This is a genomic window from Bradyrhizobium lablabi (genome assembly GCF_900141755.1).
Taxonomy (GTDB): Bacteria; Pseudomonadota; Alphaproteobacteria; order Rhizobiales; family Xanthobacteraceae; genus Bradyrhizobium; species Bradyrhizobium lablabi_A.
Window position 1 is genome coordinate 5,467,626 of the sequence record NZ_LT670844.1, and the last position, 110,591, is coordinate 5,578,216.

The 110,591-nt window shown below is 63.5% G+C and carries 115 protein-coding genes, 1 pseudogene and 1 riboswitch (1 of these 117 only partly in view); of the genes and pseudogenes, 55 read left to right on the forward strand and 61 right to left on the reverse strand.

Annotated features, from left to right (window positions below; translation table 11 throughout):
* Positions 1-648: the 5' portion of a protein phosphatase CheZ gene (locus B5526_RS25540; RefSeq protein ID WP_079542608.1), read on the reverse strand. Its footprint begins 126 nt before the window's first position; the window shows 648 of its 774 coding nt (coding positions 1-648); its start codon is at positions 646-648; the stop codon falls past the left edge of the window.
* Here B5526_RS25540 and B5526_RS37945 point away from each other — a divergent pair.
* Entirely contained in the window at positions 647-937 is a 291-nt protein-coding gene (locus tag B5526_RS37945; RefSeq protein WP_154071458.1) for a hypothetical protein, read from the forward strand. The two genes, B5526_RS25540 and B5526_RS37945, sit on opposite strands and share 2 nt — an antisense overlap.
* Positions 938-964: 27 nt before the next feature.
* The gene (locus tag B5526_RS25545) at positions 965-1,762 is read left to right on the forward strand and encodes a L,D-transpeptidase (RefSeq protein ID WP_079542609.1); all 798 of its coding nucleotides are present in this window, start codon (positions 965-967) and stop codon (positions 1,760-1,762) included.
* A gap of 80 nt (positions 1,763-1,842) precedes the next feature.
* On the opposite strand, the gene B5526_RS25550 is transcribed toward B5526_RS25545, so the two are convergent.
* From B5526_RS25550 to B5526_RS25575, 6 genes are all read right to left on the reverse strand, one after another.
* Complete coding sequence (locus tag B5526_RS25550; RefSeq protein ID WP_079542610.1) at positions 1,843-2,760, reverse strand: DUF2076 domain-containing protein; 918 nt, start codon at positions 2,758-2,760, stop codon at positions 1,843-1,845.
* A gap of 127 nt (positions 2,761-2,887) precedes the next feature.
* Positions 2,888-3,733, reverse strand: a complete 846-nt coding sequence (locus tag B5526_RS25555) for a ChbG/HpnK family deacetylase (RefSeq protein WP_079542611.1) — start codon at positions 3,731-3,733, stop codon at positions 2,888-2,890.
* Positions 3,730-4,779 carry a glycosyltransferase family 2 protein gene (locus tag B5526_RS25560; RefSeq protein WP_079542612.1) on the reverse strand — a complete coding sequence of 350 codons (1,050 nt, stop codon included), beginning with the start codon at positions 4,777-4,779 and terminating at the stop codon, positions 3,730-3,732. Before B5526_RS25560 ends, B5526_RS25555 begins: the two co-directional genes overlap by 4 nt.
* Before the next feature lie 78 nt (positions 4,780-4,857).
* Positions 4,858-5,835: an ATP phosphoribosyltransferase gene (gene hisG / locus B5526_RS25565; RefSeq protein WP_079542613.1), complete on the reverse strand. Its 978-nt coding sequence runs from the start codon at positions 5,833-5,835 to the stop codon at positions 4,858-4,860.
* Positions 5,832-7,001, reverse strand: a complete 1,170-nt coding sequence (locus tag B5526_RS25570; protein WP_079542614.1) for an ATP phosphoribosyltransferase regulatory subunit — start codon at positions 6,999-7,001, stop codon at positions 5,832-5,834. Before B5526_RS25570 ends, hisG begins: the two co-directional genes overlap by 4 nt.
* A gap of 235 nt (positions 7,002-7,236) precedes the next feature.
* Positions 7,237-7,992: a 16S rRNA (uracil(1498)-N(3))-methyltransferase gene (locus B5526_RS25575; RefSeq protein ID WP_079542615.1), complete on the reverse strand. Its 756-nt coding sequence runs from the start codon at positions 7,990-7,992 to the stop codon at positions 7,237-7,239.
* A gap of 202 nt (positions 7,993-8,194) precedes the next feature.
* Here B5526_RS25575 and B5526_RS25580 point away from each other — a divergent pair, with 202 nt between their 5' ends.
* Together B5526_RS25580 and ubiA are read left to right on the forward strand one after the other, a co-directional pair.
* On the forward strand, positions 8,195-8,863 hold the full coding sequence (locus tag B5526_RS25580; protein ID WP_079545350.1) for a hypothetical protein: 669 nt from the start codon (positions 8,195-8,197) through the stop codon (positions 8,861-8,863).
* 4 nt (positions 8,864-8,867) lie between these two features.
* Complete coding sequence (gene ubiA / locus B5526_RS25585) at positions 8,868-9,803, forward strand: 4-hydroxybenzoate octaprenyltransferase (protein ID WP_079542616.1); 936 nt, start codon at positions 8,868-8,870, stop codon at positions 9,801-9,803.
* 126 nt (positions 9,804-9,929) lie between these two features.
* Here ubiA and B5526_RS25590 read toward each other — a convergent pair whose 3' ends face one another.
* Entirely contained in the window at positions 9,930-10,454 is a 525-nt protein-coding gene (locus B5526_RS25590; protein WP_079542617.1) for a DUF6101 family protein, read from the reverse strand.
* A 286-nt stretch (positions 10,455-10,740) separates the two neighbouring features.
* Between B5526_RS25590 and B5526_RS25595 the strand changes: the two genes are divergently transcribed.
* From B5526_RS25595 to lpxK, 6 genes are read left to right on the forward strand one after another with little or no spacing between them, the layout of a single operon-like run.
* Positions 10,741-12,141, forward strand: coding sequence for a TldD/PmbA family protein (locus B5526_RS25595; protein WP_079542618.1), 1,401 nt, complete (start codon positions 10,741-10,743; stop codon positions 12,139-12,141).
* 10 nt (positions 12,142-12,151) lie between these two features.
* Positions 12,152-12,946 carry a 3'(2'),5'-bisphosphate nucleotidase CysQ gene (locus B5526_RS25600; RefSeq protein ID WP_433994664.1) on the forward strand — a complete coding sequence of 265 codons (795 nt, stop codon included), beginning with the start codon at positions 12,152-12,154 and terminating at the stop codon, positions 12,944-12,946.
* A 56-nt stretch (positions 12,947-13,002) separates the two neighbouring features.
* Positions 13,003-13,251 (forward strand): DUF4170 domain-containing protein, encoded by a 249-nt coding sequence (locus B5526_RS25605; RefSeq protein WP_079542620.1) that lies wholly within the window; start codon positions 13,003-13,005, stop codon positions 13,249-13,251.
* Positions 13,248-13,964, forward strand: a complete 717-nt coding sequence (locus B5526_RS25610) for a lysophospholipid acyltransferase family protein (protein WP_079542621.1) — start codon at positions 13,248-13,250, stop codon at positions 13,962-13,964. Before B5526_RS25605 ends, B5526_RS25610 begins: the two co-directional genes overlap by 4 nt.
* Positions 13,924-15,261 (forward strand): 3-deoxy-D-manno-octulosonic acid transferase, encoded by a 1,338-nt coding sequence (locus B5526_RS25615; protein WP_079542622.1) that lies wholly within the window; start codon positions 13,924-13,926, stop codon positions 15,259-15,261. Before B5526_RS25610 ends, B5526_RS25615 begins: the two co-directional genes overlap by 41 nt.
* Positions 15,254-16,285 (forward strand): tetraacyldisaccharide 4'-kinase, encoded by a 1,032-nt coding sequence (gene lpxK, locus B5526_RS25620; RefSeq protein WP_079542623.1) that lies wholly within the window; start codon positions 15,254-15,256, stop codon positions 16,283-16,285. The genes B5526_RS25615 and lpxK overlap by 8 nt, the downstream gene beginning before the upstream one ends.
* 128 nt (positions 16,286-16,413) lie before the next feature.
* On the opposite strand, the gene B5526_RS25625 is transcribed toward lpxK, so the two are convergent.
* Entirely contained in the window at positions 16,414-16,635 is a 222-nt protein-coding gene (locus B5526_RS25625) for a DUF2093 domain-containing protein (RefSeq protein WP_079545352.1), read from the reverse strand.
* 200 nt (positions 16,636-16,835) lie between these two features.
* Here B5526_RS25625 and B5526_RS25630 point away from each other — a divergent pair, with 200 nt between their 5' ends.
* A complete protein-coding gene (locus B5526_RS25630) occupies positions 16,836-17,678 on the forward strand; it encodes a dienelactone hydrolase family protein (RefSeq protein ID WP_079545354.1) in 843 nt (280 codons plus the stop codon).
* A gap of 172 nt (positions 17,679-17,850) precedes the next feature.
* On the opposite strand, the gene xseA is transcribed toward B5526_RS25630, so the two are convergent.
* Positions 17,851-19,461, reverse strand: a complete 1,611-nt coding sequence (gene xseA, locus B5526_RS25635) for an exodeoxyribonuclease VII large subunit (RefSeq protein ID WP_079545357.1) — start codon at positions 19,459-19,461, stop codon at positions 17,851-17,853.
* Positions 19,462-19,601: 140 nt separating this feature from the next.
* On the opposite strand from xseA, the gene B5526_RS25640 reads away from it, so the two are divergent.
* The 4 genes from B5526_RS25640 (at position 19,602) to purD (ending at position 22,946) form a co-directional block, all read left to right on the forward strand.
* On the forward strand, positions 19,602-20,603 hold the full coding sequence (locus B5526_RS25640) for an alpha/beta hydrolase (RefSeq protein ID WP_079542624.1): 1,002 nt from the start codon (positions 19,602-19,604) through the stop codon (positions 20,601-20,603).
* Positions 20,600-21,160, forward strand: coding sequence for a hypothetical protein (locus B5526_RS25645; RefSeq protein ID WP_079542625.1), 561 nt, complete (start codon positions 20,600-20,602; stop codon positions 21,158-21,160). Before B5526_RS25640 ends, B5526_RS25645 begins: the two co-directional genes overlap by 4 nt.
* 4 nt (positions 21,161-21,164) lie before the next feature.
* Entirely contained in the window at positions 21,165-21,470 is a 306-nt protein-coding gene (locus B5526_RS25650) for a winged helix-turn-helix domain-containing protein (protein WP_079542626.1), read from the forward strand.
* Positions 21,471-21,662: 192 nt separating this feature from the next.
* Complete coding sequence (gene purD / locus B5526_RS25655) at positions 21,663-22,946, forward strand: phosphoribosylamine--glycine ligase (RefSeq protein ID WP_079542627.1); 1,284 nt, start codon at positions 21,663-21,665, stop codon at positions 22,944-22,946.
* Positions 22,947-23,096: 150 nt separating this feature from the next.
* On the opposite strand, the gene B5526_RS25660 is transcribed toward purD, so the two are convergent.
* Complete coding sequence (locus B5526_RS25660; protein ID WP_079542628.1) at positions 23,097-24,329, reverse strand: acyl-CoA dehydrogenase family protein; 1,233 nt, start codon at positions 24,327-24,329, stop codon at positions 23,097-23,099.
* Positions 24,330-24,629: 300 nt separating this feature from the next.
* Between B5526_RS25660 and B5526_RS25665 the strand changes: the two genes are divergently transcribed.
* The gene (locus tag B5526_RS25665) at positions 24,630-25,535 is read left to right on the forward strand and encodes an alpha/beta fold hydrolase (RefSeq protein ID WP_079542629.1); all 906 of its coding nucleotides are present in this window, start codon (positions 24,630-24,632) and stop codon (positions 25,533-25,535) included.
* A 169-nt stretch (positions 25,536-25,704) separates the two neighbouring features.
* Here B5526_RS25665 and B5526_RS25670 read toward each other — a convergent pair whose 3' ends face one another.
* Positions 25,705-26,163 carry a nucleoside deaminase gene (locus B5526_RS25670; RefSeq protein ID WP_079542630.1) on the reverse strand — a complete coding sequence of 153 codons (459 nt, stop codon included), beginning with the start codon at positions 26,161-26,163 and terminating at the stop codon, positions 25,705-25,707.
* A 149-nt stretch (positions 26,164-26,312) separates the two neighbouring features.
* On the opposite strand from B5526_RS25670, the gene B5526_RS25675 reads away from it, so the two are divergent.
* Both B5526_RS25675 and rsmD read left to right on the forward strand, forming a co-directional pair.
* Positions 26,313-28,391 carry a pseudouridine synthase gene (locus B5526_RS25675; RefSeq protein ID WP_079542631.1) on the forward strand — a complete coding sequence of 693 codons (2,079 nt, stop codon included), beginning with the start codon at positions 26,313-26,315 and terminating at the stop codon, positions 28,389-28,391.
* A 231-nt stretch (positions 28,392-28,622) separates the two neighbouring features.
* On the forward strand, positions 28,623-29,180 hold the full coding sequence (rsmD, locus tag B5526_RS25680) for a 16S rRNA (guanine(966)-N(2))-methyltransferase RsmD (protein WP_079542632.1): 558 nt from the start codon (positions 28,623-28,625) through the stop codon (positions 29,178-29,180).
* A gap of 110 nt (positions 29,181-29,290) precedes the next feature.
* Here the strand turns inward: rsmD and mutL are convergent, their stop codons facing one another.
* Positions 29,291-31,105: a DNA mismatch repair endonuclease MutL gene (gene mutL, locus B5526_RS25685; protein ID WP_079542633.1), complete on the reverse strand. Its 1,815-nt coding sequence runs from the start codon at positions 31,103-31,105 to the stop codon at positions 29,291-29,293.
* A 321-nt stretch (positions 31,106-31,426) separates the two neighbouring features.
* Between mutL and B5526_RS25690 the strand changes: the two genes are divergently transcribed.
* Together B5526_RS25690 and B5526_RS25695 are read left to right on the forward strand one after the other, a co-directional pair.
* Entirely contained in the window at positions 31,427-31,726 is a 300-nt protein-coding gene (locus B5526_RS25690) for a hypothetical protein (protein WP_079542634.1), read from the forward strand.
* Between the two features lie 228 nt (positions 31,727-31,954).
* Positions 31,955-32,272, forward strand: a complete 318-nt coding sequence (locus tag B5526_RS25695) for a ribbon-helix-helix domain-containing protein (RefSeq protein ID WP_079542635.1) — start codon at positions 31,955-31,957, stop codon at positions 32,270-32,272.
* 145 nt (positions 32,273-32,417) lie between these two features.
* On the opposite strand, the gene B5526_RS25700 is transcribed toward B5526_RS25695, so the two are convergent.
* The 11 genes from B5526_RS25700 to B5526_RS25750 all read right to left on the reverse strand — a co-directional run bounded on the left by B5526_RS25700 (position 32,418) and on the right by B5526_RS25750 (position 44,773).
* Entirely contained in the window at positions 32,418-33,986 is a 1,569-nt protein-coding gene (locus B5526_RS25700) for a GMC family oxidoreductase (RefSeq protein WP_079542636.1), read from the reverse strand.
* Positions 33,987-34,019: 33 nt separating this feature from the next.
* The gene (locus B5526_RS25705; protein WP_079542637.1) at positions 34,020-34,568 is read right to left on the reverse strand and encodes a Twin-arginine translocation pathway signal; all 549 of its coding nucleotides are present in this window, start codon (positions 34,566-34,568) and stop codon (positions 34,020-34,022) included.
* A gap of 33 nt (positions 34,569-34,601) precedes the next feature.
* Positions 34,602-34,997 (reverse strand): VOC family protein, encoded by a 396-nt coding sequence (locus tag B5526_RS25710; RefSeq protein ID WP_079542638.1) that lies wholly within the window; start codon positions 34,995-34,997, stop codon positions 34,602-34,604.
* Positions 34,998-35,372 carry a c-type cytochrome gene (locus B5526_RS25715; RefSeq protein WP_244562399.1) on the reverse strand — a complete coding sequence of 125 codons (375 nt, stop codon included), beginning with the start codon at positions 35,370-35,372 and terminating at the stop codon, positions 34,998-35,000.
* Positions 35,373-35,501: 129 nt separating this feature from the next.
* The gene (arfB, locus tag B5526_RS25720; protein WP_079542640.1) at positions 35,502-35,921 is read right to left on the reverse strand and encodes an alternative ribosome rescue aminoacyl-tRNA hydrolase ArfB; all 420 of its coding nucleotides are present in this window, start codon (positions 35,919-35,921) and stop codon (positions 35,502-35,504) included.
* An 84-nt stretch (positions 35,922-36,005) separates the two neighbouring features.
* Positions 36,006-37,391, reverse strand: coding sequence for a M16 family metallopeptidase (locus tag B5526_RS25725; RefSeq protein ID WP_079542641.1), 1,386 nt, complete (start codon positions 37,389-37,391; stop codon positions 36,006-36,008).
* Positions 37,388-38,776, reverse strand: a complete 1,389-nt coding sequence (locus B5526_RS25730; protein WP_079542642.1) for a M16 family metallopeptidase — start codon at positions 38,774-38,776, stop codon at positions 37,388-37,390. Before B5526_RS25730 ends, B5526_RS25725 begins: the two co-directional genes overlap by 4 nt.
* Before the next feature lie 105 nt (positions 38,777-38,881).
* A complete protein-coding gene (locus tag B5526_RS25735; RefSeq protein WP_079542643.1) occupies positions 38,882-39,595 on the reverse strand; it encodes a hypothetical protein in 714 nt (237 codons plus the stop codon).
* 86 nt (positions 39,596-39,681) lie between these two features.
* A complete protein-coding gene (lspA, locus tag B5526_RS25740) occupies positions 39,682-40,182 on the reverse strand; it encodes a signal peptidase II (RefSeq protein WP_079542644.1) in 501 nt (166 codons plus the stop codon).
* Between the two features lie 226 nt (positions 40,183-40,408).
* Positions 40,409-43,441, reverse strand: a complete 3,033-nt coding sequence (gene ileS / locus B5526_RS25745; protein WP_079542645.1) for an isoleucine--tRNA ligase — start codon at positions 43,439-43,441, stop codon at positions 40,409-40,411.
* 348 nt (positions 43,442-43,789) lie between these two features.
* Positions 43,790-44,773, reverse strand: a complete 984-nt coding sequence (locus tag B5526_RS25750; RefSeq protein WP_079542646.1) for a bifunctional riboflavin kinase/FAD synthetase — start codon at positions 44,771-44,773, stop codon at positions 43,790-43,792.
* Positions 44,774-45,006: 233 nt separating this feature from the next.
* On the opposite strand from B5526_RS25750, the gene B5526_RS25755 reads away from it, so the two are divergent.
* Entirely contained in the window at positions 45,007-45,402 is a 396-nt protein-coding gene (locus B5526_RS25755) for a response regulator (RefSeq protein ID WP_079542647.1), read from the forward strand.
* Positions 45,403-45,600: 198 nt separating this feature from the next.
* On the opposite strand, the gene B5526_RS25760 is transcribed toward B5526_RS25755, so the two are convergent.
* From B5526_RS25760 to uvrC, 9 genes are all read right to left on the reverse strand, one after another.
* Positions 45,601-46,455 (reverse strand): TIGR01459 family HAD-type hydrolase, encoded by an 855-nt coding sequence (locus B5526_RS25760; RefSeq protein ID WP_079542648.1) that lies wholly within the window; start codon positions 46,453-46,455, stop codon positions 45,601-45,603.
* Between the two features lie 9 nt (positions 46,456-46,464).
* Positions 46,465-47,928, reverse strand: coding sequence for an EAL domain-containing protein (locus B5526_RS25765; RefSeq protein ID WP_079542649.1), 1,464 nt, complete (start codon positions 47,926-47,928; stop codon positions 46,465-46,467).
* A 349-nt stretch (positions 47,929-48,277) separates the two neighbouring features.
* Positions 48,278-49,624 (reverse strand): aspartate aminotransferase family protein, encoded by a 1,347-nt coding sequence (locus tag B5526_RS25770; protein ID WP_079542650.1) that lies wholly within the window; start codon positions 49,622-49,624, stop codon positions 48,278-48,280.
* 97 nt (positions 49,625-49,721) lie between these two features.
* Positions 49,722-50,726, reverse strand: a complete 1,005-nt coding sequence (gene prmB / locus B5526_RS25775; protein ID WP_079542651.1) for a 50S ribosomal protein L3 N(5)-glutamine methyltransferase — start codon at positions 50,724-50,726, stop codon at positions 49,722-49,724.
* A complete protein-coding gene (locus B5526_RS25780) occupies positions 50,726-51,193 on the reverse strand; it encodes a molybdenum cofactor biosynthesis protein MoaE (protein ID WP_079542652.1) in 468 nt (155 codons plus the stop codon). The genes prmB and B5526_RS25780 overlap by 1 nt, the downstream gene beginning before the upstream one ends.
* 45 nt (positions 51,194-51,238) lie before the next feature.
* On the reverse strand, positions 51,239-52,195 hold the full coding sequence (locus B5526_RS25785) for a hypothetical protein (RefSeq protein WP_079542653.1): 957 nt from the start codon (positions 52,193-52,195) through the stop codon (positions 51,239-51,241).
* Positions 52,196-52,275: 80 nt separating this feature from the next.
* The gene (gene moaD / locus B5526_RS25790; RefSeq protein ID WP_079542654.1) at positions 52,276-52,527 is read right to left on the reverse strand and encodes a molybdopterin converting factor subunit 1; all 252 of its coding nucleotides are present in this window, start codon (positions 52,525-52,527) and stop codon (positions 52,276-52,278) included.
* On the reverse strand, positions 52,524-53,141 hold the full coding sequence (gene pgsA / locus B5526_RS25795) for a CDP-diacylglycerol--glycerol-3-phosphate 3-phosphatidyltransferase (protein WP_079542655.1): 618 nt from the start codon (positions 53,139-53,141) through the stop codon (positions 52,524-52,526). The genes moaD and pgsA overlap by 4 nt, the downstream gene beginning before the upstream one ends.
* A 102-nt stretch (positions 53,142-53,243) precedes the next feature.
* A complete protein-coding gene (uvrC, locus tag B5526_RS25800; protein ID WP_079542656.1) occupies positions 53,244-55,367 on the reverse strand; it encodes an excinuclease ABC subunit UvrC in 2,124 nt (707 codons plus the stop codon).
* Between the two features lie 270 nt (positions 55,368-55,637).
* Between uvrC and B5526_RS25805 the strand changes: the two genes are divergently transcribed.
* Positions 55,638-56,261: an outer membrane protein gene (locus tag B5526_RS25805; RefSeq protein ID WP_079542657.1), complete on the forward strand. Its 624-nt coding sequence runs from the start codon at positions 55,638-55,640 to the stop codon at positions 56,259-56,261.
* A 214-nt stretch (positions 56,262-56,475) separates the two neighbouring features.
* On the opposite strand, the gene B5526_RS25810 is transcribed toward B5526_RS25805, so the two are convergent.
* The 4 genes from B5526_RS25810 to B5526_RS25825 form a co-directional block, all read right to left on the reverse strand.
* The gene (locus tag B5526_RS25810; RefSeq protein ID WP_028350729.1) at positions 56,476-56,691 is read right to left on the reverse strand and encodes a cold-shock protein; all 216 of its coding nucleotides are present in this window, start codon (positions 56,689-56,691) and stop codon (positions 56,476-56,478) included.
* Between the two features lie 290 nt (positions 56,692-56,981).
* Complete coding sequence (locus B5526_RS25815) at positions 56,982-57,842, reverse strand: 23S rRNA (adenine(2030)-N(6))-methyltransferase RlmJ (RefSeq protein WP_079542658.1); 861 nt, start codon at positions 57,840-57,842, stop codon at positions 56,982-56,984.
* A 141-nt stretch (positions 57,843-57,983) separates the two neighbouring features.
* Positions 57,984-58,709, reverse strand: a complete 726-nt coding sequence (locus B5526_RS25820) for a ribonuclease T2 family protein (protein ID WP_079542659.1) — start codon at positions 58,707-58,709, stop codon at positions 57,984-57,986.
* Between the two features lie 225 nt (positions 58,710-58,934).
* Complete coding sequence (locus tag B5526_RS25825; protein WP_079545359.1) at positions 58,935-59,402, reverse strand: hypothetical protein; 468 nt, start codon at positions 59,400-59,402, stop codon at positions 58,935-58,937.
* A gap of 167 nt (positions 59,403-59,569) precedes the next feature.
* On the opposite strand from B5526_RS25825, the gene B5526_RS25830 reads away from it, so the two are divergent.
* Positions 59,570-59,857 carry a hypothetical protein gene (locus B5526_RS25830; RefSeq protein ID WP_079542660.1) on the forward strand — a complete coding sequence of 96 codons (288 nt, stop codon included), beginning with the start codon at positions 59,570-59,572 and terminating at the stop codon, positions 59,855-59,857.
* A gap of 46 nt (positions 59,858-59,903) precedes the next feature.
* The gene (locus tag B5526_RS25835; RefSeq protein ID WP_079542661.1) at positions 59,904-60,437 is read left to right on the forward strand and encodes a DUF3617 domain-containing protein; all 534 of its coding nucleotides are present in this window, start codon (positions 59,904-59,906) and stop codon (positions 60,435-60,437) included.
* Positions 60,438-60,604: 167 nt separating this feature from the next.
* Here B5526_RS25835 and B5526_RS25840 read toward each other — a convergent pair whose 3' ends face one another.
* From B5526_RS25840 to B5526_RS25850, 3 genes are read right to left on the reverse strand one after another with little or no spacing between them, the layout of a single operon-like run.
* The gene (locus B5526_RS25840; protein ID WP_079542662.1) at positions 60,605-61,993 is read right to left on the reverse strand and encodes an ATP-binding protein; all 1,389 of its coding nucleotides are present in this window, start codon (positions 61,991-61,993) and stop codon (positions 60,605-60,607) included.
* A 10-nt stretch (positions 61,994-62,003) separates the two neighbouring features.
* Positions 62,004-62,732: a response regulator gene (locus B5526_RS25845; RefSeq protein WP_079542663.1), complete on the reverse strand. Its 729-nt coding sequence runs from the start codon at positions 62,730-62,732 to the stop codon at positions 62,004-62,006.
* On the reverse strand, positions 62,729-63,283 hold the full coding sequence (locus B5526_RS25850; RefSeq protein ID WP_079542664.1) for a MarR family winged helix-turn-helix transcriptional regulator: 555 nt from the start codon (positions 63,281-63,283) through the stop codon (positions 62,729-62,731). The genes B5526_RS25845 and B5526_RS25850 overlap by 4 nt, the downstream gene beginning before the upstream one ends.
* A gap of 325 nt (positions 63,284-63,608) precedes the next feature.
* On the opposite strand from B5526_RS25850, the gene B5526_RS25855 reads away from it, so the two are divergent.
* The 4 genes and pseudogenes from B5526_RS25855 to B5526_RS25870 all read left to right on the forward strand — a co-directional run bounded on the left by B5526_RS25855 (position 63,609) and on the right by B5526_RS25870 (position 67,466).
* The gene (locus B5526_RS25855) at positions 63,609-64,745 is read left to right on the forward strand and encodes a branched-chain amino acid aminotransferase (RefSeq protein ID WP_079542665.1); all 1,137 of its coding nucleotides are present in this window, start codon (positions 63,609-63,611) and stop codon (positions 64,743-64,745) included.
* Positions 64,746-65,036: 291 nt separating this feature from the next.
* A pseudogene (hisS, locus tag B5526_RS25860) lies at positions 65,037-66,422 on the forward strand (histidine--tRNA ligase); the annotation flags it as partial.
* A gap of 327 nt (positions 66,423-66,749) precedes the next feature.
* On the forward strand, positions 66,750-66,953 hold the full coding sequence (locus tag B5526_RS25865; protein ID WP_079542667.1) for a tautomerase family protein: 204 nt from the start codon (positions 66,750-66,752) through the stop codon (positions 66,951-66,953).
* A 117-nt stretch (positions 66,954-67,070) separates the two neighbouring features.
* Positions 67,071-67,466 carry a thioesterase family protein gene (locus tag B5526_RS25870; RefSeq protein WP_079545361.1) on the forward strand — a complete coding sequence of 132 codons (396 nt, stop codon included), beginning with the start codon at positions 67,071-67,073 and terminating at the stop codon, positions 67,464-67,466.
* A 165-nt stretch (positions 67,467-67,631) separates the two neighbouring features.
* Here B5526_RS25870 and proC read toward each other — a convergent pair whose 3' ends face one another.
* Together proC and B5526_RS25880 are read right to left on the reverse strand one after the other, a co-directional pair.
* Positions 67,632-68,459 (reverse strand): pyrroline-5-carboxylate reductase, encoded by an 828-nt coding sequence (gene proC, locus B5526_RS25875; RefSeq protein ID WP_079542668.1) that lies wholly within the window; start codon positions 68,457-68,459, stop codon positions 67,632-67,634.
* 215 nt (positions 68,460-68,674) lie between these two features.
* Positions 68,675-69,175, reverse strand: coding sequence for a YbjN domain-containing protein (locus B5526_RS25880; RefSeq protein ID WP_079542669.1), 501 nt, complete (start codon positions 69,173-69,175; stop codon positions 68,675-68,677).
* 437 nt (positions 69,176-69,612) lie between these two features.
* Positions 69,613-69,771, forward strand: a riboswitch (FMN riboswitch).
* Positions 69,772-69,841: 70 nt separating this feature from the next.
* Here B5526_RS25880 and B5526_RS25885 point away from each other — a divergent pair.
* The 8 genes from B5526_RS25885 to B5526_RS25920 all read left to right on the forward strand — a co-directional run bounded on the left by B5526_RS25885 (position 69,842) and on the right by B5526_RS25920 (position 79,422).
* Positions 69,842-70,411: a 6,7-dimethyl-8-ribityllumazine synthase gene (locus B5526_RS25885; RefSeq protein ID WP_079542670.1), complete on the forward strand. Its 570-nt coding sequence runs from the start codon at positions 69,842-69,844 to the stop codon at positions 70,409-70,411.
* Positions 70,412-70,792: 381 nt separating this feature from the next.
* On the forward strand, positions 70,793-71,995 hold the full coding sequence (locus B5526_RS25890; RefSeq protein ID WP_079542671.1) for an MHYT domain-containing protein: 1,203 nt from the start codon (positions 70,793-70,795) through the stop codon (positions 71,993-71,995).
* A 336-nt stretch (positions 71,996-72,331) separates the two neighbouring features.
* Positions 72,332-73,195, forward strand: coding sequence for an FAD binding domain-containing protein (locus B5526_RS25895; protein WP_079542672.1), 864 nt, complete (start codon positions 72,332-72,334; stop codon positions 73,193-73,195).
* Positions 73,196-73,210: 15 nt separating this feature from the next.
* Positions 73,211-73,711 carry a (2Fe-2S)-binding protein gene (locus tag B5526_RS25900; RefSeq protein ID WP_079542673.1) on the forward strand — a complete coding sequence of 167 codons (501 nt, stop codon included), beginning with the start codon at positions 73,211-73,213 and terminating at the stop codon, positions 73,709-73,711.
* Complete coding sequence (locus tag B5526_RS25905) at positions 73,708-76,131, forward strand: aerobic carbon-monoxide dehydrogenase large subunit (RefSeq protein WP_079542674.1); 2,424 nt, start codon at positions 73,708-73,710, stop codon at positions 76,129-76,131. The genes B5526_RS25900 and B5526_RS25905 overlap by 4 nt, the downstream gene beginning before the upstream one ends.
* Positions 76,132-76,308: 177 nt before the next feature.
* On the forward strand, positions 76,309-77,181 hold the full coding sequence (locus tag B5526_RS25910; RefSeq protein ID WP_079542675.1) for an AAA family ATPase: 873 nt from the start codon (positions 76,309-76,311) through the stop codon (positions 77,179-77,181).
* Positions 77,178-78,386 carry a vWA domain-containing protein gene (locus B5526_RS25915; protein ID WP_079542676.1) on the forward strand — a complete coding sequence of 403 codons (1,209 nt, stop codon included), beginning with the start codon at positions 77,178-77,180 and terminating at the stop codon, positions 78,384-78,386. Before B5526_RS25910 ends, B5526_RS25915 begins: the two co-directional genes overlap by 4 nt.
* Positions 78,387-78,597: 211 nt before the next feature.
* Positions 78,598-79,422, forward strand: a complete 825-nt coding sequence (locus B5526_RS25920) for an XdhC family protein (RefSeq protein WP_079542677.1) — start codon at positions 78,598-78,600, stop codon at positions 79,420-79,422.
* Positions 79,423-79,546: 124 nt separating this feature from the next.
* Here the strand turns inward: B5526_RS25920 and B5526_RS25925 are convergent, their stop codons facing one another.
* Entirely contained in the window at positions 79,547-79,927 is a 381-nt protein-coding gene (locus tag B5526_RS25925) for a winged helix-turn-helix transcriptional regulator (RefSeq protein WP_244562060.1), read from the reverse strand.
* 90 nt (positions 79,928-80,017) lie between these two features.
* Between B5526_RS25925 and B5526_RS25930 the strand changes: the two genes are divergently transcribed.
* The 4 genes from B5526_RS25930 to B5526_RS25945 all read left to right on the forward strand — a co-directional run bounded on the left by B5526_RS25930 (position 80,018) and on the right by B5526_RS25945 (position 86,270).
* Positions 80,018-80,767: an SDR family NAD(P)-dependent oxidoreductase gene (locus B5526_RS25930; protein WP_079542678.1), complete on the forward strand. Its 750-nt coding sequence runs from the start codon at positions 80,018-80,020 to the stop codon at positions 80,765-80,767.
* A gap of 14 nt (positions 80,768-80,781) precedes the next feature.
* Entirely contained in the window at positions 80,782-81,975 is a 1,194-nt protein-coding gene (locus B5526_RS25935; protein ID WP_154071461.1) for a multidrug effflux MFS transporter, read from the forward strand.
* Between the two features lie 152 nt (positions 81,976-82,127).
* On the forward strand, positions 82,128-84,803 hold the full coding sequence (locus B5526_RS25940; RefSeq protein ID WP_079542680.1) for a flavin-containing monooxygenase: 2,676 nt from the start codon (positions 82,128-82,130) through the stop codon (positions 84,801-84,803).
* Between the two features lie 510 nt (positions 84,804-85,313).
* A complete protein-coding gene (locus tag B5526_RS25945; protein WP_172842108.1) occupies positions 85,314-86,270 on the forward strand; it encodes an aldo/keto reductase in 957 nt (318 codons plus the stop codon).
* Between the two features lie 738 nt (positions 86,271-87,008).
* Here B5526_RS25945 and B5526_RS25950 read toward each other — a convergent pair.
* The 4 genes from B5526_RS25950 to B5526_RS25965 all read right to left on the reverse strand — a co-directional run bounded on the left by B5526_RS25950 (position 87,009) and on the right by B5526_RS25965 (position 89,937).
* Positions 87,009-87,962, reverse strand: coding sequence for a ribose-phosphate pyrophosphokinase (locus B5526_RS25950; protein WP_079545365.1), 954 nt, complete (start codon positions 87,960-87,962; stop codon positions 87,009-87,011).
* Positions 87,963-88,127: 165 nt separating this feature from the next.
* A complete protein-coding gene (locus B5526_RS25955; RefSeq protein ID WP_244562061.1) occupies positions 88,128-88,793 on the reverse strand; it encodes a hypothetical protein in 666 nt (221 codons plus the stop codon).
* 193 nt (positions 88,794-88,986) lie between these two features.
* Positions 88,987-89,310 (reverse strand): hypothetical protein, encoded by a 324-nt coding sequence (locus B5526_RS37950; protein ID WP_154071463.1) that lies wholly within the window; start codon positions 89,308-89,310, stop codon positions 88,987-88,989.
* A gap of 42 nt (positions 89,311-89,352) precedes the next feature.
* Positions 89,353-89,937 carry a helix-turn-helix domain-containing protein gene (locus B5526_RS25965; RefSeq protein ID WP_244562401.1) on the reverse strand — a complete coding sequence of 195 codons (585 nt, stop codon included), beginning with the start codon at positions 89,935-89,937 and terminating at the stop codon, positions 89,353-89,355.
* A gap of 314 nt (positions 89,938-90,251) precedes the next feature.
* Here B5526_RS25965 and B5526_RS25970 point away from each other — a divergent pair, with 314 nt between their 5' ends.
* The 5 genes from B5526_RS25970 (at position 90,252) to B5526_RS25990 (ending at position 94,041) form a co-directional block, all read left to right on the forward strand.
* The gene (locus tag B5526_RS25970; RefSeq protein WP_079545371.1) at positions 90,252-90,599 is read left to right on the forward strand and encodes a RidA family protein; all 348 of its coding nucleotides are present in this window, start codon (positions 90,252-90,254) and stop codon (positions 90,597-90,599) included.
* A 9-nt stretch (positions 90,600-90,608) separates the two neighbouring features.
* Positions 90,609-91,919, forward strand: coding sequence for an MFS transporter (locus B5526_RS25975; protein ID WP_079542684.1), 1,311 nt, complete (start codon positions 90,609-90,611; stop codon positions 91,917-91,919).
* Positions 91,920-91,931: 12 nt separating this feature from the next.
* Entirely contained in the window at positions 91,932-92,453 is a 522-nt protein-coding gene (locus B5526_RS25980) for an MOSC domain-containing protein (protein WP_079542685.1), read from the forward strand.
* Positions 92,453-93,406, forward strand: coding sequence for a PDR/VanB family oxidoreductase (locus B5526_RS25985; RefSeq protein ID WP_079542686.1), 954 nt, complete (start codon positions 92,453-92,455; stop codon positions 93,404-93,406). The genes B5526_RS25980 and B5526_RS25985 overlap by 1 nt, the downstream gene beginning before the upstream one ends.
* 161 nt (positions 93,407-93,567) lie before the next feature.
* Positions 93,568-94,041, forward strand: a complete 474-nt coding sequence (locus tag B5526_RS25990; protein ID WP_154071464.1) for a hypothetical protein — start codon at positions 93,568-93,570, stop codon at positions 94,039-94,041.
* Between the two features lie 27 nt (positions 94,042-94,068).
* On the opposite strand, the gene pgeF is transcribed toward B5526_RS25990, so the two are convergent.
* From pgeF to B5526_RS26015, 5 genes are all read right to left on the reverse strand, one after another.
* Positions 94,069-94,839, reverse strand: coding sequence for a peptidoglycan editing factor PgeF (gene pgeF, locus B5526_RS25995; protein ID WP_079542688.1), 771 nt, complete (start codon positions 94,837-94,839; stop codon positions 94,069-94,071).
* On the reverse strand, positions 94,836-95,960 hold the full coding sequence (locus B5526_RS26000; protein ID WP_079545373.1) for a class I SAM-dependent methyltransferase: 1,125 nt from the start codon (positions 95,958-95,960) through the stop codon (positions 94,836-94,838). The genes pgeF and B5526_RS26000 overlap by 4 nt, the downstream gene beginning before the upstream one ends.
* Positions 95,957-96,805 carry a prolipoprotein diacylglyceryl transferase gene (gene lgt, locus B5526_RS26005; RefSeq protein ID WP_079542689.1) on the reverse strand — a complete coding sequence of 283 codons (849 nt, stop codon included), beginning with the start codon at positions 96,803-96,805 and terminating at the stop codon, positions 95,957-95,959. The genes B5526_RS26000 and lgt overlap by 4 nt, the downstream gene beginning before the upstream one ends.
* Before the next feature lie 61 nt (positions 96,806-96,866).
* Entirely contained in the window at positions 96,867-97,625 is a 759-nt protein-coding gene (locus B5526_RS26010) for a metallophosphoesterase family protein (RefSeq protein ID WP_079542690.1), read from the reverse strand.
* Positions 97,622-98,368 (reverse strand): dienelactone hydrolase family protein, encoded by a 747-nt coding sequence (locus B5526_RS26015; protein WP_079545376.1) that lies wholly within the window; start codon positions 98,366-98,368, stop codon positions 97,622-97,624. Before B5526_RS26015 ends, B5526_RS26010 begins: the two co-directional genes overlap by 4 nt.
* Positions 98,369-98,591: 223 nt before the next feature.
* Between B5526_RS26015 and B5526_RS26020 the strand changes: the two genes are divergently transcribed.
* The 5 genes from B5526_RS26020 to ychF all read left to right on the forward strand — a co-directional run bounded on the left by B5526_RS26020 (position 98,592) and on the right by ychF (position 102,395).
* Positions 98,592-98,885 carry an accessory factor UbiK family protein gene (locus B5526_RS26020; RefSeq protein WP_079542691.1) on the forward strand — a complete coding sequence of 98 codons (294 nt, stop codon included), beginning with the start codon at positions 98,592-98,594 and terminating at the stop codon, positions 98,883-98,885.
* A 15-nt stretch (positions 98,886-98,900) separates the two neighbouring features.
* Entirely contained in the window at positions 98,901-99,503 is a 603-nt protein-coding gene (locus B5526_RS26025; RefSeq protein WP_079542692.1) for a YdeI/OmpD-associated family protein, read from the forward strand.
* Positions 99,504-99,720: 217 nt separating this feature from the next.
* The gene (locus B5526_RS26030; RefSeq protein ID WP_079542693.1) at positions 99,721-100,491 is read left to right on the forward strand and encodes a 50S ribosomal protein L25/general stress protein Ctc; all 771 of its coding nucleotides are present in this window, start codon (positions 99,721-99,723) and stop codon (positions 100,489-100,491) included.
* 21 nt (positions 100,492-100,512) lie between these two features.
* Positions 100,513-101,118, forward strand: coding sequence for an aminoacyl-tRNA hydrolase (gene pth / locus B5526_RS26035; protein ID WP_079542694.1), 606 nt, complete (start codon positions 100,513-100,515; stop codon positions 101,116-101,118).
* Between the two features lie 179 nt (positions 101,119-101,297).
* A complete protein-coding gene (gene ychF, locus B5526_RS26040; RefSeq protein ID WP_079542695.1) occupies positions 101,298-102,395 on the forward strand; it encodes a redox-regulated ATPase YchF in 1,098 nt (365 codons plus the stop codon).
* Positions 102,396-102,547: 152 nt separating this feature from the next.
* Here ychF and B5526_RS26045 read toward each other — a convergent pair whose 3' ends face one another.
* Positions 102,548-102,841: a DUF4282 domain-containing protein gene (locus B5526_RS26045; protein ID WP_079542696.1), complete on the reverse strand. Its 294-nt coding sequence runs from the start codon at positions 102,839-102,841 to the stop codon at positions 102,548-102,550.
* 206 nt (positions 102,842-103,047) lie between these two features.
* Between B5526_RS26045 and B5526_RS26050 the strand changes: the two genes are divergently transcribed.
* The 3 genes from B5526_RS26050 (at position 103,048) to B5526_RS37955 (ending at position 104,219) form a co-directional block, all read left to right on the forward strand.
* The gene (locus B5526_RS26050) at positions 103,048-103,506 is read left to right on the forward strand and encodes a MaoC family dehydratase (protein WP_079542697.1); all 459 of its coding nucleotides are present in this window, start codon (positions 103,048-103,050) and stop codon (positions 103,504-103,506) included.
* On the forward strand, positions 103,506-103,988 hold the full coding sequence (locus tag B5526_RS26055) for a MaoC family dehydratase (protein ID WP_079542698.1): 483 nt from the start codon (positions 103,506-103,508) through the stop codon (positions 103,986-103,988). The genes B5526_RS26050 and B5526_RS26055 overlap by 1 nt, the downstream gene beginning before the upstream one ends.
* A gap of 72 nt (positions 103,989-104,060) precedes the next feature.
* Positions 104,061-104,219: a hypothetical protein gene (locus tag B5526_RS37955; protein ID WP_154071465.1), complete on the forward strand. Its 159-nt coding sequence runs from the start codon at positions 104,061-104,063 to the stop codon at positions 104,217-104,219.
* A gap of 29 nt (positions 104,220-104,248) precedes the next feature.
* Here B5526_RS37955 and B5526_RS38500 read toward each other — a convergent pair whose 3' ends face one another.
* The 7 genes from B5526_RS38500 to B5526_RS26085 form a co-directional block, all read right to left on the reverse strand.
* A complete protein-coding gene (locus tag B5526_RS38500; protein WP_172842109.1) occupies positions 104,249-104,386 on the reverse strand; it encodes a hypothetical protein in 138 nt (45 codons plus the stop codon).
* A 226-nt stretch (positions 104,387-104,612) separates the two neighbouring features.
* On the reverse strand, positions 104,613-105,035 hold the full coding sequence (locus B5526_RS26060; RefSeq protein WP_079542699.1) for a hypothetical protein: 423 nt from the start codon (positions 105,033-105,035) through the stop codon (positions 104,613-104,615).
* Between the two features lie 151 nt (positions 105,036-105,186).
* Positions 105,187-106,095: a hypothetical protein gene (locus tag B5526_RS26065; RefSeq protein WP_079542700.1), complete on the reverse strand. Its 909-nt coding sequence runs from the start codon at positions 106,093-106,095 to the stop codon at positions 105,187-105,189.
* A gap of 225 nt (positions 106,096-106,320) precedes the next feature.
* Positions 106,321-106,761 (reverse strand): nuclear transport factor 2 family protein, encoded by a 441-nt coding sequence (locus tag B5526_RS26070; RefSeq protein ID WP_079542701.1) that lies wholly within the window; start codon positions 106,759-106,761, stop codon positions 106,321-106,323.
* A gap of 193 nt (positions 106,762-106,954) precedes the next feature.
* The gene (locus B5526_RS26075) at positions 106,955-107,221 is read right to left on the reverse strand and encodes a hypothetical protein (RefSeq protein WP_079542702.1); all 267 of its coding nucleotides are present in this window, start codon (positions 107,219-107,221) and stop codon (positions 106,955-106,957) included.
* Between the two features lie 86 nt (positions 107,222-107,307).
* Positions 107,308-107,763: a nuclear transport factor 2 family protein gene (locus tag B5526_RS26080; RefSeq protein WP_079542703.1), complete on the reverse strand. Its 456-nt coding sequence runs from the start codon at positions 107,761-107,763 to the stop codon at positions 107,308-107,310.
* A 48-nt stretch (positions 107,764-107,811) separates the two neighbouring features.
* Positions 107,812-108,261 (reverse strand): nuclear transport factor 2 family protein, encoded by a 450-nt coding sequence (locus B5526_RS26085; protein ID WP_079545378.1) that lies wholly within the window; start codon positions 108,259-108,261, stop codon positions 107,812-107,814.
* 282 nt (positions 108,262-108,543) lie between these two features.
* Between B5526_RS26085 and B5526_RS26090 the strand changes: the two genes are divergently transcribed.
* Positions 108,544-109,194: a cysteine hydrolase family protein gene (locus tag B5526_RS26090; protein WP_079542704.1), complete on the forward strand. Its 651-nt coding sequence runs from the start codon at positions 108,544-108,546 to the stop codon at positions 109,192-109,194.
* A gap of 135 nt (positions 109,195-109,329) precedes the next feature.
* Here the strand turns inward: B5526_RS26090 and B5526_RS38505 are convergent, their stop codons facing one another.
* Positions 109,330-109,473 (reverse strand): hypothetical protein, encoded by a 144-nt coding sequence (locus tag B5526_RS38505; RefSeq protein ID WP_172842110.1) that lies wholly within the window; start codon positions 109,471-109,473, stop codon positions 109,330-109,332.
* Positions 109,474-109,797: 324 nt separating this feature from the next.
* Between B5526_RS38505 and B5526_RS26095 the strand changes: the two genes are divergently transcribed.
* Entirely contained in the window at positions 109,798-110,055 is a 258-nt protein-coding gene (locus B5526_RS26095; protein ID WP_079542705.1) for a hypothetical protein, read from the forward strand.
* Positions 110,056-110,591: the final 536 nt, after the last annotated feature.

Sequence of the window (110,591 nt, forward strand, 5' to 3'; positions counted from 1 at the left end):
GGCGTCGACGCCGCCCCAGATGTCCATCATCACCATGATGTGGTTTTCGATGAATTTCATCGTCGCCATCACCTTGCTGATGCGCTGGCCGGTGAGGTCCTGGAAATTGCAGGCTTCGAAGATCGAGACGACGCGCTCCTGGATTTCCTCGCTGAGCAGCTTTTGCTGATCCGGCGAGGTCACCTTGGACAGCGCGGACGCCGACTGATCGATCGATTCGGCGGCTTCCAGGATCTGCTGGGTGGCGTGTTCGGTGCCGCCGACCACGGCGCCGAGCTCGCCGGTCACCTTGGCCATTTCGTTGCCGTCGAAGCTCTTGCCGTGCAGCACCGCGATCTCCCGCTTGGTGCGGTTGATGGCGTCGTGAATAAGGTCAAGCTCGACCTTGAGCTTCTCGCATTGCGAGATTTGGGCGCGATAGGTTTCAAGCTGCGCCTGCGCGTCGGCGACATCGCGCGTAATCGCCAGCCCCTCGGCTGGTGCCGCTGATGCGCAACTGACGCCGTTGGCCATCTGGGCGCGGATGGCGCGCAGTTCGCTCATGATCTCATGATGCATCGGGCCGACTTCGCCGTCGACCGCTGCGGGCATCGGCATGTCGCCGATAAAGGCTTCTTCGATACGAAAACGCTTGCGATGAATCGGCATGAGACTTTCCCTGAACCTTCACTCGCCTAGTCTTACGCAGATGCGATTTAACATCGGGTTCACGCCGGGAACCGTTATTGCGCGCGCCGTGCCGCGCCGGACATCAACGATTAACCATGCGGCTTGCCCGTTCATCGAAAATAAACGCTACCGGACAAATCCGCGTGCATTTGGCTACGTGGTGAATCGAAACGCCGTTTCTGTTTACCAAACCGACTGGGTTTTGATTTTAACTGGTGGCGTGCAAGCGCGCTTCGTAAGTGAGCGCTCCGCAAGACGAAAACAGTAACAAGACGAAACAGTACAGAGTACGTCGATGTTGAAAAGAATCTCTCTTGCGCTGCTCGCCGGCGCATCTTGTCTTGGCGGTGGACTCCATCACGCCGCGGCGTTCGAGGCGGCGCCCCCCGCTGAACCCAACGTGATCTACGCCGATCAGAACATGCAGCGGCCGGTTGCGCCGGTGCGCACAGCCTACGCCGAACGCTCGAATATGGGCGGCGGCTTCATCGAGTTCCTGTTCGGCGACGGACCTGGTCAGGGCGATCGCTATCAGCAGCAACCCGCCTATCAAACGCAGCCTTCCTACGATCCGCGGCGTCCGCTATTGCCGCCGCAACAGACGATGCGCCAGGGCGAAGAGCAGGTCGATACCGCGCAGCGCCCGTTCAATCCGATCTACGAGAAGCAGGTCGTCGAGTATACCGGCAAGGAGAGCGCCGGCACCATCATCGTCGATACTCCCAACAAGTTCCTGTTTTTGGTGCAGGGCGACGGCAAGGCGTTGCGCTACGGCATCGGCGTCGGCCGCCCCGGCTTCACCTGGTCGGGCGTCAAGCAGATCTCCGCGAAGAAGGAATGGCCGGATTGGACGCCGCCGCCGGAAATGCTGGTGCGGCGCCCCGATTTGCCGCGGCACATGGAAGGCGGCCCGCAGAACCCGCTCGGCGCGCGTGCGATGTATCTCGGATCGTCGCTCTATCGCATTCACGGCTCCAACGAGCCGTGGACGATCGGCACCAACGTCTCGTCCGGCTGCATCCGGATGCGCAATGAGGATGTGATCGATCTCTACGGCCGCGTCAATGTCGGCGCCAGGGTCGTCGTCATCTGATTTTTATTGCGAGCCGAAAACCAAACGGCCGCCTGGTTCGGGCGGCCGTTCTTTTTTGATTTTGACGGTCGAAAAACAGATCAGGCGTAATCGCTGTCGCTGTCGCCGCCGAACTCGTCGGAATCCAGGTCCATGTCGTCGTGATCCGCGCCGAAATCCTGCGATGCGGATTTGTCATCGTTCGATGCGGTGTCGAATAATCCGGCGCGCGAGTTGTCCTCAGTGTGGCCCGCCGATGAGCCGATATCGTTGATCCCCGCGTCGTGCGCGAGATTGCTGTTGGATTGATCGCTCGACGGAGTTTGGCTCACGGCCCGATCGGCAACACTTGAATCGGCGAAGGCTTGATGGCTGCCGCCCATCATCCCCCGGATGCTGTTGAGCAGCAGCGATCCGCCGACCACTCCGGCCGCCGTTGCCGCCGCGGTTCCGAGAAACGAGCCGCCGCCTCCGCCGAACGGGCTCTGGAACCCGGGCTGACCGTACCCGCCTTGACCATAAGCGCCTTGACCATAAGCGCCTTGACCATAGGCGCCTTGACCATAGGAGCCTTGACCATAGGCGCCTTGACCATAGGAGCCTTGGCCGTAGGGACCCTGGCCATAACCCTGATCATAATGTCCGGGGCCCTGCGCCTGCTGCATGACCTGGCCGCTGTTCCAGACCGGGCGGCTCGAAGCTTGAGGCGGCGGCACGTTCGGCACCGAGCCGCGCGGCTGATCTTGCCCGAAAACCGCCCCCCGCATTGAATCGAGGAACCCGCCGGATTGATGTTGCTCGCCCGCGCAGCGCGCCTCCAGTTCCTGGATGTGGCTGTTGGCACGCTTGAGTGCTTCATCCTGCAGCAGCACGGTCTGCACCAGCGCGTAAACGGCGTTGGGCGCCTTGCGCAACCCTTCCGAGATCGCCGCGCCGGCATCCGGATCGCGTGGCGCGCTCTCCACCTTGGAGAGGCGGTCGAAAAGGTCGTCAACCAATTGGCGTTCTTGCGGTGTCATGGATTCTCTCCCTCGCTCGCGTCGACGCGCGGGGGGAGATGTAGGGGGGCTTTGTGTCGCCAGTAGTGGGGTCGCGGAATTAAATTTTTGGATGTGACGGATTGCCCTGCACATTTATTGATGGATGTCAGGACAACGTAACGCTGTTCGCCGCCAACAACTGCGTAAATTGCTCGCCGCCGAGAAATGCGTGTTCATTTTCGCGCTGGACCGTGAGCGGGTCGAGGCTGATGAGGGTCTCGTCGACGAAGCCGGGGTGGCACATGATCAGGCCGCCCTCCGGCAGCCCGTCGAGAAACTGCCGCATCAATACGCCGAAATCGCTTTGCCGTGAAAAATCATAGGCGCCGGCAAAGCCGGGATTGAACGCGATATCGGCGCGCGCGGCGCGGGCGCGAAATTGCGCGCTCAAAAGGTCGAGAAACAGCGCCTTGGGCGCGCCGAGCCGCCGCGAGAGCCGCGCGTTGCGTCCGCCCTGGCGAACCCAGGCGTTGGGCGCAGCCTCCTTCACCGCCGCCAGGAAGGCGTCGCGCACTTGCGGAAACAACTGCACGTGCTGGTGGCCGTCGACGAAATCAGGCTGACGGCCGAACATGTCGCTGAAAGCCGCAAGCTGCACCGTCAATTCGGCGCCGATGATTTCGGTGTCGAGCCGCCGCAACAGCCCCGCGCGCAACAGTTTCGGAAAACGCAAGAACATGCCGCCATCGATCGGCTTGAAGTGCATCGTCAGCGGCCGAAACGGCGCCGTCAGCGTGACATGCAAGCCGATCGCGCAACGCGGGCTGTTGGCGGCAACGGAGACAAGCGCGCCGACTTCGTCCCGGCCGATCGCGGGGCCGACCACCATCACCGAGGTCGCATTGAGCCGGCCGCGCTCGATCAGGTCGCGGATGGCGCGGTTGACGCCGGGACTGATACCGTAATCGTCGGCGCACAGCCAGATGCGGCGCGGCGGCGCGGCGTCGTTCATTCCGCCGCGGTCCGTTCGCTGACGCTGGAGGCTGCTACTTCGGTCTCGACGCGCTTCACGCTGTGCTCGGCCACAAAATAAATCGGGCGTGCCTTCAGCTCGGAAAGGATCTTGCCGATATATTCGCCGACAATGCCGATCATGATCAGTTGCACGCCGCCGATGGTCATCAGGCCGACCACCAGCGAGGGATAGCCGGGAACCGATTTGCCGGTGGTCCAGGTTTCCCACAGGATCGAGAGACCGAACAGGAAGGCTGCGGACGCGAGCAGGACGCCGAGCAGGCTCGCAAAACGCAGCGGCGCCACCGAAAACGACGTAAGGCCCTCGATCGAAAGCCCGACCAGCCGCCCGGGACTGAATGTCGTGACGCCGTGCGCGCGGGCTGCGGGTTCGTAGTCGACGCGAACCTGGCGGAAACCGATCCAGCTCGCGAGCCCCTTGAAGAAGCGATTGCGCTCGGGAAGCTGCCGCAACGCGGCGGCCGCGCGCGGCGACAGCAGGCGGAAGTCGCCGGCGTCTTCCGGGATTTTCTGCCGCGCGCCCCAATTGATCAGCGCGTAGAAGCCATGCACGGCCAGCCGCCGCAGCACCGATTCGTTGTCGCGATTGGCTTTGGCGGTGTAGACCACGTCGAAGCCGCCATCGATCCAGTGGCCGACCAGTTTCTCGACGAGGTCAGGCGGATGTTGGCCGTCGCCGTCCATGAACAGGACCGCGCCGAGCCGGGCATGGTCCAGTCCGGCCATCAGGGCGGCTTCCTTGCCGAAATTGCGCGACAGCGACACGACCTGGACATCGAGCGCATCGGGTGCGAGCGCGCGCGCGATGGCAAGCGTCGCATCGCTGCTGCCGTCGTCGACATAGACGACCTCGCAGGGCAGGCCGTAGCGCTGCCGCAACGCCCTTGCCAATTCGGAGAGCCGGTCATGCAATAGCGCGAGCCCGGCGGCCTCGTTATACACCGGCACGACGATCGACAGCCCCTGCGCCGCGGCATTGGCTGCAGTGGTCGTCAAACCGGAAACGTCGCTACCCAGCACCATCGATCAGGTTCCAAAGGGCCAAATGTCGGCATATTGCTACCCGTTGCTAGCTGTCGCAACGATGAACGGACATGCGCTTCACTGTCGCAGGAAGGCCTCGAGCTTGGCGAACAGCGGATTGGCGCGGTCGAGTACATAGTCGAGCGATGCCACCGATACCGTTTCGGCGCCATGCGCGCGCAGAAAACTGCCGAGCGCGTAAAGCTGCGCCGGTGGGCAGTGCAGCGTAACCATTCCCGACGATGTCGGCCCGCCGAATGGCGAGACCACGCCAAAACGGTTATGCGCTTCCGCCAAAAGCGCGGCGGTGCATTCCTTGAAGCGGGTGCGGACTTCCCGGTACTTGCTGGCGCGGGCGCGGGCGGCGATGTGATCCAGGATGACGCGAGCGGTCTCGCGCGCCTCGCTCGACCAGTCGGCGTCCTTTGATGCGACGAGGTTGGCTTGGCTGCGCAGGATCACGCCGTCGTCGAGCACCTTGAGTCCGTTGGCGGCCAGGGTCGCGCCGGTCGTCGTGATATCGACGATCATCTCGGCGGTGCCGACCGCGGGCGCGCCTTCGGTCGCGCCGGCGCTCTCGACAATGCGGTAATCGACGACGCCGTGGGAGGCAAAGAAGGTCCGGGTCAGGTTGATATATTTGGTCGCGACCCGCATCCGCCGGTTATGCTGGGCGCGAAATCCGGTGGTGACATCGTCGAGATCGGCCATGGTGCGGACGTCGATCCAGGCCTGCGGCACCGCGACCACGACATTGGCGTTGCCAAAGCCGAGGCTGTCGATCAGCAATACCCGCTTGTCGGCGTCGAGGATGGTTTCACGCACCAGATCTTCGCCGGTGACGCCGAGATGGACCATGCCGCGCGCCAATTGCCAGGCGATCTCGCTCGCCGAGAGATAGGCGATCTCGACATTGTCGAGGCCTGCGATGGTGCCGCGATAGTCGCGGGCGCCGCGCGGTTTTGCCAGCGCCAGGCCTGCGCGGGTGAAGAAGGCTTCGGCGTTTTCCTGCAGGCGGCCTTTCGAGGGAACCGCGAGAACGAAGGGCGTCGTCATGCCGCGCTCCCGCTGGCAGCGCCCGGCTTGCGGCCCAGTTGCGTCAGGGTTTCGACCCAGATCGAAAACCCGACCGCCGGGATTGGGCTCGCGGCCCCAAGCTGGGTCATCAACCCGTCATAGCGCCCGCCCGCCACCAGCGGCTCGCCGCCATTGCCCTTGGCGTGCAGTTCGAACTCGAAGCCGGTGTAATAATCGAGGCCGCGCCCGAACGAGGTTGAAAAGCGCGTCTTGCCGGTATCGATGCCGCGCGCGGCCATCAAGCCGACGCGGCTTTCGAACTGGTCGATCGCCGCCGTGATGTTGAGCTTGGCGTCATTGGCGAGCGCGCGCAATTGCGCCACAGCCTCGCCGGGCGCACCCGCGATCGCGAGGAACCGCTTGATCGTCTCCAGTGCGTTGCGCGGCAGCGCGCCGCCTTTCAGGGTCGATTGTTCGAGGAAGCGGTCGGCGATCTCCGAGACCGTGCGTCCGCCGACATTGGTGGTGCCGGCGATCGACATCAGATCGGTGACCAGCGCCAGCGCCGCCTTGCGGTCGGAGCCCGCGAGTGCGGCGAGCACGCCCTCATATTCGTTGCGGCCGGGTCCGGTCGCGAGCGTGAGCCGCTCGATGTCCTGCTCCAGCGAGGTCTTGCGATTGAAATCCTTGATCAGCCGCCGCCGCCATACCGGATAGAGATCGAGCGCATCGATCAGCGCGTTGAACAGCGCCACGTCGCCGGTGCGGATTTCGACGCCGCTCAGCCCGACCGCGCTGGTTGCTTCCAGCGCCAGCGCCAGCATTTCGGCGTCGGCCGCGGCGCGATCCTGCCGCCCGAAGGATTCGATGCCGGCCTGCAGGAATTCGCTCGGCCGGCCGCCGCGATAGCGGAACACCGGCCCGAGATAGCTGAACCCGGCAGGTTTTCCGGCGCGGGGGGAGGCGAGGTAATCGCGCGCCACTGGAATGGTGAGGTCGGGGCGAAGGCAGAGTTCTTCGCCGCCGGCATCGGTGGTCAAATAAAGGCTCTTGCGGATGTCCTCGCCGGAGAGGTCGAGAAACGGCTCGGCCGGCTGCAGGATCAAAGGCTCGGCCCGGAGGTAACCGGCCTTCGCGAACGACAACAGCAGGCCGTCCGCCCATGCGGCGGATCCGGTCGCACGAGGGGCGGCGGTCAAGGTCATCTCGAAGTCCGAAGTGGGTGCGGAAACGGGTTTAGCGCATGATCCGCCAAAGTGTGAGCGGTTTGGCGAAAAGATCATGCGCTCTTTCAATAGTTTAGAGCGCGATCGGACGCAAAACCGGCCTCCACTTTTGCTGATCGCGCTCCGGTCAGGGCGCAGGCCTTAGCATGGCTGGAGGCCGGTTTCGACAGGGATCGGCCAAGTGACTTAATGACTGGGCAAGAATCGCCAAGGGCTAGCCGCCGGGCCCGGCCCAGTCGCCGAGCACCGTCTGCACCAGTGCCAGCGCCGCCACGCCGGCGGTATCGGCGCGCAGCACCCGGGGGCCTAAGGAAAGCCGCAGGATTTTCGGCTGCCGCATCATGATCGCCCGCTCTTCCTCGGCAAATCCGCCTTCGGGGCCGATCAGGACGTCGATACCGCCTGCGGCAGCTATGGCGCTCTGCAGCGCCTGCACCGGGTTTGCGACATCGGCCGCCTCATCGCAGAAGACCAACAGCCGGCCGCCGTCGCGCTGGCTCAGAAAGTGCTCGAGCGTCACGGGTTCGGCGACATCAGCCAGGCTGAGGATGCCGCATTGCTCGGCGGCTTCGATGACATTGGCGCGCATCCGCTCGCCATTGACCCGCGAGACCTGGGTGAAGCGGGTCAAAACCGGCTGAAGCTTTGAGGCTCCCATCTCGACCGCTTTCTGCACCATGTAGTCGAGCCTTGCGTGTTTCAGCGGCGCAAAGACGTAGGCGAGGTCGGGCAGGCGATCCTGCGGCCGGGTCTGGGCGATAATCACAAGGCGGTCCGGCCGCTTGCGGCCCTCAATCGCCGCCTGCCATTCGCCATCGCGTCCGTTGAAAACCAGGATTGATTCGCCGGCGCCGAGGCGGAGTACATTGCCGAGATAATTGCTTTGGCCGCGCTCCAGCGCGGCCGTTTCCCCCGCCACCAGCGCGGCGTCGACAAACAGCCGGGGTCGATCAAAATCGCGTAAGGGCATCACAGATGTTCCAATTCCCGGGCGCTTTTAGCCCAAAGGCGTAGAATTAAAGCAATAATTGGCCTTCCAGCGCGGCGCTACGCCGCGCTGTTGCCAAATTCCACGGGTTGTTAAGCGGCGGCAGGAATCGTAAAAAGCCTTTAACCATTTAATCGTTATGGCCTTCTATCGGGAAGACCTTGCCGGAGGGAAAGCCGTGATCATCCGCCGCCGTTTGATTGTGCCGCTGGCCGTGGCTGTCGTGATGACAGCCCATGCCGGTCTGGCTTTTGCGCAAGGCGCCTTTCCGGCGCCGCTGCCCAATCAGGGAGTGGTGCCCAACGACCCGGCGTTCCCGCCGGTCAACGGCTCGGCTCCAAAGGCTTCGGTTGGCGCCGCTCCCACTTCGTTTCCGGTCAACGGCGCGGCGCCCGTCACCGGCTCCGCGTTCGAGCGCGGGCCGGCGCCGCCGCAGGGAGGTCCGTCGGAGGAGTGCATGAAGGGGTTCGTGCCGCTCCGGGAAGAAGCGGAAAAACGCGGCAAGCTGATCAAGGCCGCCAGCGACCGCCATGCGCCGCCGGACGAAGCCTGCAAGCTGATCGGGAATTTCGGCCAGTCCGAGCTCAAGATGATCAAATACGTCGAATCCCACGCCGCGAAGTGCGGAATTCCGTCGCAGGTCGCGGACCAGCTGAAGCAAGGCCACAAGAACACCGAGAACATGCAGCAAAAAGTCTGCGCGGCGGCACAGCAGGTGCAGCAGAGGGGGCCGGCCGGCCCGAGCCTGAGCGAGGTGCTGGGCTCTTCGGCGGCGCTCCCCGAGGCCACCGCCACCGCCAAGAAGGGCGGCAGCACCTTCGATACGCTGAACGGCAACGTCCTTACCCGGTGATCAGATGAGCGGCGCGGGCTCGCGCGTTGCGGATGCGACCGGCAACTGGGTCGACACCCACGCGCCGCCATGGTCGCGGCCCTATTTGCGGCTTTCCCGTCTCGACCGGCCGATCGGCTCCTGGCTGTTGCTGATGCCGTGCTGGTGGTCGGCGGCGCTCGCCGCCGGCGTCGCCCACGACATCAGCCGATTGCCCCTTATCATCGTGCTGTTCTTTATCGGCGCCTTCGTCATGCGCGGCGCCGGCTGCACCTGGAACGACATCACCGATCGCGATCTCGATGCCAAGGTCGAGCGGACGCGGTCGCGGCCGATCCCGGCCGGACAAGTCAGCGTGCCGCAGGCCTTTGCCTTTCTGGTGTTTCAGGCGCTGATTGGGCTGGTCGTGCTGCTGCAATTCAACCGCTTCGCGGTCTTAACCGGCATCGCCTCGCTGATCATCGTCGCGGTCTATCCGTTCATGAAGCGGATCACCTGGTGGCCGCAGATCGTGCTGGGCTTGGCCTTCTCCTGGGGCGCGCTGATGGGATTTGCGGTGACGCTCAGTCGGCTCGATGCGACGGCGCTTGTGCTCTATGCGGGGTCGATCGCCTGGGTGATCGGCTACGACACCATCTATGCGCATCAGGACGCCGAGGACGACGCGCTGATCGGCATCAAATCCACCGCGCTGTTGTTCGGCGCCCGCACCCATCAGGCGCTGATGGTGTTTTATGGATTGGCGGTCGCCTTGATCGGGGTTGCTTTAATGCTTGCCGGCGCCGGCGTCGCGGCATGGCTCGGGCTTGCCGCGTTTGCGGCGCATCTCGTCTGGCAGATCTGGCGTCTTGAGATCAGCGATCCCGCATTGTGCCTGCGGATTTTCAAATCCAACCGCGACGCGGGGCTATTGCTGTTCGCGGGATTGTTCGTGGATGCGGTGATCCGGGCCGCTGTCTAGCGTCATCTTGAGGTGCGCGCCTCTTCGGCGAGCCTCGAAGGATGACTAACGCAGGTGCCTGCGGCCATCCTTCGAGGCGCGCAAGAGCGCGCACCTCAGGATGACGTCTGTAATGCGTGGATACAATCAATCCCGCGCGATGATCTCGCGCTCGCCTTGATGCAGGTTAGCCGGATTGAGCAGATCGCCGGCGCGCCGGCGCACCAGAAATTTCGGCCGCCGCGTCCGGATCGCGTTGTGACGCCGCCGCCGTTGGGCGGGTTCGCGGGCCTTGGCTTCGAATAGTTGCGGAAGGGCGAAAATATCGCTCCACATCTGCCAGGCGGATGCGATTTCGTCCGGATCGGAACTGACGCCGAGCGGAATTGTCAATGACGGATCGCGATGCACCAGCGCCAGCATCTGCGCGTCGTCGATGCCGCGCAGTGCCACGCCGAGAAAATCGCGCACGCGGACATTAACCGCCATCTCGATGCCACGGACGGCACGGCGCAGCACGACCCGTTCGCGGTGAAGTTCGATGTGCCGCACACCTCCGTCGGCGCGGGTGTCGTGCGCCTCGAAGCTGACCGGCAAAGAGAGAGGGTCGAGCCGCAATGCGCGGCTCGACCCTGCGGGATTGCTCCCGCTTGTTGCTGTTTGACGCCTCACGGCTTTGTCTCCCCGCCGGAATTATGTTCCCGGTCGATGTGCGAGAGGCTAGCCGAGGCGCGTCCGAATTGGCTTAAAAAGGCTGGTTAATCGGACGTCACTCGCCCGCATGATTGACAAGACCTTGGCTCACATGATTGACGAGACATTGCGCTATCGCCGAAATTCTTCTGTTTTTGACACCTGAAAACGCTTGAAGTCCGCGTCAATCAGGAACATCTCATGGGTTCCCTGATTTGCATCCAGGGCGTCGTCAAACCCTCCCTCAATCCTCGGGATTTTGTTCGTGAACTCTTCACCATCCGCCGCATCGGCGCTTTCATCCGGTACCGCCAGTTCCGACCTGTTCGATCAATCCGCGCTGAGTACCCTGGCGCAGCGGCTGGTCGAGGCAGCAAAGCGCGCGGGCGCCGATGCCGCCGACGCGGTCGCAGTCCGCGGCGTATCGCAGGGCGTTGAGGTACGTGACGGGCGCGTCGAGGAATCCGAGCGCTCCGAAGGCGATGACGTAGGGCTGCGGGTGCTGGTGGGCCGGCGCCAGGCGGTGGTCTCGACCAACGACGTCAGCGGCGATGGCGTCGCGAGGCTCGCGGAACGCGCGGTGGCGATGGCGCGGGTTGCGCCCGACGACAAATATGTCGGGCTCGCCGATCCGTCCCTGCTGGCGCGCGATTTCCCCGATCTCGATCTGCTCGACCCCGTGATCCCATCGACGTCAGAGCTTGAGCGCCGCGCCTATGAGGCCGAGGCCGCCGCGCTCGCGGTCAAGGGCGTGACAAAATCCGGCGGCGCGTCCGCCTCGACCGGAATCGGCGGTATGGTGCTGGTGACTTCTACCGGCTTTCACGGCTCATATCTGCGTTCGAGCCAGGGCATATCGATGACCGCCATTGTTGGCGACGGCACCAGCATGGAACGCGATTACGATTACACGGCCGCGCCGCACGCGTCCGACCTTGAATCGCCAGAAACCGTCGGCCGCAAAGCCGGCGAGCGCACGGTGGCGCGCGCCAACCCGCGCAAGGTCGAGACCTGCAAGGTGCCTGTGGTGTTCGATCCCCGGGTTTCCGGATCGCTGGTCGGCCATCTCGTGGGCGCGGTCAACGGCGCCTCGATCGCGCGCAAGACCAGTTTCCTGAAAGACCGTCTCGGCGAGCAGTTGTTCGCCAAGAATATCCGCATCATCGATGATCCCTTGCGGGTGCGCGGACTGCGCTCGCAAACCTTCGACGCCGAGGGCGTCAAGGTAAAGAAGATGGCGATCGTCGACGAGGGCGTGCTGACCACGTGGCTGTTGGATTGCGCGACCGCGCGCGAATTGGGGCTGGTCACGACCGGGCATGCCCACCGCGGCGTCTCCTCTTCGCCCTCGCCGGGACCGTATAATCTGCATCTCGAAGCCGGCGAAGTGACGCCGGCCGAGCTGATGTCCGACATCAAGCAGGGCTTTTACGTCACCGATCTGATCGGCTCCGGCGTCAATGGCGTGACCGGTGACTATAGCCGCGGCGCATCCGGATTCTGGATCGAGAACGGCAAGATCAGCTATGCCGTTAGCGAAGTGACGATCGCGGGCCACCTGCTTGAGATCTTCAAATCGATGGTGCCGGCCAACGATCTGGAATTTCGTTATGGCGTCAATGCCCCGACGGTGCGCATCGAGGGATTGACGCTTGGCGGACGGTAACGCCGGCGGCATGCCCGACCAGGTTTTGGCGCGCGATGGCGCGCTGCTGCGGGAAACCGTGCGGGAGGCAGGCCGGCTGGCGCTGTCGCTTTTTCGTACCGAGCTCAAAAACTGGACCAAGGGCGCGTCCTCGCCGGTGTCGGAAGCCGACATCAGGGTGAACGATCTCCTCGAGAAGCGGCTGCGCGCGGTGACGCCGGATTATGGCTGGCTGTCGGAAGAGAGCGTCGACGACGATACACGGCTCGGCAAGCATCTCGTCTGGATCGTCGATCCGATCGACGGCACCCGTGGCTATCTCGCCGGCCGCGAAGACTGGTGCGTCAGCGTGGCGCTGGTGGAAGACGCATCGCCCCTGCTGGCGGCCGTGTTCGCGCCCGCCACGGACGAATTTTTCTTTGCCGCGCGCGGCGAGGGCGCCACGCTTGATGGGGTGCCGGTCCATGCGACGCCGGGCAGGGAGCTGGATTTTTCCCGCATCGCCGGTCCGAAGCCGCTGGTCGAGCGGCTCAACCTGTCACCGGGTGAAATTACGCTTTATCCCCGGATAGGATCGCTGGCGCTTCGGCTATGCCGGGTCGCGCAAGGAAGCCTGGACGCGGCCTTTGCTGGCGGCCAAAGCCGCGACTGGGACCTTGCGGCGGCCAATTTGATCGTGCAGGAAGCCAATGGTAACATGACCGCGCTCTCCGGCGATAAAATCCTCTACAATCGCCGGGAGGTGACGCACGGGGTGCTGGTGGCAGCAGGAAGCGATCGTCATGCACGCATTGTCGAGCATTTTCGCAACCGCCCCTCGCACTGAACACGATCGACGCGTCTTGGGAAACGTTGCCGGGCACTGCATTAGGAAAGCGAATCATGCCAGATAGTGCCCCACAACAATTGCTCCATCTCGTCATCGGCGGCGAACTGACCGATCTTGGGGGGACGACCTTCAAGGATCTCGACAAGGTAGAAATCGTCGGCGTGTACCCCAATTATGCGTCCGCCTACACCGCCTGGAAGGCCAAGGCGCAGCAGACCGTGGACAACGCCCACATGCGCTACTTCATCGTGCATCTCCACCGGCTGCTCGACCCGGATCAAGACACGAAGCCTGCCCGTTGAAAAAACTGCTTCGTAACGTGCTGCGCAGCAGCTGGCTTCAGCGCGCTGCGGGTGTCCTCGCGGCCGAATATTTGCGGCTGGTCTGGCTGACCAACAAGTTCGCCTTCGATCCGCCCGACGTCTATGCGATCGTCGAACCGCAGATGCCGGCGATCTTCGCGTTCTGGCACGGCCAGCATTTCATGACGCCATTCATCAAGACCAAGAAGAGCCACCGCGGCAAGGTCCTGATCTCGCGGCACCGCGACGGCGAATTCAACGCCATCGCCGCCGAACGGCTCGGGATCGGCACCATCCGCGGTTCCGGCGACCATGGCTCGGCGTTCCATCGCAAAGGGGGCGTCGGCGCCTTCAAGGAGATGGTGCGGGCGCTCGAAGACAACTATAACGTTGCATTGACCGCCGACGTGCCGAAGCGCTCGCGGATCGCGGGGCTCGGCATCATCATGCTGGCGCGGGAATCGGGACGGCCGATCATGCCATTTGCGATGACCACGAGCCGCTTCATCCGCCTGAAGAACTGGGACCGCACCACCATCAATTTGCCGTTCGGGCGCGGCACATTGGTGGGAGGCGACATCATCGTGGTTCCGCCCGACGCCGATACCGAGACCATGGAAAAATTGCGCGCGCAGCTCGAGGCGACGCTGAACGATGCGACCCGTCGCGCCTATGCGCAAATCGGCCGTCCGGAAGGGGCGGGCCATGGCTAACACCTTGCCGATGACGCTGCGCTTCTACCAGAAGCTGTCGTCCGCGATGGTGCCGCTGGCGCCGGCGCTGATCAAGCGGCGGCTGAAATTGGGCAAGGAGGATCCGGCGCGGGTCTCTGAGCGGCGCGGCATGAGCCGGGACGTCCGGCCGCACGGACCGTTGGTGTGGATCCATGGCGCCAGCGTCGGCGAAGTGCTGGCGGCGGCAGCCCTGATCGAGAGACTGCGCGCGCTCAATATCCGCATCCTCCTGACCTCGGGCACGGTGACCTCGGCGGCGATCGTGGCAAAACGGTTTCCCGCCGACATCATCCATCAATATGTGCCCTACGATTCGCCGCGCTATGTCGCGCGCTTCCTCGATCACTGGCGGCCGTCGCTGGCGCTGTTCATCGAGTCGGATCTGTGGCCCAATCTGATCCTCTCCAGCGCGGCGCGGCGGCTGCCGATGGTCCTGATCAACGGGCGGATGTCGCACCGCTCGTTTCCGCGCTGGCGCCGCGTTGCCGGCACGATCTCGGCGCTGCTTGGTCGGTTCGATGTCTGTCTCGCCCAATCGAAAGTCGATGCCGAGCGCTTTGCCGCGCTTGGCAGCCGCAACGTCATCACGACAGGCAATTTGAAGCTGGATGTTCCGGCGCCGCCAGCAGATCACGCCAAACTGGAGCGGCTGATGGCGGTGACGCGGGGACGGCCGATCATCGTGGCGGCGTCGACCCATCCCGGCGAAGAGGACATCCTGATCGACGTGCACCGCACGCTGGCCGGATTCTTCCCGTCGCTGTTGAGCGTGATCGTGCCGCGGCATCCCGATCGCGGCGAGGCGATCGCGCGGACCATCGCGGCTGCCGGCCTCCATGCGGCGTTGCGTTCGCACGAGGACTTGCCGACGGCGGCCGCCGACATCTATGTCGCCGATACCATGGGCGAACTGGGATTGTTTTACCGCCTGGCGCCGATCGTGTTCATGGGCGGCTCGCTGATTCCCCATGGCGGGCAGAATCCGATCGAAGCGGTCAAGCTCGGCGCCTCGATCGTACACGGCCCGCATGTGTTCAATTTCACCGACGTCTACGAGGCGCTCGATGGCGCCGGCGGCGCACGACGGGCCGACACCCAGGAGGCGCTGGTGAAACAGCTCGGCCAGTTGCTGGCGGACCCTGCGGCGCGCGACGTATCGGCAGAAGCCGCGGCGCGTGTGGTCGGCGAACTCGGCGGCGCGCTCGACCGGACGCTCGCCGCGCTCGAACCGTATCTGTTGCAGTTGCGGCTCGAAATGGGGGCGGCGAATGCGTGAGCCGGCCTTCTGGCACCGGCCATCGTCATGGATATCGCTGCTACTGACGCCGCTCGGCGCATTCTATGGCCTGATCGCCGCCTACCGGCTGCAGCGCGAGGGGTTTGACGCCGGCATCCCCGTGCTGTGCGTCGGCAATTACCACGTCGGCGGCGCCGGCAAGACCCCGGCGGTGCTGGCGCTGACAAAGGTGCTGCGCGATCTCGGCGAGACGCCGGTGGTGCTCAGCCGCGGCTATGGCGGGCGATTGCGCGGTCCGGTCAGCGTCGATCCGGCGCGCCATGTCGCCGAAGACGTCGGCGATGAGCCGCTGATGCTGGCGCAGACCGTCCCGGTGGTGGTCGCGCGCGATCGTGTTGCTGGCATCGCGCTGGCGCGGTCGCAGCGCGCGACCGTGATCCTGATGGACGACGGGTTCCAGAATCCGGCGATCGCCAAGGACGCTTCGCTGATCGTGATCGACCGCGTCCGCGGCCTCGGCAACGGAAGTGTGTTTCCCGCCGGCCCCCTGCGCGCGCCATTATTGCCGCAGCTTGAGCGCACCGACGCGCTGGTCGTGATCGGCGAGCAGGGCACCTCCGCCGCGCCGGTCGCCGCCGCCATCGCCGCGCGGGGAAAACCGGTGCTGTCGGCGCATCTTGTGCCGGACGAAGTTTCGCTGGCCGCGCTGACCGGCAAGCGCGTGCTCGCCTTCGCGGGGATCGGCGACCCCGCCCGATTTTTCCGGACGCTGCGCGAAAACGGCATCGAGGTCGCGGTGGAACGCGCCTTCGGTGATCACCATCCGTTTTCGAAAAACGAGATCGACATGCTGCTCGCGGAAGCAAAATTCGTCGCGCTGACGCTGGTTTCGACGGAAAAGGATCTGGCGCGGTTGCGCAACGGCGCGGGACTGCCTGCCTGGGCGAAGGAAATCGTGCCGTTCAAGGTGAGACTGGAATTTGATGATGCGGCAGCGTTGCGGAAGTTCGTGGCTGGCGTCTTGTTCAAGGCGCGCGAGAAGAGATTTAGGACGAAGGCGTAGGACAGAGCCAACGGGTCGCGCGAACGCGCGCCCGATGATAAACTCCGCGAAACCCATCATCTCATTGGAAGCCATTGATGGGTTTCGCAAGCGCTCAACCCATCCTACAGGCTACGATCTCTGCGATCTCAACTCTTCAAAGCGCCGGGGAAATGCCGCTGCAGCACCGCGCTCGGGATGGCGTAGGCCTCCTGCAGGTCGACGCTCCAGTATTTCAATTCGTCGAGCGGGATCCGCGCATCGGTCACCGCGCAGCGGACATAGGTTCCCGGCGAGACCACTCGGAAATCGCCGTCGAGATATTGCACCTGCGCTTCGCCATGGCCCGAGGGACCGAATTTATTCAGCACGTTTGAAGTCTCCGTCACCCCGGCCAATCGTACCGGATTAAATGTTTGTCATTCATCGATCTATCATAAATAAGTCGCGGTGTCCGCCTGTCAAACCCACCGATTTGTGATGAAATCTTGTATTCGTGCATGCTAGCGTTTCGCGAATGGACGCTGTCTTCAGTGCGCCGTGGCGGCCCGGCAAGCACCCGGCAAATACAATGCGCCTCCTGTCAGCAATCACATTCCTGATGCTTTTCTCCACAGCGTTTGGCGCCGGCGCCGCGCCCTTGCCGGCGCCGCATCAGGTCGACATTCCCTTATCTGGCGGCACGTTGCACGCGCAGCTCTACAAGCCCGACGGCAACGGCCCGTTTCCGGTGGTGATCGCGCTGCATGGCTGCGGCGGGTTGGCGGGCCATTCCGAGCCGGTGCTGTCGCGCTATCGCGATTGGGCCGAGCAATTGCTCAAAGTCGGCAATGCCGTCCTGCTTCCGGACTCCTATGGTTCGCGCGACCTCGGCCCGCAATGCCGCGTCAAGGAGCGGGAGCGCCGCGTGCTCGCGCGTCGCCAGCGGGTCGACGACATCATGGCCTCGCGGCAATGGTTGGTGCAGCAGCCCTGGGCCGCCCACGACCGCATCAGCCTGCTCGGATGGTCGAACGGCGCCAGCGCGCTATTGTGGGCGGTGCGTCCGCAATCGTCCTCGCGCAGTGTCGAGCCTGACTTCCGCTCCGCGGTGGCGTTCTATCCGGATTGCCGGGTTTCGGCCGGCCTCGGCTGGAGCGCGCGGATTCCGACGCTGCTTCTGATCGGCGCCAAGGATGACGTCAGTTCGCCGCCCGCCTGCCGTCAGATGATCGACGGCGCGCGCGGGCGCAGCGCATTGACGCGAATCGTGGTTTATCCCGGCGCCTATCACGATTTCGACCGAGCCAATCTTCCGCCGCAGGCGATCGCCGGAACGCCGGACGCGGCTCTGCCCGAAGGCGGCCATCTTGGCACCGATCCCGAAGCCCGCGCCGATTCGCAAAAGCTGGTCGCCGAGTGGCTGGCAAGGTAGCTTCTCCCTCGCCCCGCTCTTCGCGGGGAGAGGGTGGGGTGAGGGGCTGTCTCCTCGTCAAGACTTGGAGTTGTGGCGAACCCTGTGCCTTGCCCCTCACCCGAAATTCGCTTTCGCGAATTTCGACCTCTCCCCGCAAAAGGGCGGGGAGATGTAACAAAGCGCGCACCGTCTAAAACAAGCTTCCCTGCCCGACCGGTTTTATCACCCGCTTCGGCGCGGCCGGCTTCGGCTCGCTTACCGCCGGCTTCACGGGGCGCGCGACCGCCGGGCGATCGCCATCCGCGGTCGCCGCGACGCGGCCATCAGAAAATTCCAGGTCGAGCCGCGCGCCGGGACCGATGCTGGCGGCGGCGTGCAGGGGGTGGCCTTGCTCGTCGCGCACCAGCGCAAAGCCGCGCGCGAGTACGCTGCGATAGGACAAGGCCCCCAATAACTGGCCGCTATGGGCGACCCGCGCCTGCAGCCGCTGCGTTACGGTGACAAGCGCCCGCCGCGCGCGTTCGGCCAGGCGAGCCACGCGTTCGCGCTCGCGCGCGATGCGCTGGCGCTGGGCCTGTGCGTTGGCGAGTTTTGAGGCTTTCAGCCTGACCTCCAGCCCGGCAAAGCGATCCCGACGGTTTCGCAGCAGCGTTCGCGCCGAATGCGTCATGCGCTCACCGGACACGGTCAACCGGTGCTTCGCCTGCGTGAGCTGCCCGCGCAGCACGCGCACGGTCAGCCGGGCGCTCGCGCCCGCAAATCGGCGGAAATGTGCATGCGTATTGGCTTTCAATCCGCGGGGTAGCGAGCTAGCTGCGCGGTCCAGCCGCTGCCGCGGGATCGCCAGCAACTCGGTCGCGGCAGGCAGCGCGCGGGCCGCGGCGCGCAATTCGTTGCGGCGGAATTCCTGGCCGCGCTGCCAGCAGGTCATCGTCCGTCGCGCCAGGCTTTCGAGCTCGACGAACAGTTCGCTGCGCACCGGAACCGCCATTTCGGCGGCCGCCGTTGGCGTCGGCGCGCGCTTGTCGGCGACAAAATCGATCAGCGTGATATCGGTCTCGTGGCCGACCGCCGAGATCAGCGGGATCATGCTTTGAGCGACGGCGCGGACCACGATTTCCTCGTTGAACGACCAGAGGTCCTCCAGCGAGCCGCCGCCGCGCGCGACGATCAATAGATCAGGCCGCGGAATCCTGCCTCCTTGTGGCAGCGCATTAAAACCGCGGATGGCGGCGGCGATCTGTTCGGCCGAGCCGTCGCCCTGCACCTTGACCGGCCACACCAGCACGCGGCGCGGAAAACGATCTTCCAGCCGATGCAGGATGTCGCGGATCACGGCGCCGGTCGGCGAGGTGACGACGCCGATCACTTCCGGCAGCCATGGCAGCAATTGCTTGCGCGCCTCGTCGAATAGCCCCTCGGCGGCAAGCTTCTTCTTGCGCTCTTCCATCAGCGCCATCAGCGCGCCGATGCCGGCGGGCTCCAGCGCCTCGATCACGATCTGGTATTTCGAGGAGCCGGGATAGGTCGTGAGCTTGCCGGTGGCGATGACCTCGAGGCCTTCCTGCGGCTTGAAGCGCATCCTCGCATGGGCGAACTTCCAGATCACCGCCTCGATCTTGGCGCCGTCGTCCTTCAGCGCGAAATAACAGTGCCCGGAGGAGTGCGCCCCGCGAAAGCCCGTGATTTCGCCGCGCACCCGGACATGGCCATAGGCGTCCTCGACCGTCCGCTTTAGGGCGGAGGATAGTTCGGTCACCGTGAATTCCGGCGCGTTGATCAGGGCTTCAGCTGCGGGCATCAGGAACAATCGATTCGGGCTTTTCAGACTGGCGCCCAAGTTAGGGATTTTCGGCCGCCACCGCCAATCCAGTGCTTGCAAATCCACATACTCTGTAATACAGAGTTCTCTGTATGGAACGATCTTTGAGGAGAAATGTCATGTTGAAATGGCTGTTGCGCGCGTCCGGCGTTCTGAAATGGGCCCTGTGCGGGGTGGGCGTCCTCGCCGTGCTGCTCACGGCCATGATCGCGACGCCGCTGAAAAACCCTCCCGAGCTGCATTCCGTCTCGGCGGCCCGCAAGAACGTCGACTACTCCAACTTACCTGCCATCGAGCGGTTTCAGGCCCGCGACGGCACGATGCTCGGCTTCCGCCATTATTCGGCGAGCGGCCCGGCGAGCGGCCGCGCCGCAATCGTGATTCACGGCTCGTCCGGTTCCAGCGCAAACGCGATCCATGCGTTGTCAGAGGCGTTGGCGACGCACGGCGTTGAAACCTGGGCGATCGACATCCGCGGCCACGGCTCGTCGGGTACCCGCGGCGACATCGGCCATGTCGGCCAGCTCGAGAAGGATCTCGAAGATTTCGTCGCGGTGGTCCGCAAGAGCGCGCCGAGCGTGCCGATAACGCTGCTCGGCCATTCCGCGGGCGGTGGTTTTGCGTTGCGGGTTGCAAGTTCCCCGATCCAGAACCTGTTCGCGCGCACTATCCTGCTGGCGCCCTATCTCGGCTATGATGCGCCGACCAACCAGCCGAATTCCGGCGGCTGGGCCAGTGCCGATATTCCACGCATTTTCGGATTGATGGCGCTGCGCAAGCTCGGCATCGATTGCTGCGAGGCGCTGCCGACGCTGGCCTTCGCGGTGCCGCCGAATTCGGCAAACATGCTGGTACCAGCCTATTCCAACCGGCTGATGCGCAATTTTGCAACGCGCGGCTATCGGGCCGATCTTGCCGCTGCGACCAAACCGCTCACGATCATCTCCGGCGCCGCCGATGAATTGATGCTGGCGGACAAATATGCCGAGGCCGTGCGCAGCATTACGCTCTCGGTCGACGTCAAACTGATCGACGGCGTCGATCACATCGGCGTCGTCAGCGATCCCAGGGCGGTTTCCGTCATCGCCGATGACGTGGCGAAAGGGGAGAGCGGCGCATGACGAGCATCGATGCTAAGGAGGCCGCCTCGGCGCTGTCGGACATCGCCTCGATCGCGCACCGGGTGCGCCAATCGACCACCTATCATATCGCCAGCCTGATGCTGATCCTGTGGGGCGTGCTGGTTTTCGCGGGCAACGTAGTCAACTATCTGTGGCCGCGGCACGGCGCCTATGTCTGGATCGCGGTGAACGTGCTGGGTTTCGCCGGTTCGTGTGCGATCGGCGCGTTTGAAAGCAGGCGAACGAAGCTTCTGAGCTTCGACCCCAGGTCGGTCGCGGCCTTCGTGCTGTTCTTTGCGTTCGGCGTTCTCTGGTCGGTCGGGCTCGGGCATTTTGGGCCGCGCCAGCTCGGCGTGTTCTGGCCGACCTATTTCATGATGATCTACACCATCGTCGGGTTATGGGTCGGGGCGGCTTTTGTCGCGATCGGCCTCGGCATTACGGCGCTGACCCTGATCGGCTATTTTCTTGTCGACGGCGCCGCTTTCTTGCTGTGGATGGCGGTGGTCAACGGTGGCGGGCTGATCCTGGGCGGCTTGTGGATGCGCCGGAGCTAGTGCGATGGCCGAGCTCGACGACATCATCCACCAGCCGCTGCGCTTGCGGATCATGGCGGCATTGAACGCGCTGCCGGCCGCCGCAGGCCTCGAATTCTCCCGGCTGAAAAAGCTCACGGGCGCAACCGACGGCAATCTCGGCGCCCACATCGAGACGCTTTCCAAGGCCGGCTATGTCGCCGTGGAAAAAGCCTTTGTCGGCAAGAAGCCGCAGACCACGGTGACCGCGACAGCCTCCGGCCGCGGCGCCTTCGCCCGCCATGTCGCGTCCTTGCAGGAAATCATCGCCGCCTCGGCGCGCGATAGCTAGCTGCCGTCATTCCGGGGCGCGTCGAAGACGCGAACCCGGAATCTCGAGCTGAGGCGCACCGGCGCAAGACAAGCTCGAGATTCCGGATCGGCGCGCATTGCGCGCCGTCCGGAATGACGGGAAACCCCTTGCAGGCAGGGGCGGACTCGTGCGACCGACACGGTTTCGGACCTCCCATTCTGGCTGCATCGCATGCACATCCTCCTGCTCGGTTCCGGCGGCCGCGAACATGCTCTGGCGTGGAAGATCGCTGCTTCCCCCCTGGTGACAAAACTCTGGTGCGCCCCCGGCAATGCCGGCATCGCACGGGAGGCGGAATGCGTGGCGCTCGATATTGCCGACCACGCCGCAGTGATCGATTTCTGCAAGCGTGAACGGATCGAGCTTGTCGTGGTCGGCCCGGAAACGCCGCTCGCGGCCGGCATCGTCGATGATCTCGCGGCCGCCGGCATCAAGGCGTTCGGGCCGAGCAAGCAGGCCGCCCGGCTCGAGGGCTCCAAGGGATTCACAAAAGCGCTCTGCACCGAGTTCAACATTCCGACCGGCGCCTATCGCCGGTTTGCCAAGGCCGGCGACGCGCTGGCCTATGTCCGCGCGCAAGGCGCGCCGATCGTGGTCAAGGCCGATGGGCTGGCGGCGGGCAAGGGCGTGGTGGTGGCAAAAACCTTGCGCGAAGCCGAGGGTGCCGTCGCCATGATGTTCGATGGCGCGTTCGGCGCGGCCGGTGCGGAAGTCGTGATCGAGGAATTCTTGTCCGGCCGCGAGATCAGTTTTTTCGCGCTGTCCGACGGGGGGACCGCGATCCCGCTTGCGTCCGCGCAGGACCACAAGCGGGTGTTCGATCGCGACGAGGGGCCGAACACCGGCGGCATGGGCGCCTATTCGCCGACGCCGTTTGTCACGCCGGAAATCCATGCCGAGATCATGGCGAGGATCATTCTACCCACAGTTAAAGGCATGAAAGCGCGCGGCACGCCGTTTCGCGGCATCCTGTATGCCGGCGTGATGCTCACACCCGAAGGCCCAAAACTGTTCGAATACAATGTCCGCTTCGGCGATCCCGAATGCCAGGTGCTGATGCTGCGGATGATGTCGGACATCGTGCCGGCGATGCTCGCTGCCTGCGACGGTCAGTTGAAGAATTTTGATCTGCGCTGGTTTGACGAGGCGGCGCTGACGGTGGTGATGGCGGCAAAGGGTTATCCCGGCGATTATGCGAAGGGCACCCGTATCGAAGGGCTCGATGACGCGGCAAAAGCCGAAGGCGTCGAGATTTTTCACGCCGGCACGGTATCGAAGGATGGCACCATCCTCGCCAATGGCGGACGCGTGCTGAACGTCTGCGCGCTGGGCAAGACCGTCGCCGAGGCGCAGCGGCGTGCCTATGAGGCGATCGATCGCATCCAATGGCCGGAAGGCTTTTGCCGCCGCGACATCGGCTGGCAGGCGGTGGAGCGGGAGAAAGCGGGCGGTTAGAACCCCGTCATTCCGGGGCGATGCGAAGCATCGAACTACGATGTGCAATTGCACATCGGAGAATCTCGAGATGAGGCGTTCAGGTGCAAGACAATCTCGAGATTCCGGATCGGCGCGCGTTGCGCGCCGTCCGGAATGACGGGTGAAAACTTAGAGCAAATCCCCACCCGCAGCCGACGCCGTGGTGCCGTGCTCGCGGTACGCCTTGATGACATTGCGGCCGACCCGCCATTTGTGCACCTCGTCGGGGCCGTCGACCAGCCGCTGCGAGCGCACTTGGGTGTACCATTTCGCCAGCGGCGTATCCTGGCTGAAGCCGAGTGCGCCGTGCAACTGGATCGCGGTGTCGATCACCTTGTGCACCATGTGCGCCAGAAATACTTTCGCGATCGAATTTTCCTGCCGCAGATCAAGGCCCTTTTCGGCCTTGTAGGCGATGTGCAGCAGCATCAACCTCCCGATATAGAGCTCGCTGGCGCAGTCGGCGAGCATGAACTGCACCGCTTGCCGGTCGGCCAGCAGCACGCCGAAGGTCGAGCGCTTTGTCACATGCTCCGCCGCCATGTCGAGCGCGCGCTGGGCTTTTGCGATGTTGTGCATGCCGTGGCGCAGCCGGCCATAGGCAAGCCGATGCTGGCCCATGTTAAAACCGTTGCCCTCGCCGCCGAGCAGGTTGTCGGCCGGCACTTTCAAATCCCTGATCTCGATTTCGGAATGGCCGCCGTGGATCACGTCGGCGTGCGGGCCTTCGATCGCCATGTTCTTGATGTTGCGCTTGATCTTGTAGCCGGGGTTCGGCAACTCCACGAGGAAGGTCGAATATTGCTTGTGGCGCGGCGCGTCCGGATCGGTCTTGGCCATCACCATCGCCATGTCGGCGACGCTTGCGGACGACGAGAACCATTTTTCGCCGTTGAGGATGTAATTCTCGTTGCCGTCCTTCACGGCTGATGTCTGCATGCCGGTGGCGTCCGCACCCGCCGCCTTTTCCGTCATCGAGAAGCAGATGCGCTTCTCGCCGTTCAGCAGCGGCTTTAAGAATTTTTCCTTCTGGTAGGGCGTGCCATGCTCGAGGATCGTCATCATCGAGGCATCGTCGGGGCCTTGCGTGTTCATCGACAGCGCGCCCAGCATGCTTTCGCCGAGCTCCATCTGCACCAGCGCGTTGGCGAGCGGGCCCAAGCCCATGCCGCCATATTCCTTCGGCACGAACGGGCACCACAACCCTTGCGCGCGCGCTTTCTTTCGCAGCTTGCCGAGCACTTCGTCGAGCGGCTTGCTGTCGAGCTCCTTCTCCGCCGGAATGCATTCCTCATGCACCCATTTGCGGACTTTCTCGCGGATCGCCTTGGCTTCAGTCGGGATTTCGAAATCGATCGACATGGCAAGTTTCCTCGTTCTGGTTTGTTGTTGGTCGGGCTTGCGAGATGGCATATATCCGGGAGGGGCCAGCGGCAACGACAAACAAAGTTTGAAGCAACCTGCGCCATACCGCGCACAACCATCGTCATACCCCGCGCAGGCGGGGTATCCAGTACGCTGCGGCGGCTTTTGTCGGTGGCGGTATTGGTGTTTACTGGATCATCCGCTGGAGCTTGTCATCGGGCGCGCGTTCGCGCGACCCGTTGGCGGATGATGACGTGAGAGTGAAGCTCTCGCGAATGATGACGTGAGTGTGAAAAAATGCCCGATCTCGCCGACCTGTTTCCCGGTTATGCTTCCGAATGGATCAACACCGCCTCCGGCCGCATCTTTGCCCGCGTCGGCGGCAAGGGGCCGCCGCTATTGTTGCTGCATGGGTTTTCCGAGACGCATGTGATGTGGCACCGAGTGGCGCCGTGGCTTGCGGAAAAATTCACCGTCATCATCGCCGATCTGCCGGGCTATGGCTGGTCGGATATGCCGGACAGCGACAAGGATCACGCGCCCTACACCAAGCGCGCGATGGCGCAGGGAATCGTGGAAGCGATGGAGCGGCTCGGCCATGTGCACTTTGCGCTCGCCGGGCACGATCGCGGCGGCCGCGTGGCGTATCGGCTGGCGCTCGATCATCCCGGCCGGCTGTCGCGGCTCGCGGTATTGGATATTCTGCCGACCTATGACTATTGGGAGCGGATGAACCGGCTCTATGCGCTGAAAATCTATCACTGGACGTTTCTGGCGCAGCCGGCGCCGCTGCCGGAGACGCTGATCGGCGGCAATCCCGACTTCTTCCTGCGCACCAAGATGGCGAGCCAGACCAAATCCAAAAACCTCGACAGCATCGATCCGCGCGCGCTGGAGCATTATCTCAGGGCCTTCCGCGATCCCTCGCGGGTGCACGCGATGTGCGAGGATTATCGCGCCGGCGCCTATGCCGATTTCGAGATCGATAAGGTGGATCACGATTCCGGCAAGAAGATCACGATCCCGATGCTGGCGCTGTGGGGCGATGCCGGCATCGCCAGCGCCGCGGCAACGCCACTCGATAGCTGGAAGAAATGGGCGACCAATGTTGCGGGCGCGCCGATCGATTCCGGTCATTTTCTGACGGAAGAAAATCCGGACGCGACAGCGAAGGCGCTGCTGGAGTTTTTTGTGGCGGCGTGAGTGTCTTGCTTCAACGCATGGAAGATGGGCTCCCTCTCCCGCTTGCGGGGGAGGGTTGGGGTGGGGGTGGCGCCGCATTGCGGATGCTAGAGTTCGCGGAGAGATTTCCCCCACCCGTCGCGCTTCGCGCGTCGACCTCCCCCGCAAGCGGGAGAGGTGAGGGGCAAACTCACCGCCGCACCTTGAAAAATTCCCGCAGCAGCGTCGCCGCTTCGGTCTCACCGACCGCGGAGTAAACCTCCGGCACGTGATGGCAGGTGGGTGACGCAAAAAACCGCACGCCGGAATCGACCGCGCCGCCCTTGGGATCGGCGGCGCCGTAATAGAGCCGCCTGATCCGCGCGAACGAGATCGCGGCAGCGCACATCGTGCAGGGCTCCAGCGTGACATAGAGGTCGCAATCGACCAGCCGCTCGGTGCCGATGGCGTCTGCGGCCTGCCGGATCGCCAGGATTTCGGCATGCGCGGTCGGATCGCGGTCGGTCAGCGTCCGGTTGCCGGCGGTGGCGATCACCTCGTAATTCCGCACGATCACGCAGCCGATCGGAACTTCGCCGGATTTTCCGGCGTTTTCCGCGGTTTTCAGCGCCAAATCCATGAAAGAAGGGGCAGTCATGCCTCGTATCATCGGAAGAAACCTGCTATGAGATGCGCCTTCAGCAAAAGTGGACCCCGATTTTGCGTGAGAATGCGCCTTGAGCCAAGGGCGTGCGCGTTCTCGCTGGGACAACCCATCTCCACCTGATCGCCATTTCATCCGTTCACGAGAGACCTTTCATGCCCCGCGATAACGACAAAAACAACGATTCCCGCGGCCGGCGTGACCGCCCCTCCGGTGGCAAGGGCCGATCCGGCGCCGCCAGGGGACCGGAGAAGAAGTTTGCCAAGCGCGGTTTTGGCGGCAAGGGCGAGGGCGACAAGCGCCCGTACGCCGGCAAGCCTGACGGCGCCAGATCATACGCCAAGAAGCCCTATGCGGGTTCGGGCAAACCCTACGCCGGCAAACGCGAAGGCGCGCCGCCGCGCCGCGACCACGCTGACGCGCCACGTCCACAGCGCTTCAACCGCGATGACCGTCCCCGCGACGGCGAAAAGCGTCCCTACACGCCGCGTGGCGATCGCCCGAACTATAACCGCGACGACCGCGCGCCGCGCGGTGAGAGCCGTCCGGCCTCGCGCTTTGCCGAGAAGAAATTCGGCGACAAGCGGCCATATACGCCACGCGAGGGCGGCGGTGAGAAGCGCCCCTACACGCCGCGCGGCGAGGGTTTTCGCGGGGATGGCGATCGTCCCCGCGGCGATCGGCCCGAGAGAAAATTTGGTGGCGACAAGAAATTTTCCCGTGGCGCGCCCGACAGAGGTCCTCGAAAGGATTTCGGCAGTCGCGACAGCGACCACAGCGATCGGGGTCCGCGCAGGGATTTCGGTGCAGATCGCGGCGATTCAAAGCCGTGGCAGAAGCGCGACGCATCTTCGCCTGATCACGTCGGTCGCAACTCGCGCCCCGCTCGTGAAGGCGCGCGAAGCTTTGACAAACCGCGGGACGATCGCGGCGGCGACGCGCGTCCGCGGTTTTCGCGTTCGCGCGAGGATCGCCCGCAAGGCGACCGTCCGTTCCGTGAGCGGCCGAAGTTCGATCGTCCGCGTGAGGACCGCCCGAAATTCGATCGGCCCCGCGAGGCGCGTAACGCCTGGCAGGAACATCCGCGCAGCGAAGGGCGATCGTCCGACCGGCCGCGCCGCGACAACGAGGATGACAGCAAGATCTTTGCAAAGCGCCCGGCGTTCGGCGGCCGCGGCGCCTATCGCGAGCGCCCGGTGGAGGAGCGCCGCCCGGCACGGCCGCCGAAAGTGAAAAAATCCGGCGAGCGCATCGCCAAGGTGGTGTCGCGGGCGGGACTAGCCTCGCGCCGCGACGCCGAGGAATGGATCGTGCAGGGCCGCGTCACCGTCAATGGCCGCGTCATCAACTCGCCGGCGCTCGATGTTACCGAAAACGACGTCATTACCGTCGACGGCAAGCCGTTGCCGCCGCGCGAGCGTACCCGGCTGTTTCTGTTCCACAAGCCGCGCGGGCTGATGACCACCCATGCCGATCCCGAAGGGCGGCCGACCGTGTTCGACAATCTGCCGGAGGGCCTGCCGCGGCTGATCTCGATCGGCCGGCTCGATTTCAACACCGAGGGCCTGTTGCTGCTCACCAACGACGGCGGGCTGGCGCGCGCGCTCGAACTGCCCGACACCGGCTGGCTGCGGCGCTATCGCGTCCGCGCCCATGGCGAGGTGACACAGGCGCAGCTCGATGAATTGAAAAGGGGCGTCGAAGTCGACGGCGTCAAATACGGCCCGATCGACGCGACACTGGAGCGCGACCAGGGCGCCAATGTCTGGCTGGTGTTTGCGATCCGCGAAGGCAAGAACCGCGAGGTGCGCAACGTGATGGCGCATCTCGGGCTTGAAGTGAACCGGCTGATCCGGGTGTCCTACGGGCCGTTCCAATTGGCCGAACTTGCCGAAGGTGCGGTCGAGGAGGTCAAGACGCGGGTGCTGCGCGATCAGCTCGGCGAAAAGATCGCCGCCCTCGCAGGCGCGGATTTCAACCGGCCGATGCCTGGCGAGGCGCAGGCAGCGCCTGAGCATGAAGAGGCCGACACGCCGCGCGGCAAAAAGCCGTTCAAGCCGGCCGGCAAGAGCGGCCTGATCGCCGACCGCAAGGGCCGCCGGGTGCTGGTGCAGCGCACCGGCAGCGAGGAAGCCCGCGCCCGCAACGAGGCCGAAGCCAACGGCTACGGCCCGCCGCGCCGCCCGCAACGCGGCTATCACGGCAAGCGCGACCTCAAGCCGCGGGACGAGTAGGGTTGTTCGGATGAGGTTCGGGATGTCGCACTCGAGTCGCTGTCTGACTCTTTCCATTGTGCGCGAGCTCTCTCCGTTCCCTCCCCCCTTGCGGGGGAGGGTCAGGGAGAGGGGTGCCCCACGGGGATTCGGTGTGCGTGGCACCCCCTTCCCCAAGCCTTCAGAGCGAGCTTCGCTCGTCTCGACCCCGCAAGGGGGAAGGGAGCCCATCCGCCGTGCTTGCGCTTCCTGATGCGCGTCGTCGGCGGGCGATTGAAGGGCCGCAATCTGGCGTCGCCGGCCTCGCGCGAGATACGCCCGACCGCGGACCGCTTGCGCGAGTCGCTGTTCAATATCCTGATCCACGCCTATGACGATCCGATTGCCGATGCGCGCGTGCTCGACCTGTTCGCCGGCACCGGCGCGCTCGGCATCGAAGCGATTTCGCGCGGCGCCAAGTTCGCGCTGTTCGTCGATAACGGCACGGAGGCGCGTGCGCTGTTGCGCAACAATGTGGAAGCACTTGCGCTCGGCGGGGTGACAAAAGTCTACCGCCGTGATGCCACCAATCTCGGCGAGGCGCATCCGATGGAACCGTTCTCGCTGGTGTTCCTCGATCCGCCTTATGGCAAGGGTCTTGCCGAAAAGGCGCTGGCATCGTTGCGTGACGGGGGCTGGCTCGCGCCAAGCGCGTTGCTGGTGGTGGAAGAGGCGAAGGCGGCGGAATTTGCGGCGCCGGATGGTTTCGAAGAGCTGGAGCGGCGGGTGTATGACGATACCGAGTTTGTGTTTTTGCGGGCGTCAAACTGATGTCGTCATGCCCGGGCTTGTCCCGGGCATCCACGTCTTTCTTTGTGAGCGGAGAAAAAGACGTGGATGGCCGGGACAAGCCCGGCCATGACGAAGGATGATTCTCCGCTTCACCGTCTCCCGAACAGCTTCTCGATATCCGACAGCTTCAATTCCACGTAAGTCGGTCTTCCGTGATTGCACTGGCCGGAATTCGGCGTGTCTTCCATCTCGCGCAATAGCGCGTTCATCTCTTCCGGCTTGAGGCGGCGGCCGGCGCGGACGGAGCCGTGACAGGCCATGGTGGCCGCGACATGCAGCAAGCGCCGCTCCAGCGGCAAGGCCTCGTCCCATTCCGCCATGTGCTCGGCGAGGTCGCGCAAGAGCGAGCCGGCGTCGGTCTTGCCGAGCAGCGACGGCGTCTCGCGTACCGCGACCGCACCTGGCCCGAAGGATTCGATCGCAAGCCCGAACGAAGCGAGTTCGTCCGCGCGTCCAAGCAGCCGCTCGACGGTTGCCTCATCCAGTTCGACGATCTCCGGAATCAGAAGAATCTGCCGCGCCACGCCGTTGCGCGCCAATGATGCCTTCAGTCTTTCATAGACGATGCGCTCATGCGCGGCGTGCTGGTCCACCACGATCAGGCCGTCGCGGGTCTGCGATACGATGTAAGTCTCGTGGATCTGCGTGCGCGCCGCGCCGAGCGGGCGGTCGAGCAGATCGGCGGCTGGCTGCTCCTGAAACCGGACATCGGCGGTCGGCGCTCCGACATCGAAGGCGGCCTGTCCGGGTTCGGCAAAGGCGGTCGCCGCCGCGCCCTCGAAGGAAGGCCGCGGGCCGACCGGATAGGCCGGCGAGCGCCGCCAGTCCCAATTGGCGCGCGGCGGAGGCGCAAACGACGGGCGGAACGAGGCGATCGCCGCACCATCGCTGTTGGCCGCGGTGCGCTTGCCTTCGCGGGCAAGCCCGTCTTTGAGCGCGTGCACGATCAGCGCCCGCACCAGGCCAGCATTGCGGAACCGCACTTCGGTTTTGGCCGGATGCACATTGGCATCGACGCTTTCCGGCTCGAGCGTCACGAACAGCGCCACCACCGGATGGCGGTCACGCGGCAGATAGTCGGAATAGGCCGCGCGCACCGCGCCCAAAATCAGCTTGTCGCGCACTGGACGGCCGTTGACGAACAGATACTGCCCGAGCGCGTTGGCCCGCGTCAGCGACGGCGCGGCGGCAAAACCTTCGACCACGACGCCTTCGCGCTCGCTGCGCACCTCGATCGCGCAGCTACGAAAATCTCCGCCCAAGATATCGCCGAGCCGGGTCAGCCGGCCGCTGGCGCCGGGCAGCACTGCTGCCCAGGTGACCGGCGCGCGCTCCTCGCCGGCCAGCGTAAAGGCGATGTCGGGCCGCGCCATGGCGAGGCGCCGCACCACTTCGCGGATCGCCTCGGCTTCGGTGCGGTCGGTCTTGAGAAATTTCAACCGCGCCGGCGTCGCATAAAAGAGATCGCTGACCTCGACCCGGGTGCCTTGCGAAAGCGCTGCCGGCATGATCGCCGATTTCTGTCCGCCTTCGACCGACAGCGACCAGGCATGCGGCTCTGACGCATGGCGCGTGGTGATGCCGAGTTTTGCGACCGCGCCGATCGAGGGCAGCGCCTCGCCGCGGAATCCCAGCGTGCGGATCCGCAGCAAATCCTCATCATCGAGTTTCGACGTCGCATGGCGATCGACCGCGAGCGCCAGATCGGCCGAGGTCATGCCGCTGCCGTCGTCGGTGATGCCGATCCGTCGCCTGCCGCCGCCATCGGTGAAGATGTCGATCCGGCTGGCGCCGGCGTCGATCGCGTTCTCCACCAGTTCCTTGACCACGCTCGCGGGCCGTTCGACCACTTCGCCGGCGGCGATGAGGTTGACGACCTGTTCGGGAAGCTGGCGGACGGGCATGAATTCTTAAACGTCGATTCGAGGATCGATCGCCAATTTTAAGCGGCCACCGAACCAAATGCATGCGCCAAAACGGTGTTTTCGCGGAATTTTCGTGAAATGGGGTGCGTAAGTGCTTGGGACTGCCGCATATGAGGTCATCCCGTGGCCAAGGTTTCGCGAAATCACCCAGAAATCCCTGCACGATTACCACACCGCGCCGGTTGCATGGCGAATGCGCCGTTCGTTGCAATTTTCCTCGATGCGATGGGCGGGTCCGGTACCGGCGGACGGCGTAGATGAGCCGAACCGTTCATCGCAAAACAAACTTGGGAGAAGTGGATGAAGTTAGTGAAGACCTCAGCGATCGCGTTAGCGGTGTCGGCCATCCTTGCTGGACCCGTGCTGGCGCAAGGCGCCTCATCTGACACCCAGATCCGCGGCGGTGCGCAGGGCAAGAGCAACATGCAGGGAGGGATGACGGGCGGCAGCGACACGGACCTCAATGCACAGCAGAGCGCGCCCGGAGAGAAGGCCGGCGTCAATGCGAAGGGCAGAGGCACTGTAGGTGCCGCAACCGGCGCGACCAAGGGTACCGGCGGGGCGATGAGCGATCCCGCGGCCCCGGGCAAACGCTACTAGGCGTTTTCGAAAGGTTCCGGTTTTAACAATCAAGAACTCCGGTCGCGCGGCGGCCGGAGTTTTTCGCTGTTGCGGCGATGCCCGTCTGGTGAAAAAAGCTCGCCTCGGCAAGGAGATGGGCCGGCTCATTGTCCGATTGGTGCCGTGGGCCTGGCGGGAACATTGTGACCCGCGCCGGCCGGGTATATCGTTTAGAAAAGCTACAAGAAAGATCGGGAGGGTATCTTCATGTGCCAGCTGTTCGCTCACCAGCCTCAACGGGACTACGAATCACAGACCAGATCGCTTCGCATCGATGGCCACTCTACCTCGATCCGGCTGGAAATGGCGTTCTGGGATACGCTCGAAGAAATCGCCAGCAAGCAAGACATGAGCCTTGCGAAATTTCTCAGCTGTCTTCACAGCGAGGTCCTCGATCATTGCGGCGAAGTGCATAATTTTGCCTCGCTGCTGCGCTGCTCGTGCCTGATCTATCGATCGAAGACCGCGACGGTGACGCCAGATTTCCTTGCGGAGGCCGGACCGAGGTTGGTCGCTGCGGAATAGTTCTACGAGCCAGCACGCGTTCATCCTTCGAGACGCACGCTGACGCGTGCTCCTCAGGATGAGGTTCTCTAAATCCTCGTGGTGAGGAGCGCGGCTACGCCGCGCGTCTCGAACCATGAGGCTCGGATGCGCGACTGAGCCGATGCTAGATTTCCTTCCGCTGCATGGCGCCGGCGATATGATCCGCCTGCCTGACGGCAAGCGCCACGATCGTCAGCGTCGGATTGCAGGCTGCGCCGGTGGTGAACTGGCTGCCATCCGAGATGAACAGATTCTTGATGTCGTGGGTCTGGCCGAATTTGTTCACGACACCGTCTTTTGCTTTCGCGCTCATCCGGTTGGTGCCGAGATTATGCGTCGAGGGATAGGGCGTGGTCGGATAGGTCACTGTCGCGCCGACGGCCTCGTAAACCGCCGAGCCTTGTTTGTAGGCGTGATCGCGCATGGCGATGTCGTTGGGATGATCGTCGTAATGCACGCTCGCAACCCGCAAGCCGAATTTATCCTTTGCCTTGGGGTCAAGCGTCACGCGGTTGGTTTCTTGCGGCATATCCTCGCCGACCAGCCACATCCCCGCCATGCGTGGATACCCTTCCATCGCCGCGGTGAACGGGCGTCCCCATGCCCCCGGATTGAGGAAGGCCGCCATGAAGGGCAAACCAAGCGACAGCGTTTCCATTTCATAGCCGCCCATGAAGCCGCGGGATGGATCGTGTCGTGCCTCGTCGTGGATGATACCGGCCATGGTGGTGCCGCGATACATGTGAACCGACCTGTCGAACACGGCATAGACGCTGCCGGTCATGTGACGCATGTAGTTGCGCCCGACCTGGCCGGAAGAGTTGGCGAGGCCGTCGGGAAACATGTTGGACGCACTGTTGAGCAGAAGCCGGGGGCTCTCGATCGAGTTGCCGGCGACGGCAACAATGCGCGCCTTCTGGCGCTGCGTCTTTCCGGCCTCGTCGGCATAGACGACGCCGGTGATCTTGCCCGATGCATCATGCTCGATCATGAGCGCCATGCTGCTGGGACGAACTTCAAGGTTGCCGGTCGCTTCGCCCTTCGGGATTTCCGTATAAAGCGTCGACCATTTCGCCCCGGACTTGCAGCCCTGGAAACAAAAGCCGATTTGCTGGCATGACCCACGGCCGTCGCGCGGCTCGCTGTTGATCGCCATCCGCCCGGTGTGGATCTCCTTGTAGCCGAGCTTTTTCGCACCGGCTTCCATCACCTTGAAGTTGTTGTTGCCTGGCAATCCCGGAATGTTGTTGGTGCGCGTTACCCCCATCTTGTCCTCGGCCTTGGCGTACCACGGCTCCATTTCGGCAAGCGTGATCGGCCAATCCTGCAGATTGGCGCCGGGCACGTTGCCGTAAACGCTTCGGACCCTGAATTCATGCTCGTCGAACCGCAACGACGCGCCCGCCCAATGGACGGTCGATCCACCGACCGACTTGACGATCCACGCCGGCAGGTTGGCGAAATCCTTGGCGACGCGCCAGTTGCCGGAGGTGGTTCGCATATCCTTCCACGCCAGCTGCGTGAAACTTTCCCATTCGTTGTTGACGAAGTCCTGCAGCTCGATGCGCGGCCCGGCCTCAAGGATCACAACCTTGACGCCCTTCTGGGCCAGTTCGTTGCCCAGCGTGCCGCCGCCGGCGCCGGAACCGACGATTACGACCACGCCATCATCGTTCAGATCAAATTTCGCCATGATGTCCTCCCAACCGATTTATGTTCGAAGCCGTCAGACTTTCGGCAGCCAATCGATGTCGTTGAAGCCGCGCTTGATGTAGCCGCCGTGCTCGGCGGATGAGCCCTCGTAGCCGAATTTCGGCCACAGCTCTTCCTGGTTGTAGAGAGAGACGACAAGATCGGAGCGAACCTTCTTGAAGAAATCGGTCTGCTCAATTCCCTGTAGCAAGACGACCCGGTCGGCTTCCCAGGGGACTTGAGCGTAGGCGACCTTGTGCCGATCCTGCGCGTCCTGATCGAGACGGCGAACGCCATCTTCAAGCAGCGCCTTGGTCGCCGGGTCCTTGGCCGCCTTGGCATCCCACGGCTTGATCGCCGTGATGTAATAGCTGTCGACCAGGAAATCGTGCGGATAGATGTCGCGCGCGACTTTCACCAGCGTCTTCATTGTTGCGGGCGAAAGCGTGGTCGCCTCGTTGGCCCACGCATCCGCGATGCTTATTCCGGTGCTCGCCGCAACCGCTGCGACCGGAACCGCGCTCGCGGCACCCTGCAGAAAGATTCGGCGGCTGTATTTGCCTCGACGATCAACTTCTCTCATGGGTATCCTCCATTGAACGTTCTTGTTGATGAATTAGCCGAAGCGGCCACCTTTCTGGATCACCTCGATCTTGTAGCCGTCGGGATCGGTGACGAAAAAGAAGCGCGCCAGCGTCGCGCCATCATGCTTGAAATCGCGCAGCGGCCCGGGTGACAATTTCTCCTGCTCGAAGCGGGCGTGCTCGGCATCGAGATCGTCGACGACGACGGCGAGATGGCCGTATCCGTCGCCCGCAAGGTAGGGCTCCTTGCGGGCGAAATTCACCGTCAGTTCGAGTTCGAACGGCGAGGAGGCGTGGCGCAGGTAGATCAGCGCGAAGTCTTCAAACACCAGGCGATCGGCGATCTGCAGGTCAAACGCGCGGGCGTAGAAATCGAGCGACCTCGTTTCGTCGAGAACGCGGATCATCGAATGAACCGGCTTTGCCATTCAGTTCAATCCCTTCAGATATGCGATGATGGCGGCGCGCGTTTCAGGCTTGGCCTGGCGGTAGGCCATGACGGCGTCGGGAATGACGGCTTGCGGATTCGTCAGCCACGCATCGAGTCTGGCCTCGTCCCAGCTGAAATCGGCCTGCGCGAGGCCCGGCGAAAAGTGGAAGCCCTCGGCCTTGCCGGCTGGCCTGCCGACGATCTGGACCAGCGGTGGCCCCTGCCGGGGAGCGTCGGAGAAACTGGTGGTGTGGCAGGTGCCGCATTGCTGCTTGAACAGCGCGGCGCCATCGGGCGGCTTCGCCGCCGGCAAGGATAGTTGAGCCGAGGCGGCCTCGACAGTCGTCGTCGCGCTGCAAAATGCCAGCCCCATGACGAGTACCGCGCGTGGCTTTTTCATCGCTATCACCGTTGGCGCGAGCCGAGCTTAGTGGGTCGCGAACCGGCGGTGGTAGTAGCGGGCTGTTTTATGGTGCGAACGTTGCCGCGCCGAGATGCTGCCTTAGTCGTCGAACCGGGCCGAGCCGCGCTTCGCCTTGATGTCGCCGCGGCGCTTTTTGCCTTCCAGCCGCCGCTGTTTCGATCCGAATGTCGGCTTGGTCGGCCGCCGCGGGGTCGGCCGCACATGGGCTTCGCGCAACAGTTCGAGCAAGCGGTCGATCGCATCAGCGCGGTTACGCTCCTGGGTGCGGAAGCGCTGCGCGTGGATCACGATCACGCCGTCCTTGGTCATGCGCTGGCCCGCGAGCCGATTGAGCCGCGCCGCGACGTCATCGGCAAGCGCGATGTTGCGCGTATCGAACCGCAATTGCGCCGCGGTTGCGAGCTTGTTGACGTTCTGCCCGCCCGGGCCGGAGGCGCGAACGAAGGAGATCTCTATGTCGTTCTCGTCGATTGCAAGGTCGCGGGAAATCCGCAGCATGGTGTCACCGGATGCCCGATATTCCCCGATGGAATCAGGCGGAACACGATACCGGGTTTGCCGACCGTTTGTCTTCCGAAGCTGTCAATTCGCCGTAGGTGCCGCCACCGCGGCCGGCTGTGCTGCGGCCTGCGGGGCGCGGCCGACGACCACGGTGAGCAGGCCCTGGCCCCACAACCGCTGCGCGGCCTTTTTCGCCTCGTCCAGCGTCACGGCGTCGACGATGGCGTTGCGCTTCTCGATATAGTCGATCGGGAGCTTGTCGAGCTGGTACTGCAATAAAGCCGCCGCCAGCTTCGAGGAGGTGTCGAGCGCCAGCATTTGCGAGCCCTTAAGATAGGATTTGGCCTCATCGAGCTCCTGCTGGGTCGGGCCGTCAACGGCGATGCGGCGGACTTCCTTCTCGATGGCATCGATGGTCTCGCCCGCGCGGTCGGCGCGGGTTCCGGTGGTGCCGGCCACCAGGGCCGAATGGTCCATCCAGAGCAGCGATTCATAGATCGAATAGGCAAGGCCGCGCTTCTCGCGGACCTCGCGATAGAGCCGCGACGACAGCGTGCCGCCGCCGAGAATGTGGTTCACGACATAGGCGGCCATGAAATGCGGATCATGGCGCCGCACCCCGGGGCCGCCGAACATGACGACCGTCTGCGGCACGTCGAGCGGAACGAAAGCGCGCTGCGGCGGCTTGGCGGCCTCGACATCCGCGACCGGTATCAGGCTGGCCTTGGCCGGTAATCCGCCAAAGGTCTGGTCGAGCAATTTGCCGAGCGTTGCCGGATCGACATCGCCGACCACGGCGATCTTGAGCGTATCCTTGGCGAGCACGCGGCGGACATAATCCTTCATGTCGGCGACGTCGATCTTCGGCACGCTGTCCAGTGTGCCGCTGGTCGGCCGGCCATAGGGGTGGTCGCCATAGGCCATTTCCAGGAATTTGCGGCTCGCCAGCGAGGTCGGATTGGAGGTATCGCGCTTGAGGCTGGAGATCACCTGGGAACGAATCCGTTCGACATCGGCGCTGTCGAAATGGGCCGAGGTCAGCGCCATCCGCAACAGGTCGAAGGCTTCGTCCTTGTTATCGCGGAGCATGCGCAGGCTGCCGCGGAATTGCTCCCGCGTCGAGGTGAAGCTGAGCTCGATGGCGCGACGGTCGAGGCGCTCATGGAACGTATTGGAATCGAGATCGCCTGAGCCTTCGTCGAGCAGGTCGGCGACCAGATTGCCGACGCCGGGCTTGTCGGCGGGGTCCTGGGTCGCGCCGCCGCCGAAGGCGTATTCCATCGCGATCAGCGGCACGGTTGAGTCCTGCACGAACCAGGCCTCGATACCTCCGGGCGAGATCAGATGCTGGATTTTCGCCGCCGCCTGCGATGGCGTCGAAGCCAGCGGCAGCATCGCGAGGAGGGCGGCGACAACGAGGGCGATGCGCCGCGCGCCAACCTTGTAAGACACGAACGGATAGGTCACGAACGCTTCTCCTCGCGCTTCGGCGCAGTGTCTTTGATCAGGTAGCCGGTCACCGAGCGGTTCTTGTCGAGCCATTTTTGCGCGGCGGCGCGGACCTGTTCGGCGGTGACGGCGCGAATCCGGTCCGGCCAGCTTCTGATATCCTCGACGGTGAGGCCGGTGGTCAGCGCCCCGCCATACCAGCGCGCCAGCGTCGCCTGGTTGTCCTGGGCGTAGATTGCTTCCGCGATCAGCTGCGTCTTGACGCGCTCGAGATCCTCAGCTGAAGCGAGCTTTTGCCCGACATCGGCGATCACGCCGTGGATCACCTGTTCGATCTGCGAAAACTCGACGCCCTGCTTCGGCGAGGCCGAGATCACGAACTGCGTCGGATCGAGCGAGGTGCCCTGGTAGCCGGCGCCGGCAGAGACCGCGAGCGGGTGGTCGACCACGAGCGCCCGGTAAAGATAGGAATTGCTGCCGCCGCCCATCAATTGCGCCAGCACATCGAGCGCGGCGCTTTCCCCTGATGCTGCGGTGGCGGCCGACGGCACCAGGTAATAACGCTTGACGCTCGGCTGTTCGACGCGAGGATCGGCGAGCGTCACGCTGCGCGGTGCGACCGGCTCCGGCTCCTGCGGGCGGGTCCGCTGCGCCGGGATCGCCGGCTGCGGGGCGACCTTGCCGAAGGTCTGCTCCGCCATCGGGCGGACCTCGCCGATATCGACGTCGCCGGCGATCACCAGCGTCGCATTGTTCGGCGCGTAAAAGCGCCGGTAGAACGCCAGCGCATCGTCGCGGCTGAGCTTTTCGATCTCATGGTGCCAGCCGATCACGGGGCGGCCATAGGGGTGATTGAGGTACAGCGCCGCCATGATCTGCTCGGTCAGCCGCGCTTCCGGATTGTTGGCGACGCGCATGTTGTATTCTTCGAGCACGACGTCGCGCTCCGGCAGCACGTTCTCGTCCTTGAGGACAAGGCCGGTCATGCGGTCGGCCTCGAACGCCATCATCTCGGCGAGATGTTCGCGCGGCACGCGCTGGTAGAAGCCGGTGTAATCGGTCGAGGTGAAGGCGTTCTCGTTGCCGCCGATCCGCAGCACGGTCTGGGAGAATTCGTCCGCGGGATGCTTGGCTGTCCCCTTGAACATCAGATGTTCGAGAAAATGCGCCAGCCCCGATTTGCCCGGCGTCTCGTCGGCGGAGCCGACCTTGTACCAGATCATCTGGGTAACGACTGGGGTGCGGTGATCCGGGATCACCAAAACCTTCAGGCCGTTGGCAAGCGTGAAGCTGGCCGGCGGATCCGACGTCACGGTGGTCTGGGCAAGAGCGGTGCCTGTTGAGATAGCGAACGCCGGAAGCAGCGCGACGAGGAGAGAGGCAGCTAAGCGATATGAGGACATTATGACCCGTTTGAACGCCCGGACAGAAGCGTCCGGGCTGAAACCGCGGCATCGTACACCGCGCGGCTGCCGGCACTCGTCAAGAAGCTGCGAGACGAAGGGCGGCTATTCGCCATACTTGCCGGCGGCCGGGTTGTATTCCTTGTTCAAGGATTCCTTGGGCCCGGTGCCGTACATGAAATTCGGCGACGGGGTCTGATACCCCGGAGGCGGCTGGGTCAAGGATTCCCGCGTCGGCTCACCCTTGAACGGCGCCGTCTCGCTCTTGCTGCCGCCAAAAAGCCCGCTGAAGCCGCCGTTGTAGCCGAGCTGCGAGGGGCTGAGGACGGCGCTGGCCCCCGGATTGCCGCCGGGCTGATCGACTGATTCGCCGCCGGTGGATTTCGGGCCGCGGGCATTGAGTTCGCTCGGCATCAGCACGCGGCTGGCTTCGCGTGGATCCTTGTTTTCTTTCTTCCGCCGCGCGATCACAGCCTTGCGCCGCGCCTCGTCGGGGTCTTTCGGCCAGTTTGGATCCTTGATCTCGCTCTTTGCGGTTTCCGGCGGCGGCAGATCGATCTTCGGGGGCACCACCAGCGGGGACCGCTCGCGGTAATCGATGCCCCGGTTTTCCATATTGGTGCCGCCGATCCCGGCCATGATGCCTTCGATGACCTTCTCCTCGAAGGTCTTGTCATCCTCATCATCGTCCTGGGCGCGGGCGGCGCCGGCGGTTACGACAAGGCCGATACCGAGGGCGACGACAGCGAGCCGGAGGGTGCGCGTCAGCGCTCCCGACGAATTCTGCATCATCCAACCGTTGCCTTCGGGCTCGCGCATCGCGCTGTTCCTGTTCAATATTTCGCTAGCTGGCCGATCTCAACCGCAGTTCCCCTACTGCGACCAAGGGGTCGTATCAGCCGGGATCAGGGCGCTTTTGCGGCGGGTACCCCCAGGAAGGAATCATACAACAGCGCCGCGACGCCAGCAACGATCGCCACGTCGGCAAGGTTAAACACGTACCAATTGAAGGGTTTTCCCCCAATCTGGACGTGGAATAGGGCGAAATCGACCACCGCGCCGTAGGCGAAGCGGTCGATGGCGTTGCCGATGGCGCCGCCGATGATCATTCCCAGCGCAATGGTCGCGATCAGGGTGCGCGACCGCGCCATCCAGATCGCCAAAACCACCACCGCCACCGCCTTGATGATCATCAGGGCGATCTGGGCGAACTGGCTGTCGTTCTGAAACCACCCAAAACTGATCCCGACATTCCAGGCCAGCACCAGATCGAAGAACGGCGTGACCTCGACCGCGCCGCGGTGGCCGATGTCGAAGACGAACAGCAGCCAGACTTTTGAGGCCTGGTCGAGCACGAGCACGGCAAGTGCGGCGAGGATGCCGGGGCGGAGGCGGGAGGTCTTCATGGTGCGATCGCGGCCGCAAAAAATGCTGTCGTCCCTGCGAAATCAGGGACCCCCGCGTGAGCGCAGCTTGCGCTCATCGCGACGCCGTGACGGTTCTTGTTTGAAAGGTGTTCGTTCATCTTCCTTTGTCTATCGCAAACGCCGGTGGTTATGGGTCCCTGCTTTCGCAGGGACGACGATGGTCGGTTAGCAGGAACGACGGTAGAGTTGAATTCACCGGACGATATCAGACCGCAACCCCGAGCGCCTTCCATTCGCGGAGCGCCTGCGCGTCGCGCGGCGAGACGTCGGGATATTCGGCGTCCTCGCCGACGCTCGGCAGGATTTTCCAGGAACGCGCGCATTTGGTGCCGACGGCCTTTTCGACCACGACGGCAACGCCGGGTACGTCGTTCAGGCGGAATGCGTCGGGGGGCGCCTCGCCCTCGCGCACCTCATAGTTCGAGGTGATCGAGACTTCGGCGAGGTCGACGCCGAACAATGTCGCCAACATCGTTCGGTCCGACACATAGATGATCGGCGAGGCCTCGAGCGAGGAGCCGATTTTCTTGGCGGCGCGCTCGACTTCCAGCGCGCCGGTGACGACGCGCCTGATATCGCGGATCGTCTCCCACTTCGCGGCGAGCTTCTCGTCGCGGAAGGATTCAAGCCCGTCCGGGAACAGTTTTAGGTGCACCGACGGCTCGGCGTCGGGCCGATAGAGCCGCCAGGCTTCGTCAGCGGTGAAGCTCAAGATCGGCGCGAACCAGCGCAGGATCGCATCGCAGATCATGTCGATTGCGGTCAGCGCCGCCTTGCGCGCCTGCGACGACGGCGGATCGCAATACAGCGTGTCCTTGCGGATGTCGAAATAGAACGCCGACAATTCGGTGTTCATGAACGCCGAAAGACTGGCGACCACGGTCTTGTAATCGAACTCGGCGTAAGCCTGGCGCACGATCGACGCCTGTTGGCTAAGCTGATGCAGCATCAGCCGTTCCAGTTCGGGCATCTCGGCAGGCGCGACCGCTTCGCCGCGCTTGAAATGATGCAGCGTGCCGAGCATCCAGCGGATCGAGTTGCGCAGCTTGCGGTAGGTCTCGATGGTGTTTTTGAGGATTTCCGGGCCGATGCGCTGGTCGTCGGCATAGTCGGTGGCGCAGACCCAGAGCCGCAGGATGTCGGCGCCGGACTGCGCGATCACCTTTTGCGGCTCGACGGTGTTGCCGATTGATTTCGACATCTTGCGGCCGTTCTCGTCCAGCGTGAAGCCGTGGGTCAGCACGATATCGAACGGCGCCCGGCCGCGGGTGCCGCAGCTTTCCAGAAGCGACGACTGGAACCAGCCGCGGTGCTGGTCGCTTCCTTCCAGATACATCACGGTGTCGTCGCCGCCATCGACCTTGCGCTTGATGCCGGCGAGCCCCGGGAAGTGCACGGGGTCTTCCAGCACGAAGGCGTGCGTCGAGCCGGAATCGAACCAGACGTCGCAGATGTCGTCGACCTTCTTCCACTCTTCGTTGGCGTGCGAGCCGAGAAAGCGTTCGCGGGCGCCGTCCATGTACCAGGCGTCGGCGCCCTCCTGCTCGAAGGCCTCGGCAATGCGCTTGTTGACCACCTCATCCTGCAGGATCTCGGCCGAGCCATCGCCCTTCTCGCGCACGAACACCGCGATCGGCACGCCCCAGGCGCGCTGGCGCGAGATCACCCAATCGGGTTTGCTCGTGATCATGCCGTTGATGCGGTTTTGCCCTGATGGCGGCACCCATTGCGTCACCCCGATCGCATTCAGCGCGCGGGTGCGCAGGGTGTCGCCATGATGCGCGTGGCCGTTGTCCGCAATGTCCTTGTCCATCGCGATGAACCATTGCGGCGTGTTGCGAAAAATCACCGGCTTCTTCGAGCGCCAGGAATGCGGGTACTGATGTTTTAGCCGCCCGCGCGCCAGCAGCGTGCCGCGTTCGACCAGCGCCTTGATCACGGCCTCGTTGGCGTCGCCCTTCTCGCCCTTGTCGTTGATGACGCGTTTTCCCGTAAAACCCGGCGCTTGATCGGTGAAGGCGCCGTTCTCATCGACGGTATAGGGGATGGTGGTGTTGATGCCGCGCGCTTCAAGCGCGCGCGCATTCGCCGTCCAGACATCGAAGTCCTCTCGGCCATGGCCGGGCGCGGTATGGACAAAACCGGTACCGGTATCGTCGGTGACGTGATCGCCTTCGAGCAACGGCACGCGGAATTCATAGCCGCCCGCAAACCCCTGCAGAGGATGGGCGCATTCCATCGCCGCCAGCACCTTCGCCGGTACGTTGCCGACTTTCTCGTAAGCGGTGACGCGCGCCTGTTTGAACACCGCATCCGCCAGCGTCTCGGCGAGGATCAGGAGATCGCCGGTTTTCGCCCAATTATCCGCCGGCGATTCGGTGACGCGAAAAAGCCCATAAGCGATCTTCGGCGAGAAGCTGATGGCGCGGTTGCCCGGCAGCGTCCACGGCGTGGTGGTCCAGATCATGACGCTGGCGTCGCTGACGGCCTGCACGATCGCGCCCGAGGCATCCTTTCCGGAAGCGAGCTCGACCTGGGCGACCGGAAACTTCACCCACACCGTATCCGAGGTATAATCCTCGTACTCGACCTCGGCTTCCGCCAGCGCGGTCTTTTCCACCACGCTCCACATCACGGGCTTGGAGCCGCGATAGAGCGTGCCGTTGGCGGCGAACTTCATCAGTTCGCGCGCGATCTGGGCCTCGGCGAAATAATCCATGGTGGCGTAGGGGTGATCCCAGTCGCCGATGATGCCGAGCCGCTTGAATTCCTCGCGCTGCACGTTGAGCCAACGCGTCGCATAGGCACGACACTCTTTCCGGAACGCCACCATCGCCGCGGAATCGCGAAAGTCCGGCTTGGCCTTGCCCTTGGAGCGGTAGTTCTCCTCCTCGATCTTCCATTCGATCGGCAGCCCGTGGCAGTCCCAGCCCGGCACGTAATTGGAATCGAAGCCGAGCATCTGCTGGCTCTTGGTCACCACGTCCTTGAGGATCTTGTTCAGCGCGTGCCCGATATGGATGTTGCCGTTGGCGTAAGGCGGGCCGTCATGGAGGACGAATTTCGGCCGGCCAGCGGCCTCCTCGCGCAGCCTGCGATAGAGGCCGATCTCATTCCAGGTCTTGAGGATTTCCGGCTCGCGCTGCGGCAGCCCCGCGCGCATCGGGAATTCAGTCTCTGGCAGGAACAGGGTTTTGGAATAGTCGGAAGCGTCGGACTTTTGCGGCTTTTCGGACATGAAGGCTCTGGTTTGGCTCAAAGGGCGCTAAAACGCGATTTTTCGCGGATGAATCAGTCGGGGTCCCGGACTTGCGCTGAGCCGAAGCTCAGGCGGAAGCCGGGCCGCTAATGCTGATGGTGCGCCGCGCAAACATGCGGCTTTCCATAGCAGCCGGGGGCGGGAAGCGCAAAGGGGCCCCGCACACGCCAGCGTCATCCCCGGATGAGCGCAATTGCGCTCACTCGGGAGGTGCGAGCCTTGCGGTGCACTTGCACCGCTGGGCGAGCCTCGAAGGATGGGCCACGGGCTGTCATCCTTCGAGGCTCGCCGAAGAGGCTCGCGCCTTCGGAATGAGCGCAGTTGCGCTCATTCCTGAGATGACAGGATGGTTCCAAGCTTGGGGAAGGCCCCAGGCGCGGCGGCCAGAAGCGCGCGGGCCCAGGCGCTGTCGTCGTTCATCTGGGCGACCAGCGCCTCCACGCTGTCGAACTTCAATTCCTCGCGGATGAAGCCGATGAAGGCGACATCGAGCACGTCTCCATAAAGGTCGCCGTTGAAATCGAACAGGAAGATTTCCAGTAGCGGCGCGCCATTGTCGAACGTCGGCCGGCGGCCGAAGCTCGCGACGCCATCCAATCGCTCGCTTCCCCGGCCGGCCCGCACCGCATAGATGCCGTGCTTCAAGCCGCAGTTCTTGTCGAGCCGGATATTCGCCGTGGGATAGCCGAGATCGCGGCCGCGCTTCTCGCCATGGATCACCTCGCCGCAGACGAACCAGGGGCCGCCGAGCATCGCGGTGGCGTCGTCGATCTGGCCCTCGGCGAGCGCCATCCGGATCGCGCTGGAAGATACCGGCCGTTCCTCGATATCGATGTGCGGCTGCACATCGACCTCGATGCCGAGCCGGGGCGCTTCGTTGACCAGAAGGCTCGGCGAGCCGACCCGTCCCTTGCCGAAATGAAAGTCGTAGCCGACCGCAATTCCGCTGACGCCCAGCCGCTCGATCAGGTCATGGTGAATGAAATCTTGCGCCGTGGTCCCGGCCCGGGCCTTGTCGAAGATCATCACCACGGCGCCGGCGAGCCCGGTGCCGGCCAGCAGCCTTAGTTTGGCGGCCTCGTCGGTGAGGCGAAACTGGGGCGTGTTCGGGCTGAAAAACTTGCGCGGGTGCGGTTCGAACGTCACCGCCAGCGCCGGCCGGCCATGGGCGCGCCCCATCTGCAGGGCAGCCGCGATAACCGCGCGGTGGCCGAGGTGGACGCCGTCGAAATTACCCATCGCCACCACCGTCCCCTTGGGGATCGCGGTTAAGGGCGTGCTGTCGCGGATAACGGTAAAACCAGGCGTCATATCAGGAATGCTTCAACGGAGGTCCGGATCGGGGCGCGACCGTGGCGCGGCGGGGCCAACCAAGTCAAGCGGGGCCGGGACCCGCGGCGGTTGCGCCTTAGGTATGTTCTTTCGGCGGTGCCCGATTAACGGGCTGTTTAACGGCTGCTGCTAGTGCTGGGAGGCGAACTGCGGGCTGTTCGGGCCCGTGCAGGCTGTTGGTTTGCGGCGTTTAGTGGTTCTGGGGGTCCAAGATGGCGGTTGATACGTCGATGTCGGTTCTGGTGGTGGATGACTACAACACCATGATCCGCATCATCAGAAATCTTCTGAAACAGCTTGGCTTTGAGAATATCGACGACGCCAGCGACGGATCGGCGGCGCTGAACAAGATGCGCAGCAAGAAATACGGCCTCGTGATCTCCGACTGGAACATGGAGCCGATGACCGGTTACGACCTGCTCCGGGAAGTCCGCGCCGACCCCAATCTCGCGACCACCCCGTTCATCATGATCACGGCCGAATCCAAGACCGAGAACGTGATCGCTGCCAAGAAGGCCGGCGTGAACAACTATATCGTCAAGCCGTTCAATGCCGCGACCCTGAAGACCAAGATCGACGCGGTGTTCCCGGATACGGTGAGCGCGTAAAGGCGCGCTCCTGCCTCGCCCCGATTGCCGGCTTTCTTCACCTCGCCCCGCCCTTATGCGGGGAGAGGTCGAAATTCGCATTAGCGAATTTCGGGTGAGGGGCAGGGCACACTGCTTGCCAACTCAAAGTCTTGACGCGGCGACAGCCCCTCACCCCAACCCTCTCCCCGCGAAGAGCGGGGCGAGGGAGGAGCACCCCTACCACCGCAACTCCCGCATCAGCGCCTTTGGCGGGTGGCCGAACAATTCCTTCACCGAGGCGGGATCGAGCTGGTCGATACCTTCAAAATCCTCGGCGTGGATGCCGCGGGTGACGAACAGGCAATCGATGCCAAAACCGTGGGCGCCGGCGAGATCGGTGCGCACCGAATCCCCGATCGCCAGCACGCGATTGAGCGCAATCGGATGGCTCTGCCGCTCGGCGGCGAGTTCGATGGCGCGCTGATAGATCGGCCGGTGCGGCTTGCCGTAGAAGATCACCTCGCCGCCGAGTTCGCGGTAGAGCTCGGCGACCGCGCCGGCGCAATAGATCAGCCGGTCGCCGCGTTCGACCACGATGTCGGGATTGGCGCAGATCAAGGTCAGCTTGCGCTCGCGCGCCTTGAGCAGCATCGCGCGATAGTCTTCCGCCGATTCGGTTTCGTCGTCGAACAAGCCGGTGCAGACGATGTAATCGGCTTGTTCCAGCGGCGCCAGCACCGCGTCAAGTCCGCGATGGATCGAGCTGTCGCGCTCCGGGCCGATCCAGTACATTTTGCGGCCGGGGTGCTCGGCGACAAAATGCCGGGTCAAGTCGCCGGAACTGACGATGGCGTCATAGGTATCGTCGGCGACACCAAGCTTGCGCAACTGCCGCTGCACCGAATCGGCCGGCCGCGGCGCGTTGGTAATCAGGATCACCGTGCCGCCGCCTTTACGAAACTGATGCAGCGCCTCGCAGGCCTCGGGAAACGCCTCCAGCCCGTTATGAACCACGCCCCAGATATCCGAGAGCACGACGTCGACGGAGCTTGTGAGGTCGCGCAGTCGCTCGACAAAATGAAGCGACGTCATGATGGCCGGTCAGCCCGGTCCCGCGGCGCGCCGCGCCAGCGCGGCGTTGCCGGTCGCGCGCTGGGGATCGATCGGGGAAGCATCGATGGATGCGGTCTTGCCAGAGCCATTGGGTTCCTGCGCCTTGTTGGGGGGAGCCCCGCCGGTAGCAGATGCGCCCTCCGGCCGCAACGGCCGCGGCGGCGCGAACAAAAACCCTTGCCCGAACCGGACGTCGTAATCGAGCAGATCGACCACCGCCCGCTCGCCCTCGATGCGTTCGGCGATCAGGTCGATGCCGAAGCGGCCGAGCAGGTCCGACAAGTCCGACGGGTGAATGTCGGATGTTGAAGTTTGCCTTTGATCGAGCAACAGCGCCGCCGGCACCTTGATGAAGCGGACGCCGCGGTCGGCGAGTTCGCGCGGCTCGATCCGCAAATCGGTGACGTGGTCGATCGAGAAGCGGTAGCCGCGCTGCGCCAGCGCCGCCAGATGCTCGGTCTCGGTCGGGCCGAGATTGCGGAACGTCGCCTGCTTGAATTCGAGCACGAAGGACGGCGCCAAGGCCCGGTTGGCCTCGAGGAAATCAAGGCACTGCGTGAAGGTCACGGGATTGCCCAAGGTCGCGGCGGCGACGTTGCAGAACACGCCGACATCCTTGTTGCGCACCATCAGCCGGCGCAGCACCTGCACGCATTTCAGCATCACCATGTGATCGATGCGGCCGATCAGCCCGGCCGCTTCCGCAACCGTGATGAAATCGTCGGCGGCGAGCAGCTGGTCCTTGTCGTCGCGCAGCCGCGTCACCGCCTCGTAGAAGCGCACCTTGCGCTGCGGCAGCGTCACCATCGGCTGCAGATAGATGTCGATCCGGTTTTCCTCGACCGCGCTCTTCACCGCGGCCAGCACCTGGGGCTGGCTGCGCGAGGGTGAGGGCGCCTCGGCGATTTTCGGCTGCGCCACGGCGGGGGGCGGGGGAACCGCGGTGCTGGTTTCCTGCGCGAACATTGGCGCGACCGGTTGCGGTTCATCGTCCGGCTTGCTCGCGGGCGCGGGTAGGGCGGCAGGGGCGGCAGCGGCCGGCACCCCCGCGGCCAACATGTCGTCATGGCTGGCGACGGAGGCCGCGAGCTGCTTGACGAGGGTCCCGAGTTCGCTGATCTCGCCGACCACGCCCTGGATGCGCTCGGCGCCCGCGGCATTTGCCGAGGCGACCCGGCCTTCGACGGTGGCTAGCCGCCGGCCGAATTCGGCGACCTGACGGGCGAGGTCGGCGGTGCCGCGCGACAGGTCGGCGATCTGGCCGCCGACATCGGTGCGGTCGCGCAGCCGCATCGACACGGCGTTGTAAAGGACGAGGACGGTCAGGGCGGCCAGCGCGACGATCGCGGATTCCGATCCGCTGATGCCCGCCACCGCATACAGGGTCAGGCCGAGGGAGGCGGCGACCAGCACCATGCAGATGGCGATGAAAATCGTGGAAATGCGGATCATGTCGTGCGGAAAGCCCTCAAGTCCATAAGGTCTCGTGGCTTGAGAGAAACGCGGTGTCCACCAAGTCCGCTGCGCTCCCCCAAGCCGGGCAAGCTTAGCATTAATGTTGATTCGAAGAGCTAGTGTTCTTTTGCCACGGGGGAACGGGAGGTTCCGTGGTTCGTGTCCGGCTTTGCGGCAGCTGCCGTGAACTCCCTCGCCCCGCCCTTCGCGGGGAGAGGGCTGGGGTGAGGGGCCTCTGTCCGCGAGTACAGCGGGTGACGGGGCATCGTGCCATGCCCCTCACCCGAAATTCGAGTTGCACTCGAATTTCGACCTCTCCCCGCAAAAGGGCGGGGAGAGGTAAGAACTAGGCCACCGCGCGGATCACCTTGGCGACCTTTTCGACGATCTCGCCGACCTGGTCTTCGCTGACGATCAAAGGCGGCGTCAGCGCCAGCGAATCGCCGGCGATGCGCAGCATCAGGTCGTTGTCGTGGAACGCGCTGTTCAGGGCGTCGAAACCGCGTTTTCCCGGCGAATCTGCGCGCGGCGCGAGGTCGATGCCGGCCGTGAGCCCGACGGTGCGGATATCGGCCACGTTCGGCTCGTTCTTCAGCGACATCACGGCGTCGGCGAATTTCGGCTCGAGCTTGCGCGCGCGCTCGAACAGGTTTTCGTCGCGGTAGATGTCGAGCGTCGCCAGACCCGCCGCGCAGGCGAGAGGATGCGCCGAATAAGTATAGCCGTGGGTCAATTCGACGACGTGCTCCGGGCCGGCCATGAAGGCGTCGTGGATGGTGTCGCGCACGATCACCCCGCCCATGGGTGCTGCGCCATTGGTGATGCCCTTGGCGAAGGTGATCATGTCCGGCACCACGCCATAGCGTTCGGCGGCGAACGCATGACCGAGCCGGCCGTAGCCGGTGATGACCTCGTCGAAGATCAAGAGAATGCCGTGCTTCTGGGTGATTTCGCGCAGCCGCTTGAGATAGCCCTTCGGCGCCGGCAGCACCCCGGTCGATCCCGCCATCGGCTCGACGATCACGGCGGCGATGGTGTTGGCGCCGTGCAGATTGACCAGCCGCTCCAGCTCATCCGCGAAATGCACGCCATATTCCGGCTCACCCTTGGTGAAGGCCTGCTTCTCGCGGTCGTAGGTCGCCGGCAGATGATCGACGCCGGTCAGCAACGAGCCGTACATCTTGCGGTTATTGACGATGCCGCCGACTGAAGTTCCGCCAAAACCGACGCCGTGATAGCCGCGCTCGCGGCCGATCAGCCGGATACGGCTGCCCTGGCCCTGGATCTGATGATAGGCCAGCGCGATCTTGAGCGCGGTATCGGCGGCTTCGGAACCGGAATTGCAGAAGAAGACGTGATCGAGGCCGGCCGGTGCCAGTTCGGCGATGCGGCTTGCGAGTTCGAAGGCCTGCGGAATGCCGAACTGGAACGGCGGGGCGTAATCCAGCGTCTCGGCAATCTTGGCGATCGCCGAGGAAATCTGGCTTCGGCCATGGCCGGCATTGCAGCACCACATGCCGGCGGCGGCATCGATGATGTTGCGGCCGTCGACGGTCAAATAATGCATGTCCTTGGCGCCGGCGAGCAGCCGCGGTGCCTTCTTGAACGCGCGGTTGGCGGTGAACGGCATCCAGTGCGCCGCGAGGTCGTTGGGGACGTTGACGGCGGGGGGAAGCGGGCTCTTGTCCAGCATGGGGGCCTCTTTAGCGTTTGGGGCGCGATGGCTTTGCCGTGAGGCTATCAGCTTCGGCGCGCCACGGAAACGCCGTCAGCCGCACTTTTTCCGCCCTTCACAGGTCGGCGGCGCCGATCCAGAACACCTCGCCGTCGGAATCCTCGCTGTCGAGCCACAGCAGCGGCAATTGCGAAAAAGCGGCATCGAGGGCCTGGCGGCCGCGGCCGATCTCGCACAATAGCCCGCCTTCCGCCGTGAGATGCGCGCGGGCCTCGTTCAGGATGCGTCTGACAATATCGAGGCCGTCGGCGCCGCCGTCGAAGGCGAGTTTTGGCTCGGCGCGGCATTCGCGCGGCAGGTCGGCCATGCCCTGCGCGTCGACATAAGGCGGATTGGAAAGGATCAGGTCGTAACGCCGGTCACGAAGCGGCGCGAACAGGTCGCCTCGATGCAGCGTTATGACGTCTTCAAGGCCGTAGTCGGCGACGTTGCGGGCGGCAACGTCGAGCGCGCCAGAGGAAATGTCGACCGCGTCGATGCGCGCATTGGGAAAACGCCGGCTTGCGAGGATCGCGAGGCAGCCCGAGCCGGTGCAGAGGTCGAGCACGTTCTCGACGCGTGCGGGATCGTCGATCAGCGCGCCTTCCTCGTCGCTCCCGCCAAAGTGGGAGTCCAACAGCTCGCCGATGAAAGAGCGCGGCACGATCACGCGCTCATCGACATAAAACGGCAGGCCGCGCATGTAGATTTTGTTGACGAGGTAAGCGGCGGGCTTCCGCGAGGTGACGCGGCGCGCGATGACGTCGAGGATGGCTTTTGCCTCCTGCGCGGTGACGCGCGCGGTCGCAAAGCTCTCGAACTGGTCGGGGTGAAGATGCAAGGTCTCGCAGACCAGGAACACTGCTTCGGCCATGGGATCGGTGGTGCCGTGCGCGAACACGAGTTTCGCTTCGACGAAGCGGCTCACCGCATAGCGGACGAAGTCGAGCGGCGTCGATAGCTCGCCGGGCGCGACGTTTGCGAATTTCGATGCGGCAGCTCTCGGTGCGGCAACTTTCGCTGCGGCAAGTTTCGCTGCGGCACGGCTGCGCTTGTTGACCGCCTTGGCGCGCTTCGCCATCAGGATTTGGTCCAGCGCGAGGCTGCGGCATCGTCGTGATCGCGCGCGTCGACCCAGCTCGTTCCGGTCGGCTTTTCCTCGCGCTTCCAGAATGGCGCGTTGGCTTTCAGGTAATCCATCATGAACTCGGCGGCCTCAAACGCCGCCTGCCGATGGGTCGAAGCGGTCAGCACCAGCACGATATTTTCGCCCGGGGTGATGCGGCCGACGCGGTGAATGACGGTGAGCCCGTTGAGCGGCCAGCGCGACATTGCGGTCTCGGCGTGGCGGGCGATTTCGGCCTCCGCCATGCCGGGATAGTGCTCGAGTGTCAGCGCGGCGATGTCCTCGCCCTTTTCGTTGCCGCGGCAGATGCCGGAGAAACTCACGACCGCGCCGATATCGGTATGGCCTTTTGTCAGCGCGGCGATTTCCTTCGCGATATCGAAATCGGCTTCCTGAATACGGATGGTGACATTGGCGGTCATAAGATCATCGCAATCCAACAAAAAGGTCTGTGTCTTGTCTCTCGTCTAGTTCGGCTTGACAACCACGCTGCTTGCGATCGCTTCCACGGCCTCTTTCAATCCATCGAAACTGGGCTCCGGTGCAACGAAGACCATGGCGATCAATTTGCGGTCTTTGGTCACGGCCAGGTACTCCAGAAAGCGACGCCCACCGTCGCAGCGACCATTCAATAACATCCCGCTGATACCAGCAAATTTGACGTTCTTGCGAGATTCGATCTGGGGATTCCCCAGCGAGTGAGGGGGCGTGGGGTTACGTTCAAGTTCGGCCGGATCGTCAACCAAAGCGGGTTCATACGCGATGATCACCTGTGGCTGGGTGCGCTCAGGATCCACATCCTTGTCGCCCACCGTCATACCGAGCGCAGCGCCGGCGAGACTGTCGAGAATCCGGAAAGGCGGAGCCGGCGTGGCGCTGAACGGCAGAGCCGCGAGCTTGTCGGCCAAGGTCGCCTTCTGGCCAACCACTACCGATTCCATCATGGCTCGGACCTGCGCGCTGTCCAATTTGTTTGCGCGGGGCGAGGTCACCGTGATCAGCACCGTTGGCGGCCCTTTGAAGACCGCGATCCACTTGTCATAAATGGTGCCGCCGTTTGTCTGCGATCCCGTGACAAGCGGCGCCTTGCCGCCTTCGGCGGTGGTGATCTCTTGCAGCCCGTCGATGATGACGTTGCGTTTCGCGAAGTTGCTTTTCGCCGTTTCAATATTGCCGAGGCCCTGCGCGAACTGAGCGTAGGCCGCTTCCGGCATTTCGGCGATCAGAATGCTGCCCTGGTTCGGGTTCATGAATCCGGCGAAGCTGGAAGTAGGCTGGAACCCCCGCATCGGCTCGAGCGAAACGCTTGTTCCCTGAACATGCTGGAGCTGCCGGGCGGAGACTGGGTCTGCCCATGCGAGGGCCGCGAATATTCCGATCAAGAAAAGGATGGATACCAAGCGCAAAATGCGAAGATCCGTCATTTGGACATTCCTGAGACAGAGCGAGAGGAGGAGTTGGCTCTATCCTTTGTCGTGCTGTCAGGGCGATCGGTTCTGCTTGGCTAGCCGCCGGTCATCGGCGGGAAAAACGCAATTTCGCGCGCGCCCGCGATCATCGCATCCGGCTTGACATGGGCGTGGTCGATCGCGGCGCGGATCACGCGCGGCGTCTCGAAGGCGTGTGCGTAAGTCTCGCCCTGTTTCGAAAGCCAGGCGATCAGATCGCCGACGGTACGGACGCTGGCCGGCGGCTCGACGGTTTCCTCGGCCTTGCCGACACGCTCGCGTACCCAGGCGAAATATTTGACCTTCATCCCTCATCCTCCTCGATGAGGTGGTGAATGCCTGCGCGGAAATAATCCCAGCCGGTGTAGATCGTGACGATCGCCGAGATCCATAACAGCAACAGGCCGATCTGGGTGACGATCGGCACCACCAGATCGCCGGCCTCGCCCGCGAGCAGGAAGCCGATCGCGACCAGTTGCACGGTTGTCTTCCATTTGGCGAGCTTTGTCACGGGCACGCTGACCCGCAACCCTGCGAGATATTCGCGCAGGCCCGACACCAGGATCTCGCGGCACAGGATCACGATCGCGGCCCACAGCGACCAGCCGTGGATGATGCCGTCGGCGGCGAGCATCAACAGGCAGGAGGCCACCAGCAGCTTGTCGGCGATCGGATCGAGCATCCGGCCGAACGCCGAATGCTGATCCCAGATTCGCGCATAGTAGCCATCGAGAAAATCGGTAACTCCGGCGGCGATGAAAACCGCAACCGCGACCCAGCGCAGCCACAGCGGGCCGTCCATGATCGATTGCGCGTAGATGCAGCCGACCACCACCGGGATAGCGGCGATCCGGGCATAGGTCAGAATATTCGGCAGGGACAGCGAACTTCTGGCTGCCGCCTTTGTGGTCGCGATGTTCATCCGTCTTACCAATACCGCTGAAGCATGAAGGTCAACACTGTGGTTCACATGATCTTGCAGAGACGACGCCCATATGACTCCAAACCTGCTTTTAGGACCGGGTCAGCCCGGCTGGGCGTGGAAAAACTCGAAAATCTTGCGCGCGCTCTCGGCACTGACGCCGGGAACCCTGCCGAGATCGGCGATCGAGGCCCGCTCGATCTCCTTCAATGTTCCGAAATGATGCAGCAAGGCGCGTTTGCGTGACGGGCCGATGCCGGGAATCTCCTGCAAGCCGGCCTCGCGTATGTCCTTTTTGCGCAGCTTGCGGTGCGAGCCGATCACGAAGCGATGCGCCTCGTCGCGCAGCCGCTGAATGAAATACAAAACCGGGTCGCGCGGCTCGAGTTTTATCGGCTCCTTGTCCGGCATGAACAGGGTTTCGCGGCCGGCGTCGCGGTCCGGCCCTTTTGCCACCGCCAACAGCGACACGTCCTTAAGCCCGAGAGAATCGAAAATCTCGCGCGCCGCGTTGAGTTGGCCCCGCCCGCCATCGATGATGACGAGGTCGGGCCATTGCGGGAACGAATCGTCATCGGTTTTGGGATTGGCGGCGTCGCCTTCCCTCGGAGGCGCCAACAGCCGCTTGAAGCGCCGCTGCAGCACCTCGCGCATCATCGCGTAATCATCGCCGGGGGTCAGTCCTTCGGACTTGATGTTGAACTTGCGATACTGGTTTTTGGTGAATCCGTCCGGCCCCGCCACGATCATGGCGCCGACTGCGTTGGTGCCCTGGATGTGGCTGTTGTCATAGACCTCGATGCGCTTGGGCGGATGCGGCAGCCCGAGTGTGGTGACCATCCCCTGCAGCAGCCGGCCTTGGGTTGCGGTATCGGCAAGCTTGCGCCCCAGCGCCTCGCGCGCATTGGTGAGCGCGTGGGTGACCAGTTCTTTCTTTTCGCCGCGCCGTGGCGTTGAGACTTCCACCTTGTGGCCGGCCTTGATCGACAGCGCGTTGGCAAGAAGCTCACTTTCCTCGATCTCATGCGACAGCAGGATCAATTTCGGCGGCGGCTTGTCGTCATAAAACTGCGCCAGGAACGAGCCCAGCACTTCTTCCGGCGTGAAGGATTTCTCCGCGCGCGGAAAATAAGCGCGGTTGCCCCAGTTCTGTCCGGTGCGGAAGAAAAACACTTCCACGCAGGAATAACCGCCCTCCTGATGGATGGCGAATACGTCGGCTTCTTCCACTGTGCGCGGATTGATGCCCTGCTGCGACTGGATCGCCGATAACGCCGCGAGACGGTCGCGGTACAGCGCCGCCGTCTCAAAGGCGAGTTCGCTGGATGCCTTTTCCATTTCCTGTGCGAGTTCCTGCTTTACCAGATGGCTGCGGCCGGACAGGAATTCAGTCGCCTCGCGCACCAGCTCCGTATAGCCGGGGAAATCGATCTCGCCGGTGCACGGCCCGGCACAGCGCTTGATCTGATAGAGCAGGCAGGGCCGAGTGCGGCTTTCGAAAAACCCGTCGGTGCAGGAGCGCACCAAAAAGGCGCGCTGCAGCGCCGTGATGGTGCGGTTGACGGCGCCTGCGGAGGCGAACGGCCCGAAATAACGTCCCGGCCGCGTCTGCGCGCCGCGATGTTTGAGGATTTGCGGCGCCCAGTGATCGCCGGTGATCAGGATATAGGGAAAGGATTTGTCGTCGCGCAGCTGCACGTTGAAGCGCGGCCGCAATTGCTTGATCAGGTTGGCTTCGAGCAGCAGCGCCTCGGTCTCGGTCGTGGTCGAGACGATCTCGACCGAAACCGTGGCCGCAATCATGCGCAGGATGCGCGCCGGCTGCGGCGCGTTGGCCCTGGCGTAAGAGGCGAGCCGCTTGCGGACGTTTTTGGCCTTGCCGACATACAGCACATCGTTGGCCGCATTGAGCATGCGGTAGACGCCGGGCGACGTCGGGGCCAGCCGCACCGCGCTTTCGATCGCGGCGTGACCGGCCGCCAGCGGGCCCTCGGCAACGGCAATGGCCGGTTCCTCGGAAATTTCCGGCAGAAGCGGCTCGTCGTCCTCGTCGGTCGTGACCATGGCGGGGTCGATATCCGCGGCGGCCGCCCCTTGCGGCGCGCAATCGGTTGGCGGGGGAAGGGGTTCCGGACCGCGCCGTGCCGGGTTCCGGCGAGCTGGCTTGAGGGCAGCTTGCTTGGGGCTATCGGTCGAATTGGGGTTATCGGTCGAATCTTGATCCATCGGGGGAGCATTTAAGGGCTGGCATCGCGCATCGCCAGCGTGGCGGCGGCTGTCGGGGGCCCTGCCGCCGGCGCCGGATGGTCGCTGCGCGGGTAACGCTTTCTTAAGAATAGGGAGCGCCCGGCAACAGCCCTTAACAAGGCTTTAACTTAAAAGTCTCGATAAATCTGATCGAAAAAAGTGGAATTCCGTAACCAAGCGCGTGGGGGGTCGCCGGGCGTTCGGCGTCGCGCACGAAAGCGGGTCGCGGTGAGTTGCGTGGAGAGTGAGATGAAGAGGCTCGCATCGGGCGCGGCGGCGTTGATCGCCGCAACTTGGACGGCGCATGCCCGAGCCGCCGATTTACCCTACGGATCGCGCGCGCCCTATACCGTCAATCAGCCGCTCAATGCCTATAGCTGGGCCGGCCCCTATCTCGGCGCCAATCTCGGCTATGAATGGGGCACAGTGTTCAACAATCCGGCCAAGCCGTCGGGCTTCGAAGGCGGCGTCCAGGCCGGCTACAACTGGCAAACCGGTTCGTTCGTGTTCGGCGTCGAAGGCGACATCCAGGCGACCGCCGCTGACGATACATTTGCGCCGTGGAAGTTCTCCAATCCCTGGTTCGGCACCGTGCGCGGCCGCCTCGGCTACGCCTTCAACAACATCCTGTTCTACGGCACCGCCGGTCTCGCCTTCGGCGAATTGCGCGCCGAGACGTTCGGCCTGTCGGAAACCCATACCAACGCCGGCTGGACCGCGGGCGTCGGCGCCGAGTTCGGCCTTGCCCAGAACTGGAGCGCCAAGATCGAATATCTCTACGTCGATCTCGCCGACAGCAATTTTGTCGTCACCGGCATGACCAACGGTTACCGGTTCGGATTGGTGCGCGCCGGCGTCAACTATCATTTCTGATAGCAACAAGAAAATCTCAAATCCCAACCTCCCGGCCGCCTGTTCGCGACCGGGATTTTTTTCCCATAGCGTTTTCAAGCGAAGTGGGTACCGGTTCGCGTGAAGAAAACGCGTCAAAAACAAGCGCGTTTTCAAGCGAAGTGGGTACCGGTTCGCGTGAAGAAACCGCGTCAAAACAAGGATCGCGGCTTTGATACGATCAGAGCCCGCGCACTTACGATGAAATCACCAGGTTGACCGCCTTGGGGCCTTTGCCCTTCTTGTCCGGTTCGACCTCGAAGGTAATGCGCTGTCCTTCGGTCAGGTCCTTCAATCCCGCCCGCTCGACTGCGGTGATGTGAACGAACACATCGCGGCCGCCGTCATCGGGCTTGATGAAGCCATAGCCACGCTCTCCGTTGAAGAACTTGACCGTACCAGTCATGGCCATCGGGAAACTCCTCCCCCGTACTGCTCTCCCGCCGCTACGCGCTTGCTTTGCGTATCGGCCCGACCGGAAATTCGCTGCCGGAAAGCTTGGCCACAGGGGTGGATCAGACCGCGTCGATCCGCCGTTTAAAAAATTTGAGGCCTTGTCACTCCGCCGCTACCATTCGCGGAAGCGGAACGTAAAGCCGGTCCTAATGGACTTAAGCATAATACGGTTCCCGGCAAATTGCCTACGATCAAATCGGGCTTTTCGCGGCCAGCGTCCGGTACCTGACTCGCCCCGGTACCGGACTAAGGTTTGGGCGTCTCGAGCCTGAACCGGCCGGCGCCGCCCTGGCCGAGCGGCTTTTCCAGTTCGGGCAGGATGGCCTTGAGTTCGCCCATCAGCGTCCACGGCGGATTGACGACCAAAAGCCCCGCCGAAGTGAGCCCGCCGCCTTCGGCCTGCGGCGCGACGCTGAACTCGAGCCGCAGACATTTTGCCGCCGGCCTGCCGGCGCCGGCGATATCTGCGACATGGCGGGCCAGGGTGTCGGTGGCGCGCCGGCTCTTCACCGGATACCACAACAGATAGCTGCCGGTCGGCCATTTCGTGAAGGCCTGCGAAAAGCCAAAGGCCAACCGTTCGAACTCGTCTTTGGCCTCAAAGGGCGGGTCGACCAGCACCAGGCCGCGCCGCTCGTTCGGCGGCACGAAGGCCGGCAGCGCCAGCCAGCCGTCGAGGTCGACCACGCGGGCCTGGGTGTCGCGGCGCAGCGCGCCGATCAACTGCTTGCGCGCCTTCGGCTCGACTTCGCACGCGGTGAGGCGATCCTGCGGCCGCAGCAGCGCGCGGGCGATCAAGGGCGATCCGGGATAGGCGTGCAAGTCGCGGTTAGGGTTGAAAGCCCTGACGATGTCGAGATAGGGCGTTAGCAGCGGCAGCGTCGCCTCCGAAAAGCGCGCCTGCATCAGCCGCGCGATGCCGGTCAGCCACTCGCCGCCGCGGCGGGCTTCCTCCGAGGTGAGGTCGTAAATTCCGGCGCCGGCGTGGGTGTCGATGAGGCGGAACGCGGCCGGCTTCTCCTGCAGATAGGTCAGGATCCGCACCAGGACGATGTGCTTGATGACGTCGGCAAAGCCGCCGGCATGGAAGGCGTGACGGTAGTTCATGCAGAGGGGTTACCACGTCATTGCGAGGAGCGCAGCGACGAAGCAATCCATTCTTTGTCCGTTACGATGGATTGCTTCGGAGCCTGTCATCGGGCGCGCATTCGCGCGACCCGTTGGCTCGCAATGACGGCGGAGAAAGCCCTAGCCGCCCCGCATCGGCGGCATCACCACCTGGTCGCGGCGGCAGCCGCGGCGGTCGATTTCCTCGCAGGAGCGGAACTGCAGATCCTTGCTCAGGCAGATGCGTACTTCGCTGAGCCGGTTCCTGTTGCAGGTCACCGCGATCGCGGAATTGCTCAGGCCCGGATTGGCCTTGATGAAGGCATCCTCGATCGCATCGGGCGCGACCGTCTTCGGCTCGGATAGTTGCAGATATTCTTCCGGAATCTTCACCGCCGAGCGCGCCTTGCGGATGGTCTCGAAATAGGCCCGCGGGCTTAAGCCGGAGCAGGTGCCGTGCTTGTCCCATTCGTTGTAGATCAGCCCGGGCGCCGGCATCTCGTCCAGCATCGAGGTCATGATATTGCGGTCGAGCCGCGGCGAGGGCTTCTGGCAATATTCGGGAAAGCCGTGCTCATATTGCGGCCACAGGCCGTGGACCACGAAGGAAAACGGCCGCCCGCCGCATTGGGCCTGGGAGCGCCCTTCATTGCCGCGCTCGGAGGCCTCCTCGCAGAACGAGGGCGACCATGACAGCGACAGCACATAATAATCGAATTCGCCGGGCGCATTCTGCCGGCGGTCCTGCGCGAAGGCCGTCCCCGCCGCCGCAAGGCCGATCAGCGCCGCAAATGCCAGCACGCCAATCGCGATCAGGCCAAACGAGATCAAAATCCGGCCAATCCAGACCAACAGAAAACGAAACATTGCCAACGCCCCCACTAGGGCCCTCTTACTCGGAACCCGCCGGTAGCCTAGCAGACGAGCGGAACATTTCAAGAACAAAAATGCGCGGAGGCTAAAGGAGCCTCTTCTGTCATCGTCCGCGAAAGCGGACGATCCAGTACGCCGCGGCGTACGAGAGAAATCATCACCGCCTCTGGAGTACTGGATGCCCCGCTTTCGCGGAGCATGACGATCCAGGGTGGGAGATCAGGGCCGGGCGGCCCTGCAGCTCGGATTATAGGCCCAATTGCGGTCGAGGCCGGTCACGCACCATTCGATGCCCTGGCCGAAGCCGGCAAAACCGCCATCCTCGATGATCGAGAAATGGACCTTGTGCAGGCTGCCGTCGCTAAGCTGGACCTCGCCGCTGCAATAACGGCGCGGAATGATGTCGGATTGCCAGGGCCGGAACGCGGTCTCATGGATCTGGCCATAGGCCGTGATTTGCAGCGCCGAATTCCAGAAGGTGCTCTCTTTCTCCTGGAATTGTGAGGTAATGGTGCCAAGCGCGGCCTCGCAGGGCTTGACCCGTCCGTCATAATTCGGACCGAACAGCCCGAAATTCAATTCCCAGGGATAGGCAGCCTGGGCCGTCTCACCAAAGGCAAGCAGGCCGAACAGCCCACCGAGCGCCGCAATAGTGAGATTTTTGAGGGATTTGAAGGGCACGCGCATAGGGGATTCCGCCGGATGATCCAACAAGTGGACGGTGCCGCGAAGCCCGCACGAAATCAAGTGCAGCGCGGCAACACCTCGCGGCTAACTCGATTCCGCGCCGTCAGCCGTTCTTTTCATGGCCACAGATGGGCTCTAGAGTGCCGCAAAGCGAAATGGAGTCTGCGATGCGAATGATTGGAGCCGCGAGCCTGGTTGCCATGGTGATGCTTGCCGGAGCGCCGGCGCGGGCCGATTGGGTCCCGGCGATCAAGGGCAACGACACCGGCGGCATCATCGCCTATCCGCTGGCACAGCAGAGCGACGTCCGTCAGCTCGCGGTCGCGCACTGCGCGCAATACGGCAAGGTGGTGAAGTTTTTGGCGGTGGATCCCCAGTATGGCGGCTATATTTCCTTCGCCTGCCGCTGGGTGCCGTATGGCACCGACGTGCAGCCGCTGGTCACCAAATACTAAAGCCCAATCCTTTTCCGATCGAAGCGACCGAGCGGGAGCGCGAAGCATGACGCGACAGCTTGTTTCATCTTGTCTTGCGGTTTGTGCGTTGGCGCTGCTGCGCCCGCCCGAGGCGGGTGCGGGGGAACTGCCGATCCGCAAGGCCGGGCTGTGGGAAATGAAGATCATCAAGACCGGTTCGACGCTGCCGGAGATGACCATGCAGCATTGCACCGACGAGACCACCGACAAGGAGATGAGCACCGCGTTCGCGCCGATGTCGAAGCAGATCTGTTCCAAGAACGATGTCCAGCCAACCGCGACCGGCTACACCACCGACTCCATCTGCAGCGTGGCGGGCGTCTCGATGACATCGCATGCCGATATCACCGGGGATTTCAATTCCGCCTATACCGTCAAGACCACCTCGCACAGCGAAGGCGGCTCCGCCGCCATGAACCGCGACGCGATGACCACGATCGAGGCGAAATGGTTAGGGGCCTGCAAGGAGGGCCAGAAACCCGGCGACATCGTGATGCCCGGCGGCTTCAAGCTCAACATCAAGGACGCCGAAAAGCTCAAGGGCCTGCTGCCGAAGTAAACACCGGCGTATCTGTGAACTCGGTGCACCTCGCCCCGCTTGCGGGGAGAGGTCGGCGCGCGTAGCGCCGGGTGAGGGGGACTCACCGCGGAGGCTTCATCTGCAGAATTTGCGGAAACAGCCCCTCACCCCAACCCTCTCCCCGCAAGAGCGGGGCGAGGGAGCCCTCACACCGGCACCCTCACCGTCGCGCGCAAGCCGCCCATCGGGCTGTCGCCGAGCATGATGTCGCCGCCATGCGAGCGCGCGATGTCGCGGGCGATGGCTAACCCCAAGCCGGTGCCGCCCTCATCCTGGTTGCGGGCGTCGTCGAGGCGGAGGAACGGCTTGAACACTTCCTCGCGCATCGAAACCGGAATGCCCGGGCCGTCGTCGTCGACGGCGACCGTCAGATAGCGGTGATCGCGGTGGCCGGTGATCGAGATCGCATTGGCGTGGCGGGCCGCGTTGGAGACGAGGTTGGCGAGGCAGCGCTTGAACGAGGCCGGTTTTACCGTCACGACCGGCAAGCCGTGAAACGCAACGGTGGCGATGTGGCCGTTGCGCTCGGCGTCGCTGCGCAATTCCTCCAGCGCCATCGCCATGTCGGTCGGCTGCGCCTGCTCGCCGGAATCGCCGCGCGCGAATGCCAGGTAATCCTCCAGCATGCCGGACATCTCGTCGACATCGCGCCGCATGCCGTCGACTTCCGGACTGTCGCCGATCAATTCCAGCTCCAGCTTGAAGCGGGTCAGGATGGTGCGCAGATCGTGCGAGACGCCGGCCAGCATCGCGGTGCGCTGCTCGATCGAGCGCTCGATGCGCGATTTCATCTCCAGGAATGCCTGCGCCGCGCGGCGGACTTCGCGCGCCCCGCGGGGCCGAAAATTCGGCGCCTCGCGGCCCTTGCCAAAACTTTCGGCGGCATCCGCCAGGCGCAGGATCGGCTTGATCTGGTTGCGCAGGAACAACACCGCGACGATCAAGAGGATCGAGGAGGTGCCGACCATCCAGAACAGAAAAATCTGCGAATTGGAGGCATAGGCCGCGCTGCGCAGGGCGAAGATGCGCATCACGGCATCATCAAGCTGGATGCGGATTTCCACCAGATTGGAACGGCCGACGGTATCGATCCAGAACGGTTTTCCGATTTGCCGGCCGAGCTGCACCGACAGCGTCTGGTCGAGCAGCGAGAAAAACGGCTTTGGGCCGGGCGGCGGCATGTCGCCGACGGGCAGGAAATCGACCACCAGGCCCAATCGCTGCTGGGCGATGCGCCGGATCTGCGCGCGGTCCTTGTCCTGCGGATAATCCTTGTAGACGTCGATCAGGGCGGCAACGTCCTGCACCACCGCTGCCGACAAATGCCGTGTCACCGTGTTCCAGTGCCGCTCCATGAACACGAACGCCACCACCGACTGCAGCACCACCATCGGTACGATCATGATCAGGAGCGCACGGGCATAGAGCCCGGTCGGCATCCAGCCCTTGAACGCATTCCCCATCCAGCCATTGGCCGCGGACACACGGCCAGCGGCAGTGCGGATCAGCGTCAGGCCGGTGTCGAGCGTACTCATCTGAAATGGCTCAGGGCGAAGCGACCAGGCGATAGCCGATGCCGCGCACCGCCTGCAGGAACAAGGGATTGGCGGGATCGCGTTCGATCTTGCGTCGCAGCCGGTTGATCTGGACGTCGACGGCGCGTTCGTTGACGCTGCCGTCGCCGGTCAATGCGCTGCGCGGCACGGTCTCGCCGGGCACGACCGCCAGAATCCGCAGCATCTCGCGCTCGCGGTCGGTGAGATGGATGGCCTCGTCGCCCTGGCGCAATTCGCCGCGGTCGAGATGATAGACGTAAGGCCCGAACGCGACCTGCTCCAGCGTCTCCACCGGCGCCGGTGCGGTGCGTTTCAGGATGTTGCCGATCCGCAAGACCAATTCGCGCGGCTCGAACGGCTTTGCCACGTAATCGTCGGCACCGATCTGCAGGCCCTCGATCCGCGCCTCGGCCTCATGGCGCGCGGTGAGCATCACAATCGGCACCGAGGACGATGTGCGGATGAATCTGGCGAGATCGAACCCGGTCTCCCCGGGCATCATGACGTCGAGGATCAGAAGATCGAAATGCAGGCCGTTCAGCTTGGCGCGGGCGTCGCTGGCGCTCATCGCTGTGGTGACGCGGTAGCCTTCGCCGCAGAGGAAGCGCGACAACAGGTCGCGGATGCGGCGGTCGTCATCGACCAGCAGGATATGCGGGGCGTCGTCGGCCGGTTGCGGCGGCGTTCGAGCGAGGGTGGCAGCCATGGGCACAGTCATTCCTTTGGCTTTGCGGCGCCTGATCCGAGGATCGTTTCCAGCACCTTGTCGGGATCGTCGCGATCGATCATCGCACGGAGAAACTGCCGGACGGTATCCGCGGCCGCAGGCTCGATCTGGCGCAGCGCGCGGTTGATGCGGTCGGTCTGCAGGCCGGCGAGCTTGCCGACCAGCGCCTCGCCCTTGGCGGTGGCGAAAAGAAGGCGCTGCCGGCGGTCGTTATTGCCGGTCTTCTGCACGATATAGCCTTCGTCGAGCAATTGCTTGAGCACCCGCCCGAGCGACTGTTTTGTAATACGTAGCACGTCGAGCAGGTCGGCCACCTTCAAACCGGGATAGCGGCGGACGAAATGCAGCACCCGGTGATGGGCCCGGCCGAACCCGAACGCCTCGAGCTCATGGTCGGCGTCGCCGACGAAATCGCGGTAGGCGAAGAACAACAGCTCGATGATATCCCAGCGCAAATCGGCGCCCCCCATTTCAGGGGACCGTCCGTCGGTCGGCCACGAATCAGCGTCGGGCGCGGGTCTTGAAAAATTTATGTCAGCCATATTGACGTATCTTGGGTTCAATGTTACAAAACGATCAGCCGCGACGAAATTTTAAGTCGTCTCAATCGCGGTGACGTTTCAAGCGGCCTGAGAAAGCCAAAGGAGGCGGCAAGGGCCGCTGATATTTTGACCGTGCGATTGTCGAGCGGCATTTCGACAAACATACTGGACTTCCGCATTCCGCAAAAGCATGTCCTAAGGACCATGCTGGCATGGAGACCGGCCGCAAGGCGGGGTAGGTGAAGTCCAGACCTGCTTAACAGCGCTAAGGCCGGAACGGCCAAGACGCCAGACGCGCGCGACGCGTCAATCCGGGAGAGAGCCCATGGGAGTTTCGTTCGATAAAGTCGATGGCGTCATCTGGTCAGCGGGAAGCAAGGGAAAGAGTTTGAAATTCGAAATCCAGCCTGCGACGAATCCGACGTCCGAGAAGGAGCGCGCGGTAAGGCTCGTGGACCCGGGCTTCGGCCGGATTTTCACCGACCACATGGCTGTGGTCCGCTACAATCAGGCGAAGGGCTGGCATGGCGCGCGCGTCGAATCCCGCGCGAATTTCCCGCTCGATCCGGCCGCAGCCGTCCTGCACTACGCACAGGAGATTTTCGAAGGCCTCAAGGCCTACAAGCGCGACGACGGCGGCGTGAACTTGTTCCGCCCCGACGCCAATGCCCGGCGCTTCTGGAATTCGGCTGAGCGCATGGCCATGGCGCCGCTGCCCGAGCCTGTGTTCATCGAAGCGGTCGAGCAGCTCGTGCAAATCGACCGCGCCTGGATCCCAGGCGGCGAGGGCAGTCTCTACCTGCGGCCCTTCATGATCGCGAGCGAGGTCTTCCTCGGCGTGAAGCCTTCCGCGGAATACATCTTCGCCGTCATCGCCTCTCCGGTCGGCTCCTATTTCAAGGGCGGACCTGCGCCCGTGTCGATCTGGGTGTCGGAGAATTACACGCGCGCCGCGATCGGCGGCACCGGCGCCGTCAAATGCGGCGGCAATTACGCCGCGAGCCTGCGCGCGCAGGCCGAGGCCATCGAACACGGCTGCGATCAGGTCGTTTTCCTCGATGCGGTCGAGCGCCGCTACGTCGAGGAACTCGGCGGCATGAACGTCTTCTTCGTGTTCGACGACGGTTCGCTGCTGACGCCGCCGCTCGGCACGATCCTGCCGGGCATCACCCGCGATTCGATCATCGCGCTCGCGAAGGATTCCGGCACGCGCGTGCGGGAGGAGGCCTACACGATCGACCAGTGGCGCACTGATGCCGCCAGCGGAAAGCTGAAAGAGGCCTTCGCCTGCGGCACGGCAGCCGTCATATCGCCGATCGGCAAGGTGTGTTCCGCGCGCGGCGATTTTCTCATCAGCGGCGGCGCGGCCGGCCCCGTCGCGATGGGGCTGCGCAAGAAGCTGGTTGACATCCAGTACGGTCGCGCGGCCGACCCGCACAACTGGATCAGAAAGGTCCTGTGATCGGCGGCGGAGGCGGCCCGACCCGGCAGCGACGTGCTGCCGGCGGGCGAACTCACGTAAAATTGCCCCGTACGCGGTCTCTCGCTCCCTCGCCCCGCACTTCGCGGGGAGAGGGTGGGGTGAGGGGCCTTTCTCTCCGCGAACAGTGAAGTCGCAACAGGCATCGTGCCATGCCCCTCACCCGAAATTCGAGCGATGCTCGAATTTCGACCTCTCCCCGCAAAAGAGCGGGGCGAGGTTTAAGAAGGCACCGGTTGCCGCCTTCGCCATGCGCTGGTACCAACGCCGGCCATGGCCGAGAAACCCAAAAAGCCGCAAAAGCTAAAGGCCCGCCTGCCGCGCGGGCTGGAAGACCGTGGTCCCGCCGCGATCGCGGCCACGCGCCAGATGGTGGAGAAAATCCGCGAAGTCTATGAGCGCTACGGCTTCGAGCCGGTCGAAACCCCGGCCATGGAATTCACCGACGCATTGGGAAAATTCCTGCCGGATCAGGACCGGCCAAATGAGGGCGTGTTCTCGTTCCAGGACGATGACGAGCAGTGGATTTCGCTGCGCTACGACTTGACCGCGCCCTTGGCGCGCTATGTCGCGGAAAATTTTGATCACCTGCCAAAACCGTACCGCAGCTACCGCGCCGGCTATGTCTATCGCAACGAGAAGCCGGGCCCGGGGCGTTTTCGGCAATTCATGCAGTTCGACGCGGATACGGTGGGGAGTGCCTCGCCCGCTGCCGATGCCGAGATGTGCATGATGGCGGCGGACACGATGGAGGAGTTGGGCATTAAGCGCGGCCAGTATGTGGTGAAGGTGAATAACCGCAAGGTGCTCGATGGGGTCAGAGATGCCATCGGCATTGCCGATGATGGTCAATGGCTGACCGTGATGCGTGCGATCGACAAGCTCGATCGGCTTGGCATATCGGGTGTGCAGCAATTGCTCGGTGAAGGCCGCAAGGATGAGTCTGGAGATTTTACGAAAGGCGCTAGCCTGAAGCCGGATGACATTGCTCTGGTGATAGGTGCGATCGAACCGGGAGCCGAGGTCGACGCGCGGCTACGCGACAGCAAGATCGGTCAGGAGGGTCGTGCGGAGCTGGAAGAAATCGGCAGGCTGGTTGCTGCGTCCGGCTATGGCGCGGACCAAATCCGCATCGATCCGTCGGTCGTCCGCGGCCTCGAATATTACACTGGCCCAGTCTTCGAAACAGAACTCCTGCTCGACACCAAAGACGAAAAAGGCCGTCCCGTCCGTTTCGGCTCGGTCGGCGGCGGTGGCCGTTATGACGGCCTGGTCTCGCGCTTCCGCGGCGAGCCGGTGCCGGCGACTGGTTTCTCCATCGGCGTGTCGCGGCTGCAGGCCGCGCTCACGATGCTGGGCAAGCTCGATACCACACCGGAATTTGGCCCCGTGGTCGTCACCGTGTTTGACCGAGATCGTGTTGCCGATTACCAGAAGATGGTCGCGGCGTTGCGTAATGCAAAAATCCGCGCCGAGCTTTATCTCGGCAACCCGAAGAACATGGGCAACCAGCTCAAATATGCCGACCGGCGCAACTCGCCCTGCGTGATCATTCAGGGCAGTGACGAAAAAGACGATCCCGCAGGTCCGCAGGTTCTATTGAAGGATCTGATTCTTGGCGCCGAACTCGCAAAGCTCGAAAAAGACCGCGACGAATATCTACAGAAGCAGGGTGAGGCCCAGATCAAGGTGCCGCAGGCTGCTTTGGTCGACGAAGTCCGCAAGATTCTTGATAAGCACGGGGTGAGGTGGCATTGACCGTCATGCCCGCCAACGGGTCGGCCGAATGGCCGCCCGATGACAGGCTCCGGCGGGCATCCAGTACGCCGTGACGTCAAATTGAACGGAAGCAGCGCGGAGTACTGGATCATCCGCTTTCGCGGATGATGACATCAGTGCAAGATGTGGCGTCTGCGCCTCATGGCGAGATGTGGAATACCCTCGTCAGGGGGTGGTGTCCGTAGCAAGAGCAATGGGAGTGACAAAATGCCTGAAATTACCGTGAGCATGGCCGCCGGCCGCACCGACGAGCAGAAGGCCGGCATGATGCGCGACATCACCCAAGCGCTGGTGAAGAATCTCGGCGTCGATGCCGACGCGGTCGTGATCCAGATCAACGAAGCGCCACTTTCGCACAAGATGAAGGGCGGCAAGACCTTCGTGGAGCGCGCCGCGGCGGCGAAGAAGTAGCGCGCTGCTAACGCTATTAGCCTCGTCATTCCGGGGCGCGCGAAGCGCGAACCCGGAATCTCGAGATTCCGGGTTCGGTCGCTTCGCGCCCGCCCCGGAATGACGGACTGGAATCTCATGGACGCCCGCGACGTCATCAAGATCGGCATGAGCGCCGAGCGCACCCTCGTCGTGCCGCCGGAGCGCACCGTCGGGCATTTTGTCCGGGGCATGCCGATGGTCTATGCGACGCCGATGATGATCCTGGAAATGGAGATGGCGTCGGGGGACGCCATCAACGCGCATCTCGAACCGGGCTGGGTCACGCTCGGCACCGAGGTCGACGTCCGCCACCTCGCCGCGACCCCGGTCGGCACAAAAGTGCGGACCACGGCGCGGGTGATCGCGGTGGAGCGGCGGGTGATCCGTTTCGAGGTCGAAGCCTTCAATGATCAGCGCCGCATCGGCGAGGGCCGTCACGCGCGGGGTCTTGTGAATGTCGAGGCGTTTATGAAGCGGCTGGGGATGGGTTAAAGCCAAGCATTCAGTCCTCATCCTGAGGAGCGGCCCCTTGGCCGCGTCTCGAAGGATGGACGTGCACTCGTGGCCCATCCTTCGAGACGCCGCGCAAGGGCGCGGCTCCTCAGGATGAGGTCGGAGGTATATTCACGGCCTCTCAGCGTGAGGATCGGAGAAAACCTACTTCGCCAGTTCCTTCGATCGCCGCGTCGCTGCGGCGACCGCGCGGATCATCAGCGATGCCATTCCGTCAGGCCCCATCAGCACCTCGAGCGCCGCGGCGGTGGTGCCGCCGGGCGAGGTGACGTTCTGGCGCAGCGTCGCGGACGGCGCGTCCGAGCGATGCAGCAATTCGCCGGAGCCGGCCACCGTTTCGCGCGCGAGTTTGGTGGCAAGCTCTTGTGGCAGCCCGGCCTCGACGCCGGCGCGCGCCAGTTCCTCGGCGAGCAGGAAGACATAGGCAGGTCCCGAACCGGACACCGCCGTCACCGCATCCATCAAGCTTTCGTCGTCGACCCATTCGACCGATCCGGTGGCGCGCAACAGCGCATCCGCGACCGCGCGCTGATCGGCGCTGACACTGTTCGCCGCCACCGCGACCGTGATGCCGCGGCCGATCGCCGCCGGCGTGTTGGGCATCGCGCGCACCACGCTGCCGCCGCAGACGTCGGCGATCGATGCGATGGTGGTGCCCGCCATGATCGAGACCACCAGCGTGTCCGGCCCGACAAATAATTTCAGCGCGCCGCCGGCTTCGCGAAAACTCTGCGGCTTTAGCGCGATCACCAGCGTCGCGACCGCGCCGATATCCTTCGCCGCCGGATTGAGCCGAATACCCTTTGTCGCGAGCGCGCTGATCTCACTGGACGGCTGCGGCTCCAGCACCGCGACATGCCTTGCATCGAGACCCCGCGCCAGCCAGCCCGTCAGCATCGCGCCCCCCATCTTCCCCGCGCCGGCGAGGAGGATGGGACCTTTGAGATGTGCGAGCGGTGGTGCGTCGTTCATTGCGATATCCTAATGCGCTGCCGCCAATAACATAGCTCGTCATGGCCGGGCTTGTCCCGGCCATCCACGTCTTACTTCATCGCCGGAAGCACAGACGTGGATGCCCGGGCATAGGCGAGCGGAAGCGACGCCGTCCTTCGGACGGCTATGCCGGGCATGACGGTGGAGAGATCGGTTGTCGTTCGCTCAGGCTGTGGGCGCAGAAAAAAGCGCCCCTAGGCCTCGCCCTCGGTATCGAACATCGCCGCGGTCATGGCCTCCTGCGCACTCTTTCCCGCCCAGACCACGAACTGGAATGCCGGATAATAGCGCTCGCAGGCGTGGATGGCGCCGACCAGCATGCTCTCGCATTGCGCGGTCGAGGCGGTCAGCCCACCCGGCAGCACCAGCGCCTGCCGGTACATGATCATGCCGGTATGGGTCCAGATGTCGAAATGCCCGACCCACAATTGCTCGTTGATCGCGGCGACCAGCCGCTGCACCTCGCCCCTTCGGGCTGCGGGAACCTTCATGTCGAAGGCGCAGGCCAGATGCAGCGCTTCGATCTCGGTCATCCAGGTGAAGGACAATTGGTAATCGGTCCAGTCGCCCTTGGAGACGATCGTCACTTCGTCCTCGCCGGAGCGTTCGAACGACCAGTTGTTGTTGGCCGCGATATCCTCGACCACCGCCAAGGGATTGTTCCGGGAATCGATTATGCCTTCGAGGAGGGACATGCCGTCTCGACCCTTGTTCTTAGATTTGTTGAACCTCAACGCAAGCCCGCCAACACGCTGCTCGTCCGAAGCGTCGCTGCCGGCTGCACTCCCGAGAAGGCCCTGAGCTTGTTCGAGGTCGGGGCCTATCGAGGATCAACTGATGTGATTTGCGGAATCCGCGCAACCGGGGGCGGAGTCCATCCACAGGCAAAGCGCTGCCCGTCCACAGCTCTTCGCGCGTCATAATCGTTAATATCGGAACAAACCGGAATCAGATTCGTGTCCCGCGAGTCCACCGTGCGGAATTCGCCTCCAGCGGCATGCCCAATCGCCTATTTGCCGCCTCGAGCGTGGCCCTTCTGGCATGGGGAACATGCAGATTCCCGATGCGGCGGGCCTTGCTGACAGCGCCGCGGTTCGCCATAATTCGCCTCAGGCCGCTCATACCGGGCGGCCGATGTTCTCAGGGCGGGGTGAAAGTCCCCACCGGCGGTAAGGGTTAAACAAGACCCAAGCCCGCGAGCGCCTTGTTCCCTCCTTTTGGGGAAAAAGGGTCAGCAGATTCGGTGCGATTCCGAAGCCGACGGTTAAAGTCCGGATGAAAGAGAACGGTCGCGACAGCCGCTATTACCGCGCGGCTTGTTGTTCCGTATGCCCTGATTCTGGTCCTGAAAGAGGAAAGCCATGAATCAGATGTTGCAAGAATCCGAAGTAAATTCTTCCCAAGTAAAAGCCGCTCCCGAAACCATCGATCCGCCGCCGACGCCTTCGCATCCGCGATTTGCAAAACCGCAGCGGGTCGCGTTCGTGCAATCCTCCTGGCATCGCGAGGTGGTCGAGCAGTGCCGCATCGCCTTCCTCGACGAGATCGAGGCGCGGCATATCGATCGCGCGCGCGTCGATCTGTTCGAGGTGCCGGGCTCGTTCGAGATCCCGCTGCACGCGCAACTGCTCGCCAAGACGCGGCGCTACACCGCGATCGTCGCGGCCGGCCTCGTGGTCGATGGCGGCATCTACCGCCATGAGTTCGTCGCCGACACCGTGATCAAGGCGCTGATGGATGTGCAGTTGCGCACCGAGGTGCCGGTATTTTCAGCGGTGCTGACGCCGCAACAGTTCCACGAGAGCTCGGCGCATGTCGAGTTCTTCCGCAAGCACTTTGCCACCAAGGGCATCGAGGTCGCGGAAGCCTGCGCCAACACGCTGCTCAGCCTGGAACGGCTGCGCGGCCAGGTCGCCGCGGGGATCGTGTAGAAGCGCGGCGCGAGCGGCGCGCGTGAACTTACCCCCTCTCCCGCGCTTGCGGGGGAGGGTTGGGGTGGGGGCTCTCTCCGCACAGGGACTATCGAGACGTGCGAAGCAACGACGTGATTGCGTCGGTTAGTCAACGCACCTGCATCAACAGTCGGCGCTCGCGGAGACAGCCCCCACCCCAGCCCTCCCCCGCAAGAGCGGGAGAGGGAGCGCACGGCGACTCGCGTTGTGATCGTGCGCCCACTTCTCCATATGAGCGGCCCGAGGCGATGCTCGGCAGCGGAAGCTCGCCGGACAGCTGATTGTCATTTCCGCCGCCGCGCCTATAAACTCACGCGTGGGAGGAGGCTTTGCCCGTGGAGACGGGCGGCCGAGACGATCATGTTCGAAGGACACGATCCCTATCTCGTCGCGCTCTCGGTGGTGATCGCGATCCTGGGAGGTTACACCGGTTTTGGGCTCGCGGCGCGCATCCGCGGGACGCCGGGCGTGAGCCATCGCGTGTTGCTGGCAGGCGCGGCCGGCTTCCTCGCGATCGGCATCTGGACCATGCATTTTGTCGGCATGCTGGCGGCGCCGATCCCGGCCGATACCGTCTATCTCGTGCTTCCGACCATGGTCTCGTTCCTGATCTGCGCGCTGGTGGTTGGCGTCTCGCTGTTCTTCCTCAGCATCGGCGAGCCGTCGCAGCGCCGCGTGGTATCGTCGGCGGTGCTGCTGGGGGCCGGGATCGTCAGCATGCATTATGTCGGCATCCATGGTCTGGCCGGCAATTTTGCCATTGTGCACGACACCCCGATGATCCTGCTGGCGGTCCTGATCGCGATCATCACCGCCTATGGCGGCTTGCGCGCGTTCCTCGCCCGGCAGGACGGGGTGCGCCTGATCGCGATTTCGATCGCGTTTGGGGTTGCGGTGTCGGGCATGCATTACACCGCGATGTACGGCATGCATTTTGTCCCGCTGTCAGACGCCGCCGCGCATCACTATACGAGCGGGCTCGCCGCGTCGCAGCAAATCCTCTCGGTGGTGGTGGCCGTGCTTTGTTTTGTGATCGCGGCCGGTTTTCTGCTGTCGCTGGTGCCGGATCCGCGCCGGCAGACGGCGACAGCACAAGCGGTCGAACCCGTTGCGCCAGCTTCTGTTGCCGCCATTTCGCCGGAAGCGGCTGCCGCGCCGTTTCCGCGGCTGATGGCGGCGCCACTCGGCGGGCTCGGCCAGCCGCCGCGCGCCGCACCCGTGCCGCGGCTTCCGGTCGAGGGCGCCGACGGCACACATTTCATCGATACCGCCGATATCCGAAGCGTCCGGGCAGATGCACACTATACCAGGGTCCATGACGGCACCCGCGAGCGGATGTGTCCGTGGTCGATTTCGGAAGCCGAAGCCCAGCTCGATCCCGGCCTGTTCGTCCGGGTTCACCGCAGCCATATCGTCGCAATGGCGCATGTGACATTCGTGCGCAAGGAAGGCGACGGCGCCGTGATCGAGCTCGACGGCCCCTCGCCGCATCGCGTTCCCGTCAGCCGCGCCAAGATCGCCGAGGTCAAGGCGCGCTTGGGGCTTGCCCGGCGCCACGCTTAAGGCTGGCGCTCGGTTCACCTCGCCCCGCCTGCGGGGAGAGGTCGAAATTCTCGCATCGCGAGAATTTCGGGTGAGGGGGACTCACCGCGGGGACTTCGTCTTGAGAATTTGCGGAAGCAGCCCCTCACCCCAACCCTCTCCCCGCGAAGAGCGGGGCGAGGGAGCCCTGCGTCTCAATTAGGTCGCGCGGGCTGACGCATTTCGTGCGCACTAGCCCGTATTTCGTGCGAATTCTCTCGCCTCGTGACGCAGCCTCTGCCGCCGTCTTGCCCGCGCAAAATTCCGGGAAGAGCCTCCACGCAACGTCTGAAATCAAGAAGACGCAAGGAGGAGACGATGATTCCTGGCCCGTTCAGCTATCACCGGCCGGCGACGCTGGCCGATGCGGTCAAACTGCTGGCGTCGCTCGGCGACGAGGCCCGTCCGCTGGCCGGCGGCCACAGCCTGGTGCCGATGATGAAGCTCCGGCTCGCGACCCCCGAACATCTGGTCGATCTGCACGGCATCGCCGGGCTGAAAGGCATCCGCCGCGAGGGTAACCGCATCGTGATCGGCGCGATGACCACCCAGCACGAATTGCTGGCTTCGGACGAGATCGCCAAATCGCTGCCGATCCTGCATGAGGCGGCCGTCCTGATTGCCGATCCGCAGGTGCGCTACCGCGGCACCATCGGCGGCAATGTCGCCAATGGCGATCCCGGCAACGACATGCCGGCGCTGATGCTGACGCTCGGCGCCAGCTACGCCCTGGAAGGCGCGTCCGGCGCGCGCGTGGTCGCGGCAAGCGAATTTTATCAGGGCGCCTATTTCACCGCGCTCGAGCCCGGCGAAATCCTGACCGCGGTTTCGATTCCTCTGCCGGCCGCCGGCCACGGCTACGCCTACGAAAAGCTAAAACGCAAGGTCGGCGACTACGCCACCGCCGCGGCGGCGGTCGTGCTCACCATGTCCGGCGGCAAGGTCGCATCCTGCGCGATCGGCCTCACCAATCTGCACGAAACGCCGCTGCTCGCCGCTGACGCGGCCAAGGCCGTGATCGGAACCAGTCTCGATGCCGCGACGCTGAAGAAGGCTGCCGCTGCGGCGGAAGCGATCATGTCGCCGGCGGCGGATGCCCGCGGGCCGGTGGAATACCGAAAACATGTCGGCGGCATCATGGTGACGCGGGCGCTCACGCGTGCCGCCGGCCGCACGAGCTGAGAAGGGGAGACAAAAATGGCAAAAACCCATGTGACCATGAAAGTGAACGGCGCCGAGGTCGAAGGCCTGGTCGAACCGCGCACACTGCTGGTGCATTTCCTGCGCGAAAATCTTTCGCTCACCGGCACCCATATCGGCTGCGAGACCACCCATTGCGGTGCCTGCACCGTCGATCTCGACGGCATGTCGGTGAAAAGCTGCACGGTATTTGCCGTGCAAGCCCAGGGCTCCGAAATTCTGACCATCGAAGGCGTCGCCAACGCCGACGGTTCGCTGTCCGCCTTGCAGGAAGGATTTCGCATGATGCACGGGCTGCAATGCGGCTTCTGCACGCCGGGCATGATCGTGCGCGCGCAGCGGCTGCTCAAGGAAAACCCGCGGCCGACGGAGGAAGAAATCCGGATGGGTATCTCCGGCAATATCTGCCGCTGCACCGGTTATCAAAACATCGTCAGGGCGATCCAGTACGCCGCCGACAAGATCAATGGCGTTGAATTCAAGGAGGCCGCGGAATGAACAACTTAACTCCCACGCGGGAACAACGCACCGCCGCCCTCGAAGGTTTGGGGTGCAAACGCAAGCGCGTCGAAGACATCCGCTTCACCCAGGGCAAGGGCAATTATGTCGACGACCTCAAACTGCCGGGCATGCTGCACGGCGATTTTGTCCGCTCGCCGCACGCCCACGCGCGCGTCAAATCGATCAATTCCGAAGAGGCCCTCAAGGTACCCGGCGTATTGGCCGTCATCACCGCCGAGACGCTCAAAACCGTCAACCTCGCCTGGATGCCCACGCTCGCCGGCGACGTGCAGATGGTGCTGGCCGACGGCAAGGTGCTGTTCCAGAACCAGGAAGTCGCCTTCGTGGTCGCCACCGACCGCTATGCGGCCGACGACGGCATCAACAAGGTGGTGGTCGAATACGAGCCGCTGCCGGCGTTGATCGATCCGTTCAAGGCGATGGACAAGGACGCGCCGGTGCTCCGCGAGGATTTGGTCGGCAAGACCACGGGCGCCCACGGCCCGCGCAAGCATCACAACCACATTTTCGAGTGGACGGTCGGCGACAAGGATCTGACCGATGCCGCGTTCAAGAAAGCCGACGTCACGATCAAGGAGATGATCTCCTATCACCGCACCCATCCCTCGCCCCTCGAAACCTGCCAGTGCGTCTGCTCGTTCGACAAGATCAGGGGCGAACTGACGATCTGGGGCACGTTCCAGGCCCCGCATGTGATCCGCACCGTGGTGTCGCTGATCGCCAAACTCCCGGAACAAAAGATCCATGTGATCTCCCCCGACATCGGCGGCGGCTTTGGCAACAAGGTCGGCGCCTATCCCGGCTACATCTGCGCCGCGGTGGCTTCGATCGTCACCGGCAAACCGGTAAAATGGGTCGAGGACCGCATCGAGAACCTGACCGCGACCTCGTTCGCGCGCGATTACCACATGACCACTGAAATCGCCGCGACCAAGGACGGCAAGGTCACGGGGCTTCGGGTGCACGTGCTCGCCGATCACGGCGCGTTCGACGCTTGCGCCGATCCATCAAAATGGCCGGCCGGTTTTTTCAATATCGTCACGGGCTCGTACGACTTCCCGACGGCGCATCTTTCGGTCGACGGCATCTACACCAACAAGGCGCCGGGCGGCGTCGCCTATCGCTGCTCGTTCCGGGTCACGGAGGCGGCTTACTGCATCGAACGCGGCATGGACATTCTGGCCCAAAAGCTCGGCATGGATCCGGCGGAGCTGCGGCTCAAGAACTTCATCAAGGCCGAGCAGTTCCCGTATCACTCGGCACTCGGCTGGGAATATGATTCCGGCGACTATCACACCGCGATGATGAAGATGATGGAGACGGTCAAATATGCCGAGCTCCGGAAAGAGCAGGCGGAAAAGCGCGCGGCGTTCAAGCGCGGCGAGACCCGCGAGATCATGGGCCTCGGCGTGTCGTTCTTCACCGAGATCGTCGGCGCCGGTCCCTCGAAGAACTGCGACATTCTCGGCATCGCCATGTTCGATTCCTGCGAAATCCGCATGCATCCCACAGGCGCGGGCATCGCGCGGATGGGCACCAAGAGCCAGGGCCAGGGCCACGAGACCACCTGGGCCCAGATCATCGCCACCGAAATCGGCATTCCCGCCGACAACATCATGGTCGAGGAGGGCAATACCGATACCGCACCTTACGGGCTCGGAACCTATGGGTCGCGCTCCACTCCGGTAGCGGGCGCCGCGATCGCTATGGCCGCGCGAAAAATCAAGGCCAAGGCGCAGATGATCGCGGCCTACAGGCTCGAGGTGCACGAGGACGACCTCGAATGGGACATCGACGGTTTCCGGGTCAAAGGCCTGCCGGAGAAGACCATGTCGATGAAGGACATCTGCTGGGCGGCTTACAATTCCGTGCCGCCGGGCATGGAGCCGGGGCTCGAGGCGGTGAGCTATTACGATCCGCCCAACATGACCTATCCGTTCGGCGCCTATATCTGCGTGATGGACATCGACGTCGATACCGGCGTCTACAAGGTCAGGCGCTTCTATGCGCTGGACGATTGCGGTACGCGCATCAACCCGATGATCATCGAGGGCCAGGTCCATGGCGGCCTGACCGAAGCGTTCGCGATCGCGATGGGCCAGGAAATCCGTTACGATGAAACCGGCAATGTCGTCACCGGCTCGTTCATGGATTTCTTCATGCCGACCGCGGTCGAGACGCCGCATTGGGAGACCGATTTCACGGTGACGCCGTCGCCGCATCACCCGATCGGCGCCAAGGGCGTCGGCGAAAGCCCGAATGTCGGCGGTGTGCCGGCGTTCTCCAACGCCGTCAACGACGCGTTTTCGTTCTTAGGGTCCACCCACATCCAGATGCCGCATGACTACTGGCGCAACTGGCGGGCGGCGAAAAACCTGGGAGTGTTTGCGGCTTGATGATCTTCTCCCCTCCCTCCACGCGCTCTTGCGCGTGGCGGGGAGGGGTCGGGGGTGGGGGGTGTCTCCGCTTGCTCCTCTGGCAGCGAGTTTGCTGAGCCACCCCCCACCCCCGACCCCTCCCCGCCGCTTCGCGGGGGGAGGGGAGAAGAAGCAGAAAAGGAAAACGTTCTGGCAATGAAAACCCGCGACGAGATCGCGCAAGCGTTGGCTGCCTCCGGCTATATCGCCGACAGCGAACTCGCGACCGCGATCTCGCTGATGCAATTGCTGCGGCGCCCGCTTCTGCTCGAAGGCGAAGCGGGCGTCGGCAAGACGGAAGTGGCAAAAGCGCTGGCGTCAGCGCACGCGACCGAATTGATCCGCCTGCAATGCTATGAAGGGCTCGATCAATCGGCCGCGCTCTATGAATGGAATTACCAGCGGCAACTGCTTTCGATCCAGGCGCATCACGGCGCCGATGCCGAGACAATCGAAGACCGGATCTTTTCGGAAAAATATCTGCTGGAACGGCCGCTGCTCGCCGCGATCCGCCGGGCAAAGCCGCCGGTGCTGCTGATCGACGAGATCGACCGCGCCGACGACGAGTTCGAGGCGTTCTTGTTGGAGCTATTGTCGGATTTCCAGGTCTCGATCCCTGAGCTCGGCACGATCTCGGCGACCACGATCCCGCATGTGGTGCTGACCTCGAACGGCACCCGCGAACTCTCCGACGCGCTGCGCCGCCGCTGTCTCTATCACTATGTCGATTATCCCGACGTCGACCGCGAGGCGCGCATCATCATTGCGCGGATCGATGGCTCGACCGCGTCGCTATCCCTGCAGGTCGCGCGCATGGTCGCTGGTATCCGCAAGGAGGAGCTACGAAAAGTCCCCGGCGTCGCGGAGACGCTGGACTGGGCGGCGGCGCTGGTCGGGATCGGCGTCCGCGATCTGCACGACGCGCCGGAAGTCGTGCACGAGACCCTGATGTGCCTGCTCAAGACCCATGAGGACAAGTCACGCGTGACGCGCGAAGTGACGCAACGGTTATTGGGGGAGGTCGCATGAGCTGCTGCGGCAATAGTCCCGGATATCAAGAGATCGACGAGGTGTCGCGCCTTGTCTCGACAAGGCTTGCGGCGTTTTTGAAGACGTTGCGCGGAAGCGGCTTTGCCGTGGGCCTGCAGGAGGGACAGGACGCGGCCTCCTTGATGGCGGCGGGTTATGCCGAAAAGCCGGGCCTTTTACGTTCCGCATTCAAGCATCTGTTCTCGGCGCGGAAATCCGACTGGGAAAAGTTCGACGGGCTGTTCGACGCGTTCTGGCTCGGCAAGCGCGTAAAATCGCGGTCGATGACCATGGGCTCGGCCAAGGCAGCCAACAGCCCGTCGCTGAAGACCTTGCAGGACAAACGGTCCGAGCGAACCGGGGACGAAGCTGCAACCGATCAGGTTCCCTCAACCGACGACGCGCCGGAGGGGCGCGCCGGCGAAGGCCGCATGGAGGGCGCCTCGCGTGCGGAAAATCTTGGCGAGATCGATTTCCGCAACATGGCCGATCCCGACCAGATCGAGCAGGCCCATGCCGTCGCGGCGCAACTGGCGAAAACCATGCGCACGCGGCTGACCCGGCGCGATCTGGCGCGCCGCCGCGGTTACCGGCTCGATCTGCGGCGGACGATCCACGGCAATATCAGCCATGGCGGCGTGCCGATCTGTCTGGTGAAACGCCAGCGCAAGGAAAAGCCGCTGCGGCTCGTGATGCTGCTCGACGCCTCCGGATCGATGAGCATGTACACCGGCGTGTTTTTGCGCTTCATCCACGGCGTGCTCGATGAGTTTCGCGAGGCCGAGGCGTTCCTGTTTCACACCCGCCTCGCTTACGTCTCCGACGCGATGAAGGAAAGGGATGCGGTTCGCGCGCTCGATCGCCTGTCGATCATGGCGCAAGGCGCCGGCGGCGGCACCAAAATCGGCGAGAGCCTGCAGACCTTCAACCGCTGGCATGCGGCGCGCGTAATCCATTCGCGCACCTGCGTGATGATCGTCTCCGACGGCTACGAGACCGGCGATGCCGCGCTGCTCGGCCGCGAGATGGCGGCACTGGCAAAACGCTGCCGCCGTATCGTCTGGCTCAATCCGATGCTGGCGTGGCAGGGTTATGCGCCGGAGGCCGCCGGCATCAAGGCCGCGCTGCCGTATGTCGACCTCTACGCGCCCGCCAACACGCTGAAAAGCCTGACCGAGCTTGAACCGTATCTGGCGAAGCTGTGAAGATGGACGGGATGAGATTGGATGGAATTTGTAGCGGCGACGGAAGTGCGCTCCCTCTCCCGCTTGCGGGGGAGGGCTGGGGTGGGGGTGCTTCCGCAAAACGCACTGGTCGAGGGGATAGATTTCCCCCACCCGCCGCTTTCTTGCGAGCGCGTCGACCTCCCCCGCAAGCGGGAGAGGTGGAGTGAATCCGTCTGAAGGAGCGCCCCCCATGACAAAGCATGTCGAAGTGATGGAGCTGGTGGCGCAGCTCAAGGCCGCCGAGGAAGCTTTTGTGCTCGCGACCGTGGTGCGCACGGTGTCGGTGACCGCCGCCAAAGCCGGCGCGAAGGCGATCATCCGCCCCGACGGCCGCATCGTCGCGGGATGGATCGGCGGCGGCTGCGCCCGCGGCGCGGTGCTCAAAGCCGCGCGCGACGCGCTCGCCGACGGCGAGCCGCGCATGGTGTCGGTGCAGCCGGAAAATCTCTTGGCCGAGCTCGGCGTCAAGCCCGGCGAGAACCGCGACGGCGTGCGCTTTGCGGAGAACATGTGCCCGAGCAAGGGCACCATGGACGTGTTCGTCGAGCCGGTGCTGCCGCATCCTTCCCTGGTCATCCTCGGCGTCAGCCCGGTGGCACTGTCGCTTGCAACGCAAGCGCGGCAGCTCGGCTATCACGTCACGATCGCAGCACCGGCCGCTGATCTGACCGACACGCCCGACGCCGACATGCTGATCGACGGCTATGCGCTCATAAAACTCCACGAAGCGCGCCGCTTCATCGTGGTTTCGACCCAAGGCAAGGGCGACGAGGCCGCGCTTCGGACGGCCGTCGCAACGGACGCCGCCTATCACGCCTTCGTCGGCAGCCGCCGCAAGATGGCGGCGCTGCGCGAAAAACTGATCGCGGAAGGCGTCGACGCGTCGGCGCTCGATCGCGTCAAGGCCCCCGCCGGCCTCGACCTCGGCGCGATCACGCCGGAAGAGATCGCAATGTCGATCCTGGCGGAGATCACGGTGGAGCGGAGAAGGGGGCAGCGGAGGGCCGCAAAATAATAACCGCTGTCATTGCGAAGAGCCACCGGGTCGCGCGGAGGGGACCGTAGCAAACGTAGCCCGGATGAGCGGAGCGACATCCGGGAATCCCGCATATCGCTGCGCTCATGCGGGCTACTTGCCTCTATGCTGCCTGCCGCCGCTCGCGCGCTTTGCGGCGCGCCATCACCGCTTCAACGTCCCTCGAATGCCTGGTTCCCCACTCGCAGAGAGGAGCCAGCGCCTTGCCTAAGGTTTTTCCAAAGGCCGTCTGGGAATATTCGACCTTGGGCGGAATCTCCCCGTAATCGACACGCGCGATAATCCCATCCGCCTGCAATTCCTTGAGCTGCTGGATCAGGACTTTATCACTGACGCCCCCGATGGCCCGTCTCAACTCGCCGTAACGACGGGTGCCATGGGCCAGATGGTAGAGGATCAACGGCTTCCATTTGCCTCCGAGCACGACCAGGGCAGCGTCCAGGCCGCAGGTAAAGGTAGGCTTTTTCATCTCGATGCGATCCATAAAGTTTGGCACTTACCAAAAGGTGCATACTGGTAGCGAGGAATGCAAGGCCCTAATTTAGCGATCATCATTCACGCAATCGAGGACGCTATGGGCAGACTTGACGGAAAGATCGCGGTCGTCACCGGCGCGAACAGTGGCATTGGCCTGGCGAGCGCAAAACGGTTCGTCGCCGAAGGCGCTCATGTTTACATTACCGGGCGCCGCCAGGAGGAACTGGACAAAGCCGTCCAGGCGATCGGGACCGGCGTGACGGCGGTGCAGGGCGATATCTCCGATCTCGAAGACCTGGACCGGTTGTTCGCAAAGGTTGGGTCGGCCCATGGCCGCATAGATGTCCTGTTCGCCAACGCCGGATTGGGCGCGCGGGAACCCCTGGGCAAGATTACGGCATCGTCCTTTGATCTGGTCTTCGGCGTGAATGTCAAAGGCACGATATTCACGGTTCAGAAGGGCCTCCCGTTGATGGGGGATGGAGGATCCATCATTCTGACGGGGTCGACCACGGCCTCGATGGGGACGCAGGCCTTCAGCATCTACAGTGCGAGCAAAGCGGCTATTCGCAATCTCGCCCGCAGTTGGACGCTGGACTTGAAGGGCACGGGAATTCGCGTGAACGTTCTTTCGCCCGGCGCCACCGCGACGCCCGGCCTGCTCAATGCCCTGGCGAGAACCGGCCAGAAGGACGCCATGATCGCGGGCCTGATCGAGCAGTCGCCGCTCGGACGGATGGCCGAGCCTGACGATATCGCAGACGTGGCGCTGTTTCTGGCGTCGGACGACAGCAGATCGATGACTGGAAGCGAGGTCTTCGCGGACGGCGGCATGGCTCAGGTCTGACGGTGCCCGCGGGTGTGAATGCCGCCGTCGGCCGCCGCAGCCTGACTGTCATGTTGGGTGGCTTGAGCTTGCTCGGGCCGCTGTCGATCGATGCCTACCTGCCTGCCTTCGCCGATATCCAGCGCGATTTTCAAGCCAGCACCGCTGATCTCCAACTCACGCTGACCGGCTACTTGCTCGCCTTTGCCTGCATGAGCTTGATGCACGGCCCGTTGTCCGATGCGTTTGGACGGAGGCGGGTGATCCTCACCGCGCTCTCGGCGTTCGGCCTGGCGGCGCTCGGATGCGCGCTTTCGCCCAGCGTCGGCTGGTTGACCTCCTTCCGCGTCATGCAAGGCATGTCGGCTGGCGTTGGCACCGTGGTGGGACGCGCCATTATCCGCGATTGCTTTGAAGGCGCCGCCGCGACCAGACTGCTGGCGCTGGTGAGCATGATCTTCTCGCTGTCGCCAGCCTTGGCGCCGGTCTTTGGCGGATGGGTGGTCACGCTGTTCACCTGGCGGGCCATCTTCCTGACGTTGTTCGTCTATGCCGTTGCGATGCTGATGCTCTGCGTACGCAGCCTGCCGGAAACCTTGCCGCTTCATGCACGCCGCCCGTTCGGCTTAAGCATGCTGGCGCAGCAATATGTCGTGGCGTTCGGCAATCGCCGCTTCCGTCTTGTTGCGCTTGCCATCGCACTCAGCTTTGCCGGTCTGTTCCTCTACGTCGCCTCGGTGCCGGCCTTCCTCGGGCACGAATTGGGCCTGCCGCCAACGCAATACGCCATGATGTTCGTGCCCATCGTTGCCGGCATCGTGCTCGGCTCGCTCGCCGCCGAAAGGCTCGCCGGCCGGTTCGCGCCAGCCCGGTTGATCCTCGCTGGATTTTCCATCCAGTTGGTGACCGGCATCATCAACGTGACCTTCCACGCCGCGCATCCCGGGTCAGTTCCCTGGTCGATCCTTCCGATCGGATTCTACGCCTTCGGCATGTCGCTCGCCACGCCCGGCCTTTTGCTGATAGGGCTGGATCAATTCCCGCAGATGCGTGGTTTGGCCGCTTCCTGTCAGGCCTTCGCCATGGTGCTGCTGGCCGGCCTGATAACGCAATTGGCCCCGGCATTTGGCGGCCGCGCACTCGCTTTGGCGCTCGTGCAAGGCGTGCTGTGCATTGCCGCTTTCGCCTCGTGGCTCGTCACGATCCGCTTCTACGAACGGAATCGATAGCGCGCTGCATTGCAACCTGAAGGGGTTGTGATGCCGACGCCGGTGAGTTCCCACACGCGATAGCGTGTCCGCGCAAGTGGAACTGTTGCCCTGGTGACAGACTGGGTGCGCGGCGATAGACCGCGGCAAAATTAAAAACATGGGAGGATGGTATGCCAGAAGCGATGGTTGCATCATCTGCGTCAGAGACGACGCGCGGCGCTACGACGCAACAGGTCGATGTCGCGGTGGTGGGTGCCGGGTTTGCCGGCCTGTACCTTCTGCATCGGTTGCGCAAGGCCGGCTTCACATCGGTGGTGTTGGAGGAGGCCGACGACGTCGGCGGCACCTGGTACTGGAACCGATATCCCGGCGCACGCTGCGACATTCAGACCATCGACTACAGCTACACCTTCGATCCGGAGCTGGAGAGCGCGTGGCAATGGTCGGAGAAATACGCGACCCAACCCGAAATCCTGCGCTATCTCGGCTTCGTCGCAGACCGCTATGATCTGCGCGGCGACATCCGCTTTGGCACGAAGGTGACGGCCGCGACCTGGGATCAGGCCGCCGAGCGCTGGCTGCTCACGACGGACAACGGCGCCACTGTGTCCTGCCGCTATTACATCATGGCCACCGGCTGTCTCTCCGCGCCCAAGCCGCCGGAGATCGACGGCGTCAACGGCTTCAAGGGCGAGGTCTATTTCACCGGCCGCTGGCCGCATGAAGAGATAAAACTCGGCGGCAAGCGCGTCGCGGTGATCGGCACGGGATCATCGGGAATCCAGTCGATCCCGTTGATCGCCGAGCAGGCGGCCCATCTGACCGTGTTCCAGCGCACGCCGAACTTTGCCCTTCCCGCCCACAACGGTCCTGCGCCAGCGGATCGCATTGCCCTGCTGGAAGGTGACCGCGCCGGCTACCGCGAGCAGGCTCGCTGGTCGCTGGCAGGCGTACCGTGGCCGCAACAAATGGCGGTAAGCTGGCAACTGACTGATGCCGAGCGCCGCGAGCGCTTCGGGCGGGCGTGGGCCGCCGGCGATCTCGTGTATATATTGACCCAGCTTTGGGCCGACCAGGCCGTCGACGTCGACGGCAACACGCTGCTCGCCGACCTGATCCGCGAGAAAATCCGCAACCTCGTCAAGGACCCTGAGATAGCGGCAGCGCTGAGCCCTCACGACCACCCGTTTGGAGCCAAACGTCCCTGCCTCGATACCAACTATTACGCCACCTACAACCGTCCCGACGTCACGCTGGTGAATCTGCGGCAGGAGCCGATCACATCCATCACGGCCTCCGGCATCAACACCGACAAGCGCAAATTCGACGTCGATGTGATCGTGTTCGCCACCGGCTTCGATGCGATGACCGGAGCGATCATGGCCGTGCATCCGATCACCGGCCGTGGCGGAAAATCGCTGTCCGACGTCTGGGCCAACGGCCCGCAGACCTATCTCGGCCTTACCGTGGCGGGCTTCCCCAATCTGTTCATGATCACCGGCCCCGGCAGCCCGTCGGTGCTGTCGAACATGGCGGTATCGATCGAGCAGCACATCGATTGGACGGTCGACCGGCTGATTGCGATGCGAGAGGCCGGCCTCACCACCATTGAGGCGACCGAAACGGCGCAGGCCGGCTGGGCCCGACACATGGCCGACTGTGCAACGCTCACGCTGCATCGGCTGGCCAACACCTGGTACACCGGCGCCAACGTTCCCGGCAAGGCGTGGGGCGTGATGCCCTATACCGGCGGCGTCGGTCCCTACCGCAGCATCTGCAACGAAGTCGTCAGCCGCGGCATGCTCGGTTTCAGGCTCACCGGGCCCAACAGTTCCGAGCAATGCAACGACGGCGAGGTCGTTCGCCTGCAGCCGGATGTGCGGCTGGTGCTGAACATGCTGGCGGACATGAACTTGCCGCCGATCGAGTCGCTCGGAGCCCAGGGGGCGCGCGACTTCATAGCTGAATTCAACAAGAGCCGTCCGGCCGGCCGGCCGGTCGGTGAGGTGGTCGACGGCACGCTTCCCGGCGCCGACGGTCCGCTGCCCTATCGTCTCTATCGGCCGGCGACGCCGGGGCCGCATCCGATCGTGGTCTATTTCCACGGCGGCGGCTGGGTGCTGGGTGACGAGCAATCCGACGATCCGTTCTGCCGTGACATGTGCCGGCGCACCGGGATGAGTTTCGTCAGCGTCGGTTACCGGCATGCGCCCGAGCACCGTTTTCCGGCACCGGCGGAGGATGGCTACGCGGCGACGCGGTGGATCGCCGAGCATGCGGCCGAGCTTGGCGGCAAACCGGGACCGGTGATGGTTGCGGGCTGGAGCGCCGGCGGCAACATCGCGGCCGTCACCTGCCAGCTCGCGCGCGACCGCGGCGGCCCGCAGATCGCAGGCCAGCTTTTGGTCTGCCCGGTCACCGACTGCACGTTCGACCGCCCGTCGTACAACGAAAATGCGACGGGCTACTTCCTGACGCGCTCGCTGATGTACTGGTTCTGGGACATCTACTGTTCGCCGGCCGACCGCACCGATCCGCGCGTCTCGCCCCTGCGCGGCAAGCTCGAAAACTTGCCGCCGGCGTTGGTGGCGACCTGCGAGTTCGATCCGCTGCGCGACGAGGGTGTCGCTTACGCGCAGGCGCTTTCTGCCGCAGGCGTGCCGGTCGAGCAACTCAACGCCCGCGGCCACTTCCACTCGTCGCTCACCATGGTCGACGTGGTGATCACCGGCGTCAGCGGCCGCGTGCAGATGGCCGACGCCTTGCGCCGCTTCGCCGGCCTTCCGCCGGAGAGGAAAGAGGGCGACGAGGGGCTCAGGCCAAGGTCCGACCGCATCGCCGCTTGAAGGTGATGCGGCAGTGGAAAAGGTGTAACAGCCGTCATTGCGAGGAGCGTAAGCGACGAAGCAATCCAGCTTGCAGTTTCGAGGCGCCAAAGCTGGATTGCTTCGCGGAGCCTGTCATCGGGCGGCGCTTCGCGCCGACCCGTTGGCTCGCAATGACGGCCAAGAGCCGTAGCCCGGATGAGCGGAGCGACATCCGGGAATCCCGCATATCGCTGCGCTCATGCGGGCTACTTGCTAGCCCCCGTCATTGCGAGGAGCGCAAGCGACGAAGCAATCCAGCTTTGCGCTTGCGGCGCGATGGATTGCTTCACTTCGCTCGCAATGACGTTGATAAAACTGTGTGATTAAGCAAACGTAGAAGGGCGGATTAGCGGAGCGTAGTCTGCCGTTTCGCCGACGATAAAGAGGCGGGTTACGCCTGCCGTAAGCCACCCTCCATTGTGCATGCCGTCAGTCGGAGAAACAGCGATGCAATTGCGGGTCTTTGGGCGCACGGGAATGCAGCTCTCGGTGCTGGGCTTCGGCTGCGGCGCGGTGGGCGGATTTATGGTACGCGGCGATCCTGCCGACCAGGAGCGTACGATCGCGCGGGCGATCGCCACTGGTGTGAACTACTTCGACACCGCGGTGCAGTACGGCAATGGCGAATCGGAAAAGAACCTGGGCCGCGTTTTGCAAAAGCTGAAACCGGCCAATGTGGTCGTCGGCACCAAGGTCCGGTTGCAACCGAGCGAGTTCGGCCGCATTGCCGACGCCGTAACGATGTCGCTCGAAGGCAGCCTGACGCGACTGGGCCTTGACCGGGTCGACATCTTTCACCTGCACAACCCGATTACCGAGCGAGGGGGCGGATCGGCGCTGAGCGTCCGCGAGGTGCTCGGCGACGTGGTACCGGCGTTCGAGCGCCTGCGTGCGCAGGGCAAGATTCGTTTCCTCGGGATGACGGCAGTAGGCGACACGGCGGCACTGCAACAAGTGATTGATGCACGCGCCTTCGACAGCGCGCAGGTCGTCTACAACATGCTCAATCCATCCGCCGCCGAGGAATTGCCGAAAAACTATCCGGCGCAAGATTATGGACGATTGTTCGCTTCTACCAAGGCCGCCGGCGTTGGCGTCGTAGGCATCCGCGTGCTGGCCGGCGGCGCATTGTCGGGCTCAGCCGAGCGTCACCCGATTGCGGGTCCGGCACCCGAGCCGATTGGTTCGGCGATGAGCTACGATGCCGATGTCGATCGCGCCCACCGCCTGATGCCGCTGGTCAACGAAGGTTTCGCCACCAGCCTGACCGAAGCCGCCACGCGGTTTGCGCTGTCCGACCCGGCGATGGGTACGATCCTGGTCGGTATGGCGACGCCGCAACAGTTCGAGGACGCCCTCGCCGCGGTCCAAAAAGGCCCACTCCCGCAAGCCGCGCTTGACCGGCTTTCAGCATTGCGGCAGGCATTCTCTGGCGAACCGCGATGATGGCCGAGGTTGCTACGGCCGCCGCGCCAAAACAGAAAATTCGTGAACGATCTCAAGCTGATTTGGGTCGTCCAGTCCCATTCACAAAAATATTCCGCTTCCTGATTTGCCCAAATCACCCATAAGACTCCCGCCATCCCGTCCCACTCAGAGGGGCGTTTCGCGATCGTCACGGACGTAGGGCGGGATGCGGTGGACGCGGCAGCGCTATTGACGAACAGCGCTTAAGCGGACGGAGAAGGCGTGTGGTCCTGACACCCCGACGCTGGTGTCAAGCTCTTGAGAAGCAAGCTTCTCAGGGGTGACGGTGGCAAAAGAGCCCGGTCGCCGGGGAGAGCGCGCAGGAAACCGTTAAAACCATTGCGTGGGGAATGCTGGGTGAAACCGGTGTGACCTGACTAACGCGTGTGCTTTCTACCCGTTACCCCTGCACACGCGGCTATCGGGCGCATCGGGCGCCCGGCATTCCCTGCGCCCTCTGTTCTCTGAGGGCGGGAAGTTTCCAACAAACCTCGGGCGCAAGGCGCGGCGAGATCGCGAAATTACGTCTGCGAATGATGCTGTCTGAAAATTAAAGCCGCGGGCGCAAACCTCTCCACGTCATTGCGAGGAGCGTAGCGACGAAGCAATCCACACTTCCTTTGCCGCGCGATGGATTGCTTCGCTTCGCTCGCAATGACGCGGAGAGGTTCGCGCCGACCGGTTGATTGGCAGTGTAGCGGAAAGAGGCCGTGCCCCTCAGTCAAACAAGCTCGACACCGACTCTTCCGACGCGGTGCGGGCGATCGCTTCGGCGATCAAGGGCGCGATCGACAGCGTGCGGATGTTCTTTGCGTTGTGAACGGCTTCGGTGGGCAGGATCGAGTCGGTGATGACGAGTTCCTTCAGCCGGGAGCCGATGATGCGGGCGGCGGCGCCGCCGGAGAGCACGCCGTGGCTGATATAGGCGTAGACATCCTTGGCGCCGTTGGCGAGCAGCGCGTCGGCGGCGTTCACCAGCGTGCCGCCGGAGTCGACGATGTCGTCGATCAGGATGCAGGTATAGCCTTCGACTTCGCCGATCACGTTCATGACCTCGGATTCGCCGGCGCGCTCGCGGCGCTTGTCGATGATGGCGAGCGGCGTGTTGATGCGTTTGGCGAGCCCGCGCGCGCGCACCACGCCGCCGACGTCGGGCGACACCACTATGACATTGGAGAGATCGAACCGCTCCTTGATGTCGCGCACCATCACCGGGGAGGCGAAGAGGTTATCGGTCGGGATGTCGAAGAAACCCTGGATCTGGAGGGCATGCAGGTCGAGCGTCATGACGCGGTCGACGCCGGCGCGGGTGATCAGGTTGGCCACCAGCTTGGCCGAGATCGGCGTCCGGGAGCCGGATTTGCGATCCTGCCGCGCATAGCCGAAATAGGGGATCACCGCGGTGATGCGGCGCGCCGAGGAGCGGCGCAGCGCGTCGGTGATGATCAGCAATTCCATCAGATGGTCGTTGGCCGGAAACGACGTCGACTGGATGATGAAGGCATCCGAGCCGCGGACGTTCTCCTGGATCTCGACGAAGATCTCCATGTCGGCGAAACGCCGCACCACCGCCTTGGTGAGCGGCAGCTCAAGCCCGTTGGCGATTTGCTGCGCCAAGGCCGGATTGGAGTTGCCGGCGACAAGCTTGATCGAGCCATTCTTGGCCGACATCGAGGCCTCTCCCCGCGCCTTGCTGGAGACAATGTTCAGCATATCGAGATACCCACAGAACCGGCGCGTTTGGACGAGCGAGGTGATATCAAGGAGGAGGCGCGGCTGGCAACCCTGCGAGCCGGGTTTTCCTGCGCAAATTCAACATTCGGAGCGTATTTTGCGTTAACGGGCGCTGTAGGCCAGCGCGCTGACGCCGGAGGCGGCCGAAGCGGGCGAAACGGCTCCCACGCTCGCAACCGCCGGGCCGCGTTTTCCCGGTGCCGGCGCGGGCGGCGGCGCGTCCGGCGCCGGCGTCCCGTTGATCATGGCGCTCAATCCGCTCAAGCCGGCTTGCGCGATTTTCCGCAGCACCAGATCGTCGGCCGCGGTCCAGGGGTCGCGGCCGGCCTTGCCGGCCGGCTCCTCGCCGGAAAGCCGCAGCGCGCGCTGCTGGTCGCGGTCATAGACGTCCCAGACCCAGGCGATGCTGGCGCGGCCGTGGTTGACCTCGGCGGCGAGATAACTGCGCACGCGGTAGGTGGCCTGACCGTCGCGCGAAACGATCAGGAGGTTGCGCAGCTTCGATTCGCTGTCGAGCACATCCACCATGCGATCGAAGATCTGCGGTGGCGGGCCGTCGATCGATTCGAACGCCACCGTCGAACCACCGCCGTTTCCGGCCATCGCGAACGCGCCATTGCTGGCGCCGCCGCCGGCGCAGCCGCCAAGCGCGCAGGCGAGCGCCAGCAGTATGGCGGCGAAAGCGGCGTGCGGCGCGGTCCGGCTTGCCCGGAACGGAGTGTTTGACGTGTCCCTGATCACGCCCCGAGCGATATCGTTAAAATGCATTAAGGTCTAGGGCAGGGAAATGGAAATGGCACTGAGGAGGATTGCGGGCTACCCGTCATACCCGCGAAAGCGGGTATCCAGTAATCGCAAGCGCCTGACGTGTATTACATCCGCCGCGGCGTACTGGATCGTCCGGTCAAGCCGGACGATGACGGCGGAGTTTGTGAGTGGCTGTTGCCTTACGCGGTCGGCCTCAATCCAGATCCAGTTTCAAATGATACCGCCGCAGTTTTTCGCGCTGGATGCAGCGAATGGCGCGATCGGCCACTCTTTTTTTGGCGGCGCCATAATTGATCACATGGACCGAAAAGGCGCCGCTCGGCGCCCCGAGCACGCCAAGTTCCTCGACCGTCTCGCATCCGGGCCAAAGCCGCAGCTGTTGGAGGCAGTCTTGCATCAGATCTGCCCGGCTAATTCCCACGGTGTGTTTAAAAAAAAGCCCATGGAGCCGTCCCGCCCGGCGCCATGATCGCACCGGCGCCGGCGGCATATTTTTAAGAGAATTCCGATTGAGCATTCTTGTTTTCAGATATGCCTCGAAGCGTCCACGCCGTGCCGGTCAAGCCGGGTTGGCCACCGCGATGACCACCAGCACCTCGGCCTTCTGCCGTCCGAGACTGTGCACCTGATGCGGGGTCTCGCCGGAAAAATACAGGCAGTCGCCCTTTTCGAGCTTGAGCTCCTCGCCATCGAGTTCGATCGCGACCCGCCCAGAGACCACGAACAGCATTTCCTCGCCGGAATGAAACGCCCGCTGGATTTTCTCGTTCGACGCCAAACTCCGCGCCGATTTGAACGGCGGCCGCAGCAAAAACGGCTCCATGCTCTTGTGCGGGCGCGCCGCCGCCAATGCGGTCAGGCCGAACGACCCGTTCTGCAGGGGTATGGCGCCTTCTTCCTGGTGGCGGTGAACCGTGTAGCGCGGCGAGGCCGTCGACTTCGGGTCGAAGAAATAAGCGACATTGACCTCGAGCGCCGCCGCCATCCGCAGCAGCGCCGCGATCGACGGCGCTTTCAGGCCGCGCTCGACCAGCGAGATGTAGCCGCGCGTGAGGTCGCTCATACCGGCGAGCCGGTCGAGCGTCATGCCCTTGGCGGTGCGCAACTTGCGCAGATTGAGGCCGACGCCAGCGGTCCGGCTCATGTCAAGCAAAGCGGGTCTCCTTGGTCGATCGGCGCGGCGTGGTGCCGAACAGGCGTCGAATGCGTGCCAGCTATAGCGCATTCGGCGCCGGGGCGGGCGGGAAGATATCGTTCTCAGGGAAAACATTTGTTTGCGGCAATTTAGTGCAAGTGGCGTGAAAATATAGACAAAAAAGCACAAAAACCCTTTATTTAAGGCTATTTCTTCAGCAGACCCGGCTTTTTGCCGATTTCCGCGTCAATTGCCTGATTTCGCGATATTGATTTCTATAAGTAAACATGGTCGCCTTCGATCATCAGCAAATGGGGGACCTCATGATCAAGCGCTTGGCGCCCGGGAAGCGGCTCAGCATGGCCACCATCCACGGCGGCCTCGTCTACCTCGCGGGCCAGGTGCCCGACGATCTCACCGTCAGCCTCGAGGCACAGGCTGCCCAGGTGCTGGCGAAGATCGATGCGCTGCTTAGCGAGGCCGGCACCGACAAGTCGAACATCCTGACCGCGACCGTCTGGCTGCCGAACATCGCCGACTTCGCCGCCTTCAATACGGTCTGGGATGCCTGGGTCCCTGCGGGCGCTTCTCCGGCGCGCGCCTGCGTCGAGGCCCGGCTCGCCAATCCTTCCATCCGTGTCGAGATCGCCGCGATCGCAGCGATTCCTTAAGGAGCGAACATGGCCGTTGCAGAAGATTTCAGTCCCGCGCAAATTCCGAGCGAGGCGGCAGGCTTGCGGCGCATCTTGTGGTCGAGCGTGATCGGCACCGCCGTCGAATGGTACGACTTTCTCATTTACGGCGCCGCGACTGCGCTCGTGTTCAACAAAATCTTCTTCGCCGCCGGCGATCCGGCGCTGGCGACCATTGCGGCATTCGGCACCTATGCGGTCGGCTTCCTGGCGCGTCCGCTGGGGGCTGCGATCTTCGGTCATTTCGGCGACCGCGTCGGCCGCAAGGCGATGCTGGCCATCACCATCATCGTGATGGGGCTTGGCACGTTCCTGATCGGCCTGTTGCCGACCTATCAGCAGATCGGCGTCGCCGCGCCGGTGCTCTTGGTCGTGCTGCGCTTCCTGCAGGGCATCGGCCTCGGCGGCGAGTGGGGCGGGGCGGTGCTGATGGTGGTCGAGAACGCGCCGGTTCATAAACGCGGCCTGCTCGGCAGCATGGTTCAGGTCGGCAACCCGATCGGAAATCTTGCGGCGATCGGCATGTTCGCCCTGGTTTCGCAATTGCCGGACGCTCAATTCCTGAGCTGGGGATGGCGCGTTCCATTCCTGATCTCGATCCTCCTCGTCGGCGTCGGCTTGTGGATCCGGCTCAGCATGGAAGAGACGCCGGCGTTCCGCCAGATCAAGGCCAAGAACGAGGTCGCGAAGATGCCGATCGTGGACATCTTCAAATATCATCGCCGTCCGTTCTTCACCGCGGTGTGCCTGAAGATCTCGGAGATCGCCTACGCCAGCATCGCCGGCGTCTTCATCATGTCGTACGCGACCTCGCGCCTTGGCCTATCGCGCGGCCTGGTGCTGAACGGCGCCTTCATCGCCTCGTTCGTCGCGCTGTTCTCGATTCCCTTATTCGGCTGGCTGTCGGACAAGATCGGCCGCAAGACGATGTTTTTTGCCAGCTGCCTGTTCTCGGCCTTGTTCGCATTCCCGATGTTCTGGCTGCTCGACACCCGCGACCCCACCATCGTGATCCTGACCATCGTGGTCGCGATCAGTTTTGGCCAGATGGTGATGTTCGGGATCGGCGCGCCCTGGTATTCCGAACTGTTCACCGCGAGGCTGCGTTACAGCGGCGCCTCGCTCGGGTTCCAGGTCGGGGCGGCGCTGAGCGGTGGCTTGAGCCCGCTGATCGCGGCGTCGCTGATGACATGGGCGGGCGCGACCTGGCCGGTCTCGCTGTTCCTGATCGCCTGCGCGCTGATCACGGCGATCGCAACCTCCGTCGCGCCGGAAATGGCGAACAAGGAATTGACCTGAAGGAGATCGGCGATGCTCGATGCAATCGATACAAAACCATCGCGGCAGGACGCGGTCGTGCCGAACTGGACCGGCATCGTGCGCTATCTCCACATCACCCCGCGCGCATTTCTGCCGATGCGCGCGATGCCCGAGCTTCGCCTGATCGAAGGCCGGGGTATCGAGGGCGATCGATACATGATCGGCCGCGAAGAGGGATTTTACTCGCACAAGCCCGAAGTGGGGCGACAGGTGACGCTGTTCGAGTTCGAGACGCTGGTGGCGCTGAAGCGCGACGCCAACATCGAGCTGGGGCCTGAGGAGCACCGCCGCAACGTCACCGTCGAAGGTGTGCCGCTCACCCATCTGGTCGGGCGTCAGTTCTGGCTCGGCGAAACGCTGCTGGAAGCGACGCGGCTGTCGATCCCCTGCCGGCACATCGAGGAGATCACGGGAAAGCCGATCTTCGATCCACTGATCAATCGCTCCGGGCTGAACTGCAAGATTTTGAGGGGCGGAACGGTTCGCGTCGGCGACGCCGTACGGAATTTCTGATGAAGGCTCGGCCCATCACGACGATCAAGACGATCGTCGAGACCATCGAGGACGGCGGGCCCGACATCAAATTGTTCGCGCTGGCCGATCCCGATCATTGGGAGCTGCCGCCGTTCCTTCCGGGGGCGCATATCGATCTGCATCTGCCCGGCGGTATGGTGCGGACCTATTCGCTGTGCAACGACCCCGCCGACAACAGGCGCTATCTCGTCGCCGTCAAGCGCGAGCGCGCCGGCCGCGGCGGATCGATCATATTGCACGATGAGGTCAGGGCCGGCGACACGATCGGCGTCTCGCTGCCGCGCGGCGGTTTAAAGCTGGACCATGACGCGTCGCGCTTCATTTTTGTCGCGGGCGGAATCGGCGTCACACCTTTCCTGTCGGCGGCGGCATTTTTGAAACGGACCGGTCGCCCCTACTTCAAACTCCATTTGATGGTGCGCGGCGAGCCTCCGCTCGCGGACCTGCTCGCTCCGTTTCTGGAAACCGGGCACGCCACCATTCATGACACCGCCGCGAAGCCGCGACCGGAGATTGCCTCGCTGCTGGGCTCGACGCAGTCCAGCGCCATCGCCTGCTGCGGCCCCGCCAGCATGATCGACGATTTTGAACAAGCCTCGCGCGATTGGCCCGATGCGCGCGTCCACATCGAGCGCTTCGTGCCGCCGGCGCTGCCGGCCGATCCGAACGCGCGGGCCTACACGCTGGCCTTGTCGCGCTCGAAGATCGAAACGCGGGTCGAGCCCGGTCAAACCATGCTCGCGGCGCTGCTGGGGCTCGGCATCGACATTCCGGCGTCGTGCTGCGGCGGGATTTGCGGCGCCTGCAAGGTGGACTGGCTCGAGGGACACCCGATCCATCGCGACCGCGTGCTGTCGCCGACCGAGCGTGCCCGCAGCCTGATGGTCTGCGTCGCCGGATCTGCCGAGGATCGTCTGGTGCTGGATTTGTAATCCCTGGCGGATATTCGCTTAAAAATGCAAAACTGGCAGTCCTCAATGTGATGGAAGGGCTACAGATGAGGGGATTGGGATTGGGGTTGATCGTGGCTTGGCTTTCCGCCGGTCAAGCCATCGGCGCCGAGAGCGCGGCCGACGCGATCGAGGCCTTCGGATTGGTCGGGGTCTGGTCGATCGATTGCTCAAAAGCGCCGATCGCCACATGCGATCCAAAATCCGGTTGCGGCGCCCGAACGACCTATGAAATGCCGCCGTCCAGGGTGCCGATGATCAAGAACGTCGTCGGCACGCTGATCCCAGGCGTCGGGAAAAGCTTTGAAACGATCATCGAAACGGCCACCCGGATCGCCGACGACAAATTAAGAATCACTTCGGTGCAGGTAGGGGTGCCCGGCGAAGTGATCAAATTGGCCTGGTTTCGGCAACCCGGCGAACGTTGGGAGACCGTCTTCGTGAAAGCAGGAAGCAAATACAGGGTTTATTCGGCGCAAAGCGAAGACGGCAGGAAGATTTCCGCGCGAGATGGGTTCATGTACGCGCCGCCACCCGATACAAAATATGATGCGATACCGACGAATTGGGTACGCATGGAAAAAGAAACGCCGCTGTTTGAGAGGTGCCCCAACTGATCGCGAGGCCGGCCGCGCACGGGATTGCTAATCACTCTCCAGCACGATCGAATGAACATGCCGGCCGTAGTCCGGCTCTTTCAGGTGCACCGAGCGGCGGTAGCTGAAAAACCGCTCGTCGGAATAGGTGTCGGCGCCGGTGTCGTCGATCATCAGCACGCCGGCATTTTCGAGCCGCATCCGGATGAAGCCGGCGAGATCGAACATCGAATGGCCCTCGCGCGCGGCGGGGATGAAGAACATTCCATTTTCCGCGTCGGCCTCCAAAAAACGTTCGACGAATTCGCTGCCGACTTCATACGAGTGTTGGCGGATCAGCGGCCCGATCGCGGCGACGATGCCGGTGCGTTCGGCGCCGAGCTTTTCCATGGCGTCGACGGTGGATTCCACAACGCCGGTCAGCGCGCCTTTCCATCCGGCATGCGCGGCACCAATGACCCGCGCGCTCGGATCGGCGAGCAGGATCGGGCCGCAGTCGGCCGCGGAGGCGCCGATGGCGAGACCTTCGGTCCGCGTCACGATGGCGTCGGCGAGCGGCCGCGACGTTCCTTGCCAGGGGCCCGTGGCCACCGCGACATCGGGCGAATGGGTCTGATGCGCGCTGAGAAAACGCGTTTGCTCAACGCCCATCGCCTCCGCCATCCGGCGGCGGTTTTCCGCAACCTTGGCCGGATCGTCCTTTGAGCCGATGCCACCATTGAGGCTTTGATAGATGCCGTCCGAGACGCCGCCCTCGCGCGTGAAGAAAGCGTGGCGCAGACCAGGGATGGCTGAGAGCAGCGGGGAAGCCAGTCTCATGGAAGCTCGGCCTTCGTTTCCTGCTCGTCGGCAAACCCCGCCACCGAGGTGAGGTTGGGTTCGGAGACCGCCATTACCTTGAACATCGAGCCCATGCCGCCTCGGCCGGTGCCGATCAGCCGCTTCAGCGCGCTGGAGATGTCCTCGGAAACCTCGTGCGATGCCTTGGCCATCAGCGTCACCGCGCGGGTTTCGATGCCGAGCCGCTTCAAGAAATCGCCCTGCGGCACCGGGCCATGGACGCGCGCACCGATATCCTCGCTGGCGCGCACCAGCGATTGGAAATCGACATGCGCGGTGACGTCGGCCTGGCCGGGATTTTTCAGCGGATCGGCAAAACTGTGGCGGGCGATGGCCTGGAACGTATCGCCGGCGTCGCTGCGCAAATGGCCGTAGTCGATGATCAGCGCCGCGCCGTCCTGGTCGCGCACCCTGGAGGCGATCTTCATGATCTCGGCGTCGGGCCGCCACTCGAACACGGCGCCGATCGGGGCCGCGCGCACGAGCGGCGGCAGCAGCACCTCAAAACGGGGGATCGGATCAGTGGCGACACCGAACTCCAGCTTGCCGTGGCTGTCGAGCTCCACCACGCGCTCGTGCCAGCCGTTCTCGCGCCTCACCACCTGGTGGACCGGCAGCACGTCGAAATACTCGTTGGCGAAAATGACCGCGGGACCATCGGGGACGTCATCGATACTGTCGTGCCAGGCGATGTTGCGCACGCCCGACAGCGTCGATCTTTGCTTCTCGCGCAGCACCGGGTTGATCTCGACCAGATGGACGCTGAGCGATTGATAGAGCGGCGGCAACACCCGAAGCGCGCGCAGCGCATCCGCCATCAAGGTGCCGCGGCCGGGTCCGAGTTCGATCAGGCGCAACAGCTGCGGCGAGCCGATCGCCTTCCACACCGAGGCCGCCCACAGCCCGAGCAATTCGCCGAACATCTGGCTGACTTCGGGCGCGGTGGTGAAATCGCCCTCGCGTCCCAAGGGGTCACGCGAGACGTAGTAACCGAATTTCGGATGCGTCAGGCACAGCTCCATATAGCGCCAGACCGGCATCGGCCCGGACGTCTTGATCAGCTTCTTGAGCTCGGACTGCAGCGGCGAATATTCGGTCACGGCCTTCCCTCGGCGGGTACTTGCTTCGGATGGTTGCGGCGCCATGCCATCACAATAAGGACGGCCCCCGCAATCACCATCGGCACCGACAGCAGCATACCCATGGTCAGGCCGCCCCACAAAAATCCGAGCTGCGGGTCGGGCTCCCGGAAGCATTCGCCGGTAATGCGGGCCAATCCGTACAGCGCGATAAAACTGCCGAGGATCAGGCCCGGCCGCCGCAGGGCGCCGAGGCGGATCATCACCGCCAGGATGGTAAACAGCAGGATTCCCTCGAGTCCCGCCTCGTAGAGCTGGCTCGGATGGCGCGGCAGCGGCCCGCCATTGGGAAATACCATTGCCCAGGGCAGGCTGGGATCGGCCGGCCGGCCCCACAATTCGCTGTTGATGAAATTGGCGAGACGCCCGAGAAACAGCCCGATCGGCCCGACCGCGGTGGTGATATCGCCGAGCGAGAGGATCGGAAGCTGGTTCTTGCGGCAAAACCAAATCACCGCGGCGACGCAGCCCAGAAAGCCGCCATGAAACGACATGCCGCCTTTCCAGAGTTCAAAAATCTCGGCGGGATGCGCGACGAAGAACGACAGATTGTAGAACAGCACATAGCCGGTGCGGCCGCCGAGGATGATCCCGACCGTGACCCAAAGAATAAAATCGTCGAGCTGCGGAAGCGTGATCGGCGCCGGCCCGCCCCATAATTTCTCGTTCTTGAGCAGCGAGCGCGCGTAAATCCAGCCCAACACGATGCCGCCGATATAGGCCAGCGCATACCAGCGGATCGCGATCGGCCCGATCGCAATCGCGATCGGATCGAAGACCGGAAAGGCAATGGTCAGGAAAGGCATCGATGATCTGCAGGTGCGGACCACGTTCCGGCAATTCTAATGTTGCTCGAAGCGATTTTGGCTATTGAGCAAGCGGTATGCATTTGGCTTCTACCTCTAGGCGTGAGTCTATTTCTATTGTCGCGTAATTGCCCACATCGGGTCTCGGACGGTCCAATGCGGCAACATCTATGTATCTTGTACCCTTGAACGTATGGTCTGAGTATTTATGAATATGACCGAAAATGTGCAAAAGCGTTCCAGGTAGTTCCTGGCTCAACCGACTCAGGCGTTCATGCGTTATGATTATACATTTTTGGGGATCAGTCCCCGCTTCTCTCATAGCGTTGCTGACGCCTTGCCGGTTTAATCTGAGGGCCTCACTCTTCGCCAGTTGACGCTGTGCGATATATTTTTGGTAGGCTTTAGTCCGCCGAGTTTTGCTAATGGATGGGATATCATTCTTTAGCGCCGCGATAACATCTGCGTTATCAGCTTCGATTTGTCGATGAAGCTTTCCGTAGATCGGATTCATCCCCCAGTTTGTGGGGCATCCACTGAAGCCCGTGAAGCTGAGCTTACCTATTTGGACCATATTCGAATGAATGAGATGGCAGTTGCGTCCAAAAGACGATTTGTACGTTAGTTCATGGTCCCAATTTCCATAAACATACAGGATTGGGCATTTGAACGTGGAAAGAATTTTGAAAAAGTCTGGGGCACTGTTGCTGCCTATGTCGCCAGCAACAACGATTGCGTCGAAGGAGTTTTCTTCTTGCGCTCGCAGCTTCCTGACGGCCATCAAATTGTGATGAACGTCTGAAAAAGCTAGCAACCTCATTCGTGTCTCGACAGATTGCGGCGATAGAGCGCCAACAGCCGTTCCCAGTGCCGCTCGGCGGCGTCGCGGTGGTAAACCGGGCGTTTTGGGAATGCAAAACCGTGATGGGTGCCGGGATAGATCTCGACCTCGGCTTTGGCATCGCCGTCCTTCATTCCCTGCTTTACCTTCTCGATGATCTCCATCGGCGCGTAAACATCGGTTTCCGCGCAGCCGAAATAGAGCTCGGCTTTTGTCTTCTTTCCGGCGAGATGCGGGCTGTCGGGCTGGTCGGTCGCCAGATGCGTTCCATAGATCGAGGCGGCGGCTTTTACCCGCTCCGGAAAATGCGTCGCCGCGTTGATCGCATAGCGCCCGCTCATGCAGTAGCCGACGGCGCCGACAATGTTCGCGCGCGCCGCCGGTTGGCTATCGGCGTAAGCGAGCAGCGCGCGCGTGTCCTCCATCACCAAGGGAATATTGATCGAGTTCATGTATCCGAACATGCGCTTGCGCTCGGGCGCTTCCGGGTCCGGAGGGATAGGCCCGAGTTCCATCACGCCGGAGCGGTAATACAGGTTCGGCAGCATCACGTAATAGCCCGACGTGGCGAGCCGCCGCGCCATGTCGCGCAGTTCCTCGCGGATCGCCGGCGCGTCCATGTAGAAGATGATGACGGGAAAGGGTCCGCCGCGCTCGGGATGGCTGATGAAGGTGGTGGTGTGGCCGTCCTTGGTCGGAATTTCGATCTGCTGGTCGATCATGGCGTTTCTTCTCGCTTGGCTGTTTCCCAGTGTTTTTGCGTTGGCACCGATACGATTGCAAGGAAACCGGAGCATGACAAGGCAACGGGCCTTTTGGTGGCCAAGTCCGGTGGGGCCAAGTCCGGTGGGGCCAAGTCCGGTGAGGCCAAGTCCGGCCTTGAACCGCGCCGCCGGGATCGCCATTGTCTAGCTGCCAGCGCGCAGGGAAGCGGAGAATTTTGAGATGACCCAGACCAGCAATCGGTTCTTCGACGAGATCGGGCGCCTGATGAACGACGCCGCCGGCGCCGCCCAGGGTGTCAAGCGCGAGGTCGACACGGTGGTCCGCAATCAGGCCGAAAAAATCCTGCGCGACCTCGACGTCGTCAAGCGCGAGGAATTCGAGGCGGTCAAGGACATGGCCCGGCTGGCGCGCGAGGAAAACGAGGCGCTGAAGGCGCGGATCGCGGCACTTGAGGCCAAACTCGGCGTCTCGCCGACGGCACCGGATGCTGGCAGCCTGAAGACGGGCGGCTGATCGCCTTCGCTCGAGATGGGAAAAGCCAGCAGCTGTGATCTACCAATCATCGCCTTCCAATCGCGACAGGCATGGGACGCGTGGCTGACCGCACAGCCAGCCCGGTCGAAGGGCCTGTGGCTGAAGCTCGCGAAGAAGTCATCCGGGGTAGCAAGTGTCTCAAGACAGGAGGCGGTCGATACGGCGCTTTGCTATGGCTGGATCGATGGCCAGCTTGACAGTTTCGACGACAAATATTGGCTGATCCGCTTCACCCCGCGTCAGCCCAGGAGCATATGGTCGGAGAAAAACCGCGCCCGGGCGCTTGAGCTGATCGAACTGGGGCGGATGCGGCCGGCGGGATTGAACGAAATCGAACGCGCCAAAAAGGATGGGCGCTGGAGCGCCGCCTACGCGGGGCAAAGCACGGCCCAGGTTCCCGATGATCTCCGCGCCGCCCTGGAGAAAAGAGGTAAGGCAAAGAAATTCTTCGAAACGCTCGACAGCAGGAATCGCTACGCGATCCTGCATCGTATCCACAACGCCAAAAAGACCGAGACGCGGATCGCCCGTATCGAGAAATTCGTCACGATGCTGGCGGAGGGCAAGACCATCTACCCGTTGAAATCCAGCCTTTGAGGGAGCCTCGGCCGGGGGCGAGCCCGGCCGTGACGAAATTTGAGGGCCGTAGCCCCCAAATCCCCTCAGAAAAATCCCCGCATTTCCTTGTCATTTCCGCACTTTGCGGCTAGAACGCCGCCACGTCCGCAGCCCCCGCACCCCTGGAGGCTTGCTGTGGAGTGGAAACGGGCCGCGATGCGGCCCATAACTTTTTAGAAAACAAGGACTTAAGCGAATGGCGACCGTCAAGGAATTGAAGGCGACCGCACGTCCGAAGAGCGGCAAGGGGGCCGCCCGGGCAGAGCGTCGCGCCGGGAGAGTGCCCGGAGTGATCTATGGTAACAACCAGCCCCCCACGACCATTTCGGTCGACGATGCCGAGTTGCGCCAGCGCATCCTGGCCGGCCGGTTCCTGACCACGATTTACGACATCGATCTGGAGGGCAAGAAGCACCGCGTGATTCCGCGCGACTTCCATCTCGATCCGGTGCGCGATTTTCCGATCCATGTGGATTTCATGCGGCTCGGCGAAGGCGCCACCATCCGGGTCAGCGTTCCCCTGCACATCATGAATGCGGAAACTGCGCCGGGCGTGAAGCGCGGCGGCACCGTCAACATCGTCACCCACACCATCGATCTGGAGTGCTCGGTCGACAACATTCCGCAATATGTCGACGCCGACGTCAGCGGTCTGGAAATCAGCTACTCGCTGCATCTGTCCGACATCAAGCTGCCGCCGGGCGTGAAGGCGCTGTTGCGTGAAGACGTGACGCTGGTGACCATCGTGCCGCCGTCCGGCTACGCCGAAGAAATGAAGGCCGCTGCGGCTGCCGCCGCGGCCGGTCCGGCCGCAGCTGCGGTGCCCGGTGCGGCGGCTCCGGCGGCCGGCGCCGCTGGCGCTGCACCGGCCGCGCCCGCGGCAGGGGCTGCGGCTCCCGCGGCCGGTGCGAAGGCTCCGGCGGCTGGCGCCAAGGCGCCCGCCGGCGGTGGCGACAAGAAGAAGTAATCGAGCGCGGGATGCCGCGTCATGCGACTTTTCGTTGGCCTCGGCAATCCCGGCGCGAAATACGCCAATAACCGGCACAATATCGGCTTCATGGCCGTCGATGAGATCGCGCGGCGTCATGGTTTTGCACCCTGGCGCCGCCGCTTTCAGGGCGCGACCGCGGAAGGCGCGCTCGATCATGAGCGGGTGGTATTGCTGCGCCCGGCGACCTTCATGAATGATTCCGGGCGTGCGGTGCAGGAGGCCGCGAACTTCTTCAAGCTCGCGGCCGGCGAGATCACCGTGTTTCAGGATGAACTTGAACTGCCGGCTGCCAAGGTGCGGGTCAAAGTCGGCGGCGGCATTGCCGGCCATAACGGGCTTCGTTCGGTGTCGTCGCATATCGGCAACGATTATCGCCGGGTGCGGATCGGGATCGGCCATCCCGGCATCAAGGAACTGGTGCACGGCCACGTGCTGTCCGACTTCGCCAAGGATGATCGCGCCTGGGTCGAAGCGTTGCTCGAAGCGATCGCCGATAACGCCGGACTGCTCGCCACGGGTCGCGACTCGACGTTTGCGAACAAGGTGCATCTGGCGATGCAGGCCAAGGGATTTTTCGACAAGGACGACGGCAGCGCGCCTTAACGCGCCGGTTACGACGAACGTCTCGTTTTCGTCATGCCCGGCCTTGTGCCGGGCATCCACGTCTTCCTTGCGGCTGGAAGAAACAAGACGTGGATGGGCGGGACACAGGCGAGCGGAAGCGACGCCGTCCTTCGGACGGCTATGCCCGGCCATGACGAAGATAGAATGTTGAGGATAAGATGGGATTCAAATGCGGTATCGTCGGATTGCCCAATGTCGGCAAGTCGACGCTGTTCAATGCGCTGACGGAGACGGCGGCTGCGCAAGCGGCGAACTATCCGTTCTGCACCATCGAGCCGAATGTCGGTGAGGTCGCGGTGCCCGACCCCAGGCTCGACAAGCTCGCGGCGATCGCCAAATCCGCGCAGATCATCCCGACCCGCCTGACCTTTGTCGATATCGCAGGTCTTGTGCGCGGCGCCTCGAAGGGCGAGGGCCTCGGCAACCAGTTTCTCGCCACTATCCGCGAGGTCGATGCGGTCGCACATGTGGTGAGGTGTTTTGAGGATTCCGACATCACCCATGTCGAAGGCAAGATCGCGCCGCTGGCCGACATCGAAACTATCGAGACCGAGCTGATGCTCGCCGATCTCGACAGCCTCGAGAAGCGCATCGACAATTTGACCAAGAAGGCAAAGGGCAACGACAAGGAGGCAAAAGAACAGCTCGACCTCGTCAACCGCGCGCTGGTGCTGCTGCGCGAGGGCAAGCCGGCGCGGTTCTTGGAACGCAAGCCGGAGGAAGAGCGCGCCTTCGGCATGCTCGGGCTGTTGACCTCAAAGCCCGTGCTGTACGTCTGCAATGTCGAGGAAGCTTCCGCCGCCAAGGGCAACAAATTTTCCGAGGCCGTTGCAGTTCGCGCCAAGGAGGAGGGCGCGGTGGCGGTGACCATCTCGGCCAAGATCGAATCGGAGATTGCAACCCTGTCGCGCGAGGAGCGCACCGAGTTTCTCGACACGCTGGGGCTGGAGGAAGCCGGGCTCGACCGGCTGATCCGCGCCGGCTATCAACTCCTCGACCTCATCACCTATTTCACCGTTGGGCCGAAAGAGGCGCGGGCCTGGACCATTCACCGCGGTACCAAGGCGCCCGCCGCCGCCGGGGTCATCCATACCGATTTCGAAAAAGGTTTTATTCGCGCCGAGACCATTGCGTATGCCGACTACGTTGCCCTCGGCGGCGAAGCGGGCGCCCGCGACGCCGGCAGGTTGCGGCTGGAAGGCAAGGAATATGTGGTCGCCGACGGCGACGTCATGCATTTCCGGTTCAATAATTGACCGTTATCGGCCCCGCCGCCAACCACCGTAATTGCAAGGAGCGCAGCGACGAAGCAATCCAGCTTTCGTCCCTTACGATGGATTGCTTCGCGGAGCCTGTCACCGGGCGACGCTTTGCGCCGACCCGTTGGCTCGCAATGACGGGGAGGCCCCTAATGGCCCGAGCCCTGGTCGCGGATCGCGCCGAGGTGCTCGTTGATGCGAAACACGATCAGGATCAATTCCGCGGCGATGCGCGAGAAGATGACCCCGACCACTACGCTGGCGATCGAGGACAACAGCAGGATGAATCCACCGAACGGGCTGATCGCCATCGCGGCCAATCCCGAAAAGATGCCGGAGATGCCGAACAGGCAGATCAGCGCGATCACCAGCCAGTAAAAGGTCTTGATGATGGTCGGCGTGATAAAGCGGTCCCACTGAAACAGATCCCGAAATTCAAACATCTCGTATTCTCCCCCGGCAAAGTCGAAACTCGGTTACGGCTTTCGCATGGCACTGGGCCTAGCTCCGAATGCTGTCCCCCGCAAGATCGGGGACCGCCAGCGACAAGGGCGGTGCTCGCCCCTGGAGCACGAGCCATGCGAGCGGGTGGGTTGAGATTGCCGCAAAGTACGGCCACAATCGGGCTTGCCTCGCACCAATCCCCATCATGATGCTGACCTTTGAAGATTTCCCGCCCGGCCATTTCGGCACATTCGGACCGCGCCATGTCACGCGCGAAGAGATACTCGGCTTTGCCGCAGAGTTCGATCCGCAGCCGATGCATCTCGATGAGGAGTTAGCCTCGCGCTCGATGCTCAAGGGCCTCTCGGGTTCGGGCTGGCATCTGTGCTCGATCATGATGCGGATGATGGTCGACGGCTTTGTCGGCCGCAGCGCCTCGCTGGGCTCGCCCGGTGTCAACGAAGTGCGCTGGCTGGCGCCGCTTCGTCCTGGCGACGATCTCACGCTCGATGTCGAGGTCACGGAGGCGAGGGTCTCGCGCAGCCGGCCCGGGACCGGCATCGTGATGTTCAAGAGCGTGGTCAGCAACGCGGCAGGGCAGGCGCTGTGCGAAATGGTCTCGCCGATCATCATGGCGCGGCGCAAAGCGGAGCAGGCGGGCTGATGTGGTTCTTCGAGGACATCAAGGTTGGGCAGCGGCGCGAAGTGGGATCGTTCACCTTCACCGCCGACGCAATCAAGAAATTCGCGGCGCAATTCGACCCGCAGCGCTTCCATCTCGACGAGGAGGAAGGCAGAAAATCGCTGTTCGGCGGGCTTGCCGCATCCGGCTGGCATGTCGGGTCGGTCTGCATGAAGCTGTTGGTCGCCGACGGCCAGCGCCTGTCGGCGGAGGCCGCGGCGCGCGGCGAGAAGCTTGGGATCTGGGGACCGTCGCCCGGGTTTCGCGAACTGCGCTGGATCAAGCCGGTGCTCGCCGGCGACACCATCAGCTTTGCCAGCGAGGTCGAGCAGTTGCGCATCTCGGAACAGCGTCCCGAGTGGGGCATCCTGCAAGTCCGCAACACCGGCACCAACCAGCGCGGCGAATTGGCGTTCTCGGTGCTGGCGACGGCGTTCGTGCCACTGCGGAACAGCAATCCCTAGCGCGAGTGGAACCATCTCCGACGCTAACGCATTTTGAACCTTGTGCCTGCCATATTGCACGGAGGGGACAGAATGCCGGGGATGACCATGGCGGACCGCAACGGCCTGAAATTTGTCGGCTTTATCTTCGCAGCCGTGACCATCGTAGTAATGATCACCACCGCCATGGTGGTGATGGGCTATGCCGACGGCGCCTATTCGCTTGAGGCGGTGGCCCTCGCCAGCCGATAAGTCAGGTTTCGCTAACCATAGCGGGAAAATCAGCGGCTCCAGGCCAGCGCCAGCGCTGCGATCGCAAGTACCAATAGACCGATAAAGCGGAGCATGATGGTGCCCATCCGGGGCGGCGCGGTCCGCAACGGTATAGGATCGGTATTGTCAGGCCGTATGCTCTTCATAAAGACGTGTCCCCGCCGAGGTGATGGATGCCTGTCCTTGGTCGCGGCGAAGGCCCGGTAAGTTCAAATCGATTGCACCCATGCTCGGCACTGGCGTCCATCATGGTCATGCCCCGCGAAAGCGGGGCATCCAGTACGCCGTGCGGCTCGTTAACGAATCGCGACGGCGGAGTCTACTGGATCACCCGCTTGCGCGGGTGATGACGTTCAGTAGCTGGGAGCGAGCTCAGCTGTTGCGCAGGCCGTCGGCGGTGCGTTTCCACTGCGTGACGTTGTCGGCGATCATGCGGGTGGACTTCATCGCGGCCTGGCTGAGCTGGGCGTAACCGGAAATCTCGCGCTGCACGCGCTGGCCTTCGGCGTGCAGCAGGTCGCGCAAGCTTTCCAGCTCCGAAATCAGGTTTTCGATTTCCGCAAGCGAGGTCCCGGCGACGCGCTGAATCAGCGAATTGACGTTGTTGACGGTGGCCTCCGCGCTCTGCTCCACCGCCGTCTCGGCGCTAGCCGCCACGCCGGACGCCGCCGGACGGCGCAGATAGGCGACGTCGTTGCGGACGAAGTCGCGGATGCCGTCCTCGACCTCGGCGACCGCGGCGAAGTTCGGATCCTCTTCAGCTGATTCAATCTTTTCAGAACGAATGGCATTCATCGGCTATTCCCCTGTTTCGCGAGTGATGCGAGCGCGGATGTCCCCCGCACGACGAAAGTTAAGCAGCCCCATCAGGGCTGCCGATTTTGACCGCATCGCGGCCAATATGCGGCAATGCGCGATCTTTCCTTCGGAATTGGCGGGAAACCGCTTACCAGCTGCGCTTGAATCCGGCGGTGAGGCTCTTGTTGGTGACGCCTTGCGGTGTCTCGCCGACGGTCGCCGAGACGCTGACGCCGTCGAACAATTTCTGCTCGGCGCCGACCTTGCGCAGCCATTTGTCGTCGGTGGTCGACAGCGTCTGGCCGGCAATGAAACTGGTGCCGCTGTCGCCGATGCTCAGTTTCGCCGATTGTTCGGTCTGATAATTCCGCACCGGGTGGGCGGCGGCGATGCCGGGCACCGGCACGATGCCCTGCTGGGTGACGTTGTAGCCGTTCTGCAAGGTGAGCGAATATTGCTCGCCGAGCGGCAACGACTTGCTCAAGGAGGTGCCGAGCTTGCTCTGCTCCTGTCCGGGGTCGACGCGGGCTTCGACCGCGGTCTTGTCCCAGATCGAGCCGACGCCGGGGGCGGTGACCGCAGCCCAGGCCGAGCCGCCGGATTGCGGGTCGTTGCCGCCATTGCTGGCTTTTTCGGCCAAAAGCTCCGACATCGTTGACGGCTGTCGCGCTACCGTCATGTCGGCGCCGATCCGTGTGTCCCAGAACGTCGATACTGGCTGCTTCACCGATACCCCGGCCGCGCCATTCGGCTTGTTGTTGGACGACCACGACATTTCGCTGTTGCCACCGGCTTTCGGCGCAGTCCGCGCCTTCGACGCCGGACTGGCGGAAAGCGTCGACGCATCGACATTGAGCTGGCTCCAGTCGAGCTCCAGATCGTTGATGTCGGCGTCCTTGATGTCAGCGTCCTTGGCGTCGGGATCGGCGGCTTCCGCCGCCGGCATATCCGGATTTTTATCGGCCGGCACCGTCTGCGCGTGCGCCGGCAGTACCAAGCAAAGACCGGCAGCCAGCGTCAGCAGCGCCGCCCGCCCGTATCGCGTCCTGGAAATCATGACCCCGCCCGCATTCCTGATAAGCAACTTTGCGTGCACATCGGCGCAAAATTGTGGCGGGGTTTTGTAACTCGTCATGGCCGGGCATAGCCGTCCGAAGGACGGCGTCGCTTCTGCTCGCCTATGTCCCGGCCATCCACGTCTTACTTTTCATTGGCAGCCAAGACGTGGATGCCCGGCACAAGGCCGGGCATGACGAGCTTGACTATGAGACGCCTGAAAAAATCAGACGGCCGAGGCGATCTTCGGCAGATGGATCGGGCGCCCGAGCGCCTGCTCCACCAGGTCGAAGGTGTCGACCAAGACCTTCATGCTGAGCAGCCGGCCGGCCTTGAACTGCGCGAAATGGGCGAGCCGCAGGCTGATCGGCTTGCTCGAATCCAGCATGGTCAGCGAATAGCGCAGCATCGAAGACGCGGAGTCCACGCCCAGCAAGATGGTCTCGCGGTCGAAGCGGCGGACGCGGATGTTGTCGGCGATCTGCCGGATCACCTCGAGCACGGCTTCCTTGCCGCGGCGCGCGCCGAGAAAGGGAAACATGTCGATCGGGCCGTAGATCGCCCAATCGACATCGTCGTCGATCAAGGCTTCGATGTCGTCGAAGTGGCGCTCGTTGATCGCGCGATGCAACGCGCGCGAGAAACGCCAGAGGCTGTGCTCTGTCATGCTGTTTCCGTTCCTGATCTGGCTTTGCGAATCAGCAAACGGCCCCCACCGGCGTCATCATCGACGCCCGGCCTGGATGCTGCACTTTCAATATGAGGCTTCACATAGCGCGGTTCGGTGGAAAAGCAACGCGCAATTTTGCATCGCACAATTGCGGATCGGTTCAGCCGATTCAACGATTGGCTGTGCCGATTTAGCGGTCGCGCCGGCGCGCGGGCTCGCGCTCGATGGCGATCTCGGCATCGCGGATCGCGATCACCCCGAACAAGAGCGCGCCGCCGAGCCCGCCGATCGCAGCCCCGAGCGGCATGAAGGTGAAGAACACCAGCATTCCGCTATAGCCTTCAAAGCTCGTGGTATTGAAGATCTCGACCCAGGCGAGCCCGGCGCCGATGCCGAGCGCGGCGCCGCCGAGCGCGCCCAATAGCAGACCAAGCAGCACGAGCAACGCAATTTTCATGGATGTATCTTCGCCCTCAGCGGTCCCAAAGCCCCGTGATTGGTCGCAAGCGGGGACGGGATGGTTCAACGTGGAGACGAAATAAATCACCGCGCCAGGGCGTCGCGCACGCGGACGGCGAAGCTATCGGTCAGGTCCTGGCCCAACAGCTGCTGGACCAGATCGAACGAATCGAAGAACGAGCGGTGGTTGAGGATGCGCCCGCCGCGGAAGGTGAAGAACTCCGCGACGTTGAGCTGCAGCACGCGGTTGTCGTTGCCCTTGCGCAAGGTGATCTGCTGGATGGTTGCGACCTTGTCGCCGTCGATGGCCAGGAACCTGATGTCGTACTTGCGGCTTGAATAGCGCCTCTGCTGGGTCCGGATCATTTCCTTGATCCAGTCCTTGCCGCGCTTGTGGCCGAGGTGCGGGAACAGTTCGATCGGCGCATAGGTGATGCTGTCGAAATCGTCGTCGCAGCAGGCCATGGCGGTGTCGGCGTCGCCGGAATAATACGCATCGAGAAACTTCAGCACGCGCTGCCGGTGAAGCTCCCTGACCATTGCTTTACCCCGCCGGTATCGGGCCGCGATCGCATTGTCTGACGCCGACTAGACCCTGTCGGACTTGCCGGCGGTCAGATCCGCCACGACGTCGCGTTCGAGCACCTGCTGAACCAGATCGAAAGTATCCAGCACCTCGCGGATCTGCGCGATGCGGCCGTCGCGAAGGGTGTAAAAGGCCGCGAAGTCGAATTGCACGATCCGGTCGTTGCTGCTCTTGCGGAAATACACGCGGATGATCGCCGCGACCTTGTCATCCTCGGCGACGATGATCGGCACCTCGTAGCGCATGCTGGAATAGCGTGCGTGGATGGTCTGCCACATCTGCCTGACCTCGGCCTTGCCGTGGTGCTGGCTCATATGCGGCAGGATATCGATCGGCGCGTTGGCGAGGAATTCGATGTCATCGCTGCAGTAGGCAAGCGCGCCCTCTGTATCGCGGGAATAGAACGTGTCGAGAAAATTCAGCACGCGCTGCCGGGGAATATCCGCTGCCATTTTGCCTCCGCCGGTGTTTGGCCCAAGTAGCGCTGCCGGTTCCATTGTGAACCGAAACGCGCCGGGATCAATTGGCAAAAAGGTCGCTCTTGTTTGACGTCCGCAGGCGGCCAGCGGTTCACAACCAGGAGGTGTAGCTTTGGCGCGGCACTCAATCGTGCTGCGCGGTGCGATGACGCCCTGCCTGTGGCGGAATTTCCATTGGCTTCCGCCCCCGCTGCCGGTAAATGCTGCGCTCGCACCGAGGCCGGGCGGGCGGCGCAACAGGACAGGGCAAACCCCATGAAGCAGGCTTTTGGCATCGATGTGCCGCAAACGCTTGGCGACGTCTGCGATCGGTCGCGGCTGGCGCTGGTGGTCTATGACATGCAGGCCGGCATCGTCAGTCAGTTGCAGGGCGCCGACGCCGTGACGGCGCGGGTCGCGCGCGTGCTCGAGGCGTCGCGCTCGGCGGGCCTGCGGGTGTTCTTCACCCGCCATATGTCGCTGCCGAAGGAGTTGATGGGCGCGTTCCAATACCGCATGGCGATGGCGTGGCAGCGGACCGACGATCCCGCCAAGGTCGAGCCGTGGTTCCTGCGGGACTCGCCGGGCTTTGCGATTGTGCCGGAACTTGCGCCGCGGCCGAGCGAGGCGATCTTCGACAAGCTCGCGATGTCGGCGTTTGAGGGCACGCCGCTTTCGTTCGCGCTGCGCGATTGCGGCATCACGGCGGTGGCGCTCGCCGGCATCGCGATGGAAATCGGCATCGAGCCGACCGCGCGCCACGCCGCCGATCTCGGCATCATCCCGGTCGTGATCGAGGACGCCTGCGGCGCCGGCCACGCCGACGCCGCGCAACGCTCCTGCGAGGCGCTGCACTTCGCCGGCGATGCCATCATGACCGACACCGAGGCGTTTTGCGCGGCGGTGGGCGAGATCGGGAGAAGCTAGGGTCTGGGCCGGACCGCGGCCTCGTGGTTCGAGACGCGCGGCGTTGCCGCGCTCCTCACCATGAGGGTCCTAGACCTCATCCTGAGGAGCGGCCACTTGGCCGCGTCTCGAAGGATGTAGCCACCGTAGCCAGCCTCAGCCCTTCTTGCCCATCGAACCCTGCCCGACGGCCACCTTGCCGGACGAGTATGGCGAGGGCGCAGCCCCGCCCTTCTTGATGTTCTTGTCGGCCTTCGGTTTCTTCTTTTCCTTGTTGCTGCGCATCTGACCCTTGGCCATGGCGTGTCTCCATTGCGCCCGGTTGAAAGATTTTGGCGCGCGATGAAGATAGCAAATCGGCGGGCGTTTGTATGCGCGGTGTACGCACCCCAAACTCAGCCGTCGTGCCCCGGCTTGACCGGGGCATCCAGTACGCCGCGGCCTCTCGGATCCATCACTACCGCCTCTGGAATACTGGATCGCCCGGTCATAGGCGAGCGGAAGCGACGCCGTCCTTCGGACGGCTATGCCGGGCGACGACAGTGGTGGGTGCTGCGCGAACCAAGGGAACCGTCGTACCCGCCATCCGTTAACGACACGAACCCTTCCAGGAGATCTCGCGTCATGAAAACCTCAGCCGCCGCTTTCGCCCTCGCCGCTCTCGCGCTGGCGTCAACCTCGCAAGCCGATGCCAAGGGCTGCCTGAAAGGCGCCGCGGTCGGCGGCGTCGCCGGCCACTATGCCGGCCATCACGGCGTGCTCGGCGCAGCCGCCGGCTGCCTCTACGGCCGCCACCGCGCCAAGGAGCAGGAGCGGCAGCCGCAGGGCCAGTCGCCGGCCGCGCAGCAAAACCCGCCGCCGGCCGGACAGGAAAAGATGTGAGGGCCGTCCGTCATTCCGGGGCGCGCGACGCGCGAACCCGGAATCCATGGCGCGCTCCGCAAAACTCGCTTCACGTTTCAAACAGCCGCCTCCGCCCGTCATTGCGAGCGAAGCGACGTGTCCGCCGTAGCTCGAAGAGCGAAGGCGGAAGCAATCCAGCTTTCTCGCCGAGAAAGAGAAAGCTGGATTGCTTCGTCGCTTCGCTCCTCGCAATGACGGCGTACCCAGATACGACTTCGCGATCCCGCGGCGCGATGCGCCCGAGTTGTGCATGAACTTTCCGCCCTTTGAGGGCGTGGGGAATGCCGGGCGCCGATGCACCCGCAGCCGCGCGTGTAGTGTAGTAAACACGCGCGTTAGTCACCACGAGTCCACCGGAACAACCCGGCATTCCCGCACGCAATGGTTTTAACGGCTTACTTCGTGCTCTCCCCGGTGATCGGGCTTTCTTGTCACCGTCGCCTGCGGATTAAAGGTCTTGTCCGCCCGGTCGGGCTCGCAACACCACCGCAGACTTGACGCCGGCGTCGAGGCGT

Bases quoted from the DNA above. Each gene is read 5' to 3' on its own strand.
- ileS (WP_079542645.1), bottom strand. From the start codon at position 43,441: ATGTCCGAAAAGCCGCAAAAGTCCGACGCTTCCGACTATTCCAAAACC.
- B5526_RS25700 (WP_079542636.1), bottom strand. From the start codon at position 33,986: ATGGCGAAATTTGATCTGAACGATGATGGCGTGGTCGTAATCGTCGGT.
- B5526_RS26045 (WP_079542696.1), bottom strand. From the start codon at position 102,841: ATGTTTGAATTTCGGGATCTGTTTCAGTGGGACCGCTTTATCACGCCG.
- B5526_RS25835 (WP_079542661.1), top strand. From the start codon at position 59,904: ATGACGCGACAGCTTGTTTCATCTTGTCTTGCGGTTTGTGCGTTGGCG.
- B5526_RS25575 (WP_079542615.1), bottom strand. From the start codon at position 7,992: ATGCCCTTACGCGATTTTGATCGACCCCGGCTGTTTGTCGACGCCGCG.
- B5526_RS25785 (WP_079542653.1), bottom strand. From the start codon at position 52,195: ATGACGGATCTTCGCATTTTGCGCTTGGTATCCATCCTTTTCTTGATC.
- arfB (WP_079542640.1), bottom strand. From the start codon at position 35,921: ATGCTGCGGATTTCCCGCGACCTTGCAATCGACGAGAACGACATAGAG.
- B5526_RS25815 (WP_079542658.1), bottom strand. From the start codon at position 57,842: ATGAACTACCGTCACGCCTTCCATGCCGGCGGCTTTGCCGACGTCATC.
- mutL (WP_079542633.1), bottom strand. From the start codon at position 31,105: ATGCCCGTCCGCCAGCTTCCCGAACAGGTCGTCAACCTCATCGCCGCC.
- B5526_RS25850 (WP_079542664.1), bottom strand. From the start codon at position 63,283: ATGGCTGACATAAATTTTTCAAGACCCGCGCCCGACGCTGATTCGTGG.
- B5526_RS25730 (WP_079542642.1), bottom strand. From the start codon at position 38,776: ATGTCCTCATATCGCTTAGCTGCCTCTCTCCTCGTCGCGCTGCTTCCG.
- B5526_RS25605 (WP_079542620.1), top strand. From the start codon at position 13,003: ATGCCAGATAGTGCCCCACAACAATTGCTCCATCTCGTCATCGGCGGC.
- B5526_RS25855 (WP_079542665.1), top strand. From the start codon at position 63,609: ATGGGAGTTTCGTTCGATAAAGTCGATGGCGTCATCTGGTCAGCGGGA.
- B5526_RS26010 (WP_079542690.1), bottom strand. From the start codon at position 97,625: ATGAGGTTGCTAGCTTTTTCAGACGTTCATCACAATTTGATGGCCGTC.
- B5526_RS25950 (WP_079545365.1), bottom strand. From the start codon at position 87,962: ATGTCGGCCAAGAATGGCTCGATCAAGCTTGTCGCCGGCAACTCCAAT.
- B5526_RS26020 (WP_079542691.1), top strand. From the start codon at position 98,592: ATGACCCAGACCAGCAATCGGTTCTTCGACGAGATCGGGCGCCTGATG.
- B5526_RS38500 (WP_172842109.1), bottom strand. From the start codon at position 104,386: ATGAAGAGCATACGGCCTGACAATACCGATCCTATACCGTTGCGGACC.
- B5526_RS25545 (WP_079542609.1), top strand. From the start codon at position 965: ATGTTGAAAAGAATCTCTCTTGCGCTGCTCGCCGGCGCATCTTGTCTT.
- B5526_RS25765 (WP_079542649.1), bottom strand. From the start codon at position 47,928: ATGATCCGCATTTCCACGATTTTCATCGCCATCTGCATGGTGCTGGTC.
- B5526_RS25920 (WP_079542677.1), top strand. From the start codon at position 78,598: ATGACAAAGCATGTCGAAGTGATGGAGCTGGTGGCGCAGCTCAAGGCC.
- proC (WP_079542668.1), bottom strand. From the start codon at position 68,459: ATGAACGACGCACCACCGCTCGCACATCTCAAAGGTCCCATCCTCCTC.
- B5526_RS25865 (WP_079542667.1), top strand. From the start codon at position 66,750: ATGCCTGAAATTACCGTGAGCATGGCCGCCGGCCGCACCGACGAGCAG.
- B5526_RS25760 (WP_079542648.1), bottom strand. From the start codon at position 46,455: ATGACGTCGCTTCATTTTGTCGAGCGACTGCGCGACCTCACAAGCTCC.
- B5526_RS25630 (WP_079545354.1), top strand. From the start codon at position 16,836: ATGCGCCTCCTGTCAGCAATCACATTCCTGATGCTTTTCTCCACAGCG.
- purD (WP_079542627.1), top strand. From the start codon at position 21,663: ATGCACATCCTCCTGCTCGGTTCCGGCGGCCGCGAACATGCTCTGGCG.
- B5526_RS25965 (WP_244562401.1), bottom strand. From the start codon at position 89,937: ATGAGCCGGACCGCTGGCGTCGGCCTCAATCTGCGCAAGTTGCGCACC.
- B5526_RS25895 (WP_079542672.1), top strand. From the start codon at position 72,332: ATGATTCCTGGCCCGTTCAGCTATCACCGGCCGGCGACGCTGGCCGAT.
- B5526_RS25930 (WP_079542678.1), top strand. From the start codon at position 80,018: ATGGGCAGACTTGACGGAAAGATCGCGGTCGTCACCGGCGCGAACAGT.
- B5526_RS25820 (WP_079542659.1), bottom strand. From the start codon at position 58,709: ATGTTTCGTTTTCTGTTGGTCTGGATTGGCCGGATTTTGATCTCGTTT.
- B5526_RS37950 (WP_154071463.1), bottom strand. From the start codon at position 89,310: ATGCTCAATCGGAATTCTCTTAAAAATATGCCGCCGGCGCCGGTGCGA.
- B5526_RS25660 (WP_079542628.1), bottom strand. From the start codon at position 24,329: ATGTCGATCGATTTCGAAATCCCGACTGAAGCCAAGGCGATCCGCGAG.
- B5526_RS26025 (WP_079542692.1), top strand. From the start codon at position 98,901: ATGGGAAAAGCCAGCAGCTGTGATCTACCAATCATCGCCTTCCAATCG.
- B5526_RS25955 (WP_244562061.1), bottom strand. From the start codon at position 88,793: ATGCATTTTAACGATATCGCTCGGGGCGTGATCAGGGACACGTCAAAC.
- B5526_RS37955 (WP_154071465.1), top strand. From the start codon at position 104,061: ATGCCGGGGATGACCATGGCGGACCGCAACGGCCTGAAATTTGTCGGC.
- B5526_RS25570 (WP_079542614.1), bottom strand. From the start codon at position 7,001: ATGACCTTGACCGCCGCCCCTCGTGCGACCGGATCCGCCGCATGGGCG.
- B5526_RS25970 (WP_079545371.1), top strand. From the start codon at position 90,252: ATGATCAAGCGCTTGGCGCCCGGGAAGCGGCTCAGCATGGCCACCATC.
- B5526_RS25880 (WP_079542669.1), bottom strand. From the start codon at position 69,175: ATGTCCCTCCTCGAAGGCATAATCGATTCCCGGAACAATCCCTTGGCG.
- B5526_RS25710 (WP_079542638.1), bottom strand. From the start codon at position 34,997: ATGGCAAAGCCGGTTCATTCGATGATCCGCGTTCTCGACGAAACGAGG.
- ubiA (WP_079542616.1), top strand. From the start codon at position 8,868: ATGAGCGGCGCGGGCTCGCGCGTTGCGGATGCGACCGGCAACTGGGTC.
- pth (WP_079542694.1), top strand. From the start codon at position 100,513: ATGCGACTTTTCGTTGGCCTCGGCAATCCCGGCGCGAAATACGCCAAT.
- B5526_RS26055 (WP_079542698.1), top strand. From the start codon at position 103,506: ATGTGGTTCTTCGAGGACATCAAGGTTGGGCAGCGGCGCGAAGTGGGA.
- B5526_RS25975 (WP_079542684.1), top strand. From the start codon at position 90,609: ATGGCCGTTGCAGAAGATTTCAGTCCCGCGCAAATTCCGAGCGAGGCG.
- B5526_RS25555 (WP_079542611.1), bottom strand. From the start codon at position 3,733: ATGAACGACGCCGCGCCGCCGCGCCGCATCTGGCTGTGCGCCGACGAT.
- B5526_RS26075 (WP_079542702.1), bottom strand. From the start codon at position 107,221: ATGAAAATTGCGTTGCTCGTGCTGCTTGGTCTGCTATTGGGCGCGCTC.
- prmB (WP_079542651.1), bottom strand. From the start codon at position 50,726: ATGGCGAAGCGCGCCAAGGCGGTCAACAAGCGCAGCCGTGCCGCAGCG.
- B5526_RS25755 (WP_079542647.1), top strand. From the start codon at position 45,007: ATGGCGGTTGATACGTCGATGTCGGTTCTGGTGGTGGATGACTACAAC.
- B5526_RS25840 (WP_079542662.1), bottom strand. From the start codon at position 61,993: ATGAGTACGCTCGACACCGGCCTGACGCTGATCCGCACTGCCGCTGGC.
- lpxK (WP_079542623.1), top strand. From the start codon at position 15,254: ATGCGTGAGCCGGCCTTCTGGCACCGGCCATCGTCATGGATATCGCTG.
- ychF (WP_079542695.1), top strand. From the start codon at position 101,298: ATGGGATTCAAATGCGGTATCGTCGGATTGCCCAATGTCGGCAAGTCG.
- B5526_RS25750 (WP_079542646.1), bottom strand. From the start codon at position 44,773: ATGACGCCTGGTTTTACCGTTATCCGCGACAGCACGCCCTTAACCGCG.
- B5526_RS26070 (WP_079542701.1), bottom strand. From the start codon at position 106,761: ATGACAGAGCACAGCCTCTGGCGTTTCTCGCGCGCGTTGCATCGCGCG.
- hisG (WP_079542613.1), bottom strand. From the start codon at position 5,835: ATGACGACGCCCTTCGTTCTCGCGGTTCCCTCGAAAGGCCGCCTGCAG.
- B5526_RS25550 (WP_079542610.1), bottom strand. From the start codon at position 2,760: ATGACACCGCAAGAACGCCAATTGGTTGACGACCTTTTCGACCGCCTC.
- B5526_RS25770 (WP_079542650.1), bottom strand. From the start codon at position 49,624: ATGCTGGACAAGAGCCCGCTTCCCCCCGCCGTCAACGTCCCCAACGAC.
- B5526_RS25885 (WP_079542670.1), top strand. From the start codon at position 69,842: ATGAATCAGATGTTGCAAGAATCCGAAGTAAATTCTTCCCAAGTAAAA.
- moaD (WP_079542654.1), bottom strand. From the start codon at position 52,527: ATGAAGGTCAAATATTTCGCCTGGGTACGCGAGCGTGTCGGCAAGGCC.
- B5526_RS25735 (WP_079542643.1), bottom strand. From the start codon at position 39,595: ATGCGCGAGCCCGAAGGCAACGGTTGGATGATGCAGAATTCGTCGGGA.
- B5526_RS25890 (WP_079542671.1), top strand. From the start codon at position 70,793: ATGTTCGAAGGACACGATCCCTATCTCGTCGCGCTCTCGGTGGTGATC.
- B5526_RS25910 (WP_079542675.1), top strand. From the start codon at position 76,309: ATGAAAACCCGCGACGAGATCGCGCAAGCGTTGGCTGCCTCCGGCTAT.
- B5526_RS25675 (WP_079542631.1), top strand. From the start codon at position 26,313: ATGCCCCGCGATAACGACAAAAACAACGATTCCCGCGGCCGGCGTGAC.
- B5526_RS25830 (WP_079542660.1), top strand. From the start codon at position 59,570: ATGCGAATGATTGGAGCCGCGAGCCTGGTTGCCATGGTGATGCTTGCC.
- pgsA (WP_079542655.1), bottom strand. From the start codon at position 53,141: ATGAACATCGCGACCACAAAGGCGGCAGCCAGAAGTTCGCTGTCCCTG.
- B5526_RS37945 (WP_154071458.1), top strand. From the start codon at position 647: ATGAGACTTTCCCTGAACCTTCACTCGCCTAGTCTTACGCAGATGCGA.
- B5526_RS26095 (WP_079542705.1), top strand. From the start codon at position 109,798: ATGAAAACCTCAGCCGCCGCTTTCGCCCTCGCCGCTCTCGCGCTGGCG.
- rsmD (WP_079542632.1), top strand. From the start codon at position 28,623: ATGCGCGTCGTCGGCGGGCGATTGAAGGGCCGCAATCTGGCGTCGCCG.
- B5526_RS25940 (WP_079542680.1), top strand. From the start codon at position 82,128: ATGCCAGAAGCGATGGTTGCATCATCTGCGTCAGAGACGACGCGCGGC.
- B5526_RS25805 (WP_079542657.1), top strand. From the start codon at position 55,638: ATGAAGAGGCTCGCATCGGGCGCGGCGGCGTTGATCGCCGCAACTTGG.
- xseA (WP_079545357.1), bottom strand. From the start codon at position 19,461: ATGCCCGCAGCTGAAGCCCTGATCAACGCGCCGGAATTCACGGTGACC.
- B5526_RS25560 (WP_079542612.1), bottom strand. From the start codon at position 4,779: ATGGTGCTGGGTAGCGACGTTTCCGGTTTGACGACCACTGCAGCCAAT.
- uvrC (WP_079542656.1), bottom strand. From the start codon at position 55,367: ATGGATCAAGATTCGACCGATAACCCCAATTCGACCGATAGCCCCAAG.
- B5526_RS25915 (WP_079542676.1), top strand. From the start codon at position 77,178: ATGAGCTGCTGCGGCAATAGTCCCGGATATCAAGAGATCGACGAGGTG.
- B5526_RS25925 (WP_244562060.1), bottom strand. From the start codon at position 79,927: ATGGATCGCATCGAGATGAAAAAGCCTACCTTTACCTGCGGCCTGGAC.
- B5526_RS26015 (WP_079545376.1), bottom strand. From the start codon at position 98,368: ATGATCGACCAGCAGATCGAAATTCCGACCAAGGACGGCCACACCACC.
- B5526_RS26065 (WP_079542700.1), bottom strand. From the start codon at position 106,095: ATGATTTCCAGGACGCGATACGGGCGGGCGGCGCTGCTGACGCTGGCT.
- B5526_RS25665 (WP_079542629.1), top strand. From the start codon at position 24,630: ATGCCCGATCTCGCCGACCTGTTTCCCGGTTATGCTTCCGAATGGATC.
- B5526_RS26090 (WP_079542704.1), top strand. From the start codon at position 108,544: ATGAAGCAGGCTTTTGGCATCGATGTGCCGCAAACGCTTGGCGACGTC.
- B5526_RS25780 (WP_079542652.1), bottom strand. From the start codon at position 51,193: ATGACCGCCAATGTCACCATCCGTATTCAGGAAGCCGATTTCGATATC.
- pgeF (WP_079542688.1), bottom strand. From the start codon at position 94,839: ATGAGACTGGCTTCCCCGCTGCTCTCAGCCATCCCTGGTCTGCGCCAC.
- B5526_RS25600 (WP_433994664.1), top strand. From the start codon at position 12,152: ATGCCCGACCAGGTTTTGGCGCGCGATGGCGCGCTGCTGCGGGAAACC.
- B5526_RS26050 (WP_079542697.1), top strand. From the start codon at position 103,048: ATGATGCTGACCTTTGAAGATTTCCCGCCCGGCCATTTCGGCACATTC.
- B5526_RS26030 (WP_079542693.1), top strand. From the start codon at position 99,721: ATGGCGACCGTCAAGGAATTGAAGGCGACCGCACGTCCGAAGAGCGGC.
- B5526_RS25705 (WP_079542637.1), bottom strand. From the start codon at position 34,568: ATGAGAGAAGTTGATCGTCGAGGCAAATACAGCCGCCGAATCTTTCTG.
- lspA (WP_079542644.1), bottom strand. From the start codon at position 40,182: ATGAAGACCTCCCGCCTCCGCCCCGGCATCCTCGCCGCACTTGCCGTG.
- B5526_RS26080 (WP_079542703.1), bottom strand. From the start codon at position 107,763: ATGGTCAGGGAGCTTCACCGGCAGCGCGTGCTGAAGTTTCTCGATGCG.
- B5526_RS25715 (WP_244562399.1), bottom strand. From the start codon at position 35,372: ATGGGGCTGGCATTTTGCAGCGCGACGACGACTGTCGAGGCCGCCTCG.
- B5526_RS25905 (WP_079542674.1), top strand. From the start codon at position 73,708: ATGAACAACTTAACTCCCACGCGGGAACAACGCACCGCCGCCCTCGAA.
- B5526_RS25825 (WP_079545359.1), bottom strand. From the start codon at position 59,402: ATGCGCGTGCCCTTCAAATCCCTCAAAAATCTCACTATTGCGGCGCTC.
- B5526_RS25640 (WP_079542624.1), top strand. From the start codon at position 19,602: ATGTTGAAATGGCTGTTGCGCGCGTCCGGCGTTCTGAAATGGGCCCTG.
- B5526_RS25985 (WP_079542686.1), top strand. From the start codon at position 92,453: ATGAAGGCTCGGCCCATCACGACGATCAAGACGATCGTCGAGACCATC.
- B5526_RS25690 (WP_079542634.1), top strand. From the start codon at position 31,427: ATGAAGTTAGTGAAGACCTCAGCGATCGCGTTAGCGGTGTCGGCCATC.
- B5526_RS25695 (WP_079542635.1), top strand. From the start codon at position 31,955: ATGTGCCAGCTGTTCGCTCACCAGCCTCAACGGGACTACGAATCACAG.
- B5526_RS25650 (WP_079542626.1), top strand. From the start codon at position 21,165: ATGGCCGAGCTCGACGACATCATCCACCAGCCGCTGCGCTTGCGGATC.
- B5526_RS25845 (WP_079542663.1), bottom strand. From the start codon at position 62,732: ATGACTGTGCCCATGGCTGCCACCCTCGCTCGAACGCCGCCGCAACCG.
- B5526_RS25900 (WP_079542673.1), top strand. From the start codon at position 73,211: ATGGCAAAAACCCATGTGACCATGAAAGTGAACGGCGCCGAGGTCGAA.
- B5526_RS38505 (WP_172842110.1), bottom strand. From the start codon at position 109,473: ATGGCCAAGGGTCAGATGCGCAGCAACAAGGAAAAGAAGAAACCGAAG.
- B5526_RS25615 (WP_079542622.1), top strand. From the start codon at position 13,924: ATGCGCAAATCGGCCGTCCGGAAGGGGCGGGCCATGGCTAACACCTTG.
- B5526_RS26060 (WP_079542699.1), bottom strand. From the start codon at position 105,035: ATGAATGCCATTCGTTCTGAAAAGATTGAATCAGCTGAAGAGGATCCG.
- B5526_RS25670 (WP_079542630.1), bottom strand. From the start codon at position 26,163: ATGATACGAGGCATGACTGCCCCTTCTTTCATGGATTTGGCGCTGAAA.
- lgt (WP_079542689.1), bottom strand. From the start codon at position 96,805: ATGCCTTTCCTGACCATTGCCTTTCCGGTCTTCGATCCGATCGCGATT.
- B5526_RS25645 (WP_079542625.1), top strand. From the start codon at position 20,600: ATGACGAGCATCGATGCTAAGGAGGCCGCCTCGGCGCTGTCGGACATC.
- B5526_RS25980 (WP_079542685.1), top strand. From the start codon at position 91,932: ATGCTCGATGCAATCGATACAAAACCATCGCGGCAGGACGCGGTCGTG.
- B5526_RS25810 (WP_028350729.1), bottom strand. From the start codon at position 56,691: ATGGCCATGACTGGTACGGTCAAGTTCTTCAACGGAGAGCGTGGCTAT.
- B5526_RS25870 (WP_079545361.1), top strand. From the start codon at position 67,071: ATGGACGCCCGCGACGTCATCAAGATCGGCATGAGCGCCGAGCGCACC.
- B5526_RS26085 (WP_079545378.1), bottom strand. From the start codon at position 108,261: ATGGCAGCGGATATTCCCCGGCAGCGCGTGCTGAATTTTCTCGACACG.